We start from the raw sequence: 85467 nt of genomic DNA, 5'->3' as shown, positions 1-85467 counted from the left end.
GGTGTTTTGATCCCTGTCTCACAAATGGGGGTCAGTCCCGCCCTGCTTTTGCCTCTCTTTTATTTCCCGGAACGTCTCGCTATCTTTACCCCCAAGTCGCCATTTCCATTTCGTGGTCGTTAGCGAAATCCGGGCTGACCGGTGTAACCCGCACGTTCGGGTTAGCCTGCCAAATATCATGTACCGGGATGTCTGAAGAAGCGCCTTCGTAGACATAAAGCCCTTTATCCAATTGCTGTACCGGCTCTAATACAACCTTCCAGATGCCGCGATGCCCATCGGAGCCAACCGCCTCCACCCGGACGTCTTGGTGCCATACGGCGCCTAGTTGTATGACGGCTCGGAAGCTATTGTTGTTATGAACATCCACTTTGCTGATCTTTACGCGCGACCAGTTGCTGCGAATGAATTGCTTGTAGGCCGCAACCCTGGACGCTACCTCGAAATGATCCGCGGCGAACCGCTTCCCTCTTGCGCTTGTAGGGACATACATTTTGTTCCAATAATCGGTCACCATTCTATTGGTGTTGTAGACGGGGGCAAGCGAACAGATCGACTCCTTCATAAGGTTGACCCATCCTTCCGGGACGTTCCCTTCCACTCGATTGTAGAACAAAGGAATAATCTCTTCCTCGAGCAGCCGGTACAGCTCTTCCGTGTCCTCCTTCGCCTGAAGCTCGGAATCCGTATCGACCGCGCTCTCAATCGCCCAGCCGTTATGCCCGTTGTAACCTTCGACCCACCAGCCATCCAGCACACTGCAGTTCAGCACGCCGTTCAGCGCCGCCTTTTGCCCGCTTGTTCCGCTTGCTTCCATGGGCTTAAGAGGCGTATTGAGCCATACGTCTACTCCTTGAACGAGCAACTTAGCCTTATCCATCGCATAGTTCTCGACAATATGAACATGCCCCTTGAACCTGTCATCATGCGACAACTCCACAATTTTGCGGATCAAGTCCTGCCCTGGTCCGTCCGAGGGATGCGCTTTGCCGGCAAACACGAGAACGACCGGGCGATTCGCGGCGCTCAAGATGCGCGATAGCCGTTCCGGATCGCTAAAGATAAGTAGCGCCCGCTTATACGTTGCAAATCGTCTGGCGAAACCAATGATTAACGGCAATTCATCCGTGGCGGGGAGCGATAGACCAAAAGTCCGGAGCATCTTTGATTTGGCCCGCTTATGCTCCTCCCACAGCTCATGGTCCGGAATGTCCCGAACAGCCGTCCATACGTCAGGGTCTGCTGCTTGCAGGTACCAATCTGACGGGAGGTGACAGTCAAACAGTTCCTTCAAGCCGTGGCCTAGCCATGTTCCGGTATGAATGCCGTTCGTGACCGAATCGACGGGAATGTCCGGAATCGCAATATGCGGCATCCACCGGTGAAACAGCTCTTTGGTGACCTCGCCATGCAGCTTGCTCACCCCGTTTACTCTCGAGGACGTGCTGACGGCAAGGCGTGTCATGTTAAACGCGCCGTCGATGCAGCCAAGCGACAATACCCGATCCCGGTCAACTCCAAGCTGCCAGTAATAGTCTCCGAAGTAACGGTCCATCATGCCGATGGAGAAGACGTCATGCCCGGCCGGAACCGGCGTATGCGTTGTGAATACGGTACTTGCCTTAACGACTTCCAGTGCCGTCTCGAAAGGTATGCCTTGAGCGGACAACATGCGGATTCGCTCCAGTGTCAGAAACGCGCAATGCCCTTCATTCATATGCCAGACTTCGGGCTTGATGCCAAGCGCCGTAAGCAATCTCGTACCGCCGATGCCTAGCAGGATTTCCTGGCTAATCCGAACATCCTGCGCGCCGGGATATAACGTATCGGTCAAGCGGCGGTCCGCTTCGCTGTTTGATTCAACGTCGGTGTTGAGCAGATACAGAGTGACTGAACCTACCTGTACAGCGTAAGATTTCGCAAACACTTTTCTTCCCTCGAGGGGAATCTCAATAAGAAGAGGCTGACCATAGCCATCCCGTACGAGTTCAACCGGATACACGCTCGCCGCAAGGTTGATATCGGGGTACAGATGATGCTGCCATCCGCTATCGTCAATCCGTTGCTGGAAATAACCTTTGCCGTACAATATGCCAACGCCCGTAAGCGGAATGTTTAAATCTGCTGCCGCCTTAACATGGTCGCCAGCCAATATGCCAAGTCCACCCGAATAAATCGGCAAGGATTCATCAAGTCCAAACTCAGCAGAGAAATAAGCTATCTTTTGCATAATCCCACCTCGTTTTTCGTTAGATTGCTTAATGAAAGCGCGTCAAAAACATGGTGCCTTACTACTATATGCCGTTGTGCGGTACACGTGTCTATATAACTTTGTGTAGTTTCACTTAAGCCCAACAAAAAAAGGACGCAAACGCGTCCTCGTCAGTGTCGGATGACAAGAACTTGGTAACATTCCCACGATCCATACTAAGCCGGTTATTATAATTGAAAACAGCAGCTGCTGTTTTGTTGTCTTGAACTTTCAGTCCCTCGTTAGTTGAATATAGGTTGATGGCAAATCATCAATGTTTTTTTCTAAACCAAGTAGAGATAAGAATTAAGGTTGTACCAGGTAATTGGGTGAACACCAGAGCTTCCTTTCGATTTAGTTGTTGAACTATAGTTCCCAGTAAGTTCAATGCCCCATCGTTCTTGACATCAACATGATGTTAATTTGAATCTACATACAACCGATGTTTTCCACATCGAACACATTTGAAAAGGTAACCTTGTAGGCTTCCTTCATTCAATAAGCATTTTTGAAACTCTTCTTGAGTCAGATCATAATCAGTACAAATACTTGCAATATCTTCAGATAATTCTTCTTCTAAATGTTTTATTTGTTCCCAACCAACATATTGTACAATTGCACAAAAATCTCCACAATGACTCAACCAGTACTCCTGTTGCCAACTAACATATCCTGGCGTTCTATGCATCAGTTCATCTATGTATTTTTCCTTCTCCACTTCATCACAATTAGCTGGATCTTGAAATTCACCATCATACATTTTTGCAGCTGATCCATCTGATATGCACCAAGGGCATATCCCTTCAACATCTTCAAGTGAGTAAAATGGACCATCATACTTATACTCACGTTTGAACTTACATACAGGACATATGGTTGTTTCTTTCTTAATTACACCTAATAACAAGGCATTAGGGTTGTATTTAAATCCTGGTAACATTAAAGCTATTCATTCCTTTAACTATGAGAGTACAACCGCTTTGAGACGGTGGCTGAACTAACGTTCCCAATTTGCAATAGATTATCATCATTTTCCGTGTAGTAACTATCGTTCAATATTTGTGGTTTCACCAACTTGAATTGTTTTCAGACAATCATGAACGCTTAAGAATAAATACTAATACCAAATCGAACAATCAAGTATGTGTCCTTATGGGAGTAATCAAGAACAATGTAGAAATGCCTGAATCATTTGGGAGTACAGCAATGGGGTTGTTTTTCCCTGCATATTTTAACCTTAGGCTCGTACAGTCACAATTACGAAGTATATCGATTAAAAACTTACCGTTAAGAGATATATTAAATCCATCTCCAAGCATCTCCATTAGGGACACTTCATTTTCAATATCGCCAACTTCAGCTGTGCTGGATAATAGTTTCAATTTATTTGGGTCAGCTACTAGCTTAATAACGCTTTCACTAGCCAAAACAGTTACGCATTCAACCGCTTGCAATAAGCCAATTCTATTTACTAAGATTTCACAAAGATAAGATTTTGGGACCACATTCTTAATGGATGGGAAAGTACCATCAATAAGTGCTGATTGAACTTTCAATCCGCTTGCTTTAAATTGTATTCGGTTGCCGCTCACCTCTATTTCAGTTGTTACATCATCATCAATTAACATTTTTGATATTTCATAAAGATTTTTTGCTGGAATGATAGCCTTAAAATTGTCATTCGAACTATTCTTATTATGTAAATTTTGGTAGGCAAGGCGGATTCCGTCGGTAGCAATCAGATTTAGAGAATCATTATCGCATTCGAAGAAAACTCCGGTCAAAACTGGTCTAGTCTCCGATGTAGATGCTACAATTGCTACTTGTTTTATTGCTGATCTAAACATAAGATTGTTAATTTGCATCCTTTTGGAATATAACTCTTCATTATTTAGAGACGGAAATTCAGTTGAGTCCATTCCACATAGACTAACTCGAGAACCACCTGACATAACTGTAAGAACCAATTTATCTTTAAGCTCAAGTACAACTACTTCATTATTAAGTTTACGAATAACATCATAAAAATAACGTGCTGGTATAACTACAGCCCCTGCTCTTTGAACAGTTGTAGAAACATTATCTTGAGGAATTTTATATTGTATAGTCATACTTATATTACTTGCAGTCAAAATGATTCCATCGGTACCTGCATGAATATCTATTCCTTGTAATATAGGTATTGGACTATTTACTGCTACAGCTCTTAATACATGTTGTACAGCATTTATAAGAGTATCTTTTCTTATCTGAACCAGCAAAGACCTCACCTAACCTCAAATTAGATTATTAGGAATAGAATGCCTCAAGAATGTTGCGAATAACTTCTGAGCGAGATTGTTTATTTTCTACACAATAAGATTCAATTTTGTCCCATGTTTCCTCTGTTAGGGTTAATGATACTTTCTTAGTCACACCTATACTCTTTCTTCCGGAACCTTCTCGATGACCACCTTTTGTAAATACAAACCCTAACTGGCCTTCCTTATTAGAGATACCAACCTTAATACTATCGTTGTTCAATTTCTCCACTCCAAATTTGAAATTGGTAACTTAAATCAATCCGATGTCGAATATATTTTATCACCTAGAGAGAATTCTTACAATATTTTTAATTGCATGATGTTAGTCAATCTTAAAGGGGCTATCAAGTCAATGAACACATCCTGTGCCACCTTTGAATTTTTGTTGTATATTGTGCCCATTCAATAAAACCGGCACCGGATCTGAGATCCGCTGCCGGTTTTCATTTTTAACAAATGTTCCTCGTTAGTTCTATCATCAAATAAACGTACAAAAATATTTTTACACTTTTGTTCATTGATGTGGCCATTTACGACTTTCTGGTGTCTAATCATATGTGAGAACAAAGGAGGTTCACATGTGTCTGGGCCCAACGACGAATTTGATAAAATCTTCGAGAAATATTATAAAAAAGTTCTGCGGTTCCTCTCACTGAAGGTTGATCACCAGACAGCAGAGGATGCAACGCAGTTAGCATTTGTTAAGGCATTAGAAAACTGGCACACATTTCGAGGAGATTCAAGTGTATTCACTTGGATAAGCAATATAGCTTACAACGTATTAAAAAATGAGTTTAGAAAAAGGGAGAGAATCTTAGAGACCTCGGTGGATATGTTGGATATGGAAAACCATTTTATTACCGTTGAATTCACTAAAAATGTTGAACTCCGCATCGACGTAACTAAGGCGTTGCTAAAACTTAGCCAACTGGACCGCGAAATAATATCGCTTCATTATGATGTAGGTTGTACATTTAAAGAAATATCCGAGCTTGTAGATATACAGATAAGTACAGTAAAAAATCGACTATATAGGGCATTAAAGAAGTTAAGGAACGAACTTGATAATTGGGAGGCTCAAAAAATTATGTCTATCTTAGATTCTATATCTATTGTGAGTAAAGATGTCGGTACAACCAATACGACCACACCAGATAAAAAGATTTACCAAGATATTATCGAACATCTAAGGGTTAACGTTGATCATATTTGTATAAAGTTAAAGCACCATCCTTCAAAAAAACTAACCATCGAAATTTATCCAGATATTAGCTTTTTTCACCAAGCAGTAGACGAACCTGATGCTCCAGACTGGTTTATGGGCATGATTGAAGCGGATACGATTAAAATCACATCCCCCTTAAACCCAGGACCAGAGCACACTTACCAATCAATTCTAAAGTCGACAGTTCATCTCTTTACAATGTGGTTAATTAAAGATATAAATCCAGCAGCACCAAAATGGCTGTATCAAGGGATAGGCGGCTACGAAGCTGGACTAATGACAAGAGATTATATAAATGAATCAATTACGGAGTTAGTTAAGCGAGGAGATATTCCTACTTTTTCTGAGCTGCAGAATGATACATGGGATTTTGAGAAAATGAAAGGCTTTCAATTCTCCTTCCTACTTTGTGATTTCATTCTACAAAAGTACGGATCGGAAGGACTAAATAAGATCATTAGAACACCAAATGACTTTGAAGTTGTTTTTTCTTGTCCTCCCTTGGAGTTTCATGAAGAGTGGGCAACAAGTTTAAAAAAACAGTTAAAGATTTGATTTTCTGATTACAAAGGCACCCACTTAGCAAACGGGTGCCTTCAGCATTCCAATAACAATCTCCACGATAACCTGACCGTTTAGTTAAGAAAACAGCAGCTCATCATGTGATTAGCTGCCGTCGTGTTGTCTTGAACTCGTTCCTCGTTAGTTCAATCAAGTATTTTTAAGCCTACCACTTTTACTCATATACTCTTCGTATGCTTCACTTATTTTTTGTTTACATATCTCTTTCCAGAGTTCTTTTAGATTTTTTATTTTTTCTTCATCGTAAACCTCTGGCTGCATGTTGCCACCAAAACCAATCCAAAAATCTGCGTCAGGTACTAAACCCTGTTTGTCTGCATAAGCAATTTCATAGTCGGCGTAGGTATGTCCGCAATGTTTGCAGTTATTCTCAAGACAATGGTAGCCAGGTTCTGTAACGCTCGGGCAAAATTCCGGTACAATTTCATTTGCTTCATCATTAGTTCCATATGAACAATAAACTTCTAGTAGTACGTGATTATACGGCATTACGAGCACCTCACTTCTATTCAGGAATCCACCTATGTCGTTGCACTATCGTTCCCCGATAGCTTAATACTAAACGTACCAAGCATCTTCATTGAAATCGTTCCAACAAACCGAAAACCCTTGGGCTTGTATATTCCATTCACAGAATTTTTGCGATCTCCATTCGGTACCAAATATTCGAAAGATACATCCTAGAGTAACCATGTTTTGATCAAATTTGAGAACTTCCATTTCAATTAGGTTTTCTGCAGGGACAAGCTGTTCAACATTTTCTTCGTTAAACAGTATGGCTTTACAATGGGTTACTCCATGAAAAGTTAACTCACAAACCCCAGTCGATTTTGCCACTTCGAATGGATTCAGAGGGTGCTCAGGTGAAACATTTATGAATTCAAACTGAACTGTTATGAAACCACTCGTAATTTTAATATTGCTTACGATGCAATCATGAAAATCCAAAAAATCTATATATTCGTTTGTAGTTTGGAATCTCCAGCTTTCCAAAACATCACTCCTCCTTTTTGGATGCTGCGGCAAGCTTTTTCTAACTATCCTGTTCATCACTTAATGACAGAAGGAGCAGCATCCACGGCGGAAACTGCTCCCGGCTGGTTCTAAATTAAAGTTCCTCGTTAGCGTGATGATTTATGGAGTATTCCAAAGTTTCAATATCACTAAACCAATATAATAAATGTTCAAGATCGGATTGATAACGAGGATAATCGTGTAAGCCATCATGCGTTTATCATTTTTCTGTAGAGTCAAATTGTAGGTGCCTCGCCACCATTTCCCTATCCATTTTGTAATGATTTCTATGCTTATGAAAAACAAATTGATCGCTACAAATAAATATTCTCGAAAAAATTCAGTCGTATTGCCACTAACCAATCCAATCAAAATATCAAGCGATTTATTCTTTTGATAATCATCATACATAGTAGCGATAGAGCTAAGTAGTAAAAAGAAGGTGGAGCATTTAATTGACCAGCTTACCAGTGTTGCATAATCACCGCCTGATATTCGGTAAAGTATGTGCTTTACTCCAAAGAATAAAATACACTTAAAATAATGATTGTGACCGCCATAATAGACTCCTTATCTTCCCAAATCACTTGATATGGACGATATTTAATATATTGTAACGTTGCGCCACTGTTAAAATAATTCTGTCATTCAAATAAACACAACGGCAGCTAATTTATGGCCGCCTGCCGCATTGTATGTTGAACTAATGTCTCCCGTTAGCCATCCATGCATCTGATATTTGCACCACAGAGCATTAAAGTTAGTTCGTTCTTTCATGGTAGTGGAATAACCTTAACGAAAAATCAAATATTTTTGTACAACAGTCTTAATGTTTGATTCTCTTTGAATTCTCTTTTCAAATAGAAATTGTACGCAGGTGCAAACGTATTTGTAAGTAAAATTACATTGTCTATGCCTAAAGGTTTAATATCCGAATAAATAAACTCGAGCAATTTCGAGCCAACACCACGTCCCTGCAACTCAGATTTAACAAAGAATTCTTCGATTAAATATTCCTTACCTCTCCACCATTGCTTTTCTTTCCCTATCAGCGTTGCAACAATTGAGTTTTCGTTAGCTTCGTCAATCGCCACAAACCCTCGAAAACCTGGTGTTTCCCAGAAGTCTAAGAACAATTGTTTGGCGACTTCGTATGTCCATTTATTATTCCAGGGAGGCTGGTTAAAGACTTCAATAAATAACGATATACATCGTTCTAAATCTTCCTGAACAAGATTTCTGAAATACATGAAATCGTCCCCTCTCAACAAAGTGTGTTGTATGTACTATAGTTCTTCGATAGTTCAATTGAACAAGTGTATCAGAATGCTCGACTCGTAACTTGACCCTTAAACTCTAAGGCATCTAAGACCCTTATTAGATGAATCTCACTTAATTCTGATAAATGCAGCCACCTAAATTCGGAGTGTACATCCCTTACTTCTGTTCCAAGTTCTTCACGACATTCTCGATATAATGCCTGATGAATGGTTTCGCCAGGCTCAACACTACCACCAGGGAAACTCCACCCCTTATCTCCATATGTCCTCTTTAATTGAAGAACCTGTCCATTGGAATTAAGTATTATTGCATGGGCTCCAAACCTAAAAGTATCATTAAAAGCCAAGCATATCACTCCTTTTTAGTCCTCATGATTTTAACACATATTGGAAGCAACCTACCCATTAGCGTAACGATGGCAGCCGATCGTTCTGAGGCCGGCTGCCGTCGTGTCATGATTGAGCTATCGTTCTCCGCCAGCTTAATAAACACTGTCGCTGATTTTGTAATCTGCAGCTGGCGTAATGGAGGATCTTATCGGGAAAGTCCTTGTCATTTCATTGTGACAAGAAATTGATAACATAAAATAAAAAGCCGCAATTTATGCGGCTTACAATGTTACTATGTTCTTGTCACCAGGCATTCAGTGGCTCTCCACTTTCCGTCCAGCTATCAAAGATTTAGACCAGAAATACATGCCCATGCCGGATAAAGTGATCATCCCGCCGATAAGCTGGAAGGAAGAAATCGTTTCTCCCAGCAAAAGATACGCGAGAAGTATAGCCAGAACGGGCTCGCCGATAATCCCCACCGACACTGTTGTTGCTCCGATTGTTTTTAACAACACGTTAAACAAAAACTGCCCAAAAATCGTCGGGATGATCGCAAGCAGCAAGAAGTAAGTCCAATCGGATGACGAATATTCCGTTAACGAGAAGCCACTCAGCAAATTGTAGCTCAGCAACACGACTCCGCCGATGAAAAACACGATAACGCTATATACGTTCGCGTCGATTTTGCTGCTTATTTTTTGCCCGGAGAGCATATAGGCCGATACAAAAAACGTGCCAAGCAGCGATAAGCCGTCTCCGATTAACGCCTCCCTCGATACGCCTATATCCCCCCAAGCAATAAGGATCGAACCGCCAAGAGCCGCGGCCAAGCAGACAATCGTGACGAGGTTGACCTTTTCCTTAAATAAGAAGTAGGCGCCAATCAGGACAAAAAGCGGCTGTAGCGCAAGAATGACCATGGAGCTTGCGACCGAGGTGTAGGCGAGCGATTCCATCCAGCATAGAAAATGCAAACCTAACAAAATGCCCGCTAACAGGGCGATGCTCCACTCTTTTCTGTTCAACCTTATGAGGCGAAGCCGCTTCCACGGAACAAAAGGCAACATGAGGATAACGGAAATAAACAACCGGTACATGCCAGCCACAGAGGTAGGCGTATCCGAGAATTTGATAAGGATCGATGAAATAGACACGGACAATATACTGATCAACAACAATAGAAATGGATGGGTGGGTAATGACGTTTTCGTTAATTTAAGCATTGTTCCTCCACGCGAATAAACAATTGCCTGTGCACAGGAATTGTAAGGGTTAGCCTTAGCCGGATATAATAATATCATCGTACGAAATTATTTTGTGCAATAATATCCTTCATTTATATCGAAATATCGTCAGACAAAGGAGAATGACGGTGGACAAGCAACTGCACGAGGCCATTCAATATCCGGACCAGACTTTCCCTTATATCATGTACACGCATACGCTTCGCCAAACCATCCCAAAAGGCAGAGGGTTTAACGATCTGCATTGGCACCAAGAGCTGCAGATCACGTTAGCCACTAAAGGGAGTTTAACGATTCAGATCAACGGAATAGACTTTCATTTGCGCGAAGGGCAAGCTGTGTTTATTAATAAAAGCGTCCTTCACGTCGTTACGCGCTTAACGCATGACGGAGAATACGTCAGCTTTAACTTTCCGGAGAAGCTGCTTGCCTTTTATTCGGGCAGCGCCATGGAAAAAAACCACGTCCTCCCCATCACCAATTCTTATTTGTTATCCTATGAGATCAGAGGAGAGACAGAGTGGCAGAAGCAAATTTTGCGCATTCTGTGGGAGTTGAAACAGGAATTCGAATCGAAGAACAACTGGGGATGGCAATATGAAATTTCGATCAAGACGGTTCAATTATGGCTCATCCTCATCTCGAACATGACTTTGCCCTCGGAGGAGTCCTCCAAGCATAATCGGCTTAAGCAGGAGAGATTGCAGCTCATGCTCAGCTTCATCCACCAAAGCTATGCCGATCCGATCACGCTGAAGGACATTGCCGATGCCGCTCATTTGAGCGTGTCGGAATGCACCCGGAGCTTTAAAACAAGCATACATAGGACCCCTTATTCCTATTTGGTCCAATACCGGATTAACAAAAGCTGCGAGCTCTTGCAATCGACGGAATACAGCATAACCGAAATCGCTCAAAGAGTTGGCTTTAATCATGTGAACCATTTCATTCAGGCATTCAAGAAGGATCGGGGCATGACGCCAAAGGAGTATCAAAAAAACGGAGTAAAAGAAAAAGGATACCGCTGAGGGTATCCTTAAGCACGCAAATCGAGGAAAGCCACTTCCTCTTCCGTCAATCGAACCTTATCTGCCTGTATGGAATCTTCCAGCTGGGCATGGGAATGGCAGCCGATAATCGGAATCGTCGGAAAAGGCTGTGACAGCATATACGAAAGGACAAGCTGACTGACGGCAATCCCTTTCTCTTCCGCAAGCGTACGAATTCTCCCGAGTTTCATCCGATTGGAATCGGAACGATACATAGGCGCAGCCGTATCATCGTCAAGAGAAAGCCGGCCTTCAGCCAGCTTGGTGAACAAACCTTGCGCCTGGGACGAATACGGTATAGCCGTTAGCCCCGCTTCGCGATGCAAGGCAAACATTCCCTCATCCATGGCAACAAGCGTTTGATCTTCCGCTTGCGAGAGGTCAACGGATGCAAGACTCCACATCGGCTGGTTCGCGCTGAACGGTTGCAGCCCATGGGAGGCCGCATAAGCTTGCGCTTCCCGAATTCGATCCGTCGTCCAGTTGGACAAGCCGAAATACCGGATTTTCCCTTCCCGAACAAGAGCATTCAGCGATTCCACGATCTCGCCTACATCGCGGTTCCGATCATCCCGATGCAGCCAGTATAGATCGATATGATCGACCTGCAGTCTCCCGAGGCTTCCTTCAACGTCTTCTCTAATGTCCTGCGGCGACATGCGGGAAATATGCATCGTCGACATGCGAGGATGCGCCCCTTTGGTCGTTACGATCAAGTGATTGCGGTTGCCGCGGGACTTCATCCACTTGCCAATCGTGGATTCGCTGACGCTTTGCTCGCCCGGCAGCCAATTCGCGTACACTTCTGCCGTATCGACCATATTGCCGCCGTAATCCGCGTAAGCGTCCATAAGCGCAAAAGATTGCTCATCGTTTAACTTGCTCCCAAACGGAACGCCGCCAAGGGCAAGCGATGAACTAAGTAGATCGGTTCCCGTAACCTTTACCTTTTCCATTAGACGCCTCCTTCCATCTAGTTCAATTGTATAGGAGTATTCGCGGGCACAGCAAGACCCCACTCCGGAAGCTCCAGAAGCGAGGTCTTGTTGTGTTCTGTATTTCGTTTATTAGTAGCCTAAAGCTGTTTTTGCGTCTTTCCATTTCTTATTCAACTTATCGAATGCGGCCTTAAGATCATCCGCTACGATATATTCTTGGACATAGTCGCCAGTGCCGATGCCGATTTGCGCTTTGTTCGCAATTTCATTGTATTTCGGATCCGTTGCTTCGCTCTCGATCAGCGTTGGATTATAAGATTGGAACTCCGCCAATTGCGGAATGGAGGATTGCGCCGATTTGTCGATTGGCATAAAGCCTGAATCTTCCACATACCCGGATTCTTTGACGAAGAACTCTACCCAAGCTTTAGCTAAATCCTTGTTCTTGCTGTCTTTGCTTACGGCTACGAAATAATCGGAGCCAAGCGGAGCGTTGTATTTGCCGCTGTTATCATATGGAAGAGGGAAGAAGCCAATATCCTCGGATGCTGCGCCTGCTCCAATAATTTGCGGGATTACCCAGTTGCCGAGGAAATACATCGCCGCTTTGCCGCTTGCGACTTCGCCTTTGGACATTTCCCAGTTGTTCGTGTACAAGTCTTTCTCTACGTAACCTTTTTCAACGAAAGTGCGGCCGATGGTCGCGAGCGTGCCCCAAGCGTTATCCAATTGGAATGGCGCCTCTTCGGATACTTGTTTCGTTGCGAATTGCGGATCGCCGTTCACATACCAAGCAGAGCCATCCCCCCAGTTGCCCATTGGCCATTGCGCGCCATAGTTCATATACAGAGGCGTAATTTTTGCTGCTTTCAGCTTCTCGGCATCGGCATACAGTTCATCGAGCGTTGTTGGCGCTTTATCAATGCCCGCTGCCGCGAATGCTTTTTTGTTATAGACGATCCCTTGCGTATTTACGCCGGTCGACAGCCCGTAACGTTTGCCGTCAAACAACGTATTGTCAGCGAAATAAACATTATTGAACCATTCATCCGGAAGCGGTTCGAAGTACTTGCTGTATTCCGATGTTGCAAGGCCCGCCGGAATCATCAGAACGTCGCCCGCCTCGCCGGTCGTCAAGCGAACTTGAATGTCCGTCGCATAGTTTGTAAGACCTTCGAATTCCACTTTTGCGTTTGGATATTTTTTCTTGAACTCGGCTGCATATCTGTCGAAGGTCCCGTCATTGACATAGTCCGTTCTTTGCGTGAGTACTTTAATGGTGCCGCTTAGTTCGCTTGGAGCGTCTGTCGCAGCACCCGCGTCTGTCGCGCTGGCGTCATTAGACGCCGTGGCATTGTTGCTGCCCGAATTCGTAGCCGTCGCTGCATTGTTATTGCCTGCATTGTTGCCTCCGCAAGCAGCCGTGAGAACGGCGGTTAAAGCCAGAACCAACGTAATTGCAAAACTTTTGTTCATCGAAAGTTACCCCCTGCAATTTGGTTTTTTCAAAGCTACTCTTTAATTTTGTTGCACAATTTGGTATCGCTTACATATTCATCATAACGTCTCTAAAAATAAATTTACATGAAGTTTATTTGTTTTTATTGTCATCAATTATGCTAACAACCATCGGTTTTGTTAGGTGAAAAGACAATAGAAGACTAGGATTGGAGTCGCCCATAATGTTCGCTTATGACCGCAGCCGCGATTTTGCCGTACATGCAATAATCGTCGTTGCTTGCCGCTTCGTCAGCGTTATACAACCTGGCCGGCCAATCCCAGAGCATGTAGCCCTGCATCCATTCCCGCTTCGAGCAAGCTTCGAACATCGCTTCGTAATAACGCTTTTGCTCAAGTTCGGAAGGACCGCCGGGAAGCGACCAGTCATTGGGCCTCATAGGAGAGCCTTCACGGCTAGGGCAACCGGCCTCCATGAAGAAAAACGGTTTGTTCCAGCGCTTCACGGCCGCTTCGATCCGGTCAAGCTGAGTTTCCCATTGATCAACGGGATAATAGCCGCTGGAAGAAATCATATCGACAGCATCCCACCAGGCAACCCGCTCCTCCTGGTATTTGTCGCAGTTATAAGTAATAAGACCGCTGTAAATCTCGCGAACCTCCGCTATTAAAGCGCGCCATTCCTTATCCCGCTTGTCGGTCTGTACCATTTCGCAGCCGATGCAGAGCATCTCGCAGCCTTCCGCTTCCGCTATTGCGGCATAATGCTTAATAAATGAACCGTAAGAACTGAACCACTCCGCCCAGCTAGGCTCGCCTGGCACCTCATCGTCAAAGAAGTTAATGTGAGCCCGCCAAGTGCCGTTCGCGCAGTTGACGACCGGCTTCAAGCATACGTTTAACCCGTGCCGCTTCGCCTCCCGTATTGCCCATATCGCTTCATCATCCGTTACGGTTGGTTCCTCCCAATAAGGAATAACCGTAGACTGCGGTGTTTCTTGTTCGGCGGCTAGAGCTATCGCCACCCAGTTGACGTTCAGCTTCGTCATCTCCGACATGGAGTGTTCCGCCTCGGGACTTGCCCATGTACCGCGCACGCCTGTCCAGCCCCATGTCATACCGTTCACAGTTTCATTCCATTGTTTCAACGTTGATGCACTCCCTTATGAATAACTTCCGTTTAGCTATTTGACAGCGCCATTTGTTACTCCGGCAAAAATATAACGCTGGAGGAACAGGAACAGCAGCAATGTCGGTATGAAAATAATAAGAATGCCGGCAGAGATCACGTTTAGTTGAGCCGCATTAGGCCCGACAAAAGAATAGATGGCGGTCGATACGACCTTCAGCTTCTGGCTTGGCATGTATAGGTAAGGAGTATAGAAATCGTTATAGATCGAGATCGTTTTGAGGATCACGAGCGTTGCCGTGGCAGGCGCCAGCAGCGGGAAAATAATAGAGCGGTAAATTCGGAACAAGGAAGCCCCTTCAATCATCGCGCTTTCGTCCAAATCCTTCGGAATGCTATTCACAAACTGCAAGTAAATTACGATTTGAAGCACGTCCGCTCCCAGATACAAAATAATCGGACCGCCCATCGTATTGTACAAATGAAGGGATTTAATTACGCTGAACGTAGCCACTTGCGTCGTGACCATCGGAATAACCTGAGCAATCAGGTACATGCCCATAATCGGCTTTTTCAGCTTGAAATCAAATCGCCCAACCGCATAAGCGACCATCGTTCCGAACAAGACATTGCCGGCAACCGCTATAACGAGAATGATCAGTATGTTTTTAAAGCCCAGTCCAAGCTTGCCTATGTCGATCACCTTGCTAAAGTTGTCAAAGTTAAATAGATCAGCAGGCAGCCGCAGCCCGGTTTGGTAATATTCCACTTGCGTCTTGAACGCGCCGATAAAGACGGAATACAAGGGGAAAAACACAACGAACAAGGCGATAGCGAGCGTCAAGTATTTGAATACCGTAAAGAGGTAAGATTCTTCCCGTTTCATCCCGTTATCCCTCCTCTCTGAACAGCAGCTTGCGTTGAATAACGATAAAGATGAGGACCATGATCAGCAGCACCACGGCCATTGCGGAAGCAAGACCAAAGTTCTGATATTTGAACGCCGTATCTACGGTTTTGATGACAAAGGTTGAGGTATCATTCGCGCCAAGCAGCATGACATAAGGAATATCAAAAGCTTCGAGCGCCCCGGTCAAGGTGAGAATAAGCATAAGCTCCATGACTTTGCGAATGCTTGGCAACGTAATGAAGCGGAATTTCTGCCTGCCGTTAGCCCCGTCGATGGAAGCTGCTTCGTACAAGTCGCTCGGAATGGATTGCAGCGCGCCGATAAAGATCACCATGTTAAGGCCCATGTACTTCCACATCGAGATAAAAGCAAGCGAGAAATTAACGAGATGTTTGTCGCCGAGCCAGCTCTGCTGCCATGACTCTAGTCCGATTGAGCCAAGAAGCACGTTAAGCGAACCGTATTCCATGTGGTACAGGTTCTTAAACATAATGACGGTTGCAACGCTATGCAGGACGTAAGGGATGAACAACATCGCCCGGAATCCGTTGCGGCCGCGCAGTTTGCCCGTTAGAATAACGGCGAAATACAGCGATAAGGCAACCTGGACAAGCCCGCCGATAAAATAATAGAGATTGTTCTTCAGAGCGCCGAACACTTCCGGTTTCGTGAAGATTTCCTTGTAATTGTCGAAGCCGATGTAATGCATATCCCAACCTAATCCCGTCCAATCGGTTAAGCTGTAATAGAGCAAAGAGACGGCCGGATAATAAGAAAAGGTCAGCGATAGCAGGACGGGGATCGTTAAAAATCCGAATAAAATGAGATAACGCTGCGTTTTATAACTGAAATGAAACAATAGGCTCCCTCGCTTTCTGTTGGATGACTGTAAGCCAACTTGTTAACGCTTACATCGTATTATAGGCGATTGGCGCTATGATTTTAATGGACTTCGTTATTCTTTCTTGTCTTCTATTTTGCTAACTTCCACCTAACTTTGATTACCTAACAACGTCGCGGTATTCTTTAGGCGTTTTACCGGTCATTTTTTTGAACACCTTCGTAAAATAAGCCGGATCCGCATACCCTACCATTTCGCCGATCCTATAGGTTTTCAACCCTTGCTCGTCGCGAAGCAGGCGTTTGGCCTGTTCGATTCTCTCCGAGGTCAGATAGTCGGTGATCGTTTCGCCGGTTTCCGTTTTGAACAGCTTGCTCAAATAGCTTGGGGTTAGATAAACGAGGTCAGCCAGACGCTGCAATTCAATCTCTTCCGTATAATGCTTCTGAAGATACGCCTTAATCGTTTCAACCGCTTTGTTGTCCGTCCGTCCCTGTTCAAGCGCAAAAAAACGTTTGCTTATATCCGCGCGCAGCTGATCGGCATAAGCCCGCCAATCCTCAAAGCTTTCTGGAGCAATCATCTTATTCGGCTCAACAATCGGGGGCTGCTGCCCAAGTCTTGGCTTGATTTCCTCGCTTATGAGCACATCCATGTCCGAGCAAACTTCTCCCAGCTCTTCGAAGCTTAAGCGGTAACTGGCGCATTCCGTCAGCCAACTCTCGAAAGCGCGGCTTGCCCTAGCCATATCGCATAGCTGAAGCGCCGGCAAAACCTCCTTGTCGATGATGCGAAGCAAGCGATACCGCTCTTCCTTGCGAGCCAACTGGGTAGGCATGGCCGAGTACCCGCGCAGCTCGTTATTATACCAGGCATGCTGATAAGCGGCCGAAGCCTCGCGATAAGCTTGCCCCAGACAACCGCTGCCGCTATAAACACCGCTAATTCCAATCTTCGCTTTCGTAAAGCCGGGCATTCGCTGCAGGAGCGTCAGGGCCAAATCCCGTACCGTATCTACATGGTCATTCTCGCCTACGGCGATAATGACTGCTTGTTGCCGGCTTTCGTTGCTTACGATTTGGCGTTCGCGCTGCCAGTCGCAAGTCCATTTCTCAAGCTGCTCATCCATTATTGCCGGCTCGGCAGCACCTATAAACAAGACGGCATATTGCTCGGCAAACAACCGGCTGCGGTCAAGCTCGCTGCTTACTTCCTCCTTGAGCGTTGCCGGCATTTGCCTGTCGCCCGCAAACAGCAGCAAGCTGACCAAATCTTCCGATTCCAGCCGCCGCCGGTTATTCTCCTGCTTCACGCTTGCCGCAACCTTGGCAAGCATGCGGTTCAATTCATCTAAATTAACGGGTTTCAGCAAATATTCCTTCACTTCGTAACGCATGGCCTCCCGCGCGTATTCGAAATCGTTGAAGCCGCTGAGAACGGCGAACTTCACCTTTTTTTGCATGCGGACAATTTTTGAAATAAGCTCTAGTCCCGTCATCTGCGGCATTTTAATATCCGTAATAATTAAATCCGGTTCCAAATGTTCAAGCTCGTTCAGCAGCTCCTGGCCGCTGCCATAAGAGCCGATAATGGCATAGCTATCGCTTGCTTGTTCGATCAGCTTGCACAATCCGAGTCTAATTCGCTCCTCGTCATCCACGACAATAATGTTCATAACAATATTCCTCCTTGTTTGGGATGGATTGGAAGTTTAATGGACACCTTCGTTCCTTCGCCCTGCACGCTGTCGACCGTAATGCCATAGGCAACGCCATAACGTAACTTAAGCCGCTCGTTTACATTCCTTAACCCAATGCCGCGGCCTTCGTACTCCGGCATTTCCTCCGCCTCAAGCATGCTTCGCAGCCGAAGCAGGGCGTTCTCGTCCATGCCGCTGCCCTCATCCTTGACGATAAAATACTGATCTGCGCCAGCTTGCATATAACCGATTGAAATGACCAAATCCCCCGTCTGTTCGTCGTACGCGTGATTGATCGCATTCTCAACGATAGGCTGGAACAGCAGCTTCATCACTTCGATTTTCCCGATTGCGGGATCCTCCGGCAGCTTTAAGGAATAACGGGTTCCGTACCGATAGCTTAGAAGCTCCATATACATTCTTAAATGCTCCCATTCCAACTCGGCTTGCACCACTTCGCTGCCCGCGTGAATGCTATAGCGAAGCTGCTGTCCGAGCAGCTGCACCATTTGCCCGACTTCCGGGTCATCGTTAATGACGGCCGTCATTCGAATCGACTCAAGCGTATTGTAGATAAAGTGAGGATTGATCTGACGCTGCAGGCTTTCGAGCTCAATTTGCTTCTTGCGCTGCTCAATCCGGTAAATATCCTCTATTAAAGATTTGATGCGAGCCATCATCCGGTTAAAAGCGTTGCCCACCATGCCGACCTCATCGCGCCGCTTGAAGGGGAATATGACATCCAGCTTGCCGGATTGCACCTGCTTCATCACCTTAACGAGAGAACGCAACGGCTTTGTTAACGCAAATATCGTAATAAGAGAGATGACAAGCGCGAGACACATCGTAGAGATCGCGGCTGCCGTCGTGTAATTGCGCGTTCGCAACGCGGCAGACATTAGCTGCTTTTCGGGAATCGAGATGAGCATTAGCCAACCGGATACTTCCGATTTGCGGTAAATCACGAGCTGGGATTGCCCCTTTTCACCGATATGGAAGCTTCCTTCCGTGCCGGTTACCTGCTTCAGCAGCTCATTCTCCGATAAATTTTGCAGCAGGTATTTCTGCTCGCTGTCATAAATGACGTTCTTCTGCTCATCCAAGATGAGCGTCGTGCCATGCGTCGTGGCATCCAAATCCTGCACGATATTCGTAATTACCGAAATGTTGGCATCTACGGCGATGATCCCGATAGGGTTATAAGATTTATCAATAATTTCCCGAACGACCGTAAATACATAATGTTTGCGGTTAACCGAAGTCACTTCCTGCGTGCTGACCAGAACGGGTTTGCCGTTCGCCTCATGGGCAATTTGCTTCCAGTTCCCGTAATAATCGCTTAAGTCCGACCGTACGCCGCCGCTCTTGATCACATAGTAGGGATTGCCGTAACGGTCGAACAAATAGACATTGCTCGTCCCCTCTTTAATGTTGTTCATAAAATAAATGCTGCTTTCGATTTTGCGCTGAATTTTAAGCCTGACCGTATCATCCGCAGCCGCTTGGTCCGTTAAGCTTCCTTTCGCTTCCAATTCCTTCGCATAGTAGTCGTTGGACAACTTAAGCCCCGCTTGAATCTCATCCAAATAAGACGGGATAATCGAGATTTTTTTCATATCTACCGTGTAGTCGTCCAGTTTGCTTATCATCTTGTCCGTAAGCTCGGAAGCATAAGATACCGTGTTCGACTCGATCGTTTGCGTGTATCGCTGCGCCGAGAATAGAGTAAGCAAAGCGATGGGAAGCAAAATCAGAAGCACAAACACGATTAAGAGCTTCGCTTCCATCCGAGTTGACGGCCACTCCGTCCATATTCGCAACCGGGAACCCCATTTGCTCAACTGTTGTCATCTCCTTTAACCTGCTACCGGCTGCCTGGTTAGCTGCCCTTTGGCAGCGCTGTTGATTCTCGCACGATGAATTCTCCCGCAAGCAATATTTTTTCCTGTAGACTGTCAGGTTGCTCGAGTCTTCGAAGAAGCATCTCTACAGCCCGGCGGCCTAACGCTTCCTTCTGGACATTAACGGTGCTTAGCGCAGGTTTAGCCCATTCCGCATCCTGGATGTTATCAAATCCGGTGACGGAGCATTGCTCCGGAACCTGTACCGACAGCTTGCCGAGCACGGTCATCATGCAGATCGCTATCGAATCGTTCGCGCAAACAAAGGCGGTAGGGAGCCGTTGTTCATCAATAAGCTTCTTCACAATCGCTTCCAGCGCCTCGGTTATTTCGCTCCGGTTCTCGCCTTCAAAGGCAAGGAATCCTTCCTCCTGATTAAGCGCCAGCCCATGCTCCTCCATCACGGAGCGGTAACCGATATACCGGTCGATGAAGCTGCGCGCATAGCGGGTGTTGCCGACGAATTGCAGCTTGCTATGGCCGCAGCCAATCAAATAGTTAGTGACGCGTCTTGTGCATTCCGCATTATTCATAAATAGAACATCCGAAGGAATGAGCGGGTCCTCATGATCAACGAGAACAAACGGAATGCCAAGATTACGGATTTCGAGCAGCATTTTGGAAGCAATATAACCAACGCCAATAATGCCCAAGACGCCGCTTGGATTAATGAGATTCGAGAAGTTGTCTTTGAAATATTCGGTAACGACCAATGCGCTAATATCGCGCTCGGCGAGTTCTTCCGTAATACCGTCGATAATACGTCCCCAGAAATAAGAATCTCTCGTCTGATACCTCACCTTGGGTACCAGCAAAATAACCGTATCCCGAGATTGCGCAAGGTGGGTCGCGGGTTTATTCCGTTTCGCGCTGGTCTTCGTTTGTTTATTGACAAAATAGCCAAGCTGAGTGGCAACGCTTACAATTTTATCTCTAGTTTCAACGCTAACGCCCGGCTTGCCTGAAAGCGCTTTAGAAACCGCGAATTTAGAAACGCCCAGATGATCGGCGATTTGCTGCATCGTAACCTTGTTGACCATGAATCAAGCACATCCTTTGCTAGATTAGCTGTATAGGCGTTATCATAACATAACTTTTGTTAGGTAAAAATGGATTTGTTTTGGCTAACAAATTGTATTCTTTTGTGTTTGCAAAAATAAGGGTACCCCATACGTCATGGTAATGACGATGGAATACCCTTATTTGGATTAAACGATACCCGTTAAGTATACGCCAGCTTCCCTTAAGGTTGGACAACCTCTGGATTCGGTAACGCGGATACGAATACGGTCCGTTGCAACGGGATCAAACCTGCATATTTTTTTATAACCGATGACTTGGCCTTCATAGAAAGGGTTCCAATCCGCACCGTCATGCCATTCGAGGCAAAACCGTTCAATTCGTTGACCTTCCCGGATCTGTTCCTGAAGCATGACGCGATCGAAGGTTATTCGATTCTCCCACTTCATCTCAAGCGTAGCCGACTCGCCCCCTTCGGTTGCCGTAATGACCGCATCGCTCGCGAGGTTGCTCCCGTACCTTCTCTTCAGCTCGAGCCCAAGCTCCCGTAGCCGGGAAATATCCTGCTCATGGATCAGCCCGCGCCGATCGGGAGGGAGATTGAGCAGGAAAGTGCTGTTCCCTCCAACCGTCCGCTCATATAAATCAACTAATTCGGCTACGGATTTCACTTTGTCGTCTTCATGCTTATGATAGAACCAACCGGGACGGATTGACGTGTTCGTCTCGGCCGGATACCAGACAACGTGGTCCGTCTCGGCCAGAACCTTGCGGCTGCCGAGATCCTCTTCCTCGGAGCCAAGCCGCTTCGCGAACTCCCCGCCGTCCGTCTGCTGGGAATTCGCCTGAATTTTCTCGTTATCCTGAAGACTTGCCGGCACTACGCTCCATTCGACAAGCCGCGTATGTCCCGCTTCATTGCCGCACCAGCGCACATCCGGACCGCAAACCGAAATTACCGCACCCGGCTGCAAACGGCGAATCACTTCGTAATAGGCGTCCCAGTCATAGACCTGCCGTTTGCCGTTAGGGCCTTCTCCGCATGCCCCGTCGAACCATACGCAGAACAGCTCCCCATAACCTTCCAGCAACTCGGTCAACTGATTAACGAAATACCGGTTATATCGCTCGGAATCCCCATAACTCGCTTCATGCCGATCCCAAGGCGAGACGTAAATGCCAAATTTCAGTCCCGCTTCTCGGCAGGCTTCGGCCGTTTCCTTGACTACATCGCCCTTCCCCTGCTTCCAAGGGCTGCTCTTCACCGAATGTTCCGTGTACTGGCTGGGCCATAAGCAAAATCCGTCATGATGCTTGCAAGTTAAGATCAATCCCTTCATTCCGGCGCTTTGGCATGCCTTCACCCACTGCCTGGCATCTAGCTCCGAAGGATTGAAGATCCCCGGCGATTCCTCCCCCGTTCCCCATTCGCGGTCCGTAAACGTATTAACGGTAAAATGAATAAACGCATAAAACTCCGTCTCTTGCCAGGCTAGCTGCCTGAACGAAGGAACAACCCGCGCGGCTTCCTTAATCGTTACGCCCAATTCGTATCTCCTCCTAAATATTGCTTGGATTCCTGCATCGTTTGATCTAAGCTCCCCTCAATTCTTGCGATAAAAAAAACCACGTATCAAGGAAGTACTTAAACTTCGCTGATGACGTGGTTTCTGCGTTATTCTTTCTTTATTTTAAAGGAATCCGTCAAAAAACAAAACTACGATTATTATTCCATCCCCGGATAACGCCCGCCGAAGGCTTTTGGACTAACCGCATCAATACTTGCCAGATCCTCGTGAGAGAGCTCAATATTTATAGCACCTGCATTTTCCTCCAGATAGGTTCTACGTTTGGTGCCTGGAATCGGCAGTGCGCCTTTTGCGATTGTCCAGGCAAGAGCCAGCTGCGCAACCGAGCAATTCTTCTCCTTGGCGATTTCTGCAAGCTTGTCTACGACGTCAACATTCTTTTGGAAATTCTCCCCTTGGAACCGGGGCAAAATTTGACGCATGTCATCCGCTTTGAAATCCTCAAACTTGCGAAGCTCGCCCGTGATAAAGCCCCTGCTTAAAGGGCTGTACGCTACAAAGGTAATTCCCAATTCTTTTACGACGGGGAGGATTTCCGCTTCAACATCCCGGCTCCATAGGGAGTATTCAGTCTGCAACGCAGAGATCGGATGTACCGCATGGGCTCGGCGAATGTTGGAGGCATCCGCTTCCGAGAGGCCAAGATAGCGTACTTTCCCTGCTTTAACGAGATCCGCCATGGCGCCAACCGTATCTTCAATCGGGACTTTTGGATCGACGCGATGCTGATAATACAAATCGATATAATCAAGGCCGGTACGCCGCAAGCTCTCGTCAATGGCTTTCTTTACATAGTCTGGATGGCCACCAATGAATTCCCAGTTCGGGCCAAATGTAAATTTGGTCGCGACAACTGCTTGCTCCCGTTTGCCCTTTAACGCTTTCCCCAAAAGCTCCTCATTATGTCCATTGCCGTAAGTATCCGCCGTATCCAGCAGCGTAATTCCAAGCTCCAGAGCCCGATGAACGGTTTTTATGGATTCCTCGTCATCTATCGTGCCGTAAATGCCCGGTGACATCCCCATCATTCCTAATCCAATTGAAGAAACAACAAGATCGCTATTGCCAAGCTTTTGTGTTTTCATCCCGTTTACCCTCTCTTCCTTCGCTTCACTTTCACTTCGAAGTAATCTTAGCACACAAAACATACACAGTAAACAAAATATATAAAAACTGTCTACTTTATTTATCGTGTATCAATTTTATATACGTAATCGCGATTCCGGTTATAATGAAAAAAGGGGGTAATGATTTGAACAGGAATGAAACGGATAAAAAGCATAAAGCACGATCGAAGCTTATTGCGAAGCTGATCCCATATTTGCGCAAGAACGGATTGCAATCCGTTCGGATGGATGAGATTGCGAGAGTCATGGAAGTCAGCAGAGCGACTTTATATAAGTATTTCTCAACAAAAGAAGAGATCATCGGATTTATTATTGAAGGCTTTATCGGATACATCAATGAATTGACTTTACAGCCGCTTGATTCCGAGCAGAGCTTCAGCTCAAGGTTCCAGCTCATATTCGAGCAGACGGTCTCGCTTAACGAATATTTCACGGAAATCTTCCTGAAGGAGCTTGAGACCAGTTACCCAGAATGGCATGATAAACTTGATGAAGCCATGAAGCAGCGGGAACGGCTGATATTAGCTTTCTATGAAGAAGGCGTTCATAAGGGGATTTTTAATAACGTCAATGGGAAGCTGCTGATTAAGCAGGATGAGATTCTAAGAGGAATGTTTAACGTTAAATATCTCATGACGAATCAATTAACGGTTGAGCAAGTCTTGCATGATTATTATCAGCTGAAAAAAATCCAGTTGTTTAAGCCTGATAAGCTCTCAGCCGTTGATGATGCCGGCATGATGCCAAGAATTGAGCACCTGACGCAGAAGATTACGAAGCACCTTTTCTAATTAATTAGGGATGGGACCGCCATCATAGCGGAACCATCCCTTATTGTTCTTCGCTTTCCCATTGCATGAGCGAATGTTCCCCAATCGATCCGTCATCCCGTCCATGACGGCCCGCGAACTGCTTCGGCGAGCAGCCGAAATGTCGCTTAAACAGCGGATAAAATTGAGCCGGGCTTGCAAATCCCACTCTGCCGCTGATTTCGGTGACCGACCAAGACTCCGTAAGCAGGAACTGCGCGGCCCGCTTCATTCTCCGCATTTGCACGTAAGAGGTAAACGTCATTCCCATTCCTCTCTTAAACAGCTTGGCAAAATAACTAGCGTTGTAGTTCAGCTCCCTGCCGATATCGGCGATCAGGCAGGATGTCTCCAGCCGCTGCTCAATAAGAGCTAACGCAGGGCGAAGTTTATCTCCCAGTTGCGGATCCATCGGCGCAATAATCTTCCTGTCATCGATTTGAATGAGCGTATGCAAAAGCATTTTGAAGCTGGCGTTAACGGCGAACTCGTATCCCCTTTTCTTGACCGTCATATCCCGGAGCATTCTATTGAGCAAATCATAGGCTTGTCCCTTTGACCCTGACTTGCCGAGTTGCTCGCTTAGCATAGTCAGATTGGCGGATTTACCGGTCAAAGCCGCATAATACGTCAGCAGGGACGGATCCATAAAAGCGGTCATATCAACGTGGCATACGATGTAGACCAATTCGGAAGTTCCGTATTTATGGGAACGATGAAGCTCATTTGAGCCTACCAGCATGACGTCGCCGCCTTGCAGCGGATAGGTATGATTGGTTGTTTCAATCGTCATTGCACCTTTCAGGACGGCAATCCACTCCATTTCCTCATGGTAATGCCATGGTCCATACTCCTCGGATGACTTGCTTTGGCGGTTGATCGTCCATATTTTCATCCGAAAATGAGGATCTGCGTAATCGACCTGCTCTCTGTCATAAGCGTTGAAACTCACCGTCATATCTCTGGCCTCCTCATTAACTACATTGCTACTGCTTATATGGTAAATGTCCGTTATCAAGACAAAAGGATCGGCTATCAAGAGGCTTTTTCAAGCACCTTGCCATTACAATGAAGAGAAAACGCCGCAAGCCGAAGGAGCCGTCTGCCGACATGAATGATTACCAGCGTCTTTCCAATAACCATGACTTGAATTTGCCTTCTTGGGGACCTTATGCCAAGCAATATATCGGCATTTCTCACATTAACGATGCGTCGAAAGGCGTTCGATTTGATCTAAGCCTAATGCCGGGATTCTATCGAAGAAAAATAGACATTCCTAATGTCCTATGGGAATCCGGCTACCATCCGTGGGAGGCTTCGCCGGATTTCAGCCATTTCTCCCACCGCCACGAAATGGAATGGAAGGATCGGGTCTACGCGGATATATCGTTCACTCGGATCGATGAACAGAGCCGGCTGATCCGCGTTAACTTCGCTAATCAAACGGAGCATCCGCAAAATCTGGTGCTGCACGCGATGGCTTCCCTCCAACCTCCCCGGCTGGCGGGACACGGCGAAGTCCAAATCTTCGCGGAAGCAAGGCTCCCTGAAGGAGCAAAGTGGGTAGACGCGCTGGATTGCAAAGAATTGGTCTTTGCCAAGCCGCGGCCCGCAAACGGTCTGGTCTACGACGGATTGTCGCGCGGAGAAATCCGCGGACAGCATTTTACGGGAGGGTCGGCTATTGGCGGTCCGTTCGGAACGGATGCCGGAGATATGCTCCGTTACGAGATAAACCTCGATACCTCCCTGAAGGACGCCGTCTTCCTGCTCCGCGGTCAAGCCATACGGGGTGCGGAGCTCGAACTTCGGCTTGGGGAGCAGGAGTACCTGCTTCATCTTGAACCTTCCGGCTGCTTAACGTTATCGGAACTGCATATTGGAAGCTTGCCTGCTGGCAAGTTGGCTGTCAGTCTTCGTACACGGAGTGCTAACCCTATTGTTCTTGACAGTTTTACGTTTGTCGAGCAGCAGACTTCCAAAGAGGCGACGTTCGTAGATCTCCCTTGGCACATCGAACCGGAGCTGCTGGAAGGGCCCGTTCCCGGCAGCCTAATTCTTCATTATCCGGATAACCCCTGCTATTACGGCTTGTTGTGGAATTATCCCGATGCGGAGATCAGACAGTTTAGAACGGACGAGCTTGATCAATTCGCCCGCCATACGGTGCACAATCATGTGAGTGCTGTCCTGCATGGCAACGGAAACGGACATTATACGAATGTATTTATGCGTCCGATTCCCCTAAACCCGGCATCATCCCTTGTTCTTCACGGTATGGTGTGCGGCGGGACCCTGGAAGAAGTACAGAACCGGCTGGCAAGCTTTGCGTTGGATGCCAGCGCCTGCGAGTCTATCTATCAGATGGAACGCAGGAAGCTGGAGTCTGCTCCCGCATATCCGTCAGGCGACCGGTTTGCCTTCAGCCAGCAGCTCATGCGGGCGACTTTGCTGACCAATACGGTTTTCCCTGTCTACACCAAGCGGCAATTCATTCGCCACAACACGCCGGGGAGATGGTGGGATTCCCTGTATACTTGGGATTCCGGATTTATCGGGCTTGGCTTCGCCGATCTTGATGACAGCCGGGCAATGGATTGCTTAAATGCTTATATGACGGAGCCGGGAGATCCCGAAGCGGCCTTTATTCATCACGGCAGCCCGGTTCCCGTGCAGCATTATTTGTTCCAGGAGCTGTGGAACCGCAAGCAGTCCCCAGATTTCTTTAACTATTTCTACCCCAGATTACGGCAATACTACTTGTTCCTCGCAGGCAAAATCAACGGTTCAACTACGGACGTATTTGAAACCGGTCTGCTTCAAACCTGGGATTATTTCTATAACTCCGGGGGCTGGGACGACTATCCGCCTCAGAAACATGTACATGAGCAAAACTTAGGTCCTATAGCAGCTTCCGTCATTACGACAAGCCAACTCATTCGAATCGCCAAAATCCTCAAGATGGCGGCGGAGACATCCAATCATTATCAAATGGATATCCGGGAATACGACAAGGACATTGGGAGATGGAGCGATGCCCTCAACTCATATGCCTGGGATGAGGAAGCCGGCTATTACGGCTATGTGCTGCATAACGATAAAGGAGAATACGAAGGTCTCCTGCGTCACGGCTCCGGAACCAATTACAATCAGGGGATGGACGGTCTATACCCGCTCGTTGCAGGAATCTGCGACAAAGACCGTGCCCACCGTCTAATTGACGCTTTATTTGATGAACAACGTTTCTGGACGCCAATCGGCTTATCCACGGTAGATCAGAGCGCCCCTTATTATCGGGCGGACGGCTATTGGAACGGTGCGGTTTGGATGCCCCATCAGTGGTTTTTCTGGAAAACCATGTTCGATTACGGTTACCCGGACCTCGCTTACCGTATTGCAATTACGGCGCTGGAGTTATGGAAACGCGAGACGGAAGCCACTTACAACTGTTATGAGCATTTTATCGTGCAGTCGGGGCGCGGCGCGGGCTGGCATCAATTTGGCGGGTTATCGGCACCAGTGGTCAATTGGTTTGCGTCTTATTATGAACTGGGCAAAGTTACGACAGGGTTTAACGTCTGGATGCTGGAGCAATATTGCAAGGATGACTATACGGAATACCGCGCGGCATTTCATTATGCCGGACAATCCGATCAGCCCTTTCATATACGGGTTAATCTGGCCGATGGATTGTCCTACGAGGCTGCCGGTACGGGATGCGACGTAATATGCTCCTGTCATCCTAACGGAGGCGTAGATCTCATCATAAGCAACTGCTTGCCGCAAGCGTCATTATGGATTCGGCCAGTTTAAATGAAAGCAAAGGCCTGAACGATTAGCACATTCAGGCCTTTATCTTCCTTACTGCTTCAAAGACGGGATCTTCACGGTCACGGTCGTCCCATGGTCGATCCGGCTTTCCACGGTAATTCCGTACCTTTCACCAAACAGCAGCCGGAGCCTGTTATGAATATTGGTAAGTCCAATGCTTTGCGAAGACTGTCCTTCTAATGCGCCCATGCCCAGCTTGGTCTGGAGGGCGGCCAGCTCCTTCGGCTCCATTCCTTTCCCGGTATCCATTATGCGGAAGCACACGTCTCCATTCGCATCCATACTTCCCGTAACCTCTAGCCGCCCCCCTTGATCCATCCGCTCGAGCCCGTGGTAGACGGCATTTTCCACAATAGGCTGGAGAATCATCTTGGGGGTACTCATCTCAAGCAGTCCCTCTTCGACATGTATGTTCATGGCAAATTTATTCTCGTAACGAATAGAGATAATCTTTATATAGGCCTGAATGCAGTCCACTTCTTCCTTGATCTGTACAAGCTCGTCTTGCTTGATGCTGTACCTGAAAATCTTGGACATGGACGAAGTCATCTGCGCAATTTCCCTGCTTCCGTATTCCAATCCGATGCTGCTGATGCAATTCAGCGTATTGTATAGGAAATGCGGGTTGATCTGGCTCTGCAGAGCAGAAAACTCCGCCTGTTTCTGGCTAAGCTCGGATTTGTACAATCTGGCTTGGGTATTGAACATATCCTTCGTCATATCTTCCATCTCATCCATCATCCGGTTGATGTCGCGGGCAAGCGATCCTACTTCATTCGTAGACCGGACTTTAATCCGGAAGCTCCTGTCCCTTCTTCCTACCCGCTTCATATCCAGAACTAGCCCCATCACCGGCTTCATCAGACTATTCATGAAGAAGATGCCCATCATGATCAGAATAAGAATAATCCCGATTCCGACAATAATGCTGACTTTCCTCATGGGGTTCATGTCCGCAGTCAATTCGTGCACCGGAATCATGCTCACGATCCGCCATCCATCCGCTTGTTCCAGACCTTTGACCTGAACGAGAATACGTTCTCCGTTGATTGTTGTTTTCACGCCGTTAAGCAAGGTGTCCTTATCCATGGACAGGATATCCTTGAACAACGTGCCGCGAGCTTTCGCATCCGTGGACGCAATGACCTCATCCTGGCTGTCCAGAATATACAAGGTGGAGTGTGGCGTCAATTCCGTATTTTCCACCAGTCCTTGCAGCTTGTCCATATTGACCATTACGGTGAAATAACCCGTTATCTCGGAGAAATGGACTCCCCCTATCGATTCGACAATCGGTTCAATATAAAAGAACTGTTCCGATCCTCCGTTATCGTCTTTTAAGGTCGTGGTGAACTGCCCCTTTTCCCGTAGCGAAGGGTCCATCTTATACGTGCGGATAAAGCTGCCATAACGTTTGAGGAAGAAAATGTCGCCGCCCGAGGAGTCCAGACTATAAAGCTGTTTCCCGCGAGCGTCGTCTATGACGATCCCGCTCACATACGAATTAAAGGACCTCATATAATCCATGAGATCCAGTGCATAATTGCCGCTATCAAATGCCCTTTTGTAATCATCGTCCACTACGGTATATTCCTGAATCAGTTTGCTGTTGACCGCTATGCTGGTACTGACCCGGATATCGTTAAAGACGGTATCGATCTTGCTTCGCGTTTGCTCTATCATTTGGTTCCCGAAATTGGCAGCCCTGTTCTGGGTGAGATGAGAGAAACTATAGAAGAAATACAGCACCATGGCCGTAAATATAACGATAGCGAAAAAAAAGATAAGCCATATTTGATGCTTCAATTTCAGTCTACTCGTCTTCATGGCCTGCTGCTCCGTTCATCGTTAACTGCTTTTTCTAAATTTCGCAGGTGTTATTCCGCAATGCTTCTTGAAAACCTTATTGAAATAGTAATATTCCACATACCCGGTCTGAATGGCGATCTCTTCGATCGACAGATCCGTTTTCTTCAATAACTCGCGGGCTTTCTTAATTCGGAGCTCCGATACGTATTCGGAGAAGGTTTTGCCTAGATTTTTCTTAAATAATTGACAGCAATACACTTGATTAATGAAAAATTGGGCGGACAAATCTTTTAAATACAATTTCTGTTCATAGTGAGCGTCAATATAAGCGACCATCCGATTGAAGCAGGACAAGATATCCCCTTCGTGCAAAGAGCGGTTATTTCCTTGCGTGATGGAGGTGAGGACATCATGCAAAAAGCCGCACAAAGACTCAAAGTGTTCGAATCGTTCCTTAATCTCGGAATAATTAAGAAATTCCATCTCCATGTCTTTCAATTCCTCCGCATAAGCGTTGATCAGGATTCCGACCGCCTGATTCCATAAGTAAACAACCTCGCTCATGCCAAGCTGCTGATCCTTGAAGTAAGCCTGCAGCCCATTGATGTACGGTTCCATGTCGTCGAATGGGTCACCTTGAATGATCCGATGAATATTATCGATGCAAGGCTTCACCAATTGAACCTTCGGGTCGTAATGAACGATACTTGCGCCTTTGTCCAAAAAAGCCTGCGAGGCAGACAAATCCGCTTCTTTAATCAGTTTGCTCATATGTGTTAGCTGGCTGGAAATGCTGCTGATGCCCACATTATTCCTGCCAGTATTTTTCAAGACAGATTCATCCCATAGTTCTTCCAAGCAAGATTTATGTTCCGTCGTCAGAACAATCAGCTTTTTATTTGTTCCAGCTTCAACTTCCAGAGCCGTAACAGGCTTTCCTTCCAAAGAGAGCAGCTTTCTGAAATCAATGTTGCCGTCTTCGAAATCGATAGAAAGCACTTGGTAGTAACATTCATCCGCATCCTCGGAAAACGGCAAATAACGTTTAATCTCTTCTTCATCGGTAGAGGTGAGTGCATCTAGAAGAAGCTGGTTGCGTTGCGTGCTTCTTTTGGAGAAATGCGTGGCAAGCTCCCCAATAAACGAATCCGCCATATCTACATCCAAAGGCTTCAGGAAATAATTAAGCGCGCCGTAGCGCAGCGCTTCCTGAGCGTATTTAAATTCCGCATATCCGCTAACGATGACAAACTCCGTATCCAAATCATGCGCTTTGGCTCTCTGCATGAGATCCAGTCCGGAGATGTCCGGCATGCGGATATCCGTAAATACCAAGTCCGGTTTCTCTGCCAGAATAGCATCCCACGCGATGTAAGCGCTTGTAAATTGACCCGTTATTTCAAACCCGTATTTCTCCCAGTCAAAGGCGTTGCGGATTCCTCGAATCGCCCACGACTCATCATCTACAATCATGACCTTGTGCATGGGTATCCCCCTGAACATTTAAATTTCTATCGAATAATAGCAAAGCTTTCCGTCAATAGCAACGAGAAAATACGAAGAAACCATGGTGTACGATGGTTTCTTCGTATCTTATGAATTACTTGCTGCTCTCTTTAACTTCTCTGTAATGCTTAATGTTCTCGTCTTGAACCGCTTTGCCGCCGGCGTCCATATATTCTTTCACAAGCTTGTCGTACAAGGAATCGAACTCTGCCGGCTTGGCCACGATCAATCTATCCATCATTTGCTTGTTCATGTCGCCAAGCGTTTTGCCGTATTTGATGCTGGCTTCGTTCGGAACGCCATAGTAGAAGCCGGTATAGCCGTCTGTCGTGTTGATCGCATAGGAATCAACAGCCATTTTCTCATAGTCTTTATCTCCGGTTGCCAAGGCTGCCGCGTACGTTTTGACATTCTTTTCGGTATCGCCTAGCTCCGCGCCGTTTACAACCAACGTATAATCCAGATTGAGATTGCTCATCTGCATATTTTCGCCGGTTTGCGCAATCCCTTGCGGGATGCCGTCCACCATCGTATGATTGACGCCTTCTTCGCCGAACTGCAGGAAGAACAACACTTCCGGATCAGCCATCCAGTTCAGGTATTTCATCGCCAGTTCCGCGTGTTTGCTGCTTTTTGGAATGAAGGAGAAAAGGCCGTTTTCATTATAAGTCTCTTTGATATATTTTCCTTCCGCGTTCTTGAAGGCATCGATCGGAACATAGTTCGCGTCCGGCGCGTTTTGTTTCAGCGGTTCGCGCATTTTTGCGGTAAGCGGATAATCCCAGTTAGCCCCATAGAAACCTACCTTGCCGTTCGTCACGTCGGCGTCCGCTTGCTTAGCCGTTTTGTCCAAAGCAAAGTCGGGACTGATCAGTTTTTCCGAATACAGCTTGTTCAGCCATTTATACGCATCCTTGTTGCCGGGCTTCAGCCAGTTCGTTGTCGTAACGAACTCTTCTTCCGACATTGGGCCCCAGAAGGACGGAACCAGGTTGCCAAACGTGTAGTTCATGCCGGCAGCCGCAGTCGCCCACGGAATGACGCCATTTACATTGCCGGGATTCTTGTCGCGGAAGGCAACAAGCGTATCGTACAATTCATCCTTATTAGTAGGAACAGGAAGTCCCAGCTTATCGAGCCAATCTTTGCGGATAAACAAGCCGTTCCAAGCAAGCAGAGTCCGCTTCGCCGGGATGGAAACTTGTTGGCCCTCGTATTTCCCGTAGTCAAGAACGGTATCGCCGAGATAAGCTTTCAGCTGCTGGCCATCCTTCTCGAGCAATTCGTCGAGCGTATAGAGACCTTTGTTTTTAGCAAAGCGGGTTACCGTTGTACCGTCGTAAGTGAAGGAAATATCCGGCGCTTCGTTGGCAGCCATGAGTACGTTCAGCTTATCGACTTCCTGGGAGCGAGGGACGGAAACGAATTTTACAACGGCGTTATTCGGTTTGCCGAATTTTTCGTTCACGTATTTGGTCCACGTATTGTTATTCAAATCCGGTTGTCCTTGAATACCTCTGTCGAATACTTCTACAGTCAAGGTTTCAACGGGACCGGAAGTTGCTTCCGCCGCTGGCGATCCGGCATTGGATGCCGCTGGTTCATTATTGCCGTTATTCCCGCCGCAACCTGCCACAACACCGGCCAATAACGCTGTGCTAAACAAAATGGCTGCTTTTTTCTTTGTACGTGTATTCACTTAAACCCACCCTTTCAAATGATAGATATTAAAATGATTCGTATTGCAAAGCTTCTTTACATCCGCTAGCCAGTCCGGGAACCACCCCTTTCAATCCGTTCTTTATCCTGATCAGCCTTTGATGGCTCCCGTCATCACGCCGTCCACGAAATACTTCTGCAATTTTGGATAGATGAGCAGGATCGGGATGGTTGTAAACATAACGCTGGCCGCTTTCAACGACTCCGGCACAATATAAGCGCCTGCGCCGCCTTCTCCGCCTTGTTGGCTGTCCAGCTGCTGATTGGCCGAGATGATCTGATACAGCTTCATTTGCATCGGATATAAATTTTTATCCGTAATGTAGAACAGCGCATCCTGGAATCCGTTCCATCTGTCCACCGCATAGAAAAGGCTTAATGTGGCGATGGAAGGCAGCGACAGAGGAAGCACGATCTTCATCAGAATGCCCATATCCGAACAGCCGTCAATTGCGGCCGACTCTTCCAGACTCTCCGGAAGGTTGGTGAAGAACGTCTTCAGAATGATTAAGTTAAACACGCTCATAGCGCCCGGCAGCACCAAACTCCATACCGTGTTCATCATCCCCAGGTTTTTAACCAGAATATAGGAAGGAATCAATCCTCCGCTGAAATACATCGTGAAGACTAGCGCCGACAAAATAAAGTTTCTTCCCATCAGCCGTTTTTTCGTTAATGGATACGCTCCGCAAATGGTCAAGAACATACACACTGCGGTGTAGAGTACCGTTAGCAGAATACTGTAACCAAGCGTATACAGCATCTCCACGTCGCTTAGGATCGTTTTGTACGTTTCCAGCGTGAAGCCTACCGGCCACAAGCCTACTTTTTGCGAAATAATCGCTTCGTTCGAGCTTAAGGAAAGCGCAATCATATAGAGGAACGGAACGATACAGGTGAAGCATAACGCCACGATAAAGACGATAATGACGATATCCGCCACGCTCATTTTTTTCTTCTTGCCGAAAGTGCTCGCCATACTCACCATATCCCATCCTCACCCAATTTCTTCGCAATATAGTTAGCGCCAATCAGCAGGATCAGGCCAACGACGGATTGGAATAATCCTACCGCTGTCGCTTGGGAGAAATCCCCCGAGCTAATACCAACTCTATATACGAATGTACTGATTACATCCGAGTAATCGCTCACTAATGAATTGCCCATTACAAACGGCCGATCGAACCCGATAGAAACCATTCTACCAATCTGGAGAATCAGCAAAATATTAATCGTAGATTTAATGCCTGGCAACGTAATATGCCATACTTTGCGAAGTCTGCTGCAGCCGTCGATATCGGAAGCTTCATACAATTCCCTATTAATTCCCGTCATGGCCGCCAGATAGATGATCGTCCCCCAGCCGATATGCTGCCATACGCCAACGGAAATATAAGTGATTAACCAAGGCACCTTCTGCGATAGGAACTCGATCTTCCCAAGCCCGAGGTTGTCCAGGAACGTGTTCACCATACCGCTGTTGGAGAACATCAGATAGACCATGCCGCCGATAATGACCCAGGATAAAAAGTGAGGTAGATACAATACGGTTTGCGTTAATTTCTTGAACTTCGCCGCTCTCAATTCATTAAGCAAAATCGCAAGTATGATAGGCGCCGGGAAACCCGCGATCAAGTCATAAACATTAAGAAGCAGCGTATTCTTAAGCGCACGGTAGAAGCTGTCCTGTTGGAATATGAACTGGAACACGTCCATCCCAACCCATTCGCTTCCCTTAATGCCCGCAAAAATGTTGTAATCCTGGAACGCCATCACAACGCCGTAGATCGGGGCATATTTGAAGATCAGGATATATGCAAAGGGCAGCAGCAAAAGAGTGTACAACCATTTGTCTCTTTTGATGTTGTGAAGAAATTTGTTTTTCTTCTTTATCGCAGCGTATTCTCGTTCTAAAACCGCTTTCATTTCTCTCATCCCTCCGGCTGTATTAAGGAGCTCTTATGTTTTCATTATAGCTACCGGAGAAATTTAAAAAATGTACTCATTTAAATGAATTTGGTAATAACTTAAAATCGTGGTGATATAAGTAATTCAGGGTTAAAAAGCTCCGTTTGCCATTAAGCTGTCGGAGGCTGTCCGCAAAAAATAGCGATGGCAGGGATAGCTCTCTGCATCGCTATTTTAAGTAAAAGTAACTCTTATTTTGCTGATACTAGCCTAGCTGCGCATAGTTATAAACCGTGCAAGGATAGAGGCCACTTCAGCCCGAGTGACGCTGCTTGCAGGCGCCAGAAGGTTTCCCGGCTTGCCGTTCAGAATCCCAGCGGCAACAGCCCAATTCATGGCATCCTGCGCCCAAGCGGACACCTCGCCGCTGTCGGCAAAGCTCTTGCCATTTCCGCTTGTTGCTGGTTGTCCGGCATATCGGTACAAAAGAGTAATAAGCTCCTCCCGCGTAATAGCAGCATTAGGTGCGCTGCCGTCGCTGATACCTGCCGTTACAGCCCAGTCTTCCGCCTTGCTGTACCAATTCGCGCCGCCGCTCGTCTCCACGTCGCCGAGCCTTGCCAATACGGTAAAGAGCATGGCCCGGCTCATCGATTCGCCCGGGGTAAATACGCCTTGCCCCGTTCCAAGGAACAACTCGCGGCTAGCGGCGAACGCTATCGCTTCTGCTGCCCAGTTATTGCCGGGCACATCCTTGAAAGTAATCTTGTTGTCTATTAATTTGACCGTCATATCGCCTCTGGCTATGAAACTTATTCCGCGGTCCGTCAGAACGGAGTCCCCTATGATTTTCCTGGTTCCGTCTGCCTTAACCGTGTAGGCCACGGTAGTGGCGGAGGCATTTTTCGCCGGAATCGAAATTCGCGTCTCTGCTACTCCTTCAGGCAGATGGACGGTGGCCGAGACTTCCCCAAGGGAAGTCGTAATCGTCTCTACCTTCACTCCGTTAGGCCATGTCGTAGTCTCGGTTACCGTTCCGGTCTTCTGATCCGTAACGATGGTGGTCGTACTGCCGTCTTCGTTCTTGATCGTAGTGGCTGCTCCTCCGCCAGTAGAGCCGCTAGATCCACCACCATCAGAAGGATTCGTCGGTTGAACATAACCTTGGATGGTTAACTCCACATGGGAGCTGGCTTTATAGTCAGCGGTCTCCCGGTAACGAATCCAATACGTTCCCGGAGCCAGATTGTGCAGCGTATCTCCCCCAACATTGGACCAGGTAGCCCCTTGGTCGGAAGACCATTCCATGGAGGCGTTCACGCCGGTGATGGTTCCATCGTTAGCGCCTGACGCTGTTTCATTGCTAGCCTTAAGCCCTACGGGAGTGGCTTTCGCTCCTCCGGTTACCGTCACTTTGAAATCGTCAAAGTCGATGGACGCGTTAGCATACCCGTCAATGCCAAACCTCTGGCCGGTCAGCTTGCTGCCGCCCGTATGGCGGAAGACAAAGTCCGTGGCCACTGGCACCGGATCATCGTTGATATAGACGGTATAAGTTTTGGCATCCCAGTTGGCTACCATTTTAATTTTGTACCAGCTATTAAGCGCGTAGTTTAGGACGGACTTCTTGGACCCGCCATTTTGCACCATAATCTTACCCGTATCAAACGCCGTGACCATCGAATAATTGCTAGTCCCGCTGTCGTTCCTCGCCATGGCTCCGTTAGCATACTGGAAGTTGGTGTTTAGCCTTGCGCGATATTCGATTACGATGCGCTCGTCTCCCGCAGCCGCCGCATCACCGCTATAAGGCAGGAACAGATTCGCTTTGCCCGCAGTAGACGTGGTCGTCAACCGAAGGAATTTATTACCCTCTTCTTCCTGAACGGTTGCGGTAGCGCCATTCGTCAGGTCTTCTACGTTAAAGCCGTACGGAACTTCACCCGCTTCATCGCCGACAAAATCCCGGTAAGCCTTATAACTTACTCCGTCTTGCGCAAGAACAAGAGAATCCGATAGAGCCGACTCGGCGACTGTAATCGCATTCAGGGCATCGGAGGCTTGCTGATCCGTAGTTGCAACATTCTTGGCCAACGCATCCGCTGCGTTCAGCGCGCTTTGCAAGGAATCATAAGCAGCTTGGCTGTATTGACCAAGACCATCGCCTAACGGATAAGAGATGCCGGACATCCCGGCGCGCTTGGCGTCAACGGCTGCTTGAAGCCTCTGTCCCGCCGTACTCTCCGTCCGAAGAGACGGACTCCATAGGGCATCGGTTGGCGTATCGCCGCTTTTCGTCAAGTAAATCCGGTCGATATACAAACCATCCTCGCGCATCCACAGACTGAAGGCATGCTCGTCCGCTGTGGCGACGTTAACTTTGCCTACGTTTTTCCAGTGCCATTTCTCGTCCAGATCATTGCTGAAAAAGACAGCAGTCGAGAAGTTGCCATTGCTTCCGTCCAACCCGCCGCGAATGGAGTCAGAGGCATTGTCGACATACCGCCAGCGCACCCAGACATTGTAATCGCCGGTGTTTGCGAAATTGATCTTATACGTTAATTCCGGACTCGATGCAGAGAAGTCGGCATCGTCTGACCACTGCCCGCCCAGATCGGGAAGGCGCATCGCCATGCCGGTATCCGACTGGGTGAGACGCCACGCGTTAGCAATCTTTCCTGCCGCGGCTGCCTGATCTCGCTTCGATACGGTATACGCCTTCATGTCATCCGTAATCTGGCTTGCGGATTCAAGCTCATGTTCCATGGCGTACTCGGCTTCAATGCCTACCTTTCCACCTGTTTCAACAAAAGCGCCCGCTCCCCAGCCAGCCGGGATGTTTTTCGGCTCTGCGGCTGTAGAGTTCCGGGACAGAAGCTGGGTGCCGGGGCTAAACGTCGTATTAAACGCATCGTTATAACTCTCGTCAGGACCAAGTTCAGTCGGAATGACGCCTTCCGGACCGGTGTACAGCACCATCTTGTCGATCATAATGAAACTATCTACCATCCACAGCTTAATCGTATGTTTTCCAGCTGTCATTGCAGGCATAGTAACGACATGCTTCTCAATCATATGGAAAAGGTTGCTTACCCAGATCGTGCCTTGTCCTTCATCGGCTGCCGCAGATTCCACGACAATCGGGGCTAAATCGTCCACGGATACCGCAAAGCGTACCTTTCCCTTGGAATTAAGCGTCGGAATCCGGTAGATCTCGAGCGGGAACTGACCCGCGGAAGTCAGGTTAATATCATACTCCAGGCTTGGGGCTGTCGAAGTGATCGCAGCTTCGTCCACGGCTCCTAGATCAGGATCGTAAGCACGTACGACGTCACCGCCGGAAGCACGGCCCAAGTCATGAATAACTTCCCACGTCTTATTGCCGCTTGCGTTCAAGCGGCTGTAATGCTCCGCTTCAATCGAAACATAACCGTCGGCTTCCGCATACCCCTTCACTTCGGACAAGGCTAATGCCGGATCTTCAACAGCTACTTGAACGGTCTTGACCGTATTTGCTGCCGTGTCGGTAATCGTAATTGTTGCTGATTCGCCTTTGTGGGCTTCGATTTCATCAATCGTAACATAGAGGCGAGTCTCGTCGTTTATGGTGCCGGCTTCGGAGGACAGATGTACCCAAGGCTGATCGGCGGAAGCTGTCCAGTTGATACTGCCGGCTCCTTTATTGAAGATATCGATGAATTTACCGTCTTGGTTGTACGGGGAGAAGACTAGCTTGGAATTCTCCTGCGGCTTATTCTCGCCTTGTACAACCGCGCCTAAGGACGGTTCCCCCAGTACCAGCGCCGGCGTGCCGGCAGGAAGCTGGTTAGTGACCGGCGGCGCCGCGTTTTCGGGATCAATGAATCCCTTCCACTTGCCATCAGCCATTGTGCTATACCGCGCAATTTCCGCTTTCTTTGCCAGATCTGCCTCTTGAGAGAGTTTGAGGAACGAATCGGCGGAAGCCATCCTACCCTGATCGTAGGCCAGATTGCTTCGATCCGCATAATAGTAGGCTTTATTCACATAATAGGCCCAGTTTATTTTGGATTGCACCAGTTCGTAGAAGCCGAGCTTCTGCTCCTCCGGAAGCGCGTTATAGATCGCCGCGGCGCGGTCGAACAAATCCTGGTATACCGCCATGCGCTTCGAACTCTCATCCCCGTATTGGGTCTGGTTGAACACGCCAACCTGCATGTGCTCAAGCTTGCGAACGTTTGTCTGCTGATAGAACGTATTGAGAATGTCGGCTGTCTCGTCGCTGTACTCACTGCCGAATTGCTCGCCAACCCAGTCTTTCAGGAATTGCTTCGAATTATTTTTGTACTTCTCTACATCCCATCCGTAACGGATAAAGAAGGTCATCTCGGCTTCTTGAGGTTTGATATCGCCAATGTTCAGTATCCAAGACTTCCGAATATTATGATCCCAAGACTTGCTTAGCTCCTCCCCCATTAAGGAAAGAGGGATCGAATTAAGCCACGTATAGCTTTGGTCAGCGGGAGCCCAATAGGAGACGTGATCATATAACCCATTTCCTCCTTCGCGCGCACGTTCTGTTGCATCCGGCATTCTCCGCATCATTCCGTGATTGTCGTCGCACCAGATCACCGTCACATTGTCGGGCAGATCAAATTTAGGGTTGTTGTAGATGGGGAGAACTTCCTTGTAAGGGATAAACGCCTGGAACGAATTATCGTATTTCTCCTGGCCTAATATCTCTTTAAGCATCTTCTGCTGCTCCCGGATGATCTCGTTCATCAGTCCGGCTTTCCGATCCTCCAGATCGCTGCCCAAGTAATCATAGGCGGAGTCCATCAGATTTTTCACGCTGAAAGCTTCGTCATGGATTCCCCGCATCCCAAGCGTCCATTGCGCGTCGATGTCTTTATGGCTTTCAATGCTTTCGCGCCAGTACTGGAGCACCGCATCCTTGCTTACCGTGTAGTCGTATTCAATCGTATCCGGATTAACGCCCATCTTCTGGGCATAATCCTGTTTCCAATCATCCCACTCGTGCGTGTTCGTCCGAAGAAGCATATCGGGGTGACTGGAACCAAGCACGATGCCGTATTCCTTCACCAGATCAATATTGCCGGGCACATTGTTAATGGAATTAACATGCATGGCTGCCCAGATGTAGTTCCCCTTCAATCGCAAGATAAGCTCGAAAATTTTGGCATACGTTTTGGGTCCCATATTATCCGGGTCTTTAAATACTTCCTTAGCCCAGCGGCCAAGCTTCTCTTCATCATTGAGGAACACGCCGCGGTACTTCACGTCCGGCAGATCTGTAACGGAAGTACCGGCAGCTATGTATACGGCGCTCTTGGTTTGGATAGCTGTGTCGGCAAAAAAATACCAAGGGCTAACGCCCATTCGTTCCGAAAGCTCGTATACGCCAAAAATAGCTCCGCGATTATCCGATCCCGCGATAACCAAAGTATTGTCGTCCAAAACTTTGATTAAATAAGCTTCCCATTTATTCTGGATCGCGTTTACTTCATCCGCGGTAATCTTCCCTTCGCTGACCAGCGACTGAATCTGCGCGCTGTTAGCAAGCGTGCCCACGATAACGACGGGACCTGCGGGCAGGGCTGTCTCGCTGCTCACGTTGGCGTCCAGATTGGTGACTCGCTTGATGTCATCCTTCAAGTCGTTCACCACTCGTCTGACCGGAGCTTCCTCCGCCGCATCCACCCAAATGTTCGCTGCCGTTGCGTTAACCGCTAATGGAAAATCTCCAACTTCCCCCGTTTCCTTAACGATTCCTTCGTCCTCGTCCTGAGCGGATGGATTAGCAGCTGCATAAGCAGGCATCATCCCGATCAAAAGCGCGATCATCATCATTACGGCCATTACGCGTCTTGCATCTCTGATCACATTAACTCACCTCAATTTTATATATTCGCCCGCGCAAAAGCGGATCTTGAGCAGCTGGCCTAGCCGTGATCGCTCAAGATCCGCGAAGCGAAGCGTTATGGTTTCATCGTGGATAATTTCAGTAAGTTGTATTAGGTTCGCGAAGCAATAAATCGGGCAAGAATCGTGGCCACTTCAGCCCGGGTGACGCTGTTTCCAGGAGCCAGAAGGTTCCCCGGCTTGCCGCTTAGAATCCCATTCGCTACCGCCCAGTTCATCGCTTCTTTTGCCCAAGAGGACACCTCGCCGCTGTCGGCAAAGCTCTTGCCATCTCCGCTTGTTGCGGGTTGTCCGGCATACCGGTACAGAAGAGTAATAAGCTCCTCCCGCGTAATAGCAGCATTAGGTGCGCTGCCATCGCTGATTCCAGCCGTTACAGCCCAGTCTTGCGCTTTGCTGTACCAATTCGCGCCGCCGCTCGTCTCCACGTCGCCGAGCCTTGCCAATACGGTGAAGAGCATAGCCCGGCTCATCGATTCGCCCGGGGTAAATACGCCTTGCCCCGTTCCAAGGAACAACTCGCGGCTAGAGGCGAAAGCGATCGCTTCGGCAGCCCAGTGATTGCCTGGCACATCCTTGAAAGTAATTTTGTTGTCGATTAATTTGACCGTCATATCGCCTCTGGCTATGAAACTTATTCCGTTGTCCGTAAGAATAGAGTCGCCTATGATATTCCTGGTTCCGACTGCCTTGACCGTGTAGGCCACGGTAGTGGCGGAGGCATTTTTCACCGGAATCGTAATCCGTGCTTCAGCCACGCCAGCGGGCAGATGGACGGTAGACGAGACTTCCCCAAGGGAAGTCGTAACCGTCTCTACCTTCACTCCGTTAGGCCAAGTCGTTGTCTCGGTTACCGTTCCGGTCTTCTGATCCGTAACGATGGTGGTCGTACTGCCGTCCTCGTTCTTGATTGTAGTAGCTGCTCCTCCGCCTGTAGAGCTGCTAGATCCACCTCCGTCAGAAGGGTTCGTTGGTTGCTCATAACCTTTGATGGTTAACTCCACCTGGGAGCTGGCTTTATAGTCATCGGTTTCACGGTAACGAATCCAATAGGCCCCCGGAGACAGATTCGATAGGATATCCCCCTCTACGTTGGACCATGTCCCTCCATTATCGGAAGACCATTCCATCGAGGCGTTCACGCCGGTGATGGTTCCGTCTTTAGCGCCCGCCGCTGTTTCATTGCTTGCCTTAAGCCCAACAGGAGTGGCTTTCGTTCCGCCGGTTACCGTCACTTTGAAATCGTCAAAGTCCATGGATGCGTTAGCGTACCCGTCTACGCCAAAACGCTGGCCTGTCAGCATGTTGCCGCCCGTATGGCGGAAGACAAAGTCCGTAGCTACAGGATCAGGGTTATCGTTGATATAGACGGTGTAGGTTTTGGCATCCCAGTTGGCTACCATTTTAATTTTGTACCACGTGTTAATAGTGTAGTTCTGGACGGTCTTCTTGGAAGCGCCATCCTGCACGATCAGCTTGCCCGTATCAAATGCAGATACCATGGAGTAATTGCCAGTTCCGCTGTCGTTTCTCTCCATAGCGCCATTGGCGTACTGGAAGTTGGTGTTTAAACGTGCGCGATATTCGATCACGATGCGTTGATCCGCCCCGGCTGTCACCTCGCCCAGATAAGGAAGGAACAGGTTCGCTTTCCCTGCGGTAGCGGTAGTCGTCAGTCGCAGGAATTTATTGCCCTCTTCTTCTTGCACCGTTGCGGTAGCCCCATTCGTCAGGTCTTCGATGTTAAAGCCAAACGGATACTTGCCCGTCTCATCGCTGGAGAAATCCCGGTAAGCGTTATAGAATACGCCATCTTGCGTGCTGTTGAGCGAACCTAACAGATCGGCTTCCAGATTGGCAAGGGAAGTCCGTTCTTCATTAAATTGCTCTTCCGTCAAACTTGCGTCAGCCGATAATTGCTCCGCATGGTCGAGCTTCGCTAGAAGCGCATCATACGCAGACTTGCTATAGCTGCCGAGCCCTTCGCCCAGCGGATACGAGAAGTTGTCTATCCGGCTGCGGGCTTGCTTCACGATCTCATCAAGGCCCCATCCCGGAATAACCTCAACGGAAGCGGCAGCCGGAACCTCCTCGCCATTCAGAGTCAACAAGACTGGCACTTGGACCATGCCAAGAGAATTGAAGTCAATGCCGTCCAGCTTCCAACTAACCTCGGCCGTGCTGTTTGCTCCCTTATACTCAACGTCAACAACGCCAGACAACTTAGGGGTTGCTCCGGATGGCGTTTTTACCTGCGTGACAATCTGAGGAACCTGAGACGGATCGGGAAGGACCGTCAAGTTGAAAGTTGCTTCCTTGCCGCCGTACGCGGCCGTGATTACCGTATCACCCGGCTGAGTATCATAGACTTCACCGGTGTCCGAGATTTGAGCCACGTCGGGATTGCTGCTCGAGTATGTCGCGCCAGCCGTCACGTCCTGCACTTCATACGTATTGTAATTTGCTAATAACTGCAGTTGACTTGTCATCCCGCCGGTCAGAATGTTGTTCAGTCCGCTGATGGCAATGGACTGCACAGTCTTCGGTTCAGCGTTAACAACAACCGTGGTAGTTGCTGTTTTCCCGTTATAGGTTGCGGTAATCGTTGCACTGCCTGCCTTGATCCCCTTGATCTCGGACCCATTAATCTGAACCACTTGATTGTCGGAAGAACTGAAAGCAACTCCGCTGTCCGCAAGGGTATTGGTCGTACCGGCTACCAAGTATACGGGCAAGCTGCGATTGTCGCCAAGCCCCAGCGTATATCCCGGTGAATCGAATACCAACTCTGAAGAATCAAGTTTGAAAACATCCATGCTGTCTATTTCCGCAAGGTTAGCGCCGGCAGAGAAACGAATGATATTATCGCCTTGCTGCAGATACACTTTCGCCGTGGAGGCGCCCCAACGATTCCAGCCGGAATACACGATGCTCAGCTTGGCGCCGGAGTTGCCATTGACCGACAAGATATGTGAAGCATCCGCCGCACTCGATGTACCGTTGGCGTTTCGCACGGAGAGCACATACATGCCTGCCTCCGGCACGTTAACCGTAAATTGAGCTTTATCATTGGCATTCTTCATATTCGTAATCTTTTTCCCGCCCGAAGCCGTGTTTTCCCGCAGGACGCTTGGACCGGTCTCACCGCCAGGATCTTTCACGAGCTGGGCGTCTTCCGCCTCATAACGCTGACGTACCGGTTCTCCTGAAGGGATCGCAATCGGTTGGTTCGGATCGACGGGCTCTCCGAGGTTCGGCGTTCCGTCTTCGTTCCAAGTAAATTTTTGTGCCCGGACATTGCGGGTCCACCCTGATCCGGACCAGCGGGCGGAATGGTAAATAATCCAGTCCTCGCTGCCGTCGGGAGAAGTGGTGAGACTATGGTGACCGGGGCCGTAGACGCCGTTTGCGCTGGAGAATATCGGCTGGTCGTGTTTGACCCAGGAGCCGGGATTCATTAAGTCGTCGCCAACTTGGGCCGTGATGAGTCCAAGGCAATAACTATCCGTCCAGCTTCCGTTAGCGGAATAAACCAAGTTGATCGTGTTGCCATGTATAGTCACTTCGGGGCCTTCATTAATTCGGCCCGGAGACGATTCCCAATCGTGATCAGGCGTCGACAGCAATACCCGCTCCGAGCTGATGGTCTTAGGATCGCTCATCTCCGCGATATATAAATTTTGAAAGCTGCCGTCCGTATCTTCCCAGCCGGACCAAATGAAATAAGGCTTATCGTTTACGGTCATCACCGTTCCGTCGATCGCCCAGCGGTCGGAAGAGTCCGTTATTTTCCCCTTGAACTCCCAGGTTCCGGTCATCGGATCAGCACTATCGTTCTCCAGCACGTACATGCGGTGGTTGGCGTTTGTTCCGTTGTCAGCCGCGAAGTAGATATACCACTTGTACTCGCCGTCGCTATCTTTGAGATAGTGCATCTCCGGTGCCCATACATCGGAGCTGTACATCGTTCCTTTCACCGGTGTCCAAGCTAAGCTGCGCTCGCCGGCATCAATGCCGGAGATGGTCTTCGCTCTGCGGATCATGATGCCGCTGGCGTTAACAAAGACGTTATAATAAAAGCCATCCGTATGCTTGTACACATACGGGTCGGCACCTACCTGCATGATCACATTATAGAAATCGGACACCTCTGTTCCTCCTGTTGCCGAAGCCGATATTGAATCTGCCTGATCTGGCGTCGGTTCTGCCGCTGCAGCTGCAACGCTCCATTGCGGCAGCATCAGCAGCACCACAAGACCAAGCAGCAGATATTTGAAACGATTCCTGAACATTTGCAATCCTCCCTGATCAATCATTATGTTTTCTTCCTCCTAGTACGAACGCACTACGCTGTATCCGCGAGTCACCTCCTCCGGCTCTATAGACAAATAAACCGCTTTCATTTTTGTCCATCTCCCTGCTCGATTGCTTTTCTGGCTAGTGTTCTTCATTCTACCTTCCGGAGGAAACTTACAAAATGTACTATCTTAAATAGTTTTTGTAATCGTTTTAAGATTTCCGGATGATCCAAATGAAAAAAGCAGACGTCCCATCTCATAATGGAACGTCTGCTTCGTTTATATAAATGATCTAATTGTCGTAAGGTCGTAGCTCGCTTATTAGTCTGTTCACCTGTTCTTGCCAACATTCCAGCAAACGGTCATAATAAACCCTCTCTTCGCTACCCGCGATAGACCCTTGTAGATCGAGCTCGTTGATTACGGCCCGAATGCCATCTTCCCAACGAATGGAATACCGGAAATCCAGATCAGTGCGGGCAGCCGTATTATCAAAAATCGTCACATTCTGAAAATTCTCAGCGCACCACTCCGCGCGTTTGGGCAACATCGCCTGAAGAAGATCCGTGGGAATATGAACAAATTTCGGTTCGGGCGCTTGGAGCGCTTTCGCTACAATGCTCCAATATTGATTGTAGGTCATCCATTCTTCGCCTGTTACATTATATGCCCGGCCAATAGAGTTCTTATTGCCAATGGCATTCGCGAAAGCAACAGCTACATCATCCCGATGGCAAGCTACCCATAACGAGGATCCATCACCGTGTACAATAATCGGGCGGCCCTCCCGGAGCCTGCGCATTTGATACTCGCCGCCGCCTAGGGATGCAATAGCATTGGAGGTCCCCCCATAAGTCTGAGCAAGGCGCAAAATGGTAACGGGAAAGTTCTGCTGTTCATAAGCCGCCAGCAGCACGTCTTCTGCTTCCCTCTTGCCGTAGGCGTAAGGAAAGGACAAGCTTGGCTTCCTCGGATGCGCTTCATCTATCGGATAATAGTCCGCATTCTTGGAGTAGACGTCAACGGTGCTGCAGAAGAGATATTGCTTCGTCATGCCGCTGAATACCTCAACGGCGTCTTTGGCATGCGCTGCCGTAAAAGCGGCCATGTCGATGACGCAATCAAATGGCTGTTCCGATTGAATGGCTTCCCTCAGCGACTGTTTGTCGCTTCGGTCCGCTTGGATACTTCGGACACCTTCCGGCGAAGGCTTGCTGCCCCGATTCAGATGAACAACTTCGGTTGCCCCATCCGACAACAAACGAGCTGTTATCGCTTCGCTGATCATTCCCGTGCCGCCGATTATTAATACTTTTCTCATTACCCGTGCGCCTCCATCCTTATGTAGCTCTCGCTCCTCCATTGCTTTCGCGATCCATTAGCCATAACCTCTACATGGGATGGTGATTCCAAAAAAAATTCTAAGTTAAAAATAAAAATGCTTAATGATGCCCATTTAATTGACCGAGCAATTGCTCCAACATCTCATCCGTGAAGGCACCTTGGCTGAAGGATACCAGGTTGCGCAAAGGCATGGTAGCAAGCGCGGCTTGCATGATTTTCGCCATTTTTTCATCTTGCTCCGAAATCCCCATGGCGGCTTGGAACTGCTGGGCCAGCGACTGCAGCATCGAGGCAGCGGCAGGGTTCGTCATCAACTCGCCGAGCAACGAGTTACGCGTGAATGTCTGGTGAAGCGCTACGGTAGAATGGACTTCAAGCGAAGCCTGCAAGGCGATATTCCGGGAGGAAGAGCCAATCATGATGGCGAACTCTCCGCTTTCTACATGCCAATCCTTCAATTCCGCGTTGTAATACGCAAAGGCGCGTTGACCGAGCGTGAACGTAACCGTCGTTTGCTCGCCCGGCTCCAGATCAACCTTGGCAAAGTCTTTCAACTCTTTATCAGGCCGCTTCATTGTGCTTACCGTATCCTTCACATACAGCTGTACAATCTCTTTGCCCGAGAGTTCTCCGGTATTCGTAATCGTCACCTGAACTTCAAGCGTGTCGGTATCGAGCATACTCGCGGTGTTCAGCTTAAGATCCGAGTAGGCAAACGTTGTATAGCTAAGCCCATGTCCGAATGGGAAGAGAGGCTCCAGTTTCTTCGTATCATAGTAACGATAACCGACAAAGATCCCTTCCTTGTATTCCACTCGTTTGCCTTCGCCCGGGAAGTGTAAGTAGGAAGGGTTGTCTTCCAGCTTCACCGGGAACGTCTCCGCCAGCTTGCCGCTTGGATTTACTTCGCCGTAGAGGATGTCCGCAAGCGCCCCTCCAATGGCTTGCCCGCCGAGATATGCTTCAACAATGGCCGGAACCGAAGATGCCCATGGCATCTCAAGGGCAGAGCCGTTCATGAGAACTACGACAACCTTGTCATGAACAGCGGCAACCGCTTCAATCAATTGCTCCTGGTTATAAGGGAGACGCAGATGTCGACGGTCCGACAGCTCGGACTCGAACCCATCCGGAATGCCGGCGACAATCACCGCAATGTCGGCTGCTCCCGCAACCTGTTTGGCTTCCTCGATGAGTTGACCGTCCACTTCCTCTGTATCTACCGCGTAACCGGGTGCATAGGCGATAAGATCCCCATGATGGGCAAGCTGCTTCATCTCCTCGACTGGAATATCTACTTGCGTTGGTACAACAAAGGCGCTTCCGCCGCCTTGGAATTTAGGATTTTGAGCCAATGCGCCAAGGATCGCAATTTTGCCGTTCTTCGGTAAAGGAAGCAACCCATCCGAATTTTTCAACAGGATGATGCTTTCACCTGCCGCTCTACGCGCAAGAGCGTGGTTATCCTCTGTACGTACGGTTACATGCTCCCGTTTGTTGTCCATATGCTTGAAGATGAGCTCAAGAATCCGTTCAACAGCCGAATCCAGCACCTCTAACGGCAACGTTTCATTCCGCACGCCTTGAATGATTTTCTTGTCGGTAAGGCCATTATTGCCTGGCATCTCAAGCTCAAGTCCGGCAGCCAAGGATTCGATAATCTGATCAACAGCGCCCCAATCGGATACAACTACCCCCTCAAAGCCCCATTCCTTCCGCAATACATCATCCAGTAAATGTTCATTTTGCGAGGCATAAGTACCGTTGATTTTGTTGTATGCCGTCATAACCGTCCAAGGCTTTCCTTTCTTCACGGCACCTTCGAAGCTGGCCAAATAAATTTCGCGCAACGTCCGTTCGTCGACGATGGCGTCATAACTCATCCGAAGATGCTCTTGATTGTTCACGGCAAAATGTTTCAATGACGTACCTACGCCTTGACTTTGCACGCCTTGGATTTGACTTGCTGCCAGCTCCGAGGATAAATAAGGATCTTCGGAGAAATATTCAAAGTTTCGACCGCCCAGAGGAGACCGTTTAATATTTGTTCCCGGTCCAAGCAGCACGGCTACATTCTCCGCCTGGCATATTTCTCCGAGCGCAACGCCAACTTCATGGATGAGTTCGCGGTTCCACGTGCTCGCTAGCGCTGCTGCTGTTGGAAAACAGGTGGAGGGAGTAGCGCCGTTCATGTTAATGCCTTCCGATGCGGCTTGTTTATGAAGGCCATTTGGTCCATTCGCCACCATAATGGAAGGAATGCCAAGTCGTTCAACGCCTTTTAAATGCCACACGCTTAGGCCGGAGCACATCCCTGCTTTTTCTTCCAACGTCATCTGGCTTGCGAGTCCCTTTATATCACGGTTCATTTGGATTCCCCCTGCTTTGAATGAATGAGATATTAATTCCAATTATTAATAGTAATGATAGTTCAGCTGGGCGTTATATTCATTCCAAAGCACTCGTTCCGCTGTTCCGTTTTCTATTTCGTTATCGCTTACATTCCTATTTGACTTCCTCATGGACCTAAAAAAAAGGAACACCCGCTGCTTGCGAATGTCCCTTTATTGGTTCTGCTGCGCGATATTAATATCGGCGCTTTATCGTAACTAGCCGAATCTCATGCGGCTCAAGAACAGCTTTTAACTCCATTATCCCTTCAGCCCGCTCCATTCGGGTCCGGTAACCCGGCTCAGCCATCCGTACCAAGTGATTGTGACCAGCCCCGTTCAAGATGTCCGGTGCCCCCATCTCGACCCAAGCATCAAACGACGAGCCTTGTTTACGGTTTACCCATTGTTCTTCTATCGTAAAGTCGCCATTCAGACTATGCAAACGCACCTTTACCTCTTCTAGCTCGCTGTTTAGAAATACGCCATAACGCGAAATCGACGTAAGCTGGGAATAATCAAACCGGTCATACAGATCGTTATAGTGGCAATAATGATACAGCAGAATCTGATAGTCATCGCCTCTTCGCGTGACTATAATCCCTTCCTTTTGCAGCAAGATTTCATCGCCAAGCTTGGCAAGGAAGGCAAAAGCATGGAACCCCGCTTTCTTGATTCCATTGTAAGTCATGAGGCCAAATCCGCCGTGAAAGACCGGCTGAGGCAGACGAAACTCCTCGTGTAGATCCGTCGCCGTCCAAAAGCCCAATCCTTCGACATGCGGACCAATCTGCAAAGCCGTCCTTATAATAAAAGCGGCCATGTAGCAGGTATCGTGAACAAGGTCACGGCAGTCGGTATTCGCATTCCATTCCGTAATCCACCGTTCTTCCGTCGTCATGGGTAGCGTACCTGACCGAGCGACTTCCTCTTCAACCGCCCGCTGAATCGTATTTGCATCACCGAGGCGAATGCCCGTAAGCTGATTAAGCAGCTCAGAATGAAGATCACTGGCATAATCCGCATCGGCAAGCAGCTCCGTCGCAACGGCTGCCTGTTCGCTAGCGACTTCGAAATCGGATAGATGATAGACATGGAACGAATAAAAATCCAGTTGCAAATCATGCTTGCGGGCGTAATCGGCAAAGTCTTGAAGCCAATCACCATCTCCGACCATGCCCAGGTTCCCGAAGCCGCCGATTTTCAATCTGGCATCAATTGTTTTCAAGCGCTCACAGCTTGCACGGAAAAAATCAAAAAACTGTTCGCGGCTTCCCTTCCAGAAGACCCCTTCAATATCGGGCTCGTTCCAAAACTCAAAGTACCAGCTCACTACTTCCGCAATCCCGTAACGGTTCAATAAATGCCGAACAAATGCTTCAATCAGGTCGAGCCAGCGGACCAGATCCTTCGGCGGGGTTACGTTGGCCTTCCAATAAAAAATTTCGCCTGCCGATGAAGCAAGCTGCGACGGCATAAAGCCAAGCTCAAGGAAGGGCCTCACGCCTTCGGCAAGCAAGGTGTCGAGTAACGCGTCGATATGGTTGAAGTTATAATACACGCTTCCGTCCGACTGTTCGTTATAGACTAGAAGTTCATCCGCGAGTATTCCATGAAACCTTACATATTCAAATCCAATATCCCGCTTAAGCACCTGAAGCTGACCGCGAAAATCCGAACGCAACCCATGCGGTGCATTCGGCTCCGGTCACCGTTAGCTTCACATATCTCGCTTTGATGTTGCCCGCATCGGAATACGTCGCCATTGGGGTTGTATTGGAGGTCCGGTTGGCAAACGTCGTCCAGTTCGTATTATCGCTGGAATACTCTATTTTGTATTGGTAATATAACCCCGCAAACTCGAAGGTTGTCTTCATACTGCTGATATTATGCTTCTGCCCCAAATCAACGACAAGCCATTGCGGCTTGCTGCTGCTGGAAGCGGCCCATCTGGTTTCCGGATTTCCGTCCACCGCGCTTGCCGCGTCATGAATAGCATTATCCGTGCTTGATACCGTTACGGGTTTGAATTGGGCTACGTTCCAATCCGTTCTCTGCGTTGGAGTTAGGAAATAGCTGCCTGTCATGTCCTTCATCCGCTGGGCTTCTGATAACAGTACATAAGGAACCCATGCCAAGTTGCTGTCATGCCCTCTTCCCCTGCCTTTGCCCCCGCTGTCGCCGCTTGGCCCAAGGAAGAAATATTCATTGGTGAAGCCAAGACCCGACGAGTGGAGCGAATCGTCCATAACGCCTACTTTGTCTCCCAGATTGGTGTACAGCATAGTGTTCCGTTCCAAGAACTTGGCAAAATCCAAATAATGCGAATCCGAAGTTGCCTGGTACAATCGGTAATATTCCGGGACGGCGACAGCGTTAAAGATGTCTACTCCCAACCCGTCGGAAGCGATAAAGCTCATTCCGTAAGGAGGCAGATTATCGTTGCCAAACACGGCGTTCTTGTCTTCTGTACCCGTCGCGTCTTCGGCGGTCATCTTCACGTTCTGAATGACCTCGTTGGTCTCTACGAAGTCTGCGGCAATCTTGGCGCGATCGAGCCAAGTCGAGCTTCCCGTCAAATCGTATAGGCCGAGATAACCGTATAGGGCAAGGTAACCGGATTCTCTGTCCACGATATCCGAAGCAGAGAAGTAGAATAGTCCTCCGTAAAACTTATAGTCGCCATGGCCGATGTTCCATATAGCATTGCCGATGTTCATTGCTGCCGTTTTATAGCTGGCGTTACCCGTATATTTTGCGATATCGACCATAAATCCAAGGCTTTGAATATCCGTTGAATTTAGGCGCGCATTTGCTTTGCCAATCAGGTAGGAGTACCAATCGGCATGCGTTACGCCATGGGCCAGCTCTAGCTGGTAGGCTTTCAGTACGGCTTGGAACCCTTCCGTCTTCGCCCGCTCCATATCCGTATCCGTCTGGTTTGCGTCGATTCGATCATTCGCTACCTGATCGTTAAGTACCGCTATAGCATGATTAATATAATTCTGCTTTCCTTTCTCGTAACCTGCGGCAAGCATTAACCAGGCCAAATCCGCATTTCGCCACAAAAAGCCGCTGTCGGGCATGAAATGATCCGCGTTCGTTAAATATTGAGGAGCACCGCCTACGACACCATAAGATTTATCGATATGCTCATAAAGCGTATCCTTATGTTCGTTCGGGTCAACCCGCATATCCACGATCGCCAACTCGTCGTAGGCAGCTCGCCAGGTTTGACGTACGGCATTCTGAAAGTCGGTATACGGTTTATAGTTCAGTTGCATCTTCGTCAGTCTAGTAAGTCCGTTCGTCATCGGCAGAAAACGCCAGATTCGTCCTCCCGTGCTTGTATCGGGGATCATTCTTCTCTTCGTATAGGCAGGATACGTATGGAACATCTCGACATATTGAACGGATCCTTCCGATGCAAGACGCATTCCGAGCCCGGGCAGATTCATTCTGCTGTCGACCAAATATTTAAGCGCCTCCACGTTCTCATCCGCAACAATTGTTTCCCTTGCGCCTGGCGTTTGGTCCGCAAGCGTTAAACCAAGCTGTGAGTTCATGCGGTAACTCGTTATAAACGGTGCCGACAAAGCTTCCACTCCGGTTGCGCTTTCCTGCCCGTCCCAGGCAATCCGGGAGGAATAGGTTCCAAAGGTTTGATCGTCATTGCCGTACCAGGCACTAGGCGAGAACCATTTGAAATCGGTCGCGGACGATGCCGCGGCTGTCCGAATCGGAAATTCCGTCATAAAGCCTTTATCGCTTGATGCGGCAGACAACACCTTGATTTCCCTAGCTACGTTCAGATTGCCTTGAACCATGCTGTAGCTGTCCGTTATTTGGATAGAACTGCCGTTAGCCGTGCTGATCGTAACCGATCCCTGATAACCATCCGTTACCGCTTGCACCGAACTATAAGGCTTATAGATCGTGTTCTGCAGCTGATCGCTTTGGGTAATAACCTTAACGCCTACCGAACCGTGTTTGGAGACCCACTGCTCGGTCCCGTTGTTCAATACCTTTAACAAATAACCGGATTGGCTGGCATCATAAGCTAGCAGATAAGAACGGGTTCCATCCGTTCCAACCGTATAATCCGCGGCATGGATGACTGGCGGTACGGCAAATGCCTGCATGATGAAGATCAGGCTAATTAACAGAACAAGCTTCTTATTGAGCTTGTTTAATCGCTCCATGAATATAGCCCCTTCCCATTCGTGGAATAAGAAAGGAGCGACCATACCCGGTACGCTCCTTATCTTCTAGCCGCAACTGCAACCTCTATTTGCCCGACAATACGTTGTCGAAAGCTTTTTTCATCTCTTGTACGGCCGCATCATAATTGCTCTTCTGCTTGAAGTCATTAACGACTTCATCCCACTGTTTGTCAAAAGCCGCATCGCTCTTGGCAGACAGGATTTGAGCCACCTTCTGGCGAGCCGTACTCCAGTAATAGCCGTTGGTCTCGCTGGACGCGCCGGTCATCGCAGGCAAGACGGAACCGTCGTAGCTGATCTTCGGATTGGACAGGTAGATGTGCAGCCTGTCATAAGCATCCAGCTTGATCGGATAGCTGTAATACGGCGTTTTGTTATTGTAGCCTGGCGCCGGTGCCGTAATGGAAGATTCGGATGTACCCAGAATGCCGTAGTACTCTTGGTTTTTCCCGTCTTCCGTCTTCTTGGTGTCGCGAATGGCTTCCCATAACTTCTCATCCTTGAACACTTTCTTGCCGTCTTTCATTTCCCACAGTCCGGCTTCTTCCGGTCCCCAAGCTGTAATGTCCTTGCCTTCTTCCGAGTAGAACCAGTCGAAGTATTTGAGCAGTCTTGGAATGTCCTTCACGTTCTTGTTGATCATAAAGATCGGCCAACCTGCCGGTGATGCGGCATCGACGTACGACTTCTCGGCGTATTTCGGCGCTGGCCAATTAATAGGATGCATCTCGGCTTCCGGATTTTTTGCCTTCAGGGCATTTCTTGCCGCCGTCATATCCGGTGCCCACATGGTCACCGCCACCCGTCCGGATGCAATCTTCTCTTGCGCTTGTTCCGGCTTGTTAATCAGCCAGTTTTTGTCCAGAATACCGTCCTTCATCCATTTGGCCAGCGTTTGATAATATTCCTTCATGCCCGGATTGTCCAGATAACCCGTTACTTTATCGGCAGCCTTGTCGTAATACCAGCCGCCAGTCGGCGAGAACAAGACGCTGAAGTGGTAAGCTCCCCAGTCCGGCATCTCGAGCGGAATTAACTCTTTGCCGTCCACCTTCAGATGCAGATCTTTAATTTGATAGAGAAGTTTCTCAAAGTCTTCGAACGTATTGATCGCCGGTTCAAGCGTTGCATCATCCAGCGCGATCTGTCTCGGATTCGCGTCCAGTTCTCCTTGCAACTGGCTAAGCGGTTTGAACGTATAGCCAAGCTGCTTCAGAATATCTTCGCGGACAACCGGTACCCAGTTGTTGAGCGGCTGATAGAAAATATCGGAATTCACTTGGGAGGCCAGATCGGGCTTAGTCATATCCGGCTCTGCCGTATTTGGCAGACCAACAAGCTTGCCGTCGAGACTCAAGTTATTCCATCCCAGATCCGACGTATATTGGTTCATGTTGACGAGCAGATCCTTATATTCCGATAGATCGGCGAATTGTCCGGTCTCGTAGAATTGGGCCTTGAACGGATGAGGAACGATAACGACATCGGGAAGATTGCCCGCGGCAACCATCATATTCAGCACATCCGTTGCCGTCCGGTCGCCGCCGGTCGTGTATTCTTTCAGCTTAATATTGAACTTCTTCTCTACCCATGGAGTCACGACATCATTCGGGTTGTCGATGCCAACGGGCTTTGCGCTGCGATATAAATCAAGGAAGGAATACTCAAGCGGTTTTTCCGGCTCTTTGGAGGCTTCGGGCGTTGCGTTGCTTGCGCTGTCCGTGTTTGCGTCTGCACTTGCGCTGGCATTCGCATTTGAGCTCTCATTAGCATTATTGTTGTTGCCGCATGCGGCCATCAGACTGGTTAATAAGAGCGAGACGGTAATCATGGAGCTGATTCTTTTTGTTTTGACCATGGTTATGACCTCCCATTATGGTTAAACTTCGTTTGCAATTCAAATCCGGCAGCTTGCCCCAACATCACCTCCAGGCAAAATAAACGGCAATCAGCTTTTAACTGCTCCCAGCATCGCGCCTTTAATATAGAACCGTTGAAGAAACGGATAAACAATCAGGATGGGTACAATCGAAACAACAATCGTGGCCATCTTAATCGATTCCGGCGTCACGTTGGACTTCTTGTTGGCTAGCTTCATAATCTTCTCCATCGTGTCCGCTTGCTGCTCCACAACGATCCGGTACAGAAGCGTCTGAAGCGGCATCAGATTCTCCTTCGTCACGAACAGAATGGCATCGAAGTATGCATTCCATTGTCCAACCCCGGAGAATAGCAGGACGGTTGCGATAATAGGCATGCTTGACGGAATAACAATTCGGGTGAAAATCGTGAAGTCTCCCGCGCCGTCGATCTTCGCGGCTTCTTCAATCGTTTGCGGCAGATGCTCGAAATACGTTTTGAAGAGCAGCATATTATAGGTGCCAAACAGGGCCGGCAAAATGTACACCAAGAAGTTGTTATTGAGATGCAGATTGATAATTAACACATAGAAAGGAAGCAGACCGCCGCTGAAGTACATCGGAATAAGAAAATAAACAAGCAGCTTTTTTCTGGCAATGAGATGAGCTTTCGACAGCGAATAAGCAGCCAAACTCGTTACTAACACGTGGGATATAGCTCCTATAACCGTTCTGGAAGCGGATACAAAAAACGAATGGAAAATATTTTTATTCGCGAATACGGCCGTGTAATTCTCCAAAGTAGCTTTTACCGGATATAGCGTAATTTGCGTTGCGGATGCCGCTGTTGCATCGCTAAAGGAATACAAGAGCACATACAAGAAGGGATACACCGTTACGACGCACAGCAAGATGAGGAACAAGTAAATGAAACCGTTAAACGACCTTTCAGCCAAGCTTTGTCTCATTAGAATCTATCCTTTCTACTAAATGACGGAGTAATCGGCAAACCGCTTGGCAATTTTGAGTGAAATCAACACGATTAGGAACGAGATCAAGGAATTCACGAGTTCAATCGCCGTCGAATATGAATATTTGCCTAACATAATACCTGTACGGAACGTATAGTAGCCAAGTACCTCCGCCTTCGGCTGAACAAGCGGATTAATCATGTTATAGATGGCATCAAAGTTCACGCTTAGTAGTCCGCCAAGAGATAGAAGGAAGACCAGCACCATCGTTGGAGCAATCCCGGGAATGGTGACATGCCAGATGCGAGCTAGCTTGCCGGCTCCATCGACGCTTGCCGCTTCGTATTCCTCCGGATTTATAGCCGAGATAGCCGCCAAGTAAAGAATCGTCCCCCAACCAATTTCTTTCAGAATCGAGGAACTGACCAGGATGGTCCAGAAATAATTCTGACTGCTCATAAAGGAAATCGGCTCTATGCCCAGCTTCATCAGAATGACGTTGATGATCCCGTTATCCACGTCGAGCATCTCGTAGACAAGACCGGAGAATATGACCCAGGAAATAAAGTGCGGGAGATAAGTAACGGATTGGGTTACTTTCTTGAATCTCGCGTTTCTGACGTTATCGATCATCAGGGCCAGAAAAATGGGAGCAGGGTAACCAAACAGCAGAAGTAGTCCGCCAATGCCAAGCGTGTTCTTCAAAGCCGAATAAAACTCAGGATCCTTCAGAAAGGTCCGGAAATGCTCCAGCCCAGCGAAATCGCTTCCAAATAACCCTTTGGCTGGCTGGTAATTTAGAAAGGAGATGGACAATCCGACTAAAGGCAAATAGTTGAACACAAATACGGCGATCATTGCGGGGATAAGAAACAACAACAGTATTTTTTGAGACTTGATCTTATTAAGCAAATTTTTCCTCTTTCCATAATCGGATTTAACGGTTGGGCTCTGCGGCGAATTCCGCTCTGTAGGGATTATTGACGCCATGATCTACCTCCATCTCTTCTGCTTGTTTATAGCTTTATTGTGAAGGAATGGAGGTAGATTTCACAGACGGCAAAACACATATTAACGTCTCAAATCACAGGTTTGACCTTTGCTTCCATTTGTTCCAGCGTCAGAGCCGGTACGCGTAGCTCAACCTTCGTCCCTTCGCCCGGGACACTCTCAATCGTCACGCCGTACATCTCGCCCAGGTACAAACGGATCCGCTTCACGACATTCGCCAATCCGTACCCGCCCTTGCGAGGATCGGGCTCAAGGCTTCTCATCCGCTCCAGCTTGTCCGGGTCCACTCCGATCCCGTTATCGCGAATCGTAAAGATCAGAATTTCATTCTGAATTTCACCTGATATGACGAGAAGGCCCGGCCTGCCGGATGGCCTAATGCCATGAATGAGCGCATTTTCCACAATAGGCTGCAACAACAAATTTAACGAATAATAGCTTAGAATCCGTTCGTCAATCTCAATCTTGGTCTCGAAATCCATCTGATAGGTGAATCGGATAATGTCTTGATACTGACGGATAATATCAATCTCGTTGCCAATGCTGGACACAATAATTCCGTTGTTTAAGTAATATTTGAAGAAGCGGATCAAACGGTCGATTACCGTGTTCACATCCTCGATTCCCGCTTTTTTCGTTCTCCACTGGATCGTGGACAACGTATTGTACAGCATGTGAGGGTTGATCTGAGATTGCAGCAACTCCAGCTGCAGCCCCGCTTTTTGCATCGTATGTTTGCTTTCGCTTTCCGCAAGCTCGTTAATTCTGCGAACCATATCGTTAAAATTCCGGTCCAGCTGCCCGATCTCGTCGTTTCCGCCCATTTCGTACAGCTTGGTATGCCGATCCGCCTTCACCAAGTCCATCTTCCTCATAATTTTATCGATGCGGCGGGTAATCAGGTGCGAGATGAAGACGGTAAAAATAAGAAATACAACAAATCCCGCGATAAAGACCAGGATAATGACCAGCTTGATGCTGTCCAGCCGATTGGAGACCGTCGAATATTTGTATACCTCAATCAGATTCCAACCGGTAATATCCGATTGCACGGAGGATACCAAGTATTTACGATCATTAATTGTCTTGAGGTGGGCAGTTTGTTTGTCGTTGAACGGCAGCTTCGTTAGGCCCGTAATATCCTCCGACTTCAGCGACATGTTTTTGCCCGCAATCGAGATAATATTACTCCCCTTCTCATCCATGAGGTACAGGGACATGTCCTCATTGTCGAAGCCTTGCGAGAGCAGGTAATTCAATCTTATAATCGGGATTTTAATCAAAAGCACGCCAAGCTCCTTCATGCTTTCAAAGGATCTCATGATCCTGTTGATCGAAATATAATCATATTCCGTCGTCGCCTGGCCGTTTAACGCGGAGAACAATCCACGCCAATAAGGTTTGGTCGGATTGCGAAGCATCTCCTTCACCCAAGCTTCGTCCTTAATCGGTTCAAAGTCTTTAATGATCAGGCCATCCGGAGGCAACAGCGGATTCATCGTATAGATGGACGTCTCGACCATGTCCGTTCCGATCCCCCGTGTAGACGAATGGAGCGTAAGATCCGGATATACCAGTTCCTGCATAATTGGCGTTATTGTTCCGTAGAACGTATTCTGGTACGTATCGTAAATCTCCGAGACGTCGGAGGATGAGTAATCCTTGCCTAGCGCCTTCTGAATGCTGGTGTTGGAGAAGATCATCTCGCATTTTCGCAAATACATCTCCAGATTAAAATCAAGAATGCTCCCGGTTTTTTTCAAATTTTGATAGAGCAGCGCCTTTTCCCTGTTTTCGAGATTGTATCTAGCAATGTCATACGTCGCTACGCCTATAACGAGAATGATGCCGGTCACAAGAATGGTATAAGCGATGATCAGCTTCATCTTTAGCGAAACGTTCAGCATATACTTCTTAATCCAATGGAGCATCAGATTCCCCTCACCTTATCGTCTCTCTATATTCTTTGGGACTTAAGCCGGTGTATTTCTTGAATAGGTTGCGGAAATAAGCTTCATGCTTATAGCCGACCGCTTCCACCAATTCAGACATCCGGATATTGGGACTGGCGAGGAGCAATCTCTTTGCCTCTTCCAGCCGGACTTTGGTGATGTACTCCAGAATCGTCTCGCTGGTCTCCTGCTTGAACAAATTGTTCAAGTAATTCGGGTTGTAGAACATATGGTCGGCAATCGTCTTGATCGAGATATCCTGCTTGAAATGCTTCTCGATATAACGCTTCGTCTCGTCGATGATTCTGCGGGACTGACCCGCGTTTCGGATATGCAGTTGGTCCAGCATGACCGTAAAGATGTATCGGATCCACTGTTTAAGATCGGCTACCGTTTCGTATTTGGCAAGCGTTTCCCATACATTAAGCTCCTCGCCAAATACGGTAGCCGCGTTAATCTTCCATTCGCTAATCAGAATCTGACAGCAAATCACAAGGCTGTAGCAATAGTTTTTAGTTGTGCTTTCATTTAGGTTCTTGCCCAGTTTTCCGAAAAACTGATCTATAAACCGGTCCGCATCGGCTTGTTCGCTATTCATAAAGAGAGAGGATAATTCCGTCAGTAATTCATTAATCCCAATCTCCGGATGAAACGGTTCGACATCGATTTGATCGTAATACAGGACTTGTCCTTTCCCTGCGCCAAACTTGTATTGAAGCGCATGAACGGCTTTTTCGAAGTTGTGATTGGTGAAGTGCAGCTTGTCGAAGGAAGGACTAATCCCCACCGTTATCCCGATCTCCAGCGTTTTGAGCTTGTCTATGAGTGCTTCGGCAATCTGATAAACCGTCTCCTGAAGCTCCGTTTCTTCTCCGGCACAGGATAAGAGTACCGCCCAAATAGACGGTTCCCACATCATTCCGACATGACCTGGATACCGCTGCAATACTTCCTCTATGTACTTGGTGACATAAATAGTGAACAACTCTTTCTCTTCCAGACCTTTGCCGTGTACATGCGACTCGAAATCATCGATCTGCATGGCAATCACCGCATACCGGCCTTTTAGAAGGGTTAGCTCAAAATAATCGAGACGGGATTCAATCTCCCCATCGCTCTTGTAAGCGCCTACAAAAAAATCCCGAATAAACTTTTGGAGTAGCACCGGCTTGCTTTGCTCCAGGAGTCTTCTCAACTCCTGCTCTTGTTCTTCGCTGGCTAGGCGCAACTTCTTTTCCTCAATAATTCTTCGCAGCGTTTGAACCACTTCGTCCTTGATAATAGGCTTTAGGATATAAGCTTCGACTTCGAGGTCAATCGCTTTTTTGGCATACTCGAATTTCTGATAGAAGCTGGAATAGATTACTTTTACATTGGGATATAATTGTTTGATCCTCTCGGATAGTTCAATCCCGTCCATAATCGGCATCTCGATATCGGTAAGCACAAAGTCCGGCAGTTCCTCTTGCATAGCGATTAACGCTTCTCTGCCGTTGGCATATTCGCCAATTAACCTTAACTCTAGTCCCTCTTCCTCAATAATATCTTTCATAACTTCTCTCTCTACGAAAAAATCGTCCACCAGAATGAGCGTAAACATCCCATCACCTCGGCAAGTTTGCTGTTTGATGAACCCATTATATCTCCGAATATACGCGTTTCAAATAAAAAAAAGATACAGCGGATTGTTCATCCCTGTATCCTTGGAAATTACTGTAATAACCTCTACCCCTACAATTGGGGCGAACCCGGCGGCAGGCCGCTCAGCTTCTCCAGCCTTTGGCAAATCTCGTGCTGCCATTCGATGTCCCCCGCGATGGACGCGGCAAGCGATAAATTGTGCAAATGGGCTAGTTGTCTAATATGCATAGCATTAAACGTCAGACAATGCTCCAAGTCCGCTTGCTCTTCCGCGGTTAGCGGCCTGCGCCCACGAATGGTCCACAACTCTGCAAGCCGTTCCAGGATCGGTAATATGGTCATGCTGCGGTGCGCCTCCTTCAAGGTCTCCTATTACTAGCCAGTATGACCAAATAAGCAAGCTCCCAAGCACAACCAGGCGGATCCTTATAGCAAATTATTAAAAGCATGCCGGACCACATTGCCTCTGCTAATAATGCCCACCAACACGTTTCTGCGTACCACCGGCAGTTTCTTGATCCGCTTTTTCCCTAGAATACCGGCAACATTCTCAATCTCTTCTTCCCAGTCTACCGTGATGATTTTTTTCTGGGCGATCTCCATTACATTAAGGTCGAGCAGCCGCTTCGTTCTCTCCTCGAAGGGCTCTAGCTCCCCCGTTTGCACAAAGAACATATTCGAGAGCATTTCGAACACGCCGTAATCCGGCTTGCCGATAAAACGCATAATATCGCCGTCGCTAACATAACCGACAACAACGTTTGCGTCATTAACTACCGGCACGCCGCTGATGCCATGTTCGATGAACCTCTCAATCACTCCGCGTACGTTATCGCTTTCCTTGACCTTGTATACTTGGGTGACCATCATATCGCGTGCTTTCATCGGATTCCCCTTTGCTTCGAGATTGTTATCGAAACCATACTTACTAAATATAAATGAATCTTTCCATCAGAAACAGTGAGTATATTCCGGGTTATACGCGCGAAGAACCCGGTCTTATGACCGGGTTCTTCTTCACCATTGATCAGATTCATGCGTCCTCTATCATGGTCGAACAGCTTAACGTCACCCGTTTCCCGGGTTAATAAACTATGCTGTGATTTCTTGTGCTGCTGGAATCTTCCGCAAAATAGCCATTCCATATGGCCCGCTCAGGTTCGGTACCAATTCGATGGTGAATAATAAACTCGCTTGTGAACCGGTTGAAAAACATTTTCGTAATCTCTCATAAGTTGATATTTCTGCGTAGTAAGTCAAACTCATAAAAAAGTTCAATCGCAATACGTTATACGCATGAAGTAATTTCCTCGTCTCGCCTGCATCAATTATTATGACTCCATCATCCTCAAGCAAATCATAATACAATCGGAGGGCTTTCAATAATTTCTTCTCCTGTCCCATTGTAAACCAAAGGATCCCTTTCGGATCGTATATAGCATCTTGCCGTTCATCTAAATACTTAGGGAGATCATAGGCATCACGCTGTTCATAAGTAAATGTTACTTGTGCATCTTGATAGAAACCTGCATGAGACATTGTAGCAATGTCACTCGTTCTCATACGAATTTTTCTATGTAATAGATTGGATAGAGTTTTCGCTAAAGATAATTCTTCATGTCCATTATTCGCTGCTGGAGCTAAGATTCGTAGCTTATGATTATATCCCTTAATATCTTTTAAGATTGTTCCGAGTTGCTCAATTACATTTCCTTCCCATGCTATATTACGCTTATACGCTCGGGTCTCGTCACCCCACTTACTAAGTGGGCCGTATTTTTCGTACTGCATGGTATGAAATTGTCCCGTTACCTTCATAGGTACGACAAATGCAATAAGATAACAGACCACGACGATGATTCCAAATGACATCGAATAACTTACTGCAAACACAACTGTATTAGCTATGGGATCAGATATTTGAACCCCCGAGATCAAAGCGATCGCTGCTAATAAAAAGGCAGATAACGAAAGAATTAACAGGGGTACACAAACGTAAACAAAAATCATTGAGACGCGAGTTAAGCCAAGAAATATGGATCTTATGGTTTGAAACTTATTTATTGTTAACCTAAAAAATATTGCCATCAGCAATGATACGCTAATAGAGTATCCTAGCGTTTTAGACAGCATGATTATGAGTGATATAGAATCATTCAAATTAGCTTTCTCCTCTCTAGTTTTAATATGTCTTGCAACGTCTTATCGAACCATCGATCCGGTAAATACCGTATTACTGCCACATCCCCCTTCATAGTGAAAAGCTTATATTTCTATTTATCGGATTTTTATGGAACAAATTGTAATTTAAATAAGTGGTAATTAGCTACCTTTGAAAATCGCAGCAAAAAAAGACATTCATCTCCCATACAGGGAGCGAATGTCTTTTCTGTCAGAACGCCTATCAACCATACTTCCGCTGCCGCAACGACTCATACAGCAGCACTGTCGTCGCCATCGCTACGTTAAGCGATTCCGACTCGCCTTGCATCGGGATAATGACCGACTCATCCGCCATCTGGCGTACGGCTTCGGACAATCCTTCCGATTCATTGCCCATCAGAAGCCATGTGCTTGCGGTCCAGTCATAGGAATAACACGTATGTGTCGCTTGCAAGCTTGTCCCAACTAGCTTAATGCCTTTCTTCTGCGCCTCCGGCAGCAGCTCCGCAAGGTCCGCTTCAATAATCGGAAGATGGAACAGCGACCCCATCGTCGAACGCACCGTCTTCGGGTTATATAGATCAACGCTGCCTTTGCCAAGCACAACCGCATCCACACCTACGGCATCCGCGCTGCGGATAATGGTACCCACGTTGCCTGGGTCTCGAACTCCGTCAAGGACAACTACCAAGCTGTTGTCGCGGAATAAGGCCTTGTCATCCCGCTTCAGCTTCTCAAGCACGGCAAACACCGGCGGCGGCGTATCCGTTCCCGTGCATTTGGCCATTACCTGCGTTGTGGCTTGCACCCACTCGGTTCCACCCTCGCGCGCTAGCTGTTCAAGCTCATGCGGAATTCCTCGTTCCCCATTATAAACAACGCACCGCACAGCCGCGGAAGACTTGAATGCTTCCAGTACGAGATGAACGCCTTCAATAATGAAAAGTCCGGTACGATCCCGGTATTTTTTATCCAGCAGGGATGCCCATTGCTTCACCCGCTCATTTTGAATAGAAGTTAATAATAAATGATTCATGCTTAAGATCAGCCTTCCGAATAAGCTTTTTCCAAATTGGTTAAATCCGAGTTTTTCCCGACGATGACCAGAACGTCCTCCCCGCGGATCAAATCCTCGGCATACGGAGCAATATTCATAACCCCATTATTCTTGATAGCCATTACGTTGCATTTGAATTTCGCCCGGATATCGAGTTGCTTCAAGCTTCTTCCGATCATGGCTTCCGGCGCTTTCACTTCGATAATACTATAATCATCGGAGAGTTCAATGTAGTCCAAAATATTAGGGGATATTAAATGATGCGCAACCCGCAGGCCCATATCCCGCTCCGGATAAACAATCTTGTCCGCGCCAATCTTCTGTAATACTTTGCCGTGCAGTTCATTTTGCGCTTTAACAACAGTCATCTTAACGCCAAGATCCTTCAGAATTAGAGTCGTCAGAATACTCGCCTGAATGTCGTCTCCAATGGCTACAACAACAACGTCAAAGTTGCGGATGCCAAGCGAGCGCAAAGCTTCCTCATCCGTGGAGTCTGCTGTCACCGCATGGGTGACTGTATTAATGGACTCCTGAATCCGTTGTTCATTTGAGTCTATCGCAAGAACCTCATACCCCATGTTCGTAAGTGAAGTGGCGATACTGGAGCCAAAGCGCCCCATACCAATAACTGCGAATTGTTTCTTAGCCATCTCGGTTCCTCCTACTCCCTTCAAACCCGCAAATTACGTTGCCGATGTTTACCTTATCCCGATTATTATAGCATATCCATCGCTTCCGGATGAAAATCGCCAAATTCGGATACAGTAATTAAGCCACAATTTCATTTTGACTTGGAGGGAATCCGATTGATCAATCTGGATTTGCGTCAAGCCGTCATTAACAACGTACGGAACAACTCAAAGAAAGAAATGAAGGATGTCATTGACGACTCCATCGGCAACGATGAGAAGACGCTCCCCGGACTAGGTGTTTTATTTGAACTGATTTGGCAGGAAATTTCCGCTGAGGAGAAGGTTCGTCTCATTGATGCTCTGCATACCAAGCTCCAGCAGCAAGCAGCGACTTAACCTTTCCCAGATCGCTAAGCCTGCAGCGAGCAAAAACAGGCTGGCGGAAAAATTCCGCCAGCCTGTTTAAGTAAGTAAATAGTTATTAGTCCAAGCTGTTAGGCTGAAGGCCAAGCGTAAATGGAGCCGGCTTCTCACAGCTGCTCTTCATGGTGTAATGCGCACCTTGCTCAGCGGCATCATAGAAGCCATGCATCGCTTCAAGTACATGATAAGCAAGTTCTCCGCTAGGACGCGCCTTACGGCCGCTAATTGCCGCTTTGGCAAGATCTGCCGCGCCAAGTCCGCGTACGTTGTCGGTGTTCGGGTACACGAGCGGAATATCCGACCACTCTTGCGAACCCGCGCGTTTGAACTGGATAGGGCCGCCAAATGTATTCGGATCCGGAACAAGCAACGTTCCAGCTGAACCGTATACTTCGATACACGGTAATTTAGAACCGCCTTTCACGTCAAAACTTTGCAAAATGGTGCCGATCGGGCCGGATGCGAATTCAATAATTCCGGCCACATGCGTTGGAACTTCAACTTGCACTTTTTGGCCAAACTTCGGCTTGCTCGTAATCGTCCGTTCCGGGAACGACACGCGCGCCATGCCAGTCACGCGGCTGATTGGTCCAAGCATCGCAACCATTGCGGTCAGGTAGTAAGGCCCCATATCGAACATCGGGCCGCCGCCCTTCTGATAATAAAACTCCGGTGCCGGATGCCAGCTCTCATGTCCGCCTGACATCATAAATGCCGTAGCGCCAACCGGCGTACCGATCCAACCGTCTTCAATCAACTTCACGCATGTTTGAATGCCGCCGCCAAGAAACGTATCCGGCGCGCTGCCAACAAGCAGCCCTTTGCGTGTTGCAAGCTCCAGTACAGCTTGTGCTTCCTCGCGCGTAACGGTAAACGGCTTCTCCACATACACGTGTTTGCCTGCTTCAAGCGCTTGGAGACAAACTGCGGCATGCGCTTGCGGGATCGTCAGGTTGATTACCATGCCGATCTCCGGATCAGCGAGCAGCTCTTCTACGGAACAGCCGCGAATGCCAAATTCCTCTGCTTTTGCCTTCGCGCGGTCTACATCCAAATCTGCGCAAGCTACGATTTCCATCGAGTCGAATTTCGTGCTGTTGTTCAAATACGCGCTGCTAATATTGCCTGTTCCGATTACGCCTACTTTAAGCTTTTGCATGAGTGAGAGCCCCTCCGTTTACCGCTGCAGTTTTGCCTTCCGCACACCAATTGAATCCACGGCGCATCATTTCTTTCACTACGGGAATATCGATTATGTTGGCTTGATGGCCAAGCGAATTGTAATAGACGCGGCCAACGCCCCAGCGCTTCGTCCATGCGACCGGCATATCAACCGCTTTATTCAGCGAATGCGGGCCTTCGGCAACCGGGAAACGGGTTGTCGCAAGCACTTCTACCGCCGGGTCCACATGCAGGTAATATTGCTCCGAGCTAACCTCAAAGTCTTCAATGCCTTCCGTAAGCGTACTTGAGCTATGTTTGATGTTAACAGTATAATTCGTGCCGTCATTACCCGGATGCGCCACCCATTGGCCGCCGGTCATGAACTGCCAGTCGACATTTTCACGGAAAGCATCGCACATGCCGCCATGGCAACCAGCCAGCCCAACGCCGCTTTGTACGGCTTCCGATACGTTTTGCACATATTCCGGCTTAATCTTGTCCATCGTCCAGATCGGAACGATCAGATCGAGCCCTTTCAGCTTCTCCCCGTCCGCGAAAGCGTCCAGCGTATCCGATACTTCAACCTCGTAACCTTCCTTCACCAGCACCTCTTGAAAAATGTCCGCAACTTCCTTCGGCTGATGGCCGTCCCAACCGCCCCATACGATTAGCGCTTTTCTCATTGTCTTCGTTAGTCTCCTCTGCCCGCAGATTTATTGAAACTCTTTCAAAGCAACCCAGCGGCGTTCCGCAATCGAACGCTCTACCGCAACAAGCACCTCTTGGCATCTCACGCCGTCATAGAAGTTCGGCACCGGTTGGCGGTCTTCCGCAATAGCCGTCATGAGCTCATGAACCTCGTGGGTAAATGTATGCTCGTAACCAATCGTGTGACCGGCCGGCCACCAAGCATCCATATAAGCATGGGAAGCATCGGTAGCGAGCACGCGGCGGAAGCCTTGCACATCGTCAGCATCATCCGTGAAATAGACCTGAAGCTCGTTCATCCGCTCGAAGTCGAACTTGATGCTGCCTTTGCTGCCGTTAATCTCAAACGCATTCGTACAACGATGGCCAGCCGCAAAGCGCGTCGCCTCAAAGCTGCCCAGAGCGCCATTCTCGAACCTGGTCAAGAACAACGTTGCGTCATCCACGGTCACTTCGCCGCGTGGCGCGTCCGCACCGCTTTTTGTTGCGCTAAGCCCCGTCATCGATTCGGATACCGGACGTTCCTTAACGAAGGTTTCTTCCATCCCGATCACTTCCTGGAACTCGCCAACGAGGAAACGGGCCATATCAATCAAGTGAGCCCCTAGGTCGCCATGCGAACCGGAACCGGCAATTTCCTTCTTCAGACGCCAGACAAGCGGGAAATCCGGATCCAGGATCCAATCCTGCAGAAATACGGCGCGGAAATGATGGATTTTGCCGATGCGTCCTTCCGAGATCAGCTTCTTCGCGAGTTGAACTGCCGGGGCAAAACGGTAGTTGAAGCCTACCATATGTTTAACGCCGGCTTTCTCCGCGGCAACCAGCATTTCGTTCGCATCCTCCAGCGTTAGCGCGAGCGGTTTCTCGCAGAACAGATGCTTGCCGGCTTCGGCTGCGGCGATCGTAATTTCTTTATGGGCATCGCTTGGCGCATTAATATCGATCAAGTCGATATCGTCGCGCGCAACCAGCTTGCGCCAATCGGTTTCGCTGCTTTGCCAGCCGAACTGCGAACGGGCTTTCTCAAGTCCAACAGGGTCACGGCCGCAGATAGCCGTCATTTCCGGCAATACTGCCGTTTCCGGGAAGAACATCGGCAGCGCGCGGTACGCATTGCTATGTGCCTTCCCCATAAATTTATATCCAACCATTCCAACGCGAAGTTTGCTCATTCTTTAACTACCGCCTCTCGAATAAGAATTTAGGTTGTTTCTCGTTTAATAAGTTCTACCGGAAGAATCGTGTTCCCTGTCTCCTCCGATTCAGTAGCCAGCAACTTCATCGCCGCTTTCCGCCCCATCTCGTAAAAAGGAACCGAGACCGTCGTCAGCTTAGGACTTACAATTCTCGAACTGTCCGAATCGTCGTAACCGATCAAGCCGTAATCCTTGCCTGCTTCCATGCCATATTCGCGCAAGCCGTCCATTAAGCCAATCGCCATCCGGTCATTGGCTGCAAACACGGCGTCAATTCCCTTGCTTCTGATCCCCTCGGCTATCCGCTTGGCTGCTTCGTAGCCGCTTTTCCTGCTGTAATTGCCAGTGAAGATAATCTCGTCAGCCAGCAGTAATCCAGCTTCCTCAAGCGCATGTTTGTAACCGGCAAGCCGATCGCCGCTGCTCGAGAAAGCATCCGGCCCGTTCAAGAAACCAATTCTCTTGTAGCCGCACGCAAGAAGATGTTGAACAGCCGCATAACTGCCCGATTCATGGTCCGCGTCAACCGTAAGGTACCCTTCGTCTTCAAAGCGCTGATTCACTAGGCAGAATGGATAACCTTCCTTATGAAGCTCCGTAAGCGCAGCCCGTTCTTCCGAGTCGTTTTGCGCGCCAAGCACGATACAGGCATCCACCTTTTGCGTCCGGAACAGCTTGGCATAATCGCGCGGACTGTCCGGCTCCCGGAATATAAGAAGCAAATCATAATTGCAGACTTTTGCCGCTTCGCCGATTCCGCTTAATATTTCCGCGAAATAATACGTCGAGAACAGATGTACCTTTGGGACAAAAGGCAAAATAACGCCTACATTCCCGCTTTTCCTCCTCGCCAATCGTTGCGCAAGCGCATTTGGAACATAACCGAGTTCCTTCGCCGCTTCCAGCACGCGAACGCGAGTATCTTCCTTAATTGGTCCTACGTTGTTAAGTACCCGGGATACAGTTGCTTCCGATACCCCGGCAAGCTTTGCTACTTCTTTCCTGCTGATGGCCGGCAGCCTCCTGTACTAAAATCTATTGCGATAATGACTGTCATCACTATAATGTACACGCGTACATTATGTCATGAAAGCGCTGCTTTCGTCAACGGGATAAGAGGCTTAAATTTTCCTTTTTTAGGACAGCACGCAAAAATCCCCCTGATCTCAATGGATCAGGGGGATTTATAGTAATAGTAAATGCCGTTTATGGAGCTGTCTCCAAGAATTTCATCGTAGGATTTTTATCCATCGCCGTGCGCATCGCATATTCGTTCTCGAACAGAACAACGTAGTTGCCCTTTTTATCCTTCACAAGCGTGGAGTTGATCCGGAATTTCGAAGGATCGATCTTGTCGTCTACGATCCAGCGCGCGAATTGGAACGGCATGCGGTGCAGCTGAATGTCAACGCCGTATTCGCCCTTCATCCGGTACTCGAATACCTCGAATTGGAGGTGTCCGACTACGCCAAGAATCGTTTCGTCGGCAAAACCGCTCGCCGTGTAGAACACCTGAATGGTGCCTTCCTCCGTCAACTGGTCTATCCCCTTCTGATATTGCTTATGCTTCAAAGCGTTCTTCACGGTTACCTTAGCGAAGATTTCCGGAGAGAACGTAGGAAGCTCGTCGAATACGACCTCGGAGCCTTGCGATAAGGAATCCCCAATTCGGAAAATGCCCGGGTCGAACAAGCCGATAATATCGCCCGGATAAGCCGTCTCGACAATATCGCGGTCCTGCGCCAGGAACTGCTGCGGCTGGGACAACTTAATGTCCTTGCCCGCACGGACATGTTTAACGCTCATGCCGCGTTCGAAACGCCCTGAGCAAATCCGAAGGAAAGCGATACGGTCGCGGTGTGCCGGGTTCATGTTCGCTTGAATCTTGAAGACATAACCCGAGAATTTCTCGTTTGTTGGGTCAACGGAACCGCTTGTGCTCATCCGCGGAGCCGGCTTTGGAGCTAGCTCCAAGAAGTTCTCGAGGAAGGTCTGTACGCCGAAGTTGTTCACGGCGCTTCCGAAGAAGATTGGCGTCAGTTCGCCTGCCTGAACCTTCTCATAATCAAACGGATCCCCCGCGACGTCCAGCAGCTCCAGATCCTGCACGAGTTGATCATGCAGGTAGTCCCCAGCCATCTCGCGAATGATCGGATCGTTATAGTCCTCTACTTCGCGTACCTCGATCGTACTGTGGTCGTTGCCTTGGAACAACTCAACTTGATTTTTCATCCGGTCGTATACGCCGCACAACTCGCGTCCCATGCCGATTGGCCAGTTCATTGGCACCGAACGGATGCCAAGTACCCGCTCCAGCTCTTCCATCAGTTCAAATGGGCTTTGGCCTTCACGGTCCAGCTTGTTGATGAACGTGAAGATTGGAATGCCGCGTTTGCGGCAGACTTGGAACAGCTTGATCGTTTGCGCCTCGACGCCTTTCGCAACGTCAATCAGCATGACCGCGCTGTCCGCCGCCGTCAAGGTGCGGTACGTATCTTCGGAGAAGTCTTGGTGACCCGGCGTATCCAGAATGTTTACGCGATGTCCCAAGTAATCGAATTGCATTACGCTGGACGTAACCGAGATACCGCGCTGCTTCTCGATTTCCATCCAGTCGGATGTCGCGTGGCGGCTAGCTTTGCGGGCTTTTACCGATCCTGCAAGACGAATAGCTCCCCCGAATAAGAGGAGCTTCTCCGTTAACGTGGTTTTACCGGCGTCAGGGTGAGAAATAATCGCGAACGTGCGGCGTTTATCTACTTCCTGTTCTATTTCATTGCTTAACGTTTGGCTCATGCTTGCCTTGCCTTCCCTTCATGGCGTCGCGTAGCAACGCTCATTTATCCATTCCCGATTAAGAGCGCGCGTGCTGGCGCAGCTTCAATACCGGTCAATTTCAAAGGTGCGATCACCATGAAATAAGAGCCTGGCGGCACTTCCTTCAGGCGAAGCCCTTCGACAATAATGACATTGTTGCGGAACAGCGTGCGGTGCGTAGGATACTCGGCTTGGGATCTTTCAATGCCAAGACCGTCCGTACCTATGCCGCGTACCCCAACCTCAACGAGGTAACGGGCGCCGTCATCGCGTAAAAACACAAAATCGGATTCAAACGTATCCGTATAGGAGTTTTTCGTCTTCACAAGGATGAACTCGCCTTTTTGCAGGCCATGTTTCTCCAGGTCTTCTCTTGTAATGCTGTCATTCACGTCCGTGAAATCCAGAACCCGGGCATTGCCTACGAGCTCCTCCAGACCAATCGTTTCAATTGTAGCGCCATCCTCCAGCATATGCAGAGGCGCATCGACATGGGTGCCGCAATGGACATCCATATCGATGCGCGATTCGTTAACGCCGTCTGGAGAGGTAGGCTGGGAGTTGATGTCGGGTTGCTTGCTTTCATGGTTGCCCCATACTTGCATGCCTTCTTCGATGGTCATCGAAATATCGTAAACCTTAAACATAAAGGTATATCCCTCCGTCAGCGGTGTGCTATGAATAAATTATTTGCCGCTATTTGAAACCCAGATCACATTGTCTTCTTCTTGGCCGTTAACCGGCCACCATTTGAAGCCGTCTTGCGCAAGCAGCTGCTCTGCTTTTTCCGGGCCCCACGAGCCTGCAGGGTAATGTTGCAGATCAGTCGAGCTTTCGCGCCATGCGGCTGCAATGCGATCAACAAACTCCCATGCTTGAGCAACTTCGTCCCAACGCGTGAAGTAAGTGGAGTCACCGCGAACAGCATCATGGATCAAGCGCTCATAAGCTTCAGGCGTGTTGATGCCGATTTGGCAGCTTTGGCAGAATTCCATATTAACCGGTTGTACCGAATTGTCCTCGCCCGGCGTCTTGGCATTTACTTTGATATAGATGCCTTCCATCGGGTTAACGCGGATAACAAGCAGGTTAGGCTGCAGGTCATGGCGCTGCGCGAACAATACGTTCTGCGGCATCGATTTGAACTCGATTACCACTTCGGTTGTTTTAACCGGGAGGCGTTTGCCTGTACGGATGTAGAACGGTACGCCAGCCCAACGGAAGTTATCAACCGCCAGCTTAGCCGCGAAATACGTTTCCGTTGTGGAGTTCTCGCCAACCGAATCTTCTTCACGGTAGCCTGGAAGCTCTTTACCTTTCAGGGAACCTGCCGCGTATTGACCGCGTACAACTTGGCTGCGTACTTCGTCGCTTGATGCATACGGACGAAGGGAGCGAAGCACTTTAACCTTCTCGTCGCGGATATCTTCGCCATGCAGACGGCTAGGCGGCTCCATTGCGATCATCGTAAGCATTTGAAGCATATGGTTTTGGCCCATGTCGCGAAGCGCGCCGGACTTGTCGTAATAACCGCCGCGTTCCTCTACGCCAACCGTTTCCGATAGCGTGATTTGCACGTTTGCGATATGGTTATTGTTCCACAGCGGCTCAAAAAATGCGTTCGCGAAACGGATAACTTGAATATTTTGCACCATCTCTTTGCCGAGGTAGTGGTCAATACGGTAGACTTCTTCTTCTTTGAAGACTTGCGTAATTTGGTCATTCAGCTTTTGTGCCGATTCCAGATCGTAACCAAACGGCTTCTCGATAACTACGCGGTGCCAGCCTTTGGATTCCAGCAGTCCGCCATCGCGCAGGCTGAACGATACTGGCCCGAACAGGGACGGCGCAAGCGCCAGGTAGAACAGACGGTTGCCCGGAATATTGAATTTCGCATCCAGTTGATCGGACAAAGTAGCCAGACCGCGGAATGCTTCCACATTGTTAATATCAAGCGGCATATATTCGAAGTGCTCCGCGAAACGGTTCCAGAGCTCTACATCGTCCGCTTTGTAACGGCAGAATTCCACGATCGACTCATACAGGTCGGCACGGAACTGCTCGTTTGTGCGCTCTCTGCGCGCAAGACCTACAACGGCGAAATTCTCAGATAACTTTCCTTCTTTATATAAGCTGAACAAGGCAGGAAACAACTTGCGCTTCGCCAAATCGCCCGTCGCTCCGAAAATATAATAAATAGCGCCTTGCGCATTTAATTCAACGTTCATAACAGTTCAGTTCCCTCATTCTTTCCATATATTTTTTTTTATTTTTATTTATGTAGTTTAGCATATTAATCCTTAAACTGCTATTCATCCGATCATAAAAAAAACTAATTGGCTTTCATATTTCTACTAATCATTTTCTGTTTCGGGAACGGTGTAATCCCCCGTAATTAAAGGAATTCCGACGATCAGCGACAAAGCTCCCGACTCCGTTTCGCGATGCACCGCAATTTGCAGATTAGCCTTTTTGCCCGCCCCCGCCTCTACCGATGAGAACAACTTCTCCGTGTAATAGGCTTCACTGGTCGTTCCGCTCTCATCCTTGTACCGGTCGACCCGTTTGCCGCTAGCTGCTTGAGCGAGACGTGCCGCTGCGTTATTATATTCCGTTTCCCCCCGAACCGTCATCCCGGCGGAATAGGTCGTTCCCGATTGCTTAAATAAAGTCTCAGCCCTGTTGATAAAAGCCAATAGCTGTTTCTCGTCCACCTGCTGCTTAGTCACGTATACGATCATCACCTGGTTGTCCGCCGTTAACGGGAATATGGACAGTGTACCCTGCTCCAAGCCTTTTTCATCCGTATGAAGTTGTTGTTCAACCTCTTCCAATGAAGCCGCCTCACCGGTTACATCCCATCTAATTGTCCATTCCCTGCTTGCTTCTCCCTTGCTGTAAAGCTTGTCCGTCCATTGCCAGACCAAAGCGATATCGTGCGCAAGAACGCTTGAACGATGCTCGGACCCTATTTGATCCTTATTTGCGATCGCCCAGATGATGCCGGTAACAAGTACTGCCCCCGCCAAAATAATAGCAAGCCTGGATCGCTTAAGCGAAGTCTCTTCCTCTGTTCTTCTCATGAATCGGTTTGTTGCCATAAATCTTCACTCCTCTTAACACGTTTATTACCGCTAGGTGTTTAACCATACCCATTCGCCTGTAGGTGAATACACTGGTTGCAAAGCCTATAGATACAAACATAAGGAGGAGCCAACGTGGATCAAATATATCCTCTGCAGGAAGAAGTCGTATCGCATTATCGCGGAATGCCCGTTTATATCGTGATGAAGGATGGTTCGAGGCATATCGGCTTGCTGAGCAAATGCGCGGGCGGGAAGCTGGAGTTGGACGGGGATCCCAATGCTGCCACTGCGACAGAACCGGAACCCCCGCAACAACAAGTGAAATCGCCTTCGAAAAAAAACAAGAAAAACGCTGCTTCCAAGTCTAAATCGCAAGCCAACTCAAGTAAATCAGCGTATCCCGTTCAGACGCAATCCTTTCCGTTTGACCCTTCCTATTATGAACCGCGTCCACATTATTCGTATCCGAAGCGCGAAGCCGAAACGCTTGAATTTGATCAAGTCGCTTTATTATTTCTTTTATACTAACAGACATCATTCGCCAGCTTTTGCTCCAATAGCGTTATAAGCTGAACTTAACTAATGATGAAATGAAAAGGAGGCAGCCCTGATGAGAATGACACCGGTATCCTTAACAAGCCGAGCAGAAAAATTATATGGTATCTCCCCGGTCCGTCCATACGGCCGCCCCCCGTTCCGTGAAGAGGAACCTTCCAGACTGCCTCCTGAACCTAGCCTTTATAACAGCTTTGACTGGGGAGCTCCATACCGTCATGCTGCTGAGACAGCAGCGCGATGGCTACAGTATACGAGACAAGCCCAGCAACAAATCCGTGCCTCTGCCCGGCGAATCAAGCACGATCCCTCTACCGACGTCATGAAGGAGGAGACCGATCAAGTACTTTCCACGGTTAACGAGCTTCTTCATTTCTTTCGGAATCATGAAGCCGTTTTGAAGCCGCAGCTTCATTCAGCCATTGACCAAGCCATGCATCATCCAGCCCTCGGCCAGACCAACCCATCCGTTCAACAACTTATCGGCCCAACAGGCTGGTTGACCTGTCTGCACAAGGCACTTGAGGAACCTTTATCGGTGAAAGCTCTGGACTTGCTGCGCCAAGACATACCTCTTCTTCAGCCTTACAGCTGTTATTACGACACCATGACGGCTTACTGGCCGTTCCCGACAAGCGGCATGCTTCTTAACCGCCGTCTTTAACTTATTCGAGTTAAAAACAGCCGCTCCTTCCCTTTATACAGGAAAAAGAGGCTCTCCTAGAAGATAACTTCAGGTGAGCCTCTTGCCCGCGATAACATCCTCGATCATCTATTCCGCAATACCTTGCTTATGCGCATAGATCGCCGCTTGGGTACGGTCTTCCACGCCAAGCTTGTTAAAGATGTTCGTAATATGAAATTTTACGGTTTTGACGCCGATAAACAGCTGGTCTGCGATTTCCTGATTGGACATGCCTTGCGCAACCCGCTTCAGAACGTCCATTTCCCGTTCCGTCAAATCATCATGAAGGGCAGCCTGCACCGGCTGTTTCGGCTTGCGAAGCCGGTTCATCATCTTGGCTGCAACTTGTGACTCCAGCACCGATTGTCCTCGTGCCGCAGCGCGTATGGCGTCGGCAATTTCCGTCGCTCTTGCGGTCTTGAGCAGATAGCTGAACGCTCCCGCTTCAATAACCGGATACAGCTTGCTGTCATCGATAAAACTAGTCAGCACGATGACTTTGCATTCCGGATACAACTCCAGAAGTTTTTGGGTCGTTTCCACTCCGTCCATGCCATCCATGACAAGATCCATAAGTACGATGTCAGGCTTATAGGCCTGAGCCAGCCGAATTCCGTCATAGCCGTTGCTTGCTTCCCCAACGACCTCGATGCCTTCCTCCGTGTCCAGCACGGCAGCAAGTCCGATACGTACCATCTCATGATCATCGACTAGCAAAACTTTAATTCGCTCATTCAGTTGTTCGATCGGTTCCACCTTATTCACCGCTTCCTTCACATGTACATGTCCTAATTCTCTATTCCGCCGTCGACCGGAACCCGGATATCAATACTCGTTCCTTCGCCCGGCTTTGAAACCATATGTAAATAGCCGCCAAGCTCATTTACACGTTCTTCCATCGTTAGCAATCCATATGAGGTCTGTTTTTTTGCTTCAAGATCAAACCCGATGCCGGTATCTTTTAATAACATACGTACTTCAGGGCCTTTCCGATGCAGTTTAATTTCCATGCTTTCTGCTTTTGCATGGCGAAGCGTATTCGATAACGCTTCCTGCGCGATCCGGAACAAGTGGTCCTCCGCCTCCGGCTTCATCGTAATCGAGTCATCAACATCCAGATCAATGCTCATCGGAACTTTCTGCTTAAGCTCGTCCACTAGCGTGGTTAGAGCAGCTGCGAGATTCTTGCCGTCAAGATGCACCGGCCTTAAATGCAAGAGCAACGCACGCATCTCCGATTGGGCAACCGACGCCATCTCTTCAATGAGCTGCACCTGCCTTCTCGCCCGTTCCCAGTCTCGTTCAATGGTACGGCTCACTGCCGTAGCCGTCATGGAAATCGCAAACAGCTGCTGGCTGACCGCATCATGCAACTCTCTTGCAAGCCGTTGCCTTTCCTCAATTACAGCCGAGAACTTGACCTTCTCCGTCCAGATGGCATCGCTTTGCTCCTGCTCGGATACGGGAGTGCCGCTCGTGTCCTCTTCCGAATTCAACGTCACCCTATAGCTGCGTCTTCGCTGCTGTTCGGTTAATCGCTCAACCGCCTGCTTAAGCTTGGAGTTCTGCAGAAATCCTACGACAGCTGCTACAGCTATTGCTGCCCCGATTACGGTAAGCCCAAGGATAGCCCATTTCCCTTTAAAGGTGTATAGCTGAACGTACCCGATAGCTTGTAACACGATGATGACAAGGCTCACGATTATGATGAGCCACAATACGGTCTCGGTCACATGTTTACGTCTTGCTTCTTTATTTGGCCTAACCGCAGGATGACGCTCATTGCCTTGCCCCTCAGCCATCGATCGTTCCATTCCTTTCATACGTACGCAGGGAAGAGCAGACCGGTTGGTTGTTTCCCGGTCCGCTCTTCCTAACTAGCATACTTTCATTGATTATTCTTCTTCAGACTTGTTCAACTTATTTTTCAAGGCTTCAAGCTGCTCGTCAACCTTCAGCTTCTTCTCCATGTCGATGGCGTTAAAAGCGCCGGCTGTGCCGCCAGTACCCGTACCGCTGTATGCCGCATATGGAGTGCGAAGCACATCCGCTTCCGCTTCAAGCTGCATGATTTTTTCTTCCATCCGGTAGAATCCTCTTGAAGCGCTGCCGCTGTCAATCGTATGGTTCGAAGAGATTACAGCCATTTGCTTTTGAGCTTTCGCAATTTGTGCGCGGGACGCAAGCTCATTGCGTTTATTGCGGAGCTGATAGAACTCTTCTTTCATGCCATGCAGCTGTTGCATAAGCTCTTCCGCTTGCGTTTTCGCTTGTGCATGCAGGTCGCTGTATTCGTTAACCTTCTGGTCGAAATAAAGCTTCTCTTCCAGCAGCTTGCGTGCAAGCTCTTCTTGGCCGGCGCGAAGCGCTGCTTCTGCTTTGGACTCACGGTCGGAAATGCTGCGAACCGCTTCTTCCAGACGTTGTTTCAGACGGCGCTCATTCGCCATTTGTTTCGCTACCGTTACTTCTGCTTGATGAATTTCGGATTCCATGTCACGCAGGTATTGATTCAGCATGACTACCGGATCTTCCATTTTATCCAATACCTCATTCACCGATGCCTTCGTCATATCCTTCATTCTTTTAAAGATTCCCATTGTTAAATCTCTCCCTTCTCGTATTTAGCCAATTTGGCGCGTAATTCTTCGTTTTCTTTACGAAGTGCTTTTTTCTCCAAGTCATCCATCATGCTATCGAATTGCGAAGAGTTGGGATTTGGATTGGAACGCGTTTGCGAATAGTTGTCCCATTGTCCTTGCGGCGGGTTCTTGTAGGAACCGCCGAAGCCGCCTTGGCCGCCGTTATATCCGCCGCCGAAACCGCCGTTGCCGCCATAACCGCCTCCATATCCTCCAAAGCCGCCTGGTCCAAAGCCCTGCCCGTTATAAAACGTTGGTTCCTTAGGAACGATAAGACCCGCAATGATATAGACAGGAATCGCAAATCCGCTCGTGAAGATGGTAACGACGATAAGCAGGATACGAATAAGCGTCGCATCTACATTGATCATTTCTGCAAGTCCGCCGCAAAGACCAAAGAGCTTCTTGTCACGGCGGGAGCGGTACAGTTTTTTCAAGACGACCATCCTTCCTTCTCAAGCTTCTTCTTTAATTGCTGCAGCTCGCGTTCGATTACGGATTGTACTTGATTGCCCGCTTCAGTTACGAACTCTTTGCCCATTCTGCGCAGATCATGCAAGCTTTTTGCTTCCATTTCCATATCGCCGATCCGGTCTTCCAGCCTGCGGAACATCGATCCTGGCTGAACGCCGCCACCTTGCTCTGTATAGCGGGCATTCATGCGTTGCTGAAGCCGTAGCGACTCCATTCTTGCCGCGTAATATTCGCGCTTGTCGTAGACCAGCTGGTATTCACTGCGCATTTCACGAAGCTGATCTTCCAGGTCCATCGTATTTTGACGGCTTTGCTCATACAGCTCGCGGTACTGCTTCGAACGCTCCTCACTTGTTGCTTTCTCATGAAGGGCGATTCGTGCCAGCTGTTCTTCACCGGCTTTCAGTGCAGTCATAGCTTGCTTTTCGCGTTTTTCCCTTTGTTCTTCAGCTTGCAGCCACTGCGCTTTCAGATGGTTGCTATGTCCCATGTACTGCTGATGCAGCCGCTCCGCTTGGATAATCTCTTCCCGTGTCGACCAGAGGAACTGGTCGATCAGGCGTACCGGATCTTCTGCTTTCTCCAATCTTTCGTTCAACGATGCGACTGTTATGTCGCGCACTCGCCGCATAATGCTCATGTGTGTCCCTCCTCGCTTTTTTATTAGAAATGTCGATTGTTGTTATTTTTCTTGACCATCGAAATACCGAAGATGATCAGTACTACCGCGATTCCCAGCATAATCAATTTGGACAATGCCGGCAGAAGCATCAAGATCCCGATGCCGCCTACAATCGCACCGATAATTTTTCTATTGCTTCTCCAGGCCACCACCCCGAGTCCAACTAATGCAATTGCAAACAGGGTTCCGAATAAGAAGCCAAGATGTATTCCGAAAAACTTGAGTACCAGAATACCGCCTGCTATTGCAAGCAATAAGCCCAACGCCTTTTTACCATCCATTATTTCTTCCACCGCCTCTCTTAGAATTGCTTTGTTTATCTCTTGCTGTGAAGCTCTCTTGCTTATGTTCCTATTGTAGATCGAATCCATGCTTTCTAAAACGGACCAACGACGGTTTCTGCACTAGACCTAGGTCGAGTGCCCGGTTCCGACTTAAGGGTCGAAGCTTGTCTGATCGCGCAAAAAAGGTACTGTTCTCTTCTTAAGAGACAGTACCTTATGAGGATTGCTCTTTCTTCAGGCTAGCACGCAACGTGTCTATCGATAGCAGCAAAACCGGAATAATAACCATAAAGATGGTGGCATACAACGAGAATACCTTTGGCGTAAAAGAAATAAAGCTTACGATGTTGTCGTAGACAATAAGCGACAGGAACACGAGCAAGAGGCCAAATGGCAGCGTCAGCGTGCGGTAATCCTTTAACTGCAACGTCTGGGCTGTCCCAAGCGATAAGGCATACATACATACAGCCGTTTTGAAAAATATAGTGATCAGCCATAAAATCGCTAACATCGCTTCCACCCGCTGCAGAAAGTTCCCAACGCTTATCTGCTTGGCCAGCGTATAACTTGCATACATATTTCTTTGCGTAAACTCGGTGCCAAGTACTAACGTGGACAACAATACCGTTACGATAATAATTAAACTGCCGATTGATGTTCCAACAAGCAAGGCGTTTCTTGCTTTATCTGGCCGGTTTGAATAAGGAACAAGCATCAGCAGTATAACTTGTTCCTGGAGATTGAAATAATAAAACGCCCCAAGAATAACAGGTTTAAACCCTTCCTCCAAAAATGGTTCAATCCGGTCGATTTTGATTTGCGGCAGCAGAAATACGGTAAGAAACAGAAACAGGACAATAACAAACGGCAAGAAAATCTCTCCCGCGCGAGCCGTTGTTTCAAGTCCAAGCCTTACGGCATAAATGACAACAAGGATAAACAAAATTATGGTCACTTCGATCGGCGTGTTGGGCATGATGTGGGTGGTCATAAAATTTCCTACCACGCGCAGCAGGAAAGCCGACAACAGAAAAATAAACGACATGAAGAACAAGGAGACTGCTTTTCCAAGCCATTTCCCTAGTATTTTCTCACTGTATTCAACAAAAGAAAGCTTAGGATATCGACTCGATAGTGCCGAGTAGATAAAGATGATGGTAATATCGGCAACTACCCCAACAAGACAAGCGATCCATCCGTCCTGTCTGGAGAATACGGACATAATGGAGGGAACAATTAGAATGGATGTACCAATCGTATAGAGCAATGAAAGAACGGTCAGCTGACGATGGCTTATTTTTCCTTTTTCAAGCATTCTTATTAGTTCCCCCCTTTTAAATTCTGAAATACGGCTTCGGCAAGAGGCCCCAGGACTTCATTAATTCCATTCACCGGGTTCGGAATATGTAGATTTAGAAATCTCATCATCACCAATACAATCCCGAAGAACAATAGAGTGGAGAACACCCATAGATCCCATATCCGTTTTCTTTTCCAGAGTGACGGCACCTCGATCAGAATCATTATCGCGCTTGCCAGGAGCAATCCTAAATATTTCAGCATGTCTGCTTATTCCTTCTTCTGTTTAAATTCCTGCATAAAGGAATTATTTACGGTTCCGGTTTGCCGAATGTTGAACACGACATCTACTTCTACCGGTATGGTCTCGAAGATCGAATCCCATTCATCCTCAACCTGCTTCCAATAAGCCGGATAGGCACGATGAACAACATCGCCGAATCCGAAAATATCTACCTTGTAATTTTCCTGGGCCTCTTTGATCGTCCTCTCCACGAACCCCCGTACTCTTGCCTCCCCTTGATGTTCCAACTCATAGATAGACGACTTTTGAGTCAAGTCAATATTGCACAGTACTTCTCCGATACTGAGCTCCGTGCGAATGCCTAACCGAATTTCCGGTTTGCCGTTAATCATCTTTGCTTTTGTAGTCGTTTTTGAACGAATCACTTCAAGCGTCATTTTCCCGCCTTCAGGACAATTAATTACTCCAACTGTGTTATAGATATCATCATGAATATAGGAATAGCCTCTGCTTTCAATGTCATTCAACCAACCAACTAGCTTATCTTCTCTAAAAACAGCCAGACCTGAATACTGCAGCTGAGCGGGGGAAGAGATCTGTTCCACGTTACTCCTGCTTTGACCTATTTCCTGATCTCCTCTTAACCGAAGTCCGGTAACGACAGCTTCCTTCCCTTTATCGACTAAATCCATAATAAGCTGGTCAAGGGTTATGGAAGCAGTCGGAGCCCATTCCTTCTGCGAAGTCTGCAAGGAAGAGAACAGCTGATTTGCCGGGATTGACTCCAGATGGGTCAAAATCTTCAATGTACTAGCCGCTGATGTTTCACGAGCGATAGCTATGTAGAAATCCGTACGGTGCTCATAATACCTGGACATGTATTCGAGCGCATCCCCGATCCCTTCTTTCGCCAAATCCTCGCCTATGATCAGCATTCGAAGATGCGCCGAATAGATGGTTCTTGGCGATACCGTGGTCATTTTGCGAATGGCTTCGAATATCGTTTGTCCTTTCGCTTGATATAACGTTACTGGAGTACGGGTACTGGTTCGATTATTCGAGGCAACCTCCCCCGGATCAACAACTTGAACGGATACCATGTATTGATCTCCTGCTTTGTCGATCCCTATAGCCAGCGCAATAGCCAGGTCATTAAGTTCACGGCGGTTCCAACAGCCTGTCAGCGTCAGGGTTATGGTTACAACCAGCATAGTGAGCATTAGTGTTCGTCGCATCGCAATACCTCGTCTCGTTGCCTTATTCTCCGACTAACGCCGCTCGGGACCCGGAGCTTTATCTTTGCTCCGGGTAAGGTTGTTCTGATTGATTAGACGCAGGCGTTTCCGCATTGCCCAATGCGGAAGCCGAATTAAAGTATCCTTCGTGTCTTGTGCTATATAAGGACCAAACGGGCTCATATAAGGCACGCCAAACGTCCGAAGACTGCATAAATGCAGAACCAGCACAATAATGCCTAATATGATTCCGTACAAGCCAAACGAAGCCGCCAAGCCCATTAATAAAAACCGGATCATCCGAATCGATATCGACATATTCATGGCAGGAACCACAAAGCTTGAAATAGCCGTAATGGAGACGACAATAACCATCGCTGCTGACACAATTCCGGCAGCAACCGCCGATTGGCCGATAACTAAGGTCCCGACAATCGACATCGCTTGTCCCATCGTTCTCGGCATCCTTACGCCGGCTTCACGCAATATTTCAAACGTAATCTCCATAATTAATGCCTCAATAAAAGCAGGAAAAGGAATCCCTTCCCGCTGAGCCGCAAGACCAATCAGCAATTGAGTAGGGAGCATTTCCTGGTGAAAAGTCGTAATGGCGATATATAGCGAAGGCCCTAGTAAGGCGATAAAAATCCCTACAAACCTTAAAATCCGAATTAACGAGCTAATATCCGCACGTTGATAATAATCTTCAGCCGAATGCATAAAAGAAATAAACAACGCGGGTACAACTAACACATGAGGAGTTCCATCCACCAATATGGCTATTTTGCCTTCCAGCAGTTCAGCAGCGATTACATCCGGTCTCTCTGAGTTATATACGGTAGGGAATGGACTATAAGGAGCATCCTGAATCAATTCCTCGATATAACCGCTCTCCAAGATACCGTCAATATCAATCCTGGCCAAACGGCTCCGTACCTCGTCAACGATCTTATCCGTTACAATTCCATTGATATACATGATGGAAACATTGGTCTGAGTCATTTTGCCGATACGCAAATTCTCCAGCCATAAATTCGGATTTTTTATTTTCCTCCGGATTAAGGCCGTGTTCGTCTGAATGTTTTCGGTAAACGCTTCTTTGGGACCGCGGCTCACCGTCTCGGTCATGGCTTCAGAAACCGCGCGGTCTTTGATTCCGCTCATAGCTATCGAAAGAATCTCCGTACCTTCCCGAATAAGAATGACATGCCCCGAAAACAGATCATGATACATCATATCCGTTGACTGCAGTTCCTGGACGTCTCCCACTGTCATAAAATCCAGGAATGGATGCTTGTCGGTATCCAGCTTTGGCAAATCCACCATCAACGTTTCCAATACAAAATCTTGAACGGCATTTGTATCTACGAAACCTTCTGCATAGATCAAATTCACGGTTTGAACTCTGTTATCGTATTGAATGTTAAATTCCTTAAAAACAATATCAGCACTGTTCCCGAGCTTTTTTCTAATTGTTGCAATATCGATTGGATTCATACTCGATCACATCACTCATTTTTGATATTAATCAGTATGGTCATACGGGAATCGATATAAACAACAAAAAAAGCCTTTAAGATCTAAGATCTTAAAGGCTTTATCATTTCATAATTGGTGCCGGTGAGAGGACTCGAACCTCCACGGTTTCCCTCACGATTTTGAGTCGCGCGCGTCTGCCATTCCGCCACACCGGCAAGTTAATTATTTGGCGCGGCCTAAGAGATTCGAACTCCTGACCTTTTGATTCGTAGTCAAACGCTCTATCCAGCTGAGCTAAGGCCGCAAATTATGAAATTATGGAGGCGCCACCCAGACTCGAACTGGGGATAAAGCTTTTGCAGAGCTTTGCCTTACCACTTGGCTATGGCGCCAAACTTTATGGAGCGGAAGACGGGAATCGAACCCGCGACCCTCGCCTTGGCAAGGCGATGCTCTACCGCTGAGCCACTTCCGCATAAATGGCTGGGGATCAAGGATTCGAACCTTGGAATGACGGAGTCAAAGTCCGTTGCCTTACCGCTTGGCTAATCCCCAACAATCTTTTAAAACATTTTAGTGATAATGGGGCGATCGATGGGACTTGAACCCACGAATGCCGGAGCCACAGACCGGTGCGTTAACCCCTTCGCCACGACCGCCATATTCACTAATTAATTATCTGGCAGGGGCAGCAGGAATTGAACCCACACCAAAGGTTTTGGAGACCTTTGTTCTACCTTTAAACTATGCCCCTAAATGGTGGATGGTGATGGATTCGAACCACCGAACCGTTAGGAAGAGATTTACAGTCTCCCGCGTTTGGCCACTTCGCTAACCATCCAAAAACATGGTGCCGGCGATAGGAGTCGAACCCACGACCTACTGATTACAAGTCAGTTGCTCTACCAACTGAGCTACACCGGCATATTAAATTTCCAACCATCTAAAATGGTGGCTCGGGACGGAATCGAACCGCCGACACGAGGATTTTCAGTCCTCTGCTCTACCGACTGAGCTACCGAGCCTGATGTTTGATAAAAATGGCGGAGCTGACGGGATTCGAACCCGCGGTCTCCTGCGTGACAGGCAGGCATGTTAGGCCTCTACACCACAGCTCCACATCGAGAATTCTCGGTAAAACACCGAAGATAAAGTTTTGGTTGCGGGGGCAGGATTTGAACCTGCGGCCTTCGGGTTATGAGCCCGACGAGCTACCGAGCTGCTCCACCCCGCGTCGTTACTAAGTAATTTATGGTGGAAGCTGAGGGGATCGAACCCCCGACCCTCTGCTTGTAAGGCAGATGCTCTCCCAGCTGAGCTAAGCTTCCATATTGGCGTTTCTCTCTCGAGCGACTTTTATAATATATCATATTCAAGTCGTCTTGGCAAGCACTTTTTTAAATCTTTTTTTGTAAAGATGGTGACCCGTAGGGGATTCGAACCCCTGTTACCTCCGTGAAAGGGAGGTGTCTTAACCCCTTGACCAACGGGCCTTACTAATAAAGAAATATTATGGCAGAGAGGAAGGGATTCGAACCCTCGAGACCCGG

Annotated in this window: 66 protein-coding genes and 14 tRNA genes; 7 read left to right on the top strand and 73 right to left on the bottom strand. The window is 48.2% G+C overall.

The window, feature by feature from the left end; translation table 11 throughout:
* Window positions 1-85: 85 nt before the first annotated feature.
* From glgP to QQK89_RS09455, 4 genes are all read right to left on the bottom strand, one after another.
* The gene (glgP, locus tag QQK89_RS09470; RefSeq protein WP_284238297.1) at window positions 86-2230 is read right to left on the bottom strand and encodes an alpha-glucan family phosphorylase; all 2145 of its coding nucleotides are present in this window, start codon (window positions 2228-2230) and stop codon (window positions 86-88) included.
* 439 nt (window positions 2231-2669) lie between these two features.
* Window positions 2670-3191 carry a CbrC family protein gene (locus tag QQK89_RS09465; RefSeq protein ID WP_284238296.1) on the bottom strand — a complete coding sequence of 174 codons (522 nt, stop codon included), beginning with the start codon at window positions 3189-3191 and terminating at the stop codon, window positions 2670-2672.
* 196 nt (window positions 3192-3387) lie between these two features.
* Window positions 3388-4512, bottom strand: coding sequence for a DNA polymerase III subunit beta (gene dnaN, locus QQK89_RS09460; RefSeq protein ID WP_284238295.1), 1125 nt, complete (start codon window positions 4510-4512; stop codon window positions 3388-3390).
* A 28-nt stretch (window positions 4513-4540) separates the two neighbouring features.
* Window positions 4541-4783, bottom strand: coding sequence for a hypothetical protein (locus tag QQK89_RS09455; RefSeq protein WP_284238294.1), 243 nt, complete (start codon window positions 4781-4783; stop codon window positions 4541-4543).
* A gap of 351 nt (window positions 4784-5134) precedes the next feature.
* On the opposite strand from QQK89_RS09455, the gene QQK89_RS09450 reads away from it, so the two are divergent.
* The gene (locus QQK89_RS09450; protein ID WP_284238293.1) at window positions 5135-6334 is read left to right on the top strand and encodes an RNA polymerase sigma factor; all 1200 of its coding nucleotides are present in this window, start codon (window positions 5135-5137) and stop codon (window positions 6332-6334) included.
* Between the two features lie 156 nt (window positions 6335-6490).
* Here the strand turns inward: QQK89_RS09450 and QQK89_RS09445 are convergent, their stop codons facing one another.
* The 5 genes from QQK89_RS09445 to QQK89_RS09425 form a co-directional block, all read right to left on the bottom strand.
* Entirely contained in the window at window positions 6491-6850 is a 360-nt protein-coding gene (locus QQK89_RS09445; RefSeq protein ID WP_284238292.1) for a hypothetical protein, read from the bottom strand.
* A gap of 69 nt (window positions 6851-6919) precedes the next feature.
* On the bottom strand, window positions 6920-7354 hold the full coding sequence (locus QQK89_RS09440; protein WP_284238291.1) for a hypothetical protein: 435 nt from the start codon (window positions 7352-7354) through the stop codon (window positions 6920-6922).
* Window positions 7355-8178: 824 nt separating this feature from the next.
* Window positions 8179-8625, bottom strand: coding sequence for a GNAT family N-acetyltransferase (locus QQK89_RS09435; protein ID WP_284238290.1), 447 nt, complete (start codon window positions 8623-8625; stop codon window positions 8179-8181).
* Between the two features lie 71 nt (window positions 8626-8696).
* On the bottom strand, window positions 8697-9011 hold the full coding sequence (locus tag QQK89_RS09430; protein ID WP_284238289.1) for an NUDIX domain-containing protein: 315 nt from the start codon (window positions 9009-9011) through the stop codon (window positions 8697-8699).
* A 288-nt stretch (window positions 9012-9299) separates the two neighbouring features.
* Entirely contained in the window at window positions 9300-10211 is a 912-nt protein-coding gene (locus tag QQK89_RS09425; RefSeq protein WP_284238288.1) for a DMT family transporter, read from the bottom strand.
* A gap of 149 nt (window positions 10212-10360) precedes the next feature.
* Here QQK89_RS09425 and QQK89_RS09420 point away from each other — a divergent pair, with 149 nt between their 5' ends.
* Complete coding sequence (locus tag QQK89_RS09420) at window positions 10361-11260, top strand: AraC family transcriptional regulator (RefSeq protein ID WP_284238287.1); 900 nt, start codon at window positions 10361-10363, stop codon at window positions 11258-11260.
* 8 nt (window positions 11261-11268) lie between these two features.
* On the opposite strand, the gene QQK89_RS09415 is transcribed toward QQK89_RS09420, so the two are convergent.
* The 10 genes from QQK89_RS09415 to QQK89_RS09370 all read right to left on the bottom strand — a co-directional run bounded on the left by QQK89_RS09415 (window position 11269) and on the right by QQK89_RS09370 (window position 23851).
* Window positions 11269-12237: an aldo/keto reductase gene (locus QQK89_RS09415; protein WP_284238286.1), complete on the bottom strand. Its 969-nt coding sequence runs from the start codon at window positions 12235-12237 to the stop codon at window positions 11269-11271.
* A 111-nt stretch (window positions 12238-12348) separates the two neighbouring features.
* The gene (locus tag QQK89_RS09410) at window positions 12349-13695 is read right to left on the bottom strand and encodes an ABC transporter substrate-binding protein (RefSeq protein WP_284238285.1); all 1347 of its coding nucleotides are present in this window, start codon (window positions 13693-13695) and stop codon (window positions 12349-12351) included.
* Between the two features lie 185 nt (window positions 13696-13880).
* On the bottom strand, window positions 13881-14795 hold the full coding sequence (locus QQK89_RS09405) for a glycoside hydrolase family 113 (protein ID WP_284238299.1): 915 nt from the start codon (window positions 14793-14795) through the stop codon (window positions 13881-13883).
* 66 nt (window positions 14796-14861) lie between these two features.
* Complete coding sequence (locus QQK89_RS09400; RefSeq protein ID WP_284238284.1) at window positions 14862-15692, bottom strand: carbohydrate ABC transporter permease; 831 nt, start codon at window positions 15690-15692, stop codon at window positions 14862-14864.
* A 4-nt stretch (window positions 15693-15696) separates the two neighbouring features.
* Window positions 15697-16575 carry a carbohydrate ABC transporter permease gene (locus QQK89_RS09395; RefSeq protein WP_284238283.1) on the bottom strand — a complete coding sequence of 293 codons (879 nt, stop codon included), beginning with the start codon at window positions 16573-16575 and terminating at the stop codon, window positions 15697-15699.
* A 142-nt stretch (window positions 16576-16717) separates the two neighbouring features.
* Complete coding sequence (locus tag QQK89_RS09390; protein ID WP_284238282.1) at window positions 16718-18232, bottom strand: response regulator; 1515 nt, start codon at window positions 18230-18232, stop codon at window positions 16718-16720.
* Window positions 18229-20097: a sensor histidine kinase gene (locus tag QQK89_RS09385; protein ID WP_284238281.1), complete on the bottom strand. Its 1869-nt coding sequence runs from the start codon at window positions 20095-20097 to the stop codon at window positions 18229-18231. The genes QQK89_RS09390 and QQK89_RS09385 overlap by 4 nt, the downstream gene beginning before the upstream one ends.
* Before the next feature lie 38 nt (window positions 20098-20135).
* Entirely contained in the window at window positions 20136-21197 is a 1062-nt protein-coding gene (locus tag QQK89_RS09380; protein ID WP_284238280.1) for a LacI family DNA-binding transcriptional regulator, read from the bottom strand.
* 168 nt (window positions 21198-21365) lie between these two features.
* Complete coding sequence (locus QQK89_RS09375) at window positions 21366-22724, bottom strand: alpha-L-fucosidase (RefSeq protein ID WP_284238279.1); 1359 nt, start codon at window positions 22722-22724, stop codon at window positions 21366-21368.
* Window positions 22725-22903: 179 nt separating this feature from the next.
* A complete protein-coding gene (locus QQK89_RS09370) occupies window positions 22904-23851 on the bottom strand; it encodes an aldo/keto reductase (RefSeq protein ID WP_284238278.1) in 948 nt (315 codons plus the stop codon).
* A 167-nt stretch (window positions 23852-24018) separates the two neighbouring features.
* Between QQK89_RS09370 and QQK89_RS09365 the strand changes: the two genes are divergently transcribed.
* A complete protein-coding gene (locus QQK89_RS09365; RefSeq protein WP_284238277.1) occupies window positions 24019-24684 on the top strand; it encodes a TetR/AcrR family transcriptional regulator in 666 nt (221 codons plus the stop codon).
* Window positions 24685-24724: 40 nt separating this feature from the next.
* On the opposite strand, the gene QQK89_RS09360 is transcribed toward QQK89_RS09365, so the two are convergent.
* Window positions 24725-25660 (bottom strand): AraC family transcriptional regulator, encoded by a 936-nt coding sequence (locus QQK89_RS09360; RefSeq protein WP_284238276.1) that lies wholly within the window; start codon window positions 25658-25660, stop codon window positions 24725-24727.
* Window positions 25661-25812: 152 nt separating this feature from the next.
* On the opposite strand from QQK89_RS09360, the gene QQK89_RS09355 reads away from it, so the two are divergent.
* Window positions 25813-28515 (top strand): MGH1-like glycoside hydrolase domain-containing protein, encoded by a 2703-nt coding sequence (locus tag QQK89_RS09355; protein ID WP_284238275.1) that lies wholly within the window; start codon window positions 25813-25815, stop codon window positions 28513-28515.
* A gap of 48 nt (window positions 28516-28563) precedes the next feature.
* Here QQK89_RS09355 and QQK89_RS09350 read toward each other — a convergent pair whose 3' ends face one another.
* From QQK89_RS09350 to QQK89_RS09250, 21 genes are all read right to left on the bottom strand, one after another.
* Window positions 28564-30360 (bottom strand): cache domain-containing sensor histidine kinase, encoded by a 1797-nt coding sequence (locus QQK89_RS09350; protein ID WP_284238274.1) that lies wholly within the window; start codon window positions 30358-30360, stop codon window positions 28564-28566.
* A 21-nt stretch (window positions 30361-30381) separates the two neighbouring features.
* The gene (locus tag QQK89_RS09345) at window positions 30382-31827 is read right to left on the bottom strand and encodes a response regulator transcription factor (RefSeq protein WP_284238273.1); all 1446 of its coding nucleotides are present in this window, start codon (window positions 31825-31827) and stop codon (window positions 30382-30384) included.
* Between the two features lie 115 nt (window positions 31828-31942).
* A complete protein-coding gene (locus QQK89_RS09340) occupies window positions 31943-33547 on the bottom strand; it encodes an extracellular solute-binding protein (protein WP_284238271.1) in 1605 nt (534 codons plus the stop codon).
* Window positions 33548-33658: 111 nt separating this feature from the next.
* Window positions 33659-34555 carry a carbohydrate ABC transporter permease gene (locus QQK89_RS09335; RefSeq protein ID WP_284238270.1) on the bottom strand — a complete coding sequence of 299 codons (897 nt, stop codon included), beginning with the start codon at window positions 34553-34555 and terminating at the stop codon, window positions 33659-33661.
* Window positions 34549-35493 (bottom strand): ABC transporter permease, encoded by a 945-nt coding sequence (locus QQK89_RS09330; protein WP_284238269.1) that lies wholly within the window; start codon window positions 35491-35493, stop codon window positions 34549-34551. The genes QQK89_RS09335 and QQK89_RS09330 overlap by 7 nt, the downstream gene beginning before the upstream one ends.
* Before the next feature lie 252 nt (window positions 35494-35745).
* The gene (locus QQK89_RS09325) at window positions 35746-41358 is read right to left on the bottom strand and encodes a glycosyl hydrolase 115 family protein (RefSeq protein WP_284238268.1); all 5613 of its coding nucleotides are present in this window, start codon (window positions 41356-41358) and stop codon (window positions 35746-35748) included.
* A 131-nt stretch (window positions 41359-41489) separates the two neighbouring features.
* On the bottom strand, window positions 41490-45689 hold the full coding sequence (locus QQK89_RS09320) for a family 43 glycosylhydrolase (protein ID WP_284238266.1): 4200 nt from the start codon (window positions 45687-45689) through the stop codon (window positions 41490-41492).
* Between the two features lie 298 nt (window positions 45690-45987).
* Window positions 45988-47016 carry an NAD-dependent epimerase/dehydratase family protein gene (locus tag QQK89_RS09315; protein ID WP_284238265.1) on the bottom strand — a complete coding sequence of 343 codons (1029 nt, stop codon included), beginning with the start codon at window positions 47014-47016 and terminating at the stop codon, window positions 45988-45990.
* A 121-nt stretch (window positions 47017-47137) separates the two neighbouring features.
* Entirely contained in the window at window positions 47138-49408 is a 2271-nt protein-coding gene (locus QQK89_RS09310; protein ID WP_284238264.1) for a glycoside hydrolase family 3 C-terminal domain-containing protein, read from the bottom strand.
* A gap of 217 nt (window positions 49409-49625) precedes the next feature.
* The gene (locus tag QQK89_RS09305; protein ID WP_284238262.1) at window positions 49626-51113 is read right to left on the bottom strand and encodes a GH39 family glycosyl hydrolase; all 1488 of its coding nucleotides are present in this window, start codon (window positions 51111-51113) and stop codon (window positions 49626-49628) included.
* Window positions 51076-53631: a discoidin domain-containing protein gene (locus tag QQK89_RS09300; RefSeq protein ID WP_284238260.1), complete on the bottom strand. Its 2556-nt coding sequence runs from the start codon at window positions 53629-53631 to the stop codon at window positions 51076-51078. The genes QQK89_RS09305 and QQK89_RS09300 overlap by 38 nt, the downstream gene beginning before the upstream one ends.
* Before the next feature lie 85 nt (window positions 53632-53716).
* Window positions 53717-55510, bottom strand: coding sequence for a hypothetical protein (locus tag QQK89_RS09295; protein ID WP_284238258.1), 1794 nt, complete (start codon window positions 55508-55510; stop codon window positions 53717-53719).
* Between the two features lie 90 nt (window positions 55511-55600).
* Complete coding sequence (locus QQK89_RS09290; protein WP_284238257.1) at window positions 55601-56479, bottom strand: carbohydrate ABC transporter permease; 879 nt, start codon at window positions 56477-56479, stop codon at window positions 55601-55603.
* Window positions 56480-56497: 18 nt separating this feature from the next.
* Complete coding sequence (locus QQK89_RS09285) at window positions 56498-57472, bottom strand: ABC transporter permease (protein WP_284238256.1); 975 nt, start codon at window positions 57470-57472, stop codon at window positions 56498-56500.
* Between the two features lie 89 nt (window positions 57473-57561).
* Complete coding sequence (locus QQK89_RS09280; protein WP_284238255.1) at window positions 57562-59424, bottom strand: sensor histidine kinase; 1863 nt, start codon at window positions 59422-59424, stop codon at window positions 57562-57564.
* A gap of 10 nt (window positions 59425-59434) precedes the next feature.
* Window positions 59435-61045 (bottom strand): response regulator transcription factor, encoded by a 1611-nt coding sequence (locus QQK89_RS09275; protein ID WP_284238254.1) that lies wholly within the window; start codon window positions 61043-61045, stop codon window positions 59435-59437.
* A 131-nt stretch (window positions 61046-61176) separates the two neighbouring features.
* Window positions 61177-61428: a DUF7667 family protein gene (locus tag QQK89_RS09270; RefSeq protein WP_284238253.1), complete on the bottom strand. Its 252-nt coding sequence runs from the start codon at window positions 61426-61428 to the stop codon at window positions 61177-61179.
* Window positions 61429-61512: 84 nt separating this feature from the next.
* On the bottom strand, window positions 61513-61971 hold the full coding sequence (locus QQK89_RS09265; protein WP_284238252.1) for a CBS domain-containing protein: 459 nt from the start codon (window positions 61969-61971) through the stop codon (window positions 61513-61515).
* Window positions 61972-62178: 207 nt separating this feature from the next.
* The gene (locus tag QQK89_RS09260) at window positions 62179-63246 is read right to left on the bottom strand and encodes a hypothetical protein (protein WP_284238250.1); all 1068 of its coding nucleotides are present in this window, start codon (window positions 63244-63246) and stop codon (window positions 62179-62181) included.
* Window positions 63247-63490: 244 nt separating this feature from the next.
* Entirely contained in the window at window positions 63491-64285 is a 795-nt protein-coding gene (locus tag QQK89_RS09255) for a TrmH family RNA methyltransferase (RefSeq protein ID WP_284238249.1), read from the bottom strand.
* Window positions 64286-64293: 8 nt separating this feature from the next.
* Window positions 64294-64959, bottom strand: coding sequence for a potassium channel family protein (locus QQK89_RS09250; RefSeq protein ID WP_284238248.1), 666 nt, complete (start codon window positions 64957-64959; stop codon window positions 64294-64296).
* A gap of 156 nt (window positions 64960-65115) precedes the next feature.
* Between QQK89_RS09250 and sspI the strand changes: the two genes are divergently transcribed.
* Complete coding sequence (sspI, locus tag QQK89_RS09245; protein WP_284238247.1) at window positions 65116-65337, top strand: small acid-soluble spore protein SspI; 222 nt, start codon at window positions 65116-65118, stop codon at window positions 65335-65337.
* An 85-nt stretch (window positions 65338-65422) separates the two neighbouring features.
* On the opposite strand, the gene QQK89_RS09240 is transcribed toward sspI, so the two are convergent.
* The 8 genes from QQK89_RS09240 to QQK89_RS09205 form a co-directional block, all read right to left on the bottom strand.
* Window positions 65423-66523, bottom strand: coding sequence for a Gfo/Idh/MocA family protein (locus tag QQK89_RS09240; protein WP_284238246.1), 1101 nt, complete (start codon window positions 66521-66523; stop codon window positions 65423-65425).
* The gene (locus tag QQK89_RS09235; protein WP_284238245.1) at window positions 66510-67211 is read right to left on the bottom strand and encodes a ThuA domain-containing protein; all 702 of its coding nucleotides are present in this window, start codon (window positions 67209-67211) and stop codon (window positions 66510-66512) included. The genes QQK89_RS09240 and QQK89_RS09235 overlap by 14 nt, the downstream gene beginning before the upstream one ends.
* A gap of 30 nt (window positions 67212-67241) precedes the next feature.
* Entirely contained in the window at window positions 67242-68411 is a 1170-nt protein-coding gene (locus QQK89_RS09230; RefSeq protein ID WP_284238244.1) for a Gfo/Idh/MocA family protein, read from the bottom strand.
* Window positions 68412-68440: 29 nt separating this feature from the next.
* Complete coding sequence (locus QQK89_RS09225) at window positions 68441-69454, bottom strand: LacI family DNA-binding transcriptional regulator (protein WP_284238298.1); 1014 nt, start codon at window positions 69452-69454, stop codon at window positions 68441-68443.
* A 187-nt stretch (window positions 69455-69641) separates the two neighbouring features.
* Window positions 69642-71231 (bottom strand): peptide chain release factor 3, encoded by a 1590-nt coding sequence (locus tag QQK89_RS09220; RefSeq protein ID WP_284238243.1) that lies wholly within the window; start codon window positions 71229-71231, stop codon window positions 69642-69644.
* A 44-nt stretch (window positions 71232-71275) separates the two neighbouring features.
* The gene (locus QQK89_RS09215) at window positions 71276-71899 is read right to left on the bottom strand and encodes a cyclase family protein (RefSeq protein WP_284238242.1); all 624 of its coding nucleotides are present in this window, start codon (window positions 71897-71899) and stop codon (window positions 71276-71278) included.
* 39 nt (window positions 71900-71938) lie between these two features.
* A complete protein-coding gene (gene zwf, locus QQK89_RS09210; RefSeq protein ID WP_284238241.1) occupies window positions 71939-73480 on the bottom strand; it encodes a glucose-6-phosphate dehydrogenase in 1542 nt (513 codons plus the stop codon).
* Window positions 73481-73606: 126 nt separating this feature from the next.
* Window positions 73607-74353 carry a YwmB family TATA-box binding protein gene (locus tag QQK89_RS09205; RefSeq protein WP_284238240.1) on the bottom strand — a complete coding sequence of 249 codons (747 nt, stop codon included), beginning with the start codon at window positions 74351-74353 and terminating at the stop codon, window positions 73607-73609.
* Between the two features lie 117 nt (window positions 74354-74470).
* Between QQK89_RS09205 and QQK89_RS09200 the strand changes: the two genes are divergently transcribed.
* Window positions 74471-74866, top strand: a complete 396-nt coding sequence (locus tag QQK89_RS09200; RefSeq protein ID WP_284238239.1) for a hypothetical protein — start codon at window positions 74471-74473, stop codon at window positions 74864-74866.
* An 82-nt stretch (window positions 74867-74948) separates the two neighbouring features.
* Window positions 74949-75557 carry a hypothetical protein gene (locus QQK89_RS09195; protein ID WP_284238238.1) on the top strand — a complete coding sequence of 203 codons (609 nt, stop codon included), beginning with the start codon at window positions 74949-74951 and terminating at the stop codon, window positions 75555-75557.
* A gap of 108 nt (window positions 75558-75665) precedes the next feature.
* On the opposite strand, the gene QQK89_RS09190 is transcribed toward QQK89_RS09195, so the two are convergent.
* The 24 genes from QQK89_RS09190 to QQK89_RS09075 all read right to left on the bottom strand — a co-directional run bounded on the left by QQK89_RS09190 (window position 75666) and on the right by QQK89_RS09075 (window position 85410).
* A complete protein-coding gene (locus QQK89_RS09190; RefSeq protein ID WP_434481641.1) occupies window positions 75666-76316 on the bottom strand; it encodes a response regulator in 651 nt (216 codons plus the stop codon).
* Window positions 76317-76366: 50 nt separating this feature from the next.
* Window positions 76367-77380 carry a sensor histidine kinase gene (locus tag QQK89_RS09185; RefSeq protein ID WP_284238236.1) on the bottom strand — a complete coding sequence of 338 codons (1014 nt, stop codon included), beginning with the start codon at window positions 77378-77380 and terminating at the stop codon, window positions 76367-76369.
* A gap of 93 nt (window positions 77381-77473) precedes the next feature.
* The gene (locus QQK89_RS09180; RefSeq protein WP_284238235.1) at window positions 77474-78178 is read right to left on the bottom strand and encodes a PspA/IM30 family protein; all 705 of its coding nucleotides are present in this window, start codon (window positions 78176-78178) and stop codon (window positions 77474-77476) included.
* 2 nt (window positions 78179-78180) lie between these two features.
* Window positions 78181-78666, bottom strand: coding sequence for a PspC domain-containing protein (locus QQK89_RS09175; RefSeq protein ID WP_284238234.1), 486 nt, complete (start codon window positions 78664-78666; stop codon window positions 78181-78183).
* Entirely contained in the window at window positions 78654-79334 is a 681-nt protein-coding gene (locus QQK89_RS09170; RefSeq protein WP_284238233.1) for a PspA/IM30 family protein, read from the bottom strand. Before QQK89_RS09170 ends, QQK89_RS09175 begins: the two co-directional genes overlap by 13 nt.
* Before the next feature lie 23 nt (window positions 79335-79357).
* Window positions 79358-79657, bottom strand: coding sequence for a LiaF transmembrane domain-containing protein (locus QQK89_RS09165; protein WP_284238232.1), 300 nt, complete (start codon window positions 79655-79657; stop codon window positions 79358-79360).
* A 217-nt stretch (window positions 79658-79874) separates the two neighbouring features.
* The gene (locus QQK89_RS09160; protein WP_284238231.1) at window positions 79875-80975 is read right to left on the bottom strand and encodes a GerAB/ArcD/ProY family transporter; all 1101 of its coding nucleotides are present in this window, start codon (window positions 80973-80975) and stop codon (window positions 79875-79877) included.
* Window positions 80976-80980: 5 nt separating this feature from the next.
* Window positions 80981-81223 (bottom strand): hypothetical protein, encoded by a 243-nt coding sequence (locus QQK89_RS09155; protein WP_284238230.1) that lies wholly within the window; start codon window positions 81221-81223, stop codon window positions 80981-80983.
* Between the two features lie 6 nt (window positions 81224-81229).
* Window positions 81230-82438 carry a Ger(x)C family spore germination protein gene (locus tag QQK89_RS09150; RefSeq protein ID WP_284238229.1) on the bottom strand — a complete coding sequence of 403 codons (1209 nt, stop codon included), beginning with the start codon at window positions 82436-82438 and terminating at the stop codon, window positions 81230-81232.
* Window positions 82439-82471: 33 nt separating this feature from the next.
* Window positions 82472-83935, bottom strand: coding sequence for a spore germination protein (locus tag QQK89_RS09145; protein ID WP_284238228.1), 1464 nt, complete (start codon window positions 83933-83935; stop codon window positions 82472-82474).
* Window positions 83936-84050: 115 nt separating this feature from the next.
* Window positions 84051-84132: transfer RNA gene (locus QQK89_RS09140), tRNA-Leu, on the bottom strand.
* A 12-nt stretch (window positions 84133-84144) separates the two neighbouring features.
* Window positions 84145-84221 (bottom strand) — tRNA-Arg (locus QQK89_RS09135).
* A 14-nt stretch (window positions 84222-84235) separates the two neighbouring features.
* Window positions 84236-84309: transfer RNA gene (locus QQK89_RS09130), tRNA-Cys, on the bottom strand.
* Window positions 84310-84317: 8 nt separating this feature from the next.
* Window positions 84318-84392: transfer RNA gene (locus QQK89_RS09125), tRNA-Gly, on the bottom strand.
* 5 nt (window positions 84393-84397) lie between these two features.
* A tRNA-Gln gene (locus QQK89_RS09120) sits at window positions 84398-84472 on the bottom strand.
* 28 nt (window positions 84473-84500) lie between these two features.
* Window positions 84501-84576 (bottom strand) — tRNA-His (locus tag QQK89_RS09115).
* Between the two features lie 21 nt (window positions 84577-84597).
* Window positions 84598-84671: transfer RNA gene (locus QQK89_RS09110), tRNA-Trp, on the bottom strand.
* 3 nt (window positions 84672-84674) lie between these two features.
* Window positions 84675-84758: transfer RNA gene (locus QQK89_RS09105), tRNA-Tyr, on the bottom strand.
* Between the two features lie 7 nt (window positions 84759-84765).
* Window positions 84766-84841, bottom strand: a tRNA-Thr gene (locus QQK89_RS09100).
* Window positions 84842-84866: 25 nt separating this feature from the next.
* Window positions 84867-84942: transfer RNA gene (locus QQK89_RS09095), tRNA-Phe, on the bottom strand.
* Window positions 84943-84958: 16 nt separating this feature from the next.
* Window positions 84959-85035, bottom strand: a tRNA-Asp gene (locus QQK89_RS09090).
* Between the two features lie 39 nt (window positions 85036-85074).
* Window positions 85075-85151: transfer RNA gene (locus QQK89_RS09085), tRNA-Met, on the bottom strand.
* An 18-nt stretch (window positions 85152-85169) separates the two neighbouring features.
* Window positions 85170-85245, bottom strand: a tRNA-Val gene (locus QQK89_RS09080).
* A 90-nt stretch (window positions 85246-85335) separates the two neighbouring features.
* Window positions 85336-85410 (bottom strand) — tRNA-Glu (locus tag QQK89_RS09075).
* Window positions 85411-85467 lie beyond the last annotated feature (57 nt).

The sequence above is a fragment of the Paenibacillus glycanilyticus genome (assembly GCF_030161375.1).
Taxonomy (GTDB): domain Bacteria; phylum Bacillota; class Bacilli; order Paenibacillales; family Paenibacillaceae; genus Pristimantibacillus; species Pristimantibacillus glycanilyticus_B.
Note: the sequence above shows the minus strand (reverse complement) of the source record. Positions and strands in the feature narration are given on the sequence as shown.

Bases quoted from the DNA above. Each gene is read 5' to 3' on its own strand.
- QQK89_RS09230 (WP_284238244.1), bottom strand. From the start codon at position 68,411: ATGAGCAAACTTCGCGTTGGAATGGTTGGATATAAATTTATGGGGAAG.
- QQK89_RS09280 (WP_284238255.1), bottom strand. From the start codon at position 59,424: ATGCTCCATTGGATTAAGAAGTATATGCTGAACGTTTCGCTAAAGATG.
- zwf (WP_284238241.1), bottom strand. From the start codon at position 73,480: ATGAACGTTGAATTAAATGCGCAAGGCGCTATTTATTATATTTTCGGA.
- QQK89_RS09170 (WP_284238233.1), bottom strand. From the start codon at position 79,334: ATGAGCATTATGCGGCGAGTGCGCGACATAACAGTCGCATCGTTGAAC.
- QQK89_RS09315 (WP_284238265.1), bottom strand. From the start codon at position 47,016: ATGAGAAAAGTATTAATAATCGGCGGCACGGGAATGATCAGCGAAGCG.
- QQK89_RS09295 (WP_284238258.1), bottom strand. From the start codon at position 55,510: ATGGTCAAAACAAAAAGAATCAGCTCCATGATTACCGTCTCGCTCTTA.
- QQK89_RS09410 (WP_284238285.1), bottom strand. From the start codon at position 13,695: ATGAACAAAAGTTTTGCAATTACGTTGGTTCTGGCTTTAACCGCCGTT.
- QQK89_RS09465 (WP_284238296.1), bottom strand. From the start codon at position 3,191: ATGTTACCAGGATTTAAATACAACCCTAATGCCTTGTTATTAGGTGTA.
- QQK89_RS09290 (WP_284238257.1), bottom strand. From the start codon at position 56,479: ATGAGACAAAGCTTGGCTGAAAGGTCGTTTAACGGTTTCATTTACTTG.
- QQK89_RS09185 (WP_284238236.1), bottom strand. From the start codon at position 77,380: ATGGCTGAGGGGCAAGGCAATGAGCGTCATCCTGCGGTTAGGCCAAAT.
- QQK89_RS09255 (WP_284238249.1), bottom strand. From the start codon at position 64,285: ATGAATCATTTATTATTAACTTCTATTCAAAATGAGCGGGTGAAGCAA.
- QQK89_RS09215 (WP_284238242.1), bottom strand. From the start codon at position 71,899: ATGTTTAAGGTTTACGATATTTCGATGACCATCGAAGAAGGCATGCAA.
- glgP (WP_284238297.1), bottom strand. From the start codon at position 2,230: ATGCAAAAGATAGCTTATTTCTCTGCTGAGTTTGGACTTGATGAATCC.
- QQK89_RS09350 (WP_284238274.1), bottom strand. From the start codon at position 30,360: ATGAAGACGAGTAGACTGAAATTGAAGCATCAAATATGGCTTATCTTT.
- QQK89_RS09220 (WP_284238243.1), bottom strand. From the start codon at position 71,231: ATGAGCCAAACGTTAAGCAATGAAATAGAACAGGAAGTAGATAAACGC.
- QQK89_RS09250 (WP_284238248.1), bottom strand. From the start codon at position 64,959: ATGGCTAAGAAACAATTCGCAGTTATTGGTATGGGGCGCTTTGGCTCC.
- QQK89_RS09285 (WP_284238256.1), bottom strand. From the start codon at position 57,472: ATGGCGTCAATAATCCCTACAGAGCGGAATTCGCCGCAGAGCCCAACC.
- QQK89_RS09370 (WP_284238278.1), bottom strand. From the start codon at position 23,851: ATGAAAACACAAAAGCTTGGCAATAGCGATCTTGTTGTTTCTTCAATT.
- QQK89_RS09445 (WP_284238292.1), bottom strand. From the start codon at position 6,850: ATGCCGTATAATCACGTACTACTAGAAGTTTATTGTTCATATGGAACT.
- QQK89_RS09205 (WP_284238240.1), bottom strand. From the start codon at position 74,353: ATGGCAACAAACCGATTCATGAGAAGAACAGAGGAAGAGACTTCGCTT.
- QQK89_RS09265 (WP_284238252.1), bottom strand. From the start codon at position 61,971: ATGAAAGCACGCGATATGATGGTCACCCAAGTATACAAGGTCAAGGAA.
- QQK89_RS09175 (WP_284238234.1), bottom strand. From the start codon at position 78,666: ATGGTCGTCTTGAAAAAACTGTACCGCTCCCGCCGTGACAAGAAGCTC.
- QQK89_RS09345 (WP_284238273.1), bottom strand. From the start codon at position 31,827: ATGCACAAGGTCATGATTGTAGATGATGAGTCGTGGGCGATTCGAGGA.
- QQK89_RS09180 (WP_284238235.1), bottom strand. From the start codon at position 78,178: ATGGGAATCTTTAAAAGAATGAAGGATATGACGAAGGCATCGGTGAAT.
- QQK89_RS09425 (WP_284238288.1), bottom strand. From the start codon at position 10,211: ATGCTTAAATTAACGAAAACGTCATTACCCACCCATCCATTTCTATTG.
- QQK89_RS09145 (WP_284238228.1), bottom strand. From the start codon at position 83,935: ATGAATCCAATCGATATTGCAACAATTAGAAAAAAGCTCGGGAACAGT.
- QQK89_RS09335 (WP_284238270.1), bottom strand. From the start codon at position 34,555: ATGGTGAGTATGGCGAGCACTTTCGGCAAGAAGAAAAAAATGAGCGTG.
- QQK89_RS09380 (WP_284238280.1), bottom strand. From the start codon at position 21,197: ATGGTCAACAAGGTTACGATGCAGCAAATCGCCGATCATCTGGGCGTT.
- QQK89_RS09355 (WP_284238275.1), top strand. From the start codon at position 25,813: ATGAATGATTACCAGCGTCTTTCCAATAACCATGACTTGAATTTGCCT.
- QQK89_RS09415 (WP_284238286.1), bottom strand. From the start codon at position 12,237: ATGGAAAAGGTAAAGGTTACGGGAACCGATCTACTTAGTTCATCGCTT.
- QQK89_RS09360 (WP_284238276.1), bottom strand. From the start codon at position 25,660: ATGACGGTGAGTTTCAACGCTTATGACAGAGAGCAGGTCGATTACGCA.
- QQK89_RS09270 (WP_284238253.1), bottom strand. From the start codon at position 61,428: ATGACCATATTACCGATCCTGGAACGGCTTGCAGAGTTGTGGACCATT.
- QQK89_RS09275 (WP_284238254.1), bottom strand. From the start codon at position 61,045: ATGTTTACGCTCATTCTGGTGGACGATTTTTTCGTAGAGAGAGAAGTT.
- QQK89_RS09235 (WP_284238245.1), bottom strand. From the start codon at position 67,211: ATGAGAAAAGCGCTAATCGTATGGGGCGGTTGGGACGGCCATCAGCCG.
- QQK89_RS09390 (WP_284238282.1), bottom strand. From the start codon at position 18,232: ATGAACATTATTGTCGTGGATGACGAGGAGCGAATTAGACTCGGATTG.
- QQK89_RS09300 (WP_284238260.1), bottom strand. From the start codon at position 53,631: ATGGAGCGATTAAACAAGCTCAATAAGAAGCTTGTTCTGTTAATTAGC.
- QQK89_RS09160 (WP_284238231.1), bottom strand. From the start codon at position 80,975: ATGCTTGAAAAAGGAAAAATAAGCCATCGTCAGCTGACCGTTCTTTCA.
- QQK89_RS09150 (WP_284238229.1), bottom strand. From the start codon at position 82,438: ATGCGACGAACACTAATGCTCACTATGCTGGTTGTAACCATAACCCTG.
- QQK89_RS09155 (WP_284238230.1), bottom strand. From the start codon at position 81,223: ATGCTGAAATATTTAGGATTGCTCCTGGCAAGCGCGATAATGATTCTG.
- QQK89_RS09310 (WP_284238264.1), bottom strand. From the start codon at position 49,408: ATGAACCGTGATATAAAGGGACTCGCAAGCCAGATGACGTTGGAAGAA.
- QQK89_RS09240 (WP_284238246.1), bottom strand. From the start codon at position 66,523: ATGCAAAAGCTTAAAGTAGGCGTAATCGGAACAGGCAATATTAGCAGC.
- QQK89_RS09320 (WP_284238266.1), bottom strand. From the start codon at position 45,689: ATGTTCAGGAATCGTTTCAAATATCTGCTGCTTGGTCTTGTGGTGCTG.
- QQK89_RS09435 (WP_284238290.1), bottom strand. From the start codon at position 8,625: ATGTATTTCAGAAATCTTGTTCAGGAAGATTTAGAACGATGTATATCG.
- QQK89_RS09405 (WP_284238299.1), bottom strand. From the start codon at position 14,795: ATGACATGGGGCTGGACAGGCGTGCGCGGTACATGGGCAAGTCCCGAG.
- QQK89_RS09195 (WP_284238238.1), top strand. From the start codon at position 74,949: ATGAGAATGACACCGGTATCCTTAACAAGCCGAGCAGAAAAATTATAT.
- QQK89_RS09400 (WP_284238284.1), bottom strand. From the start codon at position 15,692: ATGAAACGGGAAGAATCTTACCTCTTTACGGTATTCAAATACTTGACG.
- QQK89_RS09330 (WP_284238269.1), bottom strand. From the start codon at position 35,493: ATGAAAGCGGTTTTAGAACGAGAATACGCTGCGATAAAGAAGAAAAAC.
- QQK89_RS09165 (WP_284238232.1), bottom strand. From the start codon at position 79,657: ATGGATGGTAAAAAGGCGTTGGGCTTATTGCTTGCAATAGCAGGCGGT.